Genomic DNA, 115,343 nt, shown 5'->3' on the forward strand with positions numbered 1-115,343 from the left:
CTAATGCTGATACGGTCACTTACCTGACTGCTGGCATGCTCAATCTGACATTCGTGAATGGCTTGAATTGCCTGCTGAGCCTTGTTTTTAGCATCGGCAATGTTGTGGTTTGGCAAAATAGCGACAAACTCCTCGCCACCATATCGAGCAAATAAACAGGCTTCTCCAGAGAGCGTTTGGTGCAAGCTACTAGCGACTTTCTGTAAGGCTTCATCACCCTTTAAATGCCCATAGGTGTCGTTAAATTGTTTGAAATAATCCACATCAATCAACAAGATGGATAGCACTTGAGCGTGTGTTAGTGTTTCTCTTAATCTCTGATCAAAGGCTCTTCGGTTTGCTACAGAAGTCAGACTATCAGTGAGTGACAGGCTTTCTAGACGTTGAGTTTGTATATTAATGGTATTGGAAAAGTCCTCAAAGGCAAGGAAAAGCTCATCAATTTCATCCACACTTTTTTGTTGCTTGGTGTGATTTGTGCTCATACCACTGAGCTTTTCGGTCAGGCGCTTGAGTCGGTGAATAACCCATTGATAGTGAAGTAAAATAATGCCTATCATGACCACAAAAATCATAAAAGCCCCAACCAACCAACTTTTTTGCATGGATAAGTCATCGGCCAACTCTGTCACTTCAGCTTTTAGATTAGCAGTCTCATTAAAGGCAATCTGCTCATTTACATTGCTGTAATCGTCGATCAGATTACGGATGAAATGCTCTCGACCACGACTACGACCACTGACTCTAAGGTAGTCGGTTCTAAGACGAATGAGTCCTTGATCGGACAACAGATCTTGCTGTAATTGCGTATTAATTGTATTTAAATTGGAGAAATAAATAGGGTGCTTTTGTGCATAGGCTTGCATGCTGTCTAATAATAATTGGATATCTTGCTCTAAGTTCAATAACTGCGTAAGTTGATTCGAATTGGCTGACTGATAGGCCTTAGCTATGATAGTGCTGAAGTTTAATTGCCAGAGTAACATGCTGTTTTTTAGATTGTCGTTTCCAAGGAAGAGTTGCGCGGAGGATGCTTGCAATTGATTTATGTGCTCTAAGCGTTCTTGAATTTGTTCAGCTAAATTGAGCTTTTGATCGATTAACAGTGTCAGCTGGGCTACTTCATCTTTGAGGCTTTTTAATTTGAGAACTTCAGTCGACCCCTTATCGACTTGATTAACTAAATTGGCTGTTTCCTTAATTTTATTTTGAACTTCTTGATCGGCAATCCGACGTGAAGCCGGGTTACTGGCTTGAGTAAATTGTTCAATGGCGAGAAACAGTTCAGTTGATAGAATGGCTCTTTCACTGGCCTCTGCCATAGAGGGTAAAGCTTGTTCTGTGAGTTCGTGAAGTATTTGCTGGGTACTATCGAGTTTGGTTTGTAAGGCATACCCCACTGCTATAAACAACAAAATAACCACCAAAATGAGCAAGCCGAATTGCTTTCTCAAGGTTAATTTTTGCTGCCAATTCACTTCACACTCCTCAGCTGAAATTAGGGTAAATCTTGCAAGCGACCATCTACTTTTGGTGCAATGATTTTTTCTTTTTCTATGTGTTCAAGAATCACATCGGCCAATATTAAACTGGCAGGCTTTTTATAGTCCAGAAGCCTATTTGTTCGGAACATGTTAAAACCGTCTCCGCCTTCAAGAAGATAGTCTAAAGTGGCCACTTTGTATGTTAGGGTTGGATCAATAGGTCGACCATTGAAACGGGTTGTGATCAGTCTTTGTCCTGCTGGTCTGCTGCTACGATAATGGATTTCCAGTCCTGACACTTGTAGGAATTGTCCGCTAACATTTTCCAGTCCTGTTAAACCATGTTCAATTGCGTCTAATATCTGTTGCCCTGTGGCTTCCACTAATACCGGTCTATTTCGATAAGGCATCATGTTGCGAATGTCTTTTATGCTGAGTTGACTCCCTGCAGGATAGACTACATTCCCCCGAAATGTGCCGCTGTTAATCAAACTAATATCGGCTTCGGTATATTGCTTTAAAACATCGGCAACATAATTGGTAAAGCCGTTTTCTGCTGTTCGGACCTTTTGTCTGGTCAAATCAATAGGGTTTTTGGTGATGCCAACCTTACGTGATAAAAAGGCATTCAGGCGATCATCGTATTCTTGTTCTTGTCGAAACACTTTGGGGTCTGGTGGTAACTGTGTCAAATCCACCGAGGTTGCAGTAACTTGGATCTTATTGTCTGCTGGCTGGTCGCCCAGCTTAAGGTCTAATACTAAGGCCTGATTTTTTTGTTGAATGATAAAGTTGCGCGGGTGTTTTTTATCCTCATAGTGAGGAGATAAATGAAAGTTTTGGTCTTTAAGCAAGCCTATATCAATGACACCTTCTTGCAAGAGTTGATTGATTAGAGGCTTGTAGGTGGAGTAATGCAGCACGATGAGATCAGCATTTTGTTTTCTGAGTAAGCTGGCTTGGTTACGAATGGCATTTTCCACCTTTTGAATCTTTATTCGATCGGTTGGATACTTTTTAGCAACACTGGGGTCAAGTATGGACATAAATCCTAGTGTTACCGCACCTTGAGATAGAATAACAGAAGGTTGAGTACCTTCTAGATAAGGCTCTTGAGTAAGCGGATCATAAAGGTTGCTAGACACAATAGGAAAGGCCGCTTCATAAGAGCGTATTGTCAATTCGTCTTCTTGATAGCTGAATTCACGCTTTGATACGCCCATTGCGCTTGGGCTGAGACTGTTTAGTAAATCTATTATATGAGAGCCTTTATCCATTGATGAAAGCAAACTTGGCCCCAAACTTTCACCACCAAAAATGAAGGCAACTTGGGTTTTCTGCTGTCTTTGTTGATCAATCAGATAGGCAAGTTGAGCATAGCTGCCACTTTCTTCGTCATTAATGATTGGCATCTCAGCATCAAACACTATGGTGAATGTTGAGTTTGCCCAAGTGATTTGGCTGAACAAGCAACATAATAGAAGGCAGAGGCGTTTTTTAGAAGTGATGTAAGTCAGCGCTATATTCCTCTTTAACATTTTGTTTGTTGCTTAAGCAATGCATGGTCTAAGATAAGTCGAGGAAAGTACGAACAAGCTCACTGGCATCAACCTTTGAATAATTCCCTCTTATTCGTAACTTTCTTATGTATGTTCTATGCTTTTCACTTCATTTATAACACACAAAAGATGTTTATGTTTAATTGGTTTAGTGTCTCCATGACGAAGAAAGTAGGTGGTCTTGCCTTCATTCTCTTGTCCTTCCTGTTTGTAGTTATTTTATATTCTGCTATTCAATCTCAACGTATTTATTGGAATATGAAAGAAGTGGCTGAGATTGATATTCCGTTATTAGAGGTCATAGCAGACATAGAGATGTTGCAGCTCAAGCAAGATTTATTGGTAGAATCTTTGCGTTTACAACAGCGTCAGGCGACCGCACCTGTTATTAGATTCAGTCGTGCCAGTATCACTGATATAGAGGCAAGTTTTCTCCGTTTTAGTCAAGGTTTAACAGAGCAGTTAGAAAAAGCAGAAAAAATCCTGTTAAACGCATTAGCGCTGGGCAATATTCGTCTACACATAGAGCAACATCAAACACTAATGGAGCAGATTCGTAAGCTTCATAAACATCGTTTGGCCTATGAATACGCCATCATGCCAGTCTTTCAACAATCCAGTATAGAGTTAGCTGCGTGGCGGGATATTGAAGATCAAGACAATCAGTTAGAGGCTGAAACAGATAGATTATTGATAATGATAGACAAGCTGGTGATGAGTGTTAGCAATAAGGTCGAGGAACAAGAACAGCATTTTGTGGTAGTGAACGCCATATTAGGTATGTCAGCTTTTGCTATAGGTTTGTATTTAACACTTTATATTATTGTGTCTTTTCGTCGTCGAGTTTGGTCATTACGTGGCAAGATTCAGCACCTTCATCGCGCCATTTCGATTGATCCTGAACAAGGCGCACAAAGGCAATATGGCAAAGACGAATTGGATGAGCTGGAAAAAGATCTGCAAACACTCATGGGACGTTTGTCTTCTGAATTAGACAGCCGTCAACAGGTGGAAAGTCGCTTAATTGAATTGGCTACCCGAGACAAGTTAACAGGCGCATTTAATCTACATAAGTGGGATGAGCAAATTCAGCAAGTGTTTGCTTTAGCAGAACAAGGTTATCAGTTTGCCATGTTATTAATCGATGTGGATCATTTTAAAAAAATCAATGACACCTATGGGCACGATATAGGGGATCAAGTGCTCAAAAAGCTGGTGGCAGCATTAAACTCTAAATTGCACTCACCCCGTGATAGTGTGTTTCGTCTTGGTGGCGAAGAGTTTGTTGTATTAATGAGGCAAGCAGATCTGACATCCGCTGCGAAAAAAGCTGAAGAATTGCGACAATATATAGCGCAGCTTAAAGTGGAGAATTTGCCCAAGATTACCATCAGTTTGGGGGTGACAGCGATTCAAGCAGGGGATGACAGCAAAAGCATTGTCAAAAGAGCGGATCGTTTGTTGTATGAAGCCAAAGGGGCAGGGCGCAATCAAGTCATGACAGGCTAAGGAAGCGTTCACTAGGGTCTGAAAAACACTAACTTATCGCTCCCTATGCTTTGTTTGGTCGGTTTTTATTGAGGTTCTAGATAGCCTATCAGAAAGTCGTCAAACGGCATTTCTTCTATTGCTTCAAGACGTTGTTGCTCTGCAATTGAGGCAGTGGCTTGTTCTGCATACGTCTGTAGCAATTGCCTTGATAGAGGTTGAGCCAGCCATTGTGATTGTTGTTGTTTTGACAGCTTTAACATGGCGGCGTGATAACCATTATGTTGCTGGCATAGCTGTAAGAGTTGCGCGGAAGGTAACTTACTGGCATCTTTCAGTTTTTCTTTCTGTTGCTGTACGGCTTCAAGATAAGCCATATTACCCGTTTGTGACACTAGGAAATGCGCCACTTCTTCCAGCGCTTCCAATACATTATTTGCTTTATCTGCCAACTTGACAGGCCCATGGCCAAAGTCAAAGTCTTTCTGTAAATCTCGGCCGTGAGCGGCAATCTGTTGTTGTAAAGAACGCAGCTTGTTGCATTCTTCTGCATCCAATCGTTCGTCTCCTCGCAACATACAAAACAACAAAAAGACGTCAATAAAATACAAGGTAGAGGCTTGCATACCGATAGGAGAAGATGGATCCAAGTCCATAATGCGTACTTCTATGTATTCGACGCCACGAGATTGCAAGGCGGCACTGGGGTGTTCACCTGATCGAGTGACCCTTTTGGGACGAATGTCACTGTAGTACTCGTTTTCAATTTGCAGCAAATTGGTGTTTAACTGGCGATATTGCCCATTCACTTTTGTGCCTATATCCTGATATTTTTGATAAGGCGTCTGTAGGGCTTTCTTTATGGTGCTGATGTAAGTATCCACTTCGTTGTAGCACACATATAAATCCGCTTGAGCCTTATTTTGATAACCTAAGTCACTCATGCGCAATGACGTTGCTTGAGGGCCATACCAGGTGTGATCCCTCAGTTCTTCTAGACTGCTGGGCTTGCTTGGTAAAAAACTGCTGTCGATGGCGGGTGAAGCGCCAAACAGAAGGGATAAAAGCCAAGAGTTGCGACGGAAATTACGGATTAACGCGAAGTAACTGTCAGATTGAAACTTCTGTTGCTCTGCAGTAGTTAAATTTTCTCGCCCTTTGTAGTTCGCTAAGAATTGCCAGAAGTGATTGTCGAAGGAAAAGTTATAATGCATGCCCGCGATGCATTGCATAATGCGACCATATCGATTGGACAGGCCTTCTCGATACACTCGCTTTAACTTACCTGTGTTGGACTCGCCATAATAGGCGATCGGCACATCCTCGTTGCCCTCTAAGAAACACGGCATGCTGGCGGGCCATAAGACTTCATCCAACTGACCCAGCTCATGATTGACCACATGATGAATGTCTTCCAGTTCTTGGATTACCCCTTCTACACTAGGATGAACTTGCGTAATAAACTCCATTAACGCTTCAGAATAGTCCGTGGTGATGGCGCTATGGGTCAGGGTCGAACCCAGGCTTTTAGGATGAGCTTGATGAGAAATACGGCCATTTGACGCTTGTACTCGCAAGGCTTCTCGTTCGACACCTCGATGAAAGGTGATGGCGTTAGATGAGCCGGATTGCTGACAAAATTCTGCTAATGCGCTTAAAGCCTTGGTTAAGGTGGTCAAGAAGTGTTCCTTCTACAAATAAAGCCAAATGTTGTCGCAGATTGTACTCGGCCTGACTCTGACGCGGCAAGTTATCCATCACAGTGTGCACAAAAGTTGCAGACTTTTATTGTTCACCTACCGCATCGCCATCAGTGAACCTATTGCTGCTTTCAAGCAAGTGATCATTCTTTAAGCAAATGACCATTGGCACAATTTTTTGAAAGGTCGCCTGACATGGCATGGATCAGATTGTCGATGGCACAAATGATCATTTTATGACGAGTTTCTACTGTTGCTGAGCCAATGTGCGGAAAGAGCACAGCATTGTCCAACTGGCACAATGGTGAATCAGCTGGTAAGGGTTCTTGGTGGAAAACATCCAATCCCGCCGCACGAATTTGCTTGTTGTGAAGGGCTTCTATTAGAGCGGCTTCGTCTATGACTCTGCCTCTGGAACCGTTAATAAAGATACTGTCTGGTCTCATTAAAGCAAATTCCCTTGCCCCAATCAGACCTTCTGTTTCGGCGGTTAGCGGCGTCATTACACAGACAAAATCAGACTGAGCCAGTAAGGTATCAATGTCCATATATTGTGCTTTGTAGGCTTGTTCCGCTTGCGGATTACGATGACGATTAGCGTATTGAATCTTCATGTCAAAACCTAGATGCGCGCGCTTGGCTAAAGCTTGGCCGATCCGTCCCATGCCAATAATACCAAGGGTTTTGCCGTTGACATCTGTGCCATATAGCTCAGGGCCTATGGTGTGTTTCCAACGGCCTTCCTTTACCATGTTAGACAGCTCAAGGGTGCGTCGAGCAGTACACATAAGCAAAGCAAACAGGGTGTCGGCAGTGGTTTCATTGAGCACGCCAGGGGTGTGCATTACTGGGATATTTCGGCGTGCGAGATAATCTAGGTCATACTGATCTGTACCAACGGAAATAGTCGAAGCGACTTTAAGATTGATAGCTTGTGCAAGGTGTTCTGTTGTCAACTTTATACCAGAGCCGCCAATGATTCCTTCAGCTTGTCTTAGCGCAGTTAAAAACTCGACCTCATTATCAGGGTGAAAACCATCAAATTCGGCCAGATCAAAGTGAGTTGCCAGTCGCTGTCGTTGGTCATCTGGAAGGGGTTTGTAGAGCAATACTTTAGGCTTCATAGCAATCCACTTTTTCTAATCTGTTTAGTTGATTTCTGGTCGGTAAACCTTCACTGTCCCCACGCACCTGAACGGTTAAAGAGCCGAGCAAATTACCACGACGGGCTGCTTGAGTCATATCAAGGCCATCCAATAATGCAGAAATGACACCCACAGCAAAACTGTCACCGGCTCCAACGGTATCAACGACTTTATTCACTGGGAAACCTGCCACAGTGCCTGATTCGCCAGAACCTGTTTTAAAGTATGCGCCTTTGCTGCCCAGTTTTACCACCACTGCTTGACTGCCACTTTGTAAGTAGAAGTCAGCAATGGCTTCCGGCTGATCACTGCCGGTAAGGATTTTACCTTCTTCAATGCCGGGTAAAACTATGTCACTAGCAAAAGCAAAGTCATTGATTTCTCTAATCATGGTAGCTTGGTCAGGCCATAGGGCTGGGCGCAAATTGGTGTCAAAAGAGACTCGGCAAGCTTGTTCTTTAGCCAGTTTTAATGCCTGCTTAGCGGCATTTCGAAGACTTTCGGAAACCGCAACTGACACACCCGTAAGGTGAAGGTGAGGTTGTTGCTGAAAGAGACGGCCATCAATGTCGTCGGCGTTTAGAGTTGAAGCGGCTGAGTTACCACGGTAATACTCTACCTTAGGGTCACTGCCATCAGTGACGTTGGATTTCAGCATGAAGCCCGTGGCATTGGTTGTGCTTTCTAATATCTGATTGGTCTGAATGTTTTCCTTTAGCACCGATTGTTTTATGAAGTCACCGAAGCTGTCTTTGCCCACTTTGGTGATGTAGGTGGAATCAAAGCCCAGTCTTGCCATACCAATTGCCACATTGACTTCTGCTCCTGCAAGGGATCGTGAAAACGACATTACTTGGGATAAATCCCCCGGCGTATCTGCCACAAACATGGTCATGGCTTCACCTATGGTGACAAAGTTAGGGATGGAATGGGACATAAGAGCAATCTCCTTTTTATTGTTAGACGAGTAGGAGGCTTGGCACAAAAATGATGCCAATCAACACAAATAAAATAACTAGGATATAAGGTAAAACGGCGTTGAAGGAACGGTCGACTGGCAACTCTCCAATGTTGCTGGATATGAGCAAACATAGACCATAAGGTGGAGTTACCAAGCCGATGGAAAGAGTGATGATTATTACAATGCCAAGTTGTATTGGATCCACTCCCAAGGACAAAGCGACTGGATACACTACTGGTACAAAGAGCACCATGGCAGGAATTGCATCCATAAAAGTGCCGATGAACAAAAAGAATAGCACTATGATAAAGAGGAATAGGTATTCACTCCCACCCAGTTGACCAAAGAAATCCGTAGCAAGGGCATTAATGCGATAAAAACCAAGAAATTCACCCAGCGCGGACGCCGCTGCCAGAGCGAATAAAGACAAACAGCTGAGCTTTAAGGTCTCACTGAAAATACCGAATAAGTCTGTTAGTTTGATGGATTTATAATAAAAAACACTCACTAAAAAAGCGTAAATTGCTGAAAATGCCGCTGCTTCTGTTGGCGTAAAAACACCAAATACAATGCCTCCGATAATTATCAATGGGGTGATCATCGCGGGGATGGCATCTTTGCTCAGCTTGATAAACTCGGACTTAGAAATTTTAGGCATGGCGGGCAGATTGTCGCGAATGGCAATGCGGCTGATCACAAACATCATTCCTAAACCGATTAATACACCGGGGATCATGCCGCCAATGAAGAGTTGTCCTACTGAAGTATTGGTTAAGCCACCGTAAATCACCATGGTGATACTTGGCGGTATAATGCCACCAATGGTGGAAGACGCTGCGGTGACGCCAACCGACATTTCTCGACTGTAGCCTTTATTGATCATATTAGGGATTAAAATTTTACCGACCCCTGCAGTATCTGCCGTTGATGAGCCACTCACCCCTGCAAATAACATGGATACCAGAACATTGGCATGCCCCAAACCACCGGGTTTTCGGCCAACAAGAGCAATGGAGAAATTGATTAGGCGGTGAGAAATTTGCCCACTGTTCATGATATTGGCGGTAAGAACAAACAATGGCACCGCCAGCAAGACATAAGAATTAAGTCCATAAAACATTTTCATTGGAATCATGGTAGTTGGCGCGCTCGTCATGGTTACAATCCCCACTAAAGCGGTAATACCAATGGAAAAAGCGATTGGAATACCGATAAAGATGAGGGCAATGAAAAGCAAGGTTATTATTGCGAGTTCCATGATTTCCCCTTAAAGAAAGGCTGAAGCTCCTCAAGAATTTGCTGTATGAGATATACACCTGAGCTGATGAAGGTGATTGGCATGATTAACCAAACATAACCTTGTTTAAACTCGGGGATACTAATCCACCGTGAATTCCAGAAAACTTGAGTGATTTCAATACTATAAATGGCACAGAAGACACAAAAAGTTAGCATGCAAAGATTTTGGAATAAGCTGAGATAGCAACCTTTAATGCCGGTTAACTTATTTGATATGGCATTAAAGCCAAAATGTTGCTTCTCTTTCACCATGACCGAAGCGCCGAGAAACATAGCCCATATAAAGGCGTTGACAGCAATTTCTTCTGTCCAAAGAACGGAGATACCTAGATAGCGAGTACTTACTTGAACCAAGGTTGCAAGCAGGAATATAACAAGACAAAGAACCCCTAGGGATATTTGTAGGTGGGCCATAATACGAGTAAGAGTATTCATAACAGTTACCTAGAAGTCACTCAGTCACTCTGACCAGTTTGCTGGCCAGAGTGAGGGGGTATTTATTTTGCTGCACGAATAGTGGCAACAATATCGGTCATATTATGTTCTTTAGCCCATTCATTCTGAATGGTAACCGCTTTTTCTATGAAAGGTGTGCGATTCAAACTATTGACCACAGCACCATCATTAATGGCTTGCTGTTTATAGTTCGATTCTTCATTATAAAGCGCTTGTCTTTCAGCTTGCGTTGCTGCTTTTACCGCCTTTTCGAACTCAACACGCTGCTCATCCGTAAAGTTTTCCCAAACTGAATTTCTTACTAATAGTAAACGCGTTGTGTAGTCATGACCGGTTTCTGAAATGAACTTACCATTATCGGTTTTATGATGTTCCATAGGGATAAAATAAGGGTAAGCATTTTCGGCAGCATCAACTACATTACTAGATAATGCTTGATATAACTCAGCCCAAGCAACGGATGTTGGCACTGCGCCAATGTCTTGCCAATACTGCGAGACTACTCCTGATGTTTGGGTGCGGATTTTCAAGCCCTCGAGATCGGCAAACGAATTGACGGCTTGCTTGCCATACCAATGTCTTACCCCAGCCGTCCAATAAGCGGCAACACGATATTTTTCACCTGATTTCTGATGGATGATATTAGCCATCTTAGTACCAACTTCTCCGTCAACTACCTTTTCCCAGTGCTGATAGTTATCGAATAGGTATAAGAGAGAGAATAGGTCCACTTCATCAATTCCCGAAGATGTCATGAAGCCAGGTGATACCAACACCATATCAGCACCGCCAAGAACCAATTTTTCAACCAGCTCATTTTCATTAGTGCCTATCGTGCCCGCATGAACCTCGACATCAAAAAGCCCGGATTGGTCGGCAACTTCTTTGAGTTTTAGCATGCCTATTTGATAAGGGTTTGAGATGTTCGTTTGGTTGTGAGCCGCCACGAGTTTAATGACATCGGATTGTGATGAATCATCACTGCAGCCAGCAAGCATCATAGCGGCAGCAGTAGTAAGCAAGGTAATGAACTTTTTCATGTGTTACTCCATTGAGACTTTTTTATGATTATTTGGGGCACTCTCGGTAAATGAATATAAATGGAACCGGTTCCATATGCAATCCTAGTGATGTTGCTTTGCACTTCCAGACGGTTGTTTTAGGTGGATTCTCGAATAATGAGTTCAGCGTTAAGAGTTAAGTATAGTGGTGCTTCTTGATTGCCTTGAATGCGACTTAACAAGCGCTCGCAGGCGGTTTTGCCTATGATTTTGGAAGGTTGGCGCATAACTGTGATACCGCCTTCAAAAAGTTGCGCCCACTCGGGATCATCAATGCCAATTAAACCAATGTCACGGCGAATTTGTAGATTAAGAGCCTTTAGGGCTTTTGCAGTGCTCATCATGGCCACGCCGTTGGTGGTGAAGATGGCTTTCTTTTGTTGGGGGAATGCTGTCATGAATGTGGTGATGGTTTGTGCGATGGAATCAACACACATTTTATCCGTTTCAAATACTTGATATTGGAGTCTGGTGTTTTGTTTACAGAATTCACTGATGGCGTCCACGCGTGCTTGTCTTGGCTCAACTTCCAATGATTCTGTAATCACCAACAGAGCATCATAAGATTCCCTGACGAGATGCTGGCAAGCCTGAGTAACGGCTTGGTGATTATCTAATCCCACGGAATCATAACCAAGAGAAGTATTGATTCTGTCTACCAGTACCAAAGGACAACTTAGCTTCTGAAAATGGCTGACTTGTTTCGGTGTCATGCCTGCTGTGTTCACAATTAGGCCATCGACACGATGCGCCTCTAGTAAAGTTAAATATTGTGTCTGTAGGTCCTGTTGATTATTCGTATTACACACCATCAACATATAACCCTGTTGACGACAGACATCTTCAATGCCCTGTAACACATCAATGGAATAGGGGTTAGTTACATCTGCTAATAACAGACCAATCAGTTTGGATTGTCCTGCTTTTAGCATCCGTGCAGAGTGATTGGGGCGGTAGTCCAACAGCTTGATAGCAGAGGCGATTTTATCAATCATTTGCTCAGATAATTTATTCTGTTCGCCATTTAAATATCGCGACACACTGGTTTTGCCAACATTCGCCTGTTTGGCTACATCTGAGATGGTGGCGAAGCCTTTTTTCTTTTGCAAAATGGTTCTCGATCACTGTGAATGAGGGTATTTACTCTAATGTATGCTGGGTGTTTTAGGCAATTTTTCTATGCGGATGGTATGAGAGGGTAAATTGAAAAGAGGCATAAAAATGCCCTGAACAATGACCTGTTCAGGGCATTTGCTGGTTTAGCCTTATTGTTAAGGAAGGTACGAACAAGTCCACTGACTACGGCAACCTGCTCCTGCGTTGCTCTAACCCCCTACATCCATGTAGGTCTCCTTCGGGTCTTTCAGAGAAACGCCCTCTCTGTGTTAAGAGTGATTGAAAGGTATTAACATTCCTGCTCACTCTTGCCTTGATAGGCCATTTCTCTGATAAGACTGATGTCCAGAAGACTTATTCGCATCTTCCTTAAGCGCTTAATGCCTCTTTTGGCTTGGCAGATTTACGATCAAGCAGAGCATCAACGATTTCTTTTGAGCGAACCGCTAATACTGAAAGTAGTGTGTCACTCAAACCATGAGAAGATTCACAACAACCTTGTAAGAAGACATTGACATGGCATTGCTTGGTCATAGGAATTCGATAGCTGCGCTCAACAGGTGACACTGCCATAAAAGGCTGTATCTTACTCAGCATTTGGTTAAAACCATCATAGCGATAACCCGTGGCGAGAATCACGGCGTCATAATCTTGCCAGTTTTGTTGATTATTGATTCGATCATTTAAGCGAATGGACACCTTATTGTCTTTATTGACAGTTTCTTGAATATCGTGACAACGTAAGTATTTATGCTGTCCTTTCCCAGTGACTCTTTGTAAGTAGAGTCTTTCATAAATGGCGTGCAACTCTTCTGTGTCGACCACCGAATAATTGGTGCCACTGAAATGATTGAGAATGGATTGTCGTTCAGACTCTTTGCAAGAATAAATGTGATCAGTGAACTCAGGGTTAAAGATTTCGTTAACAAAGTGGCTGTCGTCAGCAGGGTGTAAGGCAAAGCGACGATTAATCATATGAACTTCACCTTGTTCAAATTGATTACACAGATCAACAAAAATTTCTGCGGCACTTTGTCCTGCCCCAACCACGGCTAACTTGGCGTCACTGGGCAGGGTACGGAGGTGAGTGTCACGCCACATTTTATAACCTGAAGAATGCAATACATTGGCATGTTCAAGGCCCTTAAACTGTTCTGGAAGTTTTGCTGCGCCTCCCATCCCAAGAATAAGGTTTTTTGCTACTCTGACGGTTTTTTCACCGTATTGATTGGTCGCCGTCACTCTCACTTTGGCGACCTCTCCATTGTCATCTTCTATGGGCTGAATATCGATGACTTTTTGTTCGTAATGCACAAGGTCACTAAAGTGTTGCGCCACCCAAGTAAGATAGTCATTAAACTCTAAGCGAGAAGGGTGTTGGCTGCCTAGATTGATAAAAGCATTGAGTCTGTTATGAGCATGTAGATAATTTACAAAGGTGTAAGGGCTCATTGGGTTACGTAGCGTCACCAAATCTTTGAGACATGAGATTTGCATACGCGTGCCATCCAATAGCATGCCGCCATGCCATTCAAAATGGGGTTTTTGTTCTAAGAAACAATAACTCAACTGACTTTTCTGAGCTTGTTCCTCAAGTGCGATGGCGATAGACAGGTTAGCAGGTCCTAGACCAATACCAAGCACGTCATATTCCTTAATTTCGTTTGTCATATTCACCTCATGTTCGTATTTACGTTGGCTCGCTATAAAATGGACTGTTTGCTTAATGAGGTTGAGAACCAGTTTGCTAAGATGAGCAGATGGATCTCCTCCCAATACACCTAAAAACAATCCGTGAAGAAAGTGTCTCTCAACTGGTACATTAAGGCTGAACGCTTATGGGGAAAGTCGAACTCTTTTAGTTTGGCAAACCCGTATTTTTGTAAATAAGCGATCATCTTATGGTTATCCGCTCTTGGCTCGCTGACGATCTTTGCTGTCCTTGGATCATTTAAGTAAAGGTAATGGCACACGGAAGGTAACCAAGCTGCCACCTTGTGTGCGCCACGATGTTTTTCTTCGCCGACTAGCATGTGAATGCCACGATCATAGTCGCCAACCGGATAATAAGGCGCGATGCGATCTTCTTTGGCCCAATAGGCTTCTATGTAGGCAAATGGCTCATCGTCTAAACAGACAATCAATAATTGATTTTTCGGATTGGCCGTCTGTTCCAGCAGATACGCTTTATGTTCTGCTAAACTGCCTTTTTGGTCCCAAAAGGCCGCCACACGCTCGCTGTTTTGCCATTGGTTAAACAAGGCTAAATGGGATTCGACATCCAAACCTAACAAGCGAAGGGTTTGTTTTAGTTCAGGAATATAGCGACGGTATAGTTCACCTTGTTGCGCTGCTGGGCGCATGGGGTGATATCCCGCCTGAGTTAATATCTGTTTGTGGGGGAAAGTGGGTCTTGGTTGTAGTAACCAAGGCTCTGAGCATTGCATAACCGCCTCACGCCATAGTATGGCTTGCCCAGATTCAAGGTGATGAATGAGAGACTGAACGCCAACAAGGGATTCCTCTGTGACTTGAATAGAGCGAAGCTCAGGACAAGTTTCAAATAACAGTGCGAATCCTTGCAGCTGCTCATCCTTGGCAAGCGAACAAACCTCTAACACAGCTTGACCTTGCCCTTCTGGTCGCACACTAAGGCGACCAGAAGACAGGCTCACTTCCTGTCTGCCTGAGGTAATAGACACACACGGCTCGATGGGCCGTGTGTGTCTCAGCCTTTGCTGCTTACCAGTCATAGCTCACGCTCGCAATGATGTTGCGGCTGTCGCCGTAATAGCAAGAATTAGTATCATCAGTGCTGCTAACGGTAAATGAATTACAAGTTGCAATATATTCTTTGTCAAACAGGTTTTTCACCACTACTTGGAATTTATAGTCATTCCATTGGTAATTCGCCATGGCATCAAATAAGGTGTAAGAGGGAACCTTGATGGTTTCTTTATTATCTCCATAAGAATCACCTATGTAGCGGACGCCAGCACCGACTTTTAGGCCATCTAAAATGCCGTCCATAAAGCGGTAGTTGCCCCATACAGACGCCAGTTGGTCAGCAATTTGTTGTGGGGTTTTACCTACTTTCGAGCTATCATCATCTTCTGTGACTTCAGAATCGACAAAACTCAATGTACCCACCAGAGTAAAGGCTTGGTTAAGGTTGGCCACAGCTTCAAACTCGATGCCGCGGTTACGTACTTCGCCTATTTGCTGAAAGCTTGACGTGCCACTGGTACCACTGGTGAGATTTTCCTTGGTGACCTGGTAAGCAGCGACACCAAATTGACCGTCAAAGTTTTGTGGTTTGAATTTTACTCCAACTTCGTAACTGTCGGCCCGTTCTGGATCGGCCGGATCATTGTTTTCATAGAATGAATTGATCGGCGTGAAGGACTGGGCAAAATTAGCATAGGTCACAACCCCATTACCTAGATCGTAGGAAGCGCCCACACTGGAGGTCCAAGCGTCAATGTCCACATCCGCTTTTGTTTCCGTATCAATATTATGGGTTTTATTGCTGACATCGTCATAACGTAAGCCAGCTAACAAGGTCAGTTGCTCTGTTAATTCGGCTTTATCCTGAACATAAAAACCCAACTGACGATTTTTGGTTTTGGTGGTTTCCAAGTCGTCGTCTGTTAATAATGCGAAGGTGCTGGAGTTGAGTAAAAAGAGGTTATTGCTGTAGGTAGGGTTATAAATATTGAAAGGAAGGTTAGCAGTGCCAGTTCCACCCGCCGCTACGAGAGGGTCTCTTGCATAGTCTTTGTTTTTGATGTTCAAGCTTTGGTAATCAATACCAGTCAATAAGGTGTGTTGTATTGACCCTGTAGTAAAGTCGAAAATGAAGCGGTTATCTATGTTAAAGGAATCTGAATCACCATCTGCTGTAGAAGCGGCCCTTACGATAGTGTCTCTGTCTGAATCTAGGCCGAAATCACTGGCATAGCCAACGAAATACATCTGGCGTAAATTGATGTCCATGTGACTAAAGCGCGCTGACTGTTGGAATTTCATATCTTCATTGAAAATGTGTTCCAACTCATAGCCTACCGAGGTTTGTTCCCGTTGGAAGGTTTCCCAGTCAGGGTTACCCAGTGCCGTATCGTAATCGATAGTACCATTTGTATTAGATGTTAAGGTTCCCTCTGTAGGTAAAAATTGAACATAAGGATCGGAATCGTCTTTCTGATAGCTGGCTAAAATGGTTAAGTTAGTCTTGTCGCTGATTTGCCAAGCCAAGGAAGGTGCCAATAAGGTACGTTCAGCTTCCACGCCATCCACCTTAGTGCCGTTCTCACGGGTGAGGGCCACCATGCGGAACGCCATCTTATCGTTGAGCACCTTGTTTACGTCTAGGTTGATTTCTTTGCGGTCGTAGGAGCCAACGGAACCCGTCACAGAGCCAAAGTCTTCATCCAATTGGGCTCGTTTACTGATCACATTGATAACACCACCAGGTGGTGTTTGGCCGTTTAGGGTTGACGCAGGGCCACGTAAAATCTCGATGCGTTCTAGCATGAAGGGATCGATTTGCCAGCTATAGAAGCCAGACGAATAAAGGCGTGTGCCATCTTGATACAAGCCATTATTGGCTTGGGCAAAGCCACGCACCACAAACCAATCTTGTTTATTGTCTTCACCGTAGAAATTGGTTTGGATGCTGGGAGTATATTGCAAGGCATCAGAAATACTGATGGGCGCGCGATCGTCCATTTGTTCTTGGGTTACCACGGAGACGGCGCGGGGGATTTTAACGATTTCTTCATCCGATTTGGTTGCGGTTTGCGCCACATCACTGACATAGGAAAAGTTATTTGCAGTGGAGCTTTGTTCTTCGGTATCACCTTCAACCACAATGGTGCCAATGTCTTCAGCATAGCCCACCATGCTAAAGAGTGAAAGCGTTACTGCTAGTGAAACAGGGGTTAAGCGGAACAATGAATTCATTTACAACATCCTTAAGTTATTTTTGATTATGAGAATCATTAGCATTAATCGCCGGTATTTTAATCATAATAACTGTAAAAATAAAAGCCATTTTGATAATCATTATCATTTATTTGTTTTATGTCTCTCATGTTATTTATCTTTTCTTATGATGACGTTTTTACTAGGGTGTTAGCACAGAGTAAGTTGCTTAAATCTGTAATGACTTTGGCGTGCTGAACAATGCCTAAATGGTCCGTTTCATAGTTTTGGCTGGTGACTAAGGTATTAATCTTGCTCAGCTCCGTCATCAACCAGTTTGCTCTGTCCTTGGGTTGACCAGCCCAAAAAGAATGTAAATGAGATTGTATTTTGGGTAATTGATAGCCTGCGCAAAGGGCGCGCATATGTTGTTCAACTGCCCAGCTATAAAGCAATTGTCGAGCGTTATCCGCATCCGGTTTGGCAAAGTGGTTAGCTTTCAACCAAGTATCAAAAAAGTCCGGCCATTGCTGAGGCGAACGCTGGTCAAAGCCAATTAAACAAGACTCAGCCTGTTGCTGTGATAATGTGCCGAGCAATAATTCCAGATGCATGATGAGCTTTTGCTTAGCCTGATCAGATTGCCATTGGTCTTCGGCAATTTCAGTACCGGGTACATAACAATCCAACAGGCCGATAAACTCAATTTCCTCTCCTGCCTGTTCCAGTCGCGCGGCAATTTCCTGACATAATGCGCCTCCCAGAGACCAGCCGACAAGAGTATAAGGGCCTGTTGGCTGTATTGTTTTGATGCTGGCTAAATACACGTCTGCCATGTGAGAAAAGGAGGTATCAAATTGATTGGTATAGACGAAACTTTGTGACTGTATACCATAAACGGCACGTTGACCTTCTAATGCCGAAGCTAGTTTCTGATAGCCCACTACGCGCCCCGTTACCGGGTGAAGACAGAAAATCGGCCGCTGATGGCTGTTGTTGAGTTTTTCAATTAAATTGCCATCGCCTTTGATAGTCTTGCGGGACAAGCTGTTGCCTTCTTCTAGGCTTAAGTGTTGACTGAGCTGATCTCGCCATTGCTCAGCAAAGTCTTTAACCTGGCTTTCAGTGAAGTGCGAGGTGGCAAATTCCCAGCTGGCGGTTAACCTTCCAGAGACCACTTGAGCGTTAATCACTAAGGGGGTCAACATGGTATTGAGTTCACTTTGAGCAGGTCCGCCACTGTCAATAGGTTGGCACCAATGGGCAAAATCTTGATCGGCATATTGCCCCAAATAGTTAAAGGTCAAGAGGGCGTTCACGTTAGGCGGATTCGGTGCTAAATACCTGACCCCAAAACTGATGCCACCATCTTCTCGTAGACGTTTCAATTCTTCTTCTATGCTTGAGGCATCTTGCCCCGCTTGAATCATGACAGGGTATAAGCTGGTCATCCAACCCACCAGTCGACTTAAATCCAGATCACCAAATACCGATTCTTCTCGGCCATGGCCTTCTAAATACAAAGTGAGTCCTTGCTCATTTGAGCACAGAGAGGAGACGGGTAACGCGGCCAACAAGCTGCTGGTAATGTCACGACGAGAAGTCAGTAAAGCCGCAGTTTGCTGCTCATTCAAATGCATGCTGACGCTTTTTTTGTCTCGATAAAGGGCAGGTTGAACCTCTGGATGAAGGTGATGAGACGCTTCTATCAGGCTTTGCCAGTGGGCTTGTTTTTGTTGGCAATAGTTAGACGTCCGCCATTCATTTAGCTGTTCGATGGCCATGTCCAAGCTGGCATAATTGGGTGGCAGCGATAGGGGTTGCCCTGAGGTGGCTTGTTGGTATGTCGTCCACAGGTCGTCCAATAACACTCGCCAGGCAACACCGTCTACCGCCAAATGATGAATGACCAATATAAGTCGTTGTGTTTGGTCTGGCATGGCCACTAAACCAGCTTGCAGTAATCTGCCTTGTCGTATGTCCAAACTGGTTTGTAGGCGCAGCGCAAACTCATCGAATTCGACTTCATCTTGTACTTGAGTTTGCCACAGTAGATGGTTGGGTGTGTCCTGATAGCTTTGTTGCCAATGACCTGTATGATCTGAAAATGCCAATCTTAGGCTGGGGTGATGTTCGACGAGGGCATTCAGCGCCGCTGCTAAGGCGTGGTAATCCATGGTTTGCTTTAGGGCCACACAAAGATGCTGATTCCAGTGGTTTGGTTCGGCAAAATCTTGCGCCATAAAGTGTGCTTGAATAGGCATTAGATCAAAGGGGGCTTGTGGTAAAGGTCTTTCTTTTGCCGCTTGAACCCGTTTTAAATCATGGGCAAGATCCCTCAGTATGGGTTTATTAAAAATGGTTTTGGGGGTGATGCTAAAACCGGTTAATTTGAGTTTACTGACCAATTGTAGGCAAAGAATAGAGTCGCCACCTAGGGCAAAAAAGTGATCGTGACGACCCACTTTTTCGCTACCTAAAAGGGCTTGCCAAATTTCAGCAAGCAGGGTTTCTTGTGGGGTATTGGGCGCTTCATAAGTGTGTGTGGATATCACTGGCGCAGGCGCAGGCAGGGCTTTTCGGTCAATCTTACCTGCCGGTGTAAGGGGCAGTTGTGACAAGGTGATTAATTGCGTCGGTACCATGTATTCTGGTACTTGCTCTGCCAGTTGTGCCAGTATGGATGAATGCTCAAACGTAAGCCTTTGCTGACTATGTAGATAGCCGATTAATTGGTCTTGTTTGCCTTGCTGATACACACAGACCAAGCAGGTTTCTGCGCCAGACACCTGTTGTAGACGGTTCTCTATCTCACCCAGCTCAATTCTAAAACCACGAATTTTTACTTGTTGGTCAATGCGCCCTAAGTATTCCATGATGCCATTGTCATTCCAGCGCACTAGGTCACCCGTGCGATACATGCGCTCACCATTTTGTTGAAAAGGGTCGGGTAGAAAACGTTCGCTGGTTTGTTGCGCTTGGTATAAGTAGCCGCGTGCCAGTCCAGCCTCATCGCCAATATAGAGTTCACCTTGTGCGCCAACTGGGACAGGATTTAATTCGTCATCTAATACATACAAACGACGCGAACCCACCGCTTCACCAATAGGTGCATAGGCGCTGTGCAAAGAGGTCTCTGGATAAGCGCGCCAGATGAGAGGCGTGACCACAGTTTCTGTGGGACCATAACCATTGATGATTCTGGGAGGCTTGACCACACTTTGCAGTCGGTCAAAGGTTTCCTTGGTAAAGGCTTCACCACCCAATGTCCAAGAACGCACATTGAGCTTTGTTTGGGTCGCCTCGATCCAATCTAATAACGGCGCTACATAACTGGGCGGAAAGCAAGCAATGGTGACCTTTTCTTGTTCAAGAAGGCGACAGGTTTTTTCCGCACTCCATAGGGCTTGATCACGAATAATCAGTTTGGTGCCAAACGCCAGAGGCACGGTCCAGCGTTCCACCGCACCGTCAAAACTGATGGAAGCAAAGTGCAGTTCCACATCCTCACAGGTCATGCCATATTGCTTACCTATGGTTTGTACGTGCATGCTCAAACCATCATGGGGAATGGCTACCCCTTTGGGCTTGCCGGTCGATCCTGAAGTATAAATGATGTAGGCCAACTGCTTGGGTAACAGGATGAGGTTGGGGGCGGTGATTTCATATTGGCCGAGATTCAATTCTTCAAATGCCATTCCATGAATCGAGTCTTTGGGTAATGAAGACTGAATCTCTTGCCAGCGTGAGGCAATATTATGATGGAACAGCAGTCGTTTGGTGCGTGAATCTTCGAGCATATAAGCAAGGCGCTCGGTAGGGTAATCTGGATCCAGTGGTAGGAATGCCCCGCCAGCTTTCATGATGGCCAGCATGGCGATGATCATTTCACAGCGGCGTTCAAATAACACGCCAATAGGCTCGTCTCTTTTAATACCCAGTGAGCGAAGGTGATGAGCCAACTGATTGGCTGTTGCTTCTAATTCAGCAAAGGAATATTGCTGTTGGCCTTGCTTGATGGCAATGGCGTCAGGACGTTGCTGAACTTGTTCGCTAATGAGTTGGGTAATGGGCGAAAATTGCCATTGGCCTTGTGGTTGCGAAAGACGCTGTAAACGCTGACGATCTGACGCATTAATAAGTTGAATGTTGGCCAGTGGTTGATTGAGCTGGTCTGCTAAGCTGTCAGTCATGCCTTTTAGTAACTCGAACAGCTGAGTCATTTGTGTGGCGAGAATGCGATCTTTTGCATAGGTTAAGACCACTCGGCTGGTGTCCGCCTGTTCGCGAATGTCTAATGCGACATCAAATAAAGCAAATTGCCCTGCTTGCGCAATGGCCTCAATAGTGACGTCTTGAGTCAATTTGACTTGCGGCTGAGCCATCATCTGATGATTAAATAAAACTTGGAAAAAAGGCGTCTCTCCAGCCACATTTTGTTCTAACAGTTCCGCTACCAGTTGATCAAAAGGTAACAGCTGGTGATCCTGAGCCTGTAATACTTTTTGATGGGCGTTTTGCACCGTTTCCAGTAGGGTGTGATGACTACTAATGGTCTGTTTAATAACCAAGGTATTGACAAAAAAACCAATTAAGTCCGTTACCTCTGCTCTTTGGCGATTGGCTAATGGCATGCCAATAGAGATGTCTTCTCGCTTAGCGCCTTTGGCTAAGGCGCTTTGCCAAAGTCCCAGCCATAAAGTGGAAGTGGTCACCGAGAGCTGACGAGCCAGTTGTTTGATTTGCCTATGTTGCTGAGGATCAAGTTGCCATTCTAAGCTGTCCGCCAAGCGGCGTTGGTTCAGGGCCACCTCTTGATGCCATTGAAAGAGTTTTTCGGGTTGATAAGTGCCAATTTCATGGCGCCAAAAGTCTAGGTGTTGCTGACCCTTACCAGCGTCTAATAAGGCGGTCTGCCAGATGGCATAATCCGCATATTGAATGTCTGGTGGTGACAGGGGGTGGCCTTGATAAGCATGGATCAGCTCCTTAAGGAAAATATCAATAGACCAACCGTCACAAATAATATGATGCAGGACAATTTGTAATACATGGCGTTTTTCTTTGATGTTTAGACTCAAGGCCCGAATGGGTAAACCGCGATACAGATCAAAGGCTTGATTCAAAAAATCAGCACAAGCTTGTTGTATGGTCTGTGCATCCTCTTGTTGTAAATAACGCTGCTCTATTTGCCAAGCGGGAGAAGCTTCAACGAATTGGAAGTGGTCTCCTGCCTCATCTTGAATAAAGCGGGTGCGTAAGGTGTGATGTTTTTCCATCACCTGACGTAAGGCTTGTTCAAGTCGTTCAATGTCAAGAGGCCCTATCACTTCAAAGCAACCGCCCATATGATAAGCGCTGTTTTCTGTGTCGAGTTGATAAATGTCCCACAGGCGTTTTTGTGCCGGTGATAAAGGTATGAGCTTAGGGTGATCACCTGCCACTATGGGCAGTTTTTCAAAGTTCAATCCCTTGCTATCCAGTAAGCGGATAAATTTCGTGCGTTCTTCACGCCCCAGTTGTAAAAAACGTTTTGCTAAAGCGATTTTGTCATTATTTACTGTCATAGCATGTCCAAGTCGTCCATTAATGCCGCCATGGCATCTAGCTCGTCTTGCTCCGATTCATTTTGACTGTGGTAGTGAGGTTGCAGACTGTCGGTTAAGGCCTGTAACGTAGTCGCGGCAAAGAAGTCTTTAAGGGATAAGGTCAAGCCCAACTCTTTTTGACTCAGGGCAACCACTTTAGTCGCCAATAGTGAGTGTCCGCCAAGGGCGAAGAAATTATCATCCAGCCCCACCTGATCGACCCCAAGAATGGTTTGCCAGGTTTTGGCAAACCATTGTTCGAGCTCCGATTCCGGGGCCCGGTACTGCACTTGATTCCATTCTGGTGAGGGCAAGGCTTTGCGATCACGTTTGCCGCTGGGTGATAACGGCATGCTGGTCAAAGGAATAAACAGAGCCGGTACCATGTATTCCGGTAAATGGTCTGTTAAATGACGTTTGATTTCGGCTTCGTTCACCGCTTTTCCATGTTGGCAGACCAGATACGCGACCAGTTGGGTACTGGTGTTCTTTTGCGTGCCTATCTGGTAGTCATAGGCAATGACCGCTGACTCCTCAACTTCCTCATGTTGATTTAATACGGCTTCTATTTCTTCTAACTCAATGCGCAGACCGCGAATTTTGACTTGATGATCCAGTCTGTCTAAATACTCAAGACGACCATCGGCCATGCGCAATACCTTATCGCCAGTGCGATACATGCGTGAGCCAGCCGCCCCCCATGGGTTAGGAACAAAACGTTCTGCGGTGAGGTCTGCCCGAGACAAGTACTCTCGAGCCAAACCATCACCAGCCAAATACAATTCACCGGGCACACCGATAGGCACTGGATTCCAGTTTTCGTCTAGCACATGTAATTGGGTGTTGCTGATAGGGAAGCCAATCGGGGTTCGTCGGCCCGTAGGCAACTGACATTGCCAGTAACTGACATCGATGGCCGCTTCAGTGGGGCCATATAAATTGTGCAGTTCACAATCTGACATCTGAGTCAGTACTTTGTCGACCAACTCCACTGGTAAGGCTTCACCACTGCAAATGATGCGTTGTAAACTGGTGCAGCTGGCCATGTCGGTTTCACTGGCAAAGGCATGCAACATAGAAGGAACAAAGTGAATCGTGGTGACCTTGTGCTGCACTATGGTACGGTGCAAGAGTTCGGGTTGCCTGTGGTGATCCGGTGCGGCAATGGCCAAGCGGGCACCAAACATCAGAGGCCAGAAAAATTCCCAAACAGACACGTCAAAACTAAAGGGTGTTTTCTGTAGTACACAATCTTCAGCGTCTAACTGATACTCATGTTGCATCCAGTGGAGACGATTCTGTAATGCCGCTTGCGTGTTGACTACGCCTTTTGGCAACCCAGTGGAACCTGAGGTAAAGATGACATACAGGGCTTGATCCGCTTGCCAATTTACCTCTGGTGGCGTCAGACTTTCTTGCGCCGTGTCCAGTGTGTCCAAGGTCACATATTGGCAGTGTGCAGAAGTTGGCCACAGGGTTAGCGTGGCTTGGTCTGTTAATAATAATGAGACTTCTGCGGCGTCAAGAATATAGTTGAGGCGCTCTTTCGGGAAACTTGGGTCCAGTGGCACGTAAGCGCCACCGGCACGAGTGATGGCGTGTAAGCCGATAACCAAGTCAAAGCTGCGAGGTAAACCAAGCCCCACGCGGCTTTCTTCTTTGACGCCTTGTTTGCGCAGCCAATTTGCCAGCTGGGTGACTTTACGGTCAAACTCTCTATAAGTCATGGTGTCTTCACCCATGGCAAGGGCGATGGCGTCTGGTGTCTGCTGCGCTTGCTGCATAATGCTCACAGGTGCAGGCAGTAAGCTTCGCCAATCTTTTTGGGTAGCGTTATAAGCATCGATATGGTGACGGTGCGATGAACTGACCAGAGAGAGATCGGCCACACAAGCCTGTTGATCGGTCGTTACCTGTTCGAGTAAGAGCAACCAGTGTTCGAGTAGGGATTTGGCAAAGTCTTCATCAAATACTGGAGCCGCATAGTTAACAAAACCGAGCCATTTGCTCTTAGCACTCTTGCCATCTTGCTCCGCTCCTAACGCCAACTCTTGGATGTCCATACTCAGCTCAAGCTGTGCTCCCACCACACCGGGGTCAAATAATTGAATGTCTAACTCTGTTATTTGTTGCAATGGATTGAGATCCATTTGCTGGAAGTTAAAACTGGTTTGGTAAAGTGGGTGTTGTTGTAAATTACCGGTAATACCTAGGCGTTCCACCAGGGTTTCAAAAGGCACCTCTTGGCGGCTTAGGGCCTGTTGAACAAAATCACTGACCTGATTAATTAAGTCGCTAAAGCGGCTGGTGGCCTGAATATGAATAGGTATGGTTAGACTGTTAATAAAGCAGCCTTGCATGGCCTGAGTTTGTGCTTGTTGACGTCCTGCCACTGGCACGCCAACACGGATATCTTGTTGGCCAGAGTATTTATGCATTAACAGCTGCCACAGTGTCAGCATAATGTTGAACACAGTGGTGTGGTGTGCTTGGGCAAGCTGCTTGATATTGTCTATCTGTTGTTGACTTAGCTCAAAATGATAACGCTTGCCAGTGATAGGGTGAGCATCTCTGGGCACTTCACTGTGCAGAATTAAAGGTTCTACCTCATGCTGTAATGCCGCTAGCCACCATTGTAAGTCTTGCTGGGCTTGCGCACTCTGTAACCAGTTTTGTTGCCAAGCGGCATAGTCCACATAATCCACACTGGGCGCTGTGTTGGTGTCGATTAACTGACCCTCAGACAAGGCTTGGTAACATTCGAACCACTCTTTTAATACTTTCTGTATGGACACGCCATCGCTAATGATGTGATGAAGAATGATAATGAGATGGTGCTCATTGGCCTGTTGGCAAATAAGGTGAACACGCAATAAGGGGGCACTGGCAAAATCAAAGGGTTCTGCAATCCATTGCATGATCTGATCTGTGCTAACAGCGTCCTGATGATATGAGATAGGCAGTTCCGCTTGTGGCTGAATGCTTTGCATCAGTTCACCTTCTACTTGGGCAAAGGTGGTACGGAAAATCTCGTGTTTATTGAGCAAGTGATGCAGTGCTTGTTGCAGTCTTTCTTTATCTAATTGGCCTGTTAGTTTGATGCCAAGTGGCATGTGATAAGCGGCGCTTTCAGGCATCAGCTGTTGCACAAACCAAAGGCGTTTTTGCGCTGCGCTGACAGCTAGGTAAGGCAAACGCGTTATGGGTTGGATGGTTAGGTCTTGGCTGCTCATCTGACAAAGCTTGGCCATTTCGGACAATACAGGTGCGTCGAAGACACTTTGCAAGGCCAGTTGAATGCGATGTTTGTGTTGTAAGCGACCCACTAATTGTGTGGCCAATAGGGATTGTCCGCCGAGGGCAAAGAAGTCGTCAAAACGGCTGACCTGTTCGAGTTTGAGCAGTGCTTGCCATTCTGTTGCCAGTAATCTTTCCAATTCACCTTGTGGAGCAACATACTCATCACTTGATCTGCTTAGCTCAGGCAAAGGCAGACGTTTTTTGTCCACTTTACTGGCAGGTGTAAGCGGCAATGCGTCCATCACAATCAACTGCGAAGGCAGCATATAGTCAGGCAAGCTGAGCTTCATTTGTTGCAGAATGGCTTGACTATCCAGGTCAGTATGTTGGCTCTCCAGATAGCCTATTAAGACTTTACCGCTTGGCCCATCTAGGGCTATGACGGCGCTTTGTCGGCAGCCACTGAGTTGTTGCAGACGGGCTTCAATTTCGCCTAACTCAATACGGAAACCGCGTATTTTTACCTGATCATCAGCACGCCCCAAATATTCCATCACACCATCTTCTCGCCAGCGAACCAAATCACCGGTGCGATACAAGCGTTCGCCTTGTTGACTAAAGGGGTTAGGTAAGAAGCGTTCTGCGGTCAAATCGGGACGAGCGAGATAGCCTCGTGCTAAACCGGCTTCATCGCCTATGTAGAGCTCCCCACTGACCCCACTGGGTACGGGCTGCAATGCTTTGTCGAGAACAAACAAATCACGAGCACCCACCGCGGTTCCTATCGGTGCATAAGCACTATCAAGCTGTGTGTCTGGATAGGCTTGCCAGATCAAAGGGGTGACGACGGTTTCGGTGGGGCCATAGCCATTGATAATGCGCTGTGGTTTGAGGGTTTGCTGTAAAGCAAAATAGGTATCCCGAGTAAAGGCTTCGCCTCCTAAAGTCCAAGAACGTACTTTGAGATTAGCAGCTAGCTCACTAGACTGTATCCACTCTAATAGCGGGCCAACATAGCTTGGCGGGAAACAAGCAATGGTGATCTCTTCTCTGGCGAGTACCGCGCAGGTTTCCTCGGCACTCCACAAGCTTTGATCACGAATCACCAAGCTGGAACCAAAAGCAAGGGGGGTAGCCCAGCGCTCTATGGCACCATCAAAACTGATGGAGGCAAAATGCAGCTCTTTGTCATCCAATTGCATGCCATAGCGTTGACCTATGGTCTGTACATGCATGCTTAAACCCAGTTGCGACACACAAACGCCCTTAGGTTGTCCTGTGGAACCCGAAGTGTAGATAACGTAAGCGAGTTGGTCGGCAAGTAGCTGAGGCGGTGTCGTTAGGGATAACGACAAGTCGAAGGCATCAAACACCATAGACTTAATGCTGGGGGCGATGTGTTGGGCAAGCGACTGAGATGCTGAGTCGGTGATTAACATGACCGCCTGACTGTCCGACAGCATATAGCTTAAGCGTTCTTGAGGATAGGCTGGATCCAGAGGAAGAAAGGCCGCCCCCGCCTTTAAAATACCTATCATACTGACCAGCATGTCGTTGCCGCGTTGGCACAACACGCCAACGATATTTTCTCTTTGAATACCTTGCTGTATTAGGCTGGCGGCGATGGCATCGGTTTGTTGGTCGAGTTCAGCATAGCTCAAGCTTATCGCCGTTTGGCCTTGATTCACCAAGACATTGGACTTTAACGCGAGGTGTTGAGGGTGTTGCACGGCTTGCTGTTTGAGCAATTCGGTAAAGGGTGCGTAGTGCCAAGGTTCACAGGCTTTAGTGTGAGCTTTGAGGGCGGCGTCTTGGCCTTTATCCAATACCGGGATCTTGCCCAATGGCGCAGTTAAATACCTCACCAATTGTTCAAGAAAATGCTGTGTTGTGAGCTGTAAAGCATGAATTTGCTCGGCATGAAAACACGCCGTATCGTAAGCAAAAATCACGCTTAACCCATCATCAGGTAAGACGGCCAGTGTCAGAGGGTAATGGGTGAATTCATAGCTGTCTGGCTCGCCGATGCGAATATCCCCTTGATTTAGCTGGGCTTTATCGAGGGGATAATTTTCAAATACCATCAGGGTATCGAACAGTTTGCCAGCGTCCAGTGGTGAGCAGTTTGCTACATCGGAAAGCGCGCTGTAGCTAAATTCTCGTTGCTGACTGGCTTGGTCTTGTAAGTTTTTCAACCAATCTTGTGTGTTGCTTTGCCAATCAATCCTGCTGGTAATGGGCAAGGTATTGATAAAGAGCCCCACCATGTTGTCACTGTTGGCAAAAGACGAGGGGCGACCGGTAACCGTATTGCCAAAGATAGGATTGTCTTGACCTGTATAGCGTTGCAGGGTCAGTAACCAAGCCCCTTGAATTAAAGTGTTTAGGGTCAGTCCAGATTGCTTGAGTGTATGCTGCCATTGCTCACGAGTGGCAGTGTCAATCTGCAAAATATCCCTTACGTGTCCCTGTTGGGGTTGAGCTTGACCATAAAGGTCAGCTAACAAGGTCGGCGCTTCAGTCTGGCGCAAATAGTCTTGCCAATAATCCTGTGACGCGCTGCTTGATTGTTGATTAAGCCAAGTGAGGTAATCGGCAAAATCTTCTTGCACTGGGGGCAGGGAGTGACCTTGATAAAGATTAATCAGCTCGGCAAATAGCACGCCGGTGCTCCAACCGTCCATTAATAGATGATGAATGGTAAAGATGCAGTGTAAAACGGGCTCTGATGTCTGTACCAAGTCGACTCGCCACAAGGGTTGAGGCACATGGTTAAGTGCTTGTGTCAGATTAAAACCTTGTGCAATCAGATTTTGTTGAAGGCTGTTAAGGCTAACCTCATCTTGATCGCGGACATCATGGTAAGCACTGCTTACAGGCAGATTTGGCCACACCAAAAAATGGGCTTGTCCCTCAATTTGACTAATGGTTGAGCGCAACATACTGTGGCGTGCCATGAGTTGCTGCCAGCAGCTTAATAATTTGTCGGCGTTAGCACCCTCTATAGGTAAGGTGATTTGATTGACATAAGTGTGTTGATTATTCGCCAATTGAGTGTGGAAATAGAGCCCTTGTTGTAAGGCAGATAAGGGCAGTATCTTGTCCACGAGTTGGGTATTCTGCCTTGATAATAGGTTATGACTTACCTGTGTGAGATTAGGCTGAGTCAATGACGTAAGTTTGGCGTCCTGTGTGGTGAGAATAGGCGACTGATGCTGGCAATATTGTGTGATGGTATCAGCGGCACTCGCCAATTGTTGAATGAGTTGTTCGACTTGCTGGGCATCAAATAACGCCTCATCTGTCTCAAGATCAAACAGGATACCTTGCTTGGTTTCAGAAAGGTTCAATGTGATGGCGGCATCTGCCGTTACGTCTTGGGCGCGCCATAAACCAAATTCGTTGATTTTTATGTCTGCAATCTGGTGCTGTGCGGCACTACCAAGGTAGTTAAATAAGACATCGATACTGGGGGCATAGGACCAGGCCTCTTGTAGAATGCCTGCCGAATAACCTATCCCGCCAAATGGCACTTGGCAAGCAATGTCTTTGATGAAGGCAAGGGTGTCGCCTAAGGTCTCTTGAAGCTCGATCGTTTGTGGATATAAGGCCGTATGCCAGTTCACACTGCGCGACAAATCTAACTGGAAAGGCTCGGCAAAACGGCCGTGGCTTTCTTTATGCAATGTCAGACGCGTCAGAGAGGTTAAGGAGGCAATCCCCTGGACAACAAGACTCATTAAGCTGGTTTCTTTGTCCATTCTGGCAAAGCCTTGGGTGCTGGAAAATAGGGCATCCGCTTGATGTTTTGGCAGTAGCCATTGGTGAGTTTGCGCTGTGCTGCGCTTAGCTGGGAAATGCGCAGCGCCTTGTTGAGCTTGCCAGTATTGGATTTCCTGCTGGGTTAATTGATAGCTTTTCAGTGCTTGATACCAGTCTTCTTGATGGTGTGTTTTTGCTGCTAAAGCAGGACGATTTTTATCAAGCACACCTTGATAAAGCTGGATAAGATCTTCCAAAAGAACAGGCCAAGAGAGTGCATCAATGACCAAATGGTGTACCGCTAACAGTACCTCACCCTCTTGGAGGTTGACGCCTAATGACAACAGACACCCTGTCTCAGGCTGTAGCGCTGAGTGTACTTTGTGGTCATCTATCTGTTGCGCATAGGTTTGTAACGTAAATTTTCCATCCTCAAGGTAGCGCGCGGTGGCTTGGTTGCTCCCTTGAGGAAGAGTAAAGGCCAACCTTAACGCATCGTGATGTTGTAACACCTGTGATAAAGCCAGTTGCAGGGCATTGATATCAATAGGCGCAGGCAGCACAAAGCGAGCAAATTGGTTGCAAAGGGACAAAGCATACTGCGCCACAAAACGAGACTGCATGGGCAATAAGGAGACTTCGCCTGTCAGCAAGCCTTGTTGTGCGGGTTGAGTTTGGTTGTCGATCACACACTCAGCCATGTCAGACAAGACAGGATGTTCAAATACCTGTTTGGGGGTGAGCATGAGGTGTTGTTGGCGTAATTTACCGACCAATTGCAGGGCACTGATAGAGTCGCCACCAAGGGCAAAGAAGTGACTATCTGCTCCTATGCTTGGCACATTTAACAGGCTTTGCCACAAACTGGCCAATAAGTGTTGTCTTGGTGTACTAAGACGGCAAAGTGATTGGGCTTGTTGAAGTGCTTGCCATTGCGGTGCGGGTAGGTTCTTGCGATCAATCTTACCGGCTGGCGTAATGGGTAATTGTGCTTCAATCACTATGTGAGAAGGCACCATATAATCTGGAAGTTGTTGGCTTAGTGCGGCCAACCAGTTTTGTGCATCTTGTTGACTGGCTTGACTTTGCACATAAGCAACGAGCTTTTTACCACTTGGCGAATCCTGTGTGATTACGGCACAGAGTTTAGCATTCGTCAGCGCCTGCAGGCGTGATTCAATTTCCCCTAGCTCAATACGAAATCCGCGAATTTTGACCTGCTGATCGACACGACCAAAGTACTCAATAATACCTTGTTCATTGAGTCGGACAAGATCGCCCGTTCGATACATTCGTTCCCCGTTGGCGGAAAAAGGATCCGCTAAAAAACGTTCAGCAGAAAGTCCGGCTTGATTCAAATAACCACGGGCAAGGCCGACTTCCAGACCTATGTAAAGCTCACCTATGGTGCCTGCAGGAAGAGGCTGCAGCTGATTATCCAAAATATAAAGCTGGCGTGCGCCAACGGGCGAGCCAATTGGAGCATAAGCGCTGGTTAGAGCATCCTCGGCGTAGGCACGCCATATAAGTGGCGTGACAACGGTTTCGGTTGGCCCATAGCCATTAATGATTCTGGGAGGCTTAATGACCTGTTGAATACGCTCAAAGGTCTCGCGGGTAAAGGCTTCACCACCCAGAGTCAGTGAACGTAGGTCCGGTAATGACGTGTTGCTGTCGGCTATCCAATCCAATAAAGGGCCGATGTAACTGGGTGGAAAGCAGGCGATAGTAACCTTCTCTTGAAGCAATATTTGCGTGGTTTGCTCAGCTGTCCACAGTGCTTGATCGCGGATAATCAGTCGTGCGCCAAATGCCAACGGAACTGTCCAGCGTTCTATGGCACCGTCAAAACTGATCGATGCAAAATGCAGTTCTGTGTCTGCAGGTGTCATATCATAGTCTTTGCCTATGGTTTGCACGTGCATACTCAAGCCTTGATGGTTGATGGCAACGCCTTTTGGCGTTCCAGTAGAGCCTGAAGTATAGATAACATAGGCGAGGTGCAGTGGGTGTGGTTTGATATTGGGAGCAGAAATAGGCTGATGCTTTAAAGACAAGGATTCAATTGCGATAACCGGCTTATTCGTTAATTGTTTGCCTTGTTCAATGAGTGTGTTTTGCGTGAGCAAGAGAAGAGCATCACTGTCATTTAACATAAAGTTCAGGCGTTGCTCAGGATAATCCGGATCGAGAGGTAAAAAGGCCCCTCCAGCTTTCAATACGGCAATCATGGTGACGAATAGCTGGATGCCACGTTCCATCATGATGCCAACAATACCATCGGCTTGAACGCCTGATGCCACTAAATAGTGAGCAAGTTGGTTACTTTGCTTCTCTAATTCACCATAAGAAAGGGTCTGAGAACCATGTTGTAGGGCGATTTGCTTGCTATGATCTTTCGCCTGTCGGCTCAGCAGATCGGTAAAAACGACTGGGTTCCAGTCTGGCGCTAAAGGAGACAAGGGCTTTAGCAGAGCTTGCTCCTTTTCCCCTAATAGATTCACTTGCGCTTTTTTCTGTTCTGGTGCTTGGCACAGTTGCAGCAGAATATGTTGGTAAGAATCGATAAGGCGAAGAATAAAATCTTCTGGGTATTTTTCTGCAGCATAAACAAAACGCACGGTCAGTTGTGTATGACTGATCGCATCTAATACCAATTCAAACGGCGTCTCTACGACCGGAAATTCTTCAAATGTTAACTGATAATTAGCAACCTTGACGGTGAGTCCATCCCCATGGGTGCGGTAATTAAACGCATAGTTGGGCAGTGATTGTTGCGTGCACAGCTGCTCAGCAGAAAAGCCCTCAAACGAAATCGATTTTGCTAGTTTTTCTCGCACAGCTTGAATGATGTCGTTAAAAGTATCAGTCGTCTTGATGGATAACCCCAGTACGGCATTGCCGACATAAAAGCCGACATTGCGACGATTGTTACTGTTTCTGTTAAGGGTTGGCACAATGATGGCTGGATGTGGGTGATTCGCATACAGAGACAAGGTTAATAACAATGCGCTGGATAAAAGTTCAAATTTTGTCACGCCAAGTGTTTTAGCGGCATTGTCGACCATCTGGGTTTGCGAGGGACTAAGGGTGTTTTCAATATGTCCTGCTTGATAGCTGGCATCTGTTATGGTGGATTGGGGCTTGAGCTGCAATGGTTCATCCGAGAGTAGTTCAAGGCTTTGCCATTTTTGTTGTGCGTCATCCAATTCTTCAGGAGACTTAGAGCGTCTAGCATGGGAGAAGAAATCTTCTCCAGTTTTGGTCTTTGCGCTAACGCCTTTTAGGTAAGATAAAATCGATTTGCAGCAAAGCGACAGGCTCCAAGCATCGCCAATTAAATGATGCAAGGCTAACAATACGGCATAGCTTTGATCACTGATTTGATAAATGCCTAAACGCAATAGTCGACTATTGGTCAATTGATAGGGTGAATAGGCTTTTTGGCGAGCGTCCTGTTTTAGCCAGTCGTAAGGATTTTGGTGATGTCGAAGGTCATGAACTTCAATGTCTAGGTCAGGGCTATTATACTTTTGTAAAGGTGTGCCCGTGCTGTCGTCGATCGTGATGGTAAAGGCTGGGTGATCGGCCACCATGTATAACAAAGCTTGCTGCAAGCGATCAGGGGATAGGCGAGGATCGTCAAACCACAGTAGGCCACCTATGTTATAGGCAAGGCTGTTGGGTTTTAATTGATGGAACATCCATAAGCGTTGCTGAGAAGCGGATAAAGGGCAAACTTGGTCAGAGACGTCAGCGTTGCAGAGATCTTCAATTGACATGGCTTCCTACCTAATTTTTTGAAAAATAACAGCAAGTGATTTTTGTTGAAAAGTTGATTATCAATCTGTTGTTGCTAGAGCATCCCGCAAACTTTTGGGGCGCATGTCAGTCCAAACAGTATTAATGTGGGCTAAACAGGTTTCTTTATTGCCCACTATGCCGACTTCGCTCCAACCTGTGGGGACAGGGTGGTAAGTGGGCCAAATGCTGTATTGTTCTTGACCATTAATGACCACGGTGAATTCGGTGTTGGGGTTATCAATACTCATAAAATAAGCCTCTCGTTGAATTTGTGTTTTCCGTTATAAGAGAACCTGTGATGGTTTTCGTTGCGTCGAGTTTGCTTGGTTCGCGATGCTAATTTCACAGAGCTGACCTAGGTCCATTTTGAATATCTTGTCAGCCGCAGCGAAATATTTGTCATCATGGGTAATGGCAATCACAGTCACACCGCGAGCTTTAAGTAACGGCAGTAAGTCTTCATAAAAAGTGCGTCTGAAGGTTGGGTCTTGATCTGCCGCCCATTCATCCAGCAGTAGGCAGCCTCGTTTTTCAGATACCGCCATCAGCAGGGCGAGTCGTTTACGCTGCCCTTGGGAGTAGCGAGTGTCAGAAAGGTAGCCATCTTGATGCGAGACTTTATGCGTCATTTCTAATAAAGACATCCACTCATCAATCTTAGCGTTATCGATATTGTTACCATCGCCATCGGTTATTTGATGAAACAAATAGAAGTCACTGAATACGGCGGAAAACTGTCGTCTATAGTCTTGCCACTTGTCGAGCGCTATGGCTTTTTCATTGAGGAAAAATTGACCTGAGTGTGGACGGTATAAACCGGTTAATAAATTGGCAAAAGTGGATTTGCCACTGCCATTACCGCCAATGATGAAGAGGATTTCACCCTTGTTTACTGAGAAATCAATAGGGCCAACTTGAAACGGTTGGTCATCCCCATCCGCTGGATATTCATACACAACCTGTTGCAAACGTAGCTGTGAAAATGTGCTGGTCTCTGTTGGTTGATCGTCGAGGGAATCATTTGCACTGAGAGACAAGTTCTCTAACTTTTGCATGGATATATTGGCGGTGACTAAGGTTGGAATGGAGCCGACCGCTGACATGAGAGGCGTTCGCATGAATAATATAATCAAGGCAAAAGAAGAGGCCACATCAAATGTTGCCCAATTCAGTCCTAGGGCGAGATAGTAATTCAGACCAATTAGCGCCAACACAATGACGTTTGCAATGTTGGCGGCAAAGCCATTGAGAACATCTGCACGCGTGACTTGGTTACGATAGGTTTGAGCGTTTTCTTTAAATTCGTCGTTAAAGTAACGTTTAGCGCGACCTGGATTAAGTGACAGTTCTTTGCGACCTTCAATAAAGGACTGATAATCTTGATAAAGCTTGTCATCGAACTCACGCACCTGAGTGATGTGGTAGGCGATCTTATTGACCAAGCCAAAACCCAATATGCCAGTGAAGGCCAATAGTGAGATGCTGACGGCAAAGAGTGCAGGCGACAGAAACGCCAAATACCCTAACGCCAGAAAGCAAAGCACAATGCCATAAATGAGCTCTGGTAAGTGGACAAAGGCGAAAGTGACATTACGAATGTCTGTGCTCAATGAAGCCAGTAAGCGGGCGCTACCAATGCGTTCAATTTGTTCTATGTCGGTATTGATGAGTTGCTTAATAAGTTGGCAACGTTTGTTAAAAACAAATTGATGACCAAGCTTGTGAAGGGCCATTTGTGCCACTGTGGCGGTCACTAATAACACAGCAAGCAATAGAAAAAATTGCCACAAGATATCCAAGGTTAATTGCGCTTGGCTAAGCAACTTATATTGAATAAAAGCGATGACACCCACCGTAAGAAGTGCGCTAACCATGCTCAAAAAGATGACGGCGAGTAAAGATTTGCTTTGGTTTGCTGAAAGTTGAAGCAGTAGTTTCATAGTGAGTCCATTAATAACTGTGTTTAAAAGCCTTAATTATTCCCTAGGCAGCACGTTCAAAAGCCTTTACTGAGGTGGCATTTTATATAATAAGATCATTAATGCAAATGATTTTCATTTGATTTTTTAAATTTTCTCGATTGCGTGTCTGCAAACCTTATTTCTCAAGAGTAAGTGCTTTTATCCATTGGTGTTTTTGCTTTTCTTTCCTTGCTTAACAAGATTGCCTAGTTATTAAAAAGATTGTCTAGCCATTAAAAAAATCGTATCTAACACCAGAATTTGATGATTACTACTTCGTCTATTATTTGTCTATAGTGGGGTTTTATAAGCACAGTAGCAGACAATAAAATAGGTAATTTTGCATGGCGTATAACAATAGTATTGGGATTGGTACTCAAGCGGTATGGGGTGGTGAAGAGACTGAGCATCCCTATCGTGCCACCCAGACGCCCATAGTAGCCAGTGCCGCGTATGGCTATCAAGATATTGATCATTGGTATGAGGTGGCGCTAGGAAAAGCCCCCGGTTTTATTTATAGCAGGATGAGTAATCCCACCGTTGAAACCTTGGAAGCAAAAATATGTGCTTTGGAGAAGGCCGAGTCAGCGGTGGCTTTTAGTACTGGCATGGCTGCGATCAGTAGTGCGCTTTACACCTTCTTAAAAAATGGCAGTCGAGTAGTGTCTACCAAAGACAGTTATGGTGGTACCAATAAAGTATTTGAAGAGTTTCTGCCGCGTATGGGAGTGGATGTGGTGTTGTGCGAAACTCATAGTCATGAGCAAATTGAAGCAGAAATTGCCAAAGGGTGTGATCTTCTTTATCTGGAAACGCCGACCAATCCGACTTTAAAAATAATAGACATCAAGCGCTTGGTTAATGCGGCGAAAAAAGTGGGCGCTATTGTGATGGCAGACAATACTTTTGCTACGCCATTAAATCAAAATCCTTTGGCTTTGGGAGTGGACATTGTTATTCACAGCGCCACCAAATTCTTGAGTGGTCATGCCGATGCGATGGGTGGTTTGGTTTGCGGTGCCGAAAGCCTGATGGAAAAAGTTCGGCATTATCGAGAAATAAACGGAGCTGCATTGGATCCTTTTTCAGCCTATCTCATTATCCGTGGTATCAAAACCTTGGCATTGCGTGTTAGGCAGCAGCAGCAAAGCGCACAGGCCATTGCAGAATATCTTCAGACCGAGCCTTTGGTAGAAAAGGTCAATTACCCAGGTTTGGTGACGCACAAAAATCATCATATTGCCATTGAGCAGATGCGCGGTTTTGGTGCTATTGTTAGTTTTGTCCTTACTGGTGGTATGGACATGGTAACGCGCTTATTGCCGCAATTGCACCACGCCCATTGTGCTGGAAATTTGGGGGCAGTTGAGACCATTTACGGTCCAGCAAGAACCACCAGTCATGTTGAAAACACCTTAGCAGAACGTCAAGCCTTGGGCATTTCGGAGGGCTTGGTGCGCATTTCCGTTGGTATTGAAGATACAGAGGATTTAATTTTCGATTTAAAACAAGCCTTTGAGAAGGTTAGGAATACTTCTTGCAGGTAAGTTTTGAAGAAGCACACGGCTTGAGTCACATGCATTGGTCTAAAAAGTGATATTTCATAAGGACTGTTGAAGTGAATTTGAGTATGATGTGCGGCTGGTTACAACACTAAGATAATAATGACTTATAAATTGGGGACATTAGATAATGAAAAAAATACTGATTGCCTTCGCGGCCTTAGTAAGCGCAACTGTTGCTTCTGCTTCAGACAACAGCCTTTGGGAAAAATCTACCTTGAACGAAATTCTAACTCGTGGCGAGATGCAAGTATGTCTTGAAGCGGGTTACATGCCATTCGATATGCGCGATAAAAAAGGCAACATCGTCGGTTTTGATGTGGACATCGCCAAATCTATGGCAAAAGCCATGGGTGTAAAAGTGGATCTACGTAACACGGCTTGGGACGGTATCATTCCAGCGTTGTTAACGGCTAAATGTGACATCATCATCTCTGGTATGACCATTACCGCGGAACGTAACTTGAAAGTTAATTTCACTGACCCCTACATAGTTGTTGGCCAAAGTATTTTGCTAAGCAAAAAACTGGAAGGCAAAGTAAAGTCTTACCGTGACTTAAACAAAAAGCGATACACTATCGCGACTAAGTTAGGTACCACTGCGGATTACGCAACTAAGCGTTACCTAAGCAAAGCTAAGGTAAACCTTTTTGAAACGGAATCTGAAGGGGCGTTAGAAGTGGTCAATGGTAATGCAGATGCCTTCATATATGACTTGCCATTCAACGCTATCTACGGTGCGCAAAACAGCGACAAATTGGTTCACCTAGATACACCATTTACTTATGAGCCTCTAGGTATGGCGATTCGTAAAGGCGATCCAGACTTCATGAATTTCATCAATAACTACCTTGCACAAATCAAAGGCGATGGTACTTACGATAGAATTTACAACAAATGGTTCGCAAGTGATGCATGGATGAAGAACATCCAGTAAAATCCGTTTTGATTATGAAAAGTGGCGCTGTCAGCGCCACTTTTTGTATGCGAACGGCTAGCCCTTGGTCTGGCTAGTTTCCTAGTAGGATCGGATGCCTATTCGTAACTAAAGTTATTAACACGACGGGGAATCTCTCATCGATGGAAAAACAATCACACCTGCTTTTATGGAAAGGCGTTTTTGTACTGATCCTATTTGCTTTGGGTTTCGGTATTTACGTCTCTAGTAAAAGTATTGACTACACGTGGCGTTGGGAACGCATTCCCCAGTACATTGTGAGTACTGAGCCAACCGAAATTCGAGCTCCTTTTGATGGTACTGCTTATGTAGACGATGCAACCAACACCATTACTATTGAGTCCGATATTGGACTTGATCCTTTGGTTATCAAAAAGTTTGACGAAGCCCTTATTTACGACGGTGATCTGGTATTTGAAGGGGATCCGGTTGCGCAGCGAACCGGTTGGACAATAGGCCCTATTACGTGGGGGTTATGGATTACCCTGAAATTGTCCGTGGTATCTTTGATTTTTGCTGTCATCATAGGTTTGTTTACCGGCTTAGCGCGTATTTCCCATAATCCAGCTTTGCGCTACCTTGCCATTACTTATGTCGAGTTGGTTCGAGGTACGCCGTTACTTGTACAGATTTTCATTTTCTATTTCTTTATTGGAACCGTGTTAAGTCTGGATCGATTTACCGCTGGCGTGGCGGCATTATCTGTCTTTACGGGGGCTTATATTGCAGAGATCGTACGTTCAGGTATCCAGTCAATTCATCCCGGACAAATGGAAGCTGCACGTAGCTTGGGAATGAATTATGTCCAAGCCATGATTGAGGTCATTTTGCCGCAGGCGTTTAAGCGCACCTTGCCGCCAATGGCAGGTCAATTTATTAATTTGATCAAAGATTCTTCTTTGGTATCTGTTATCTCCATTACAGATTTAACCAAAGCCGGTCGTGAAGTGGTCAGTTCCACCTTTGCGCCATTTGAAGTTTGGTTTACCGTTGCGTTACTCTATTTGGTGCTTACTGGTACGTTATCTTGGGCCATTCAATATTTAGAGAAGAGGTTGTCAGCCAGTGACTAAGCAAGTTGATGAGCGCATTATTTGCGCTAAAAAGGTTGAAAAAGTGTATCCCAATGGCTGTCATGCTTTGAAAGAAGTGTCATTGGATATAAAACGTGGTGAAGTGGTTGTCATCATTGGGCCAAGTGGTTCAGGCAAATCGACTTTTTTACGCACCTTAAACCAGTTAGAGACCATCTCCGAAGGGACCATTCTCATTGATGATGTGAGCTTGACGGATAAGAAAACCAACATCAATAAGGTGCGTGAAGAAGTCGGCATGGTGTTTCAGTCTTTCAACTTGTTTCCGCACAAAACCGCCCTTGGTAACGTCATGTTGTCGCCTATGAAGGTGTTGAAAAAGAGCAAGCAAGCAGCGGAACAAGAAGGTCGTGAATTGCTAACACGTGTTGGTTTGGCTGAGCGCATGAATAATTATCCTTCACATCTGTCAGGTGGTCAGCAACAACGTGTTGCCATTGCTCGTGCTTTGGCTATGATGCCGAAAATTATGTTGTTTGATGAGCCAACCAGTGCTCTGGATCCGGAAATGGTTGGGGAAGTCTTGGATGTTATGAAGAGCCTAGCCAGTGACGGCATGACCATGGTGGTGGTGACTCACGAAATGGGCTTTGCTCGTGAAGTGGCTGATCGTGTTGTCTTTATGGAAGATGGGGAACTGGTATTCGAAGAGTCGCCAGAGCGCTTTTTCGAATCAGATAATCCGCGTCTACAGCGTTTCTTGGGTCAGGTACTATAAGTACTTGCATGCTATTGACTGCTGTAAAAAGCCGCTTTGTGTTCCGAGGCGGCTTATTAGGCATTGAATATGAATCAAAAGTCTCTCCCTCCCTTAAATTGGCTGCATACCTTTGAAGCCTCTGCACGCCATCTAAACTTCACTCATGCCGCAGCGGAATTGTGCTTGACCCAAGGCGCAGTGAGTCAGCAAATACGCTCACTTGAAAGTCATCTCGGGGTAATGCTGTTTCAACGTCTGGCACGTGGCTTAAGCCTTACAAAAGAAGGATTAGCCTATTATCCTGTCGTACAAGATGCCATCGGTCGCCTGTCTTCAGGTACCAGTGAAATATTTTCTTCCAGCCAACAGACTAGAGTAAAGATACGTGGCAGCTTGGCTTTTTTTAACCTTTGGTTAGCGCCTAAGCTGGGTGACTTTAAAGCCTTGCATCCAAATATTGATATTCGTTACGCCAGTCATATCTGGTTAGCGGAGTGGGACGCAGAGCAAGACATGGAAATTCGCTGGGGTCATGGTAACTGGCAAGGTTTGCAGTCACAGCGTTTGACATGGGATAGCTTGATACCTGTTTGCTCACCCACCTTGCTACAACACAGTCCTTTAGGATCCACTGAAGACTTGGTTCACCATACCCTATTGCATGTTCTTGGTTATGAAGAGGGGTGGGGCTATTGGCTGAATAGTATGGGTGAGAAAAAAGTTGATTTCTCCAAAGGAATGCAATTCGATACTTTGGTCTCCACATTGCGTATGGCGGAGCTGGGACAAGGTGTTGCCTTGGCAAGATCGTCCATGGCTGAAGGCTTAATTGCCGAAGGACGATTGGTGGCCCCCTTTGCCACAAAGGTTGAAGCCAGTGAATCTTTTTACTTAGTCAAGGAATCCAGTGCACCTTTGCATGCTGCAGCACAAGCATTCTTTGATTGGCTTTTAGAGCAGGCTCACCATAGCAAGCCTGCTCAATAAGAATGGAAATTACACTTAAGGGTTAAAAAAACAACCAACTGAAGAGTTCGATAACGCCAGCGATCAGGCCTAAAATCATCAAGAGCAGCAAGGTGTTTAGGGTGTATTTTAAACACTTGTAAGCCTTACGATTGGTTTTCTTCAATGCCTTACTGCGCTGCAATACAGGCGCCACAGTTTTAAACACCTTGTTTGCCAGTCCGCTTTTATCCTCGGCGGTATTGGGTACCAAAGAGGCTTTCATTAATAACTTGTAGCAGAAGTTAATCAGTTTACCGAATAGGTTTACAGGGCGATCAAAGTCACACATTAAAATCAAACGGCTTTCTTCTGTGTTGTTTTTGACAAAATGTAAGTAGGTTTCATCAAACAATAAATCTTTACCATCCTGCCAAGCGTATTCTTGCCCATCCACATTGATAAAGCAGTCCTTTGAGTTCGGTGTTTGTAATCCTAAATGGTAGCGAAGGGAACAGGCCACAGGATCCAAGTGGCGAGTGAGCTCGGAATTGGCTGGCATGTAAGCAAACATGGCGCCGTTGATGTTTTTCACTCGACTGAGAATGGCCGTAGTTTTCGGGCACATGGTTTGTGCTGAAGTGTGGGTGTAGCCATACCACTTAAGGTAAAACTTACGCCAGCCGTATTTGTGGAAAGTACGGAAACCCACATCATAGTATGCGTCTGAACCCGCTTGATTAATGTCTTCCAAATCCCCCTGCTGTTGCAAAGCGAGGGCTTCGTCTCGAATGACTTGCCAATTAGCACGTAGCTCATCCAGTTCTTTGAACGATTGTGTATCGATAATGGGCTTTTTTACCTTGCTGTGCGAAAACAGATATAAGAGACAATTCAATGGCGCAAAAATTGGCCATCCTTTACGAAAATATTCGCTCCAACAGCGGTAGCGAATATTGCCACGATAGGCATAGATGTAATAGATGGAAGATAGGCTGAAAACCACGGTGAGCAATAAAATAACGGCAAGCTGCATTTCTTTATCCTTAAGATTCAATGGATTGCCGTTATTATTTGTTAGCTTTGGGGAAAGTTGGACAAGGCAGACGGCAGAAACCGTCTTTGCCTATTGGCGAGAACTGCTGGCCTTGTCTGTGTTGTCCTTGCTTGTCGGCGAGGACTGTTTGCTCCTCGCTTAATGCTAAGAAAAGAGCCAAGCTAATCGATTTTTCATTTATTGATCAGTCTGTTACATCGCTTTAATGCAGCGTTTTTATTTGGTGGATACATGAATAGCCGCATGGCTTGAGCTAAGGCTAAACCTAAGCCTAAGCCTAAGCTAAACTTAAGCAGCATGACTTGAGCTAAGCCTAAACCTAAGCCGCATGGCTTTCATCAAAGTTGTCCTCGTCAAATGGATCGCTAACGCCTTCTTCCTGATAGACTTGTTCTTCATCGGGTTCTATCACCAAGTCTTCTAAGTCCGTGCTTGGGGTTTTAGGGGTTTTATTGAGTGCCAACTCGGTTTGTGGACTCGGCGTGCTCTTCTTTTTGCTGGTCGATTTCTTTTTCGGCCCCAGTGCATCAATGACACTGTTTTTGTGTTCCGCTAGGTACATGGCCAATGCTTCTTTTAGCGCATCGTCTGTAATGAGTTGGCTAGCGCTGAGCAGCTGCGTGAGAGCCTCAGCAGTATCCAGAAGCTTATCATGAGCATCGGCTTCAGCTTTTGAAGTAAAAGTCATTTTTTCGATTCCATGGCGTTCTACGACGTATTTAATAATGACGGACATAAGTCACCTCACAAAAATTATACTGTACAAATATACAGTATAATTTTTCTTCTTGTCTACACTTTATTGTTGTCCTAATAAATGATTGTTAAAGTATCGACTTCTAGAAAAAAGTGACTCTTTATGCCTTTCGATTTTACTCAATTGGATCTATCCATTATTACGGATCATGTAGAGCTGGTGCTTACTTTGGCCCTAATCTTATTGGTCTATATTATTCGTCGTTACACCAAGCGCGCCATTCGACTTAACCAACACATTGATCATGATAAAAAGCGTCAAAGAATCAATGCGGCAGACAATTCTTTTAATTTTTTATTTGTCGTCGGCTTGATCCTTATTTGGTCGTCTGAGTTACAAAATATCGCCATTTCCATTGCCGCTTTTATGGTGGCGTTGGTCATCGCCACAAAAGAATTTATTGCTTGTATCGTGGGGGCTTTTTATCGTGCTAGTACGCGACCTTATCAGGTAGGAGATTGGATCAAGGTGGCGAATTTTGAAGGCGAAGTGACAGACAGTGATTGGTTGTCCACTACCTTGTTTGAAGTAGACCTCAAAGGTGGAAGTTATGCTTATACAGGTAGAACCACTGTGGTACCGAACAGCGTATTGTTGCTTCATACGGTGCAAAATCTTAACTATATGCGCCGTTACGTTACCCATACTTTTTCCATTTCAAGACAGTCTGATGACGTGAACCTGTTCGATATCAAAGAACAAATCATTGGCAAGATACGTGAGTACAGTGAGCACTTTCATGAAGTGGCCATTCGTTATAACAGCCTGATCGAAAAACGCCTGGATATTAATATTTCAGGGCCAGAACCTCGCGTTCGTATTACCACCACACCAGAAGGTTTTAATATCTTTACGGTTTCTTTGTTTTGTCCAACCGATGAAGCGGTGGAAATAGAACAAAAAGTAACAGAAGACTTTATGCGTTTTTGGTTTGATAAACGCCAAGCAGGTTTAACACAACAGGCGAATTAGGAAGCATTATGGGATTGAACAGAAAATCTTTATATCTAGCGCTTCTTGCATTTCTGAGCCTCACTTTGAGTGGTTGCAATCGTTTTCGTATCAGTGAAACGAAAGTCAATGAAGACCTCGCCAAGCAAATAGACAGTGCGCAAGATACGCGTTTTGAACTGGCGGCAGAAGGGCAAGTGGTTGCACTAACGCTTGCTATTAAACAAGCAGACGTTGACTTTCTTGAGCGTGATGGTGGTGTGATTGCAATCGCCTTAAGGTGTGATTTAACGGGTGAGGTTTCCGCTTTTGGACAGAACTTCTCGTTAACAACGGAGGTGAACCCTGATTTTGAGGCGGGTATTCGTATTCAAGATAAAGATCTTTTTTTAGTGGCGCCACGACTCACGCAAGTCGCCATCAAAGGCTCCAGTTTTGATGAAAAAATCCTCCGCTCTACCTTAGGTTCTCTACAAGACAGAGTAGAGCAGGTGTTGCGTCAATATTTTGATCAGCATCCTATTTATAGCCTAAACCATTCTGTCTTTGAGAAGTTGGCCGCCTCTTTGGTATCGGACATTGAAATAAAAGACGATGCCCTTGAATTATCACTGTTTTAGTGGAATCAAGCCCTTATAATGGCGCCCTACATTTGTAGTAACACATTTTGTAGTAACACATTGAAATGAGGACAACCCATGTCGATTGCAGACAATCAAGTGGTGCAATTTCACTACACCCTACGCAGTGGTGACGAACTGATCGAAACGTCCGCTGGTAATGACCCAGTGGCTTACCTTCATGGTCATGGCAACATCATTCCGGGTTTGGAAAAAGCCATGGCTGGAAAAGCCGCGGGTGAAGAATTCGAAGTAACCGTGACACCGGAAGAGGGTTATGGTCAACGCAAAGAAAACCATACCCAACAAATGCCTATTAAACACCTACGAGGCGCCAAGCGTTGGCAGCCGGGTATGGTAGCCACAGTGCAAACAGAACAAGGTCTGCGTCAAGTGACCATAGTCAAAGCAGGCTTAAAACACGCTACGGTGGACATCAACCACCCACTTGCTGGTAAAGACTTAACCTTCAGTGTCCAAGTGATTGATGTACGTGACGCAACGAAAGAGGAAATTGCTCACGGTCATGCCCATGGTGTGGGCGGACATCACCACTGATCTTAGTGTTAACAGCAAATCTTACTTTTCTTCTCAGCCTCTGCGTCAGCAGGGGCTTTTTTATGCCCTAGGTTAATGACCTTAATCAAAACTCGCAGCATCATTGTTAAATTTTAATAATAATCGTTATCAATTGCTTGACAGAAGAATACTCACCGAACATTATTGATAATAGTTATCATTTAAATTTCGGAGGGTAGGACGATGAGTCGTTACTTGGTGCCATTTTCTGTTCTTGAGCAAACCATTCAGGCAGGTCAGTGCGCCGACTCGCCGGAGATTTTGTATCACTATCTTAATTTGACCGAAGAATACGCAGAGCGTTTGAGCATTACCGATGCCACGCAATTGCACCAAAGGGTGTTTAATGTCCTATTGGATACCGTGTGTGATACCAGTATCGCACCACAATGGCGACAAACCTGTTTGGATAAAGTGTATTTACCCCTGTCACACCTGAAGCGCCTGATCGTGACCTATCAGGACGCAAGAAATTATTTCAAGATGGAACATAACCTTAGGGTATTGAGCCATTACTTCATCTCTTCTTTTGAGTCGTAAACAGAGGAACCTAATCGCGAATGAAAACACGCATTGAAAAAGACAGTATGGGTGAACTGGAAGTCCCTGAAAATGCCCTTTATGGTGCTCAAACCCAACGCGCCATTAATAATTTTCCGATCAGTGATGAAAGCCTGCCAGAGGCCTTTATTCGTTCCCTGATCTTGATCAAAGCGGCGGCCGCACAGGCTAATGAAGCGCTGCAATGCATTACACCAAAGCAAGCACAAGCGATTCAAAATGCTTGTAATGAGTTGTTGGATACAGACGATCTAATGCAGCATTTCCCGGTGGACGTATATCAAACTGGCTCTGGCACCAGTTCCAATATGAATGCCAACGAAGTCATTGCCACCTTAGCCAGTCAATACAATGGCGAGACCATCAACCCTAATGACCATGTGAATTTTGGTCAAAGCAGTAATGACGTGATTCCCAGTGCCATTCATGTGAGCGCCACGTTGGAATTGGCTGGTCACTTATTACCTGCTTTGCAACATTTGCAAAATACCATTATTGAAAAAGGCAAAAGCCTTGCAGGTTATACCAAAACAGGCCGTACCCATTTGATGGATGCCATGCCAGTGCGTTTGGATCAGACGTTTAACGCTTGGGCGGCACAGCTACAAGATAACATTGATAATCTTAATCATATCAAGACTAAAACCAGTCAATTGGCACAAGGTGGCACAGCGGTAGGAACTGGCATTAATGCTCACCCTGAGTTCGCCGAGAGGTTTGCCAACGCCCTGTCTAAGTTGACCAAAGAAACCTTCTCTCCAGGTCAGGACTTCTTTGCTTTGATTGGCTCTCAAGACACGGCAGTGGCCTTGTCTGGTCAACTAAAAGCGGTGGCGGTGACTTATATGAAGATCGCCAACGATTTGCGTTGGATGAATTCAGGTCCCTTAGCGGGGTTGGGGGAAATCACTTTAGAGGCCTTGCAACCGGGCTCGTCCATCATGCCGGGTAAAGTCAACCCTGTGATTCCCGAAGCCGCGGCTATGGTCGCAGCGCAAGTAATAGGTAATGATGCGGCCATCACCATAGGTGGGCAGTCGGGCAATTTTGAGTTGAACGTGATGTTGCCAATGATTGCCAAAAATCTCTTAAACAGCATTAAGTTGTTGGCCAACAGTGGACAATTATTGGCGGACAATGCCATTGCGACGCTGACGGTTAATGAAGAAAAATTGAATCAAGCCCTGCATCGCAATCCAATATTAGTCACCGCCTTGAACCCCATTATTGGTTACGCAAAAGCGGCTGAGATTGCGAAAAAAGCCTATCGAGAAGGGCGACCTGTGATCGATGTGGCGGATGAAGATACGGATCTAACGCGAGAAGAGTTAACCACCTTGTTGGATCCTGCCAAATTGACCCACGGCGGTCTGTAAGTTTATCAATAGGCTCGATAGGTTATCCCTTGCCTATCCATTCACTCGCTATTGATGAAATCAAGCCAGCACATTTTGCTGGCTTTTTCTTTTGTGTTTGAGTTGCTGTTATGACAGAGTTTTGCTCATAAATACGCTATAAGGGTCGGGTTGATAATCGGCAAACGGGCCACATTCAGCAAAGCCATGTTTTTTGTACAAGGCTCTTGCTGGGGCGAAAAAGTCTTGTGTTCCCGTTTCTAAACTGATTTTAGTCAGACCTTGCTGCTTGGCGTCGCCTAAAATGTATTGTAGCAAGGTGGAAGCGACACCTTTATTTCGAGCGGCATTGGTAGTGCGCATGGATTTGATCTCGCCTTCCTCGCTATTGTGTGTTTTTAGAGCACCGCAGCCGAGTAGCTGGTCATTTTGCCAAACTGTCCAAAGGCGAATGTCAGCTTGCTTTAATGCAGATAAATCCAGCGCGTGAACGCTTTTTGCTGGAGAAGCATCATACATGTCGTCCAAATGTTCTTGTAATAACCTCTTGATTTCCGCTCCGTTTAAATCGTCTAATCGAATGTCCATATTAAAGCCCTTAATAAAAAATAAAACTTTGGGTAAAAGGTATGGGTAACAAAGCAAATTTTGTACCTTTCCATCCTTTTGGTAAAGACGCAATGACCTTGATAAAGAAGAAATAACGGAAAAGGGGACAATGCTTGTGTTGGTTGAACTACGGCTGGTGACGATGGAAGACGCTGATCTGTTATTGGAATGGCGCAATGACGCCGTCACTCGAAAAGCCTCCTTGTCGTCTGAGAAAGTCACCCAAGAAGGTCATCTCGCTTGGTTACAGGCATCATTAGGCAACAAGGATCGTCGTTTGTGGATGGCGCAAGTGGCAGGCAAGAGGATTGGCAGTGGCCGAGCAGATCGTCAACAGGAAGGCTGGCTGTTGTCTTGGACGATCGCGCCTGATATGCGAGGAAAAGGATTGGCGTATCCAATGCTGCAGGCCATGCTAACTGGCTTAACAGGCCCTTTCTTTGCGCAGATCAAAAATGACAATCTAGCGTCTATTAAGGTGGCCCAGAAGGCGGGCTTTGTCTGCCAAGAGACAAAAGAGGGCGTCTTGTATTTTGCCCGTGGAGCGAGCTGATTTACTCGTCGAATCGAATGCGTACTTTGGGCTCATCGGTTTTGTTTGATTCAGGTAAGCGTAATGGGTCGACCAACTTTTCCAAACCGTTGATTTTGATTTCCAAACAAAGCTGCAACCAAGTTCCCAGATTACCATTTGGCCAGCCTTCATGGGCAAACCATAATAAATAGGCTTCGGGTAGATCGATCAAGATACGTCCCTGATATTTACCAAATGGCATGGTTTGGCGTGCGACCTGAATTAAATCTTCTTGAGCAAACATGATTATGTCCTAATGGAGAGAGGGCTATTTAACCACAGTCACGATAGCGATGAAATGGGGCATTATCTTGAAAGCAGGCGATTAAATAATCGCAAATAGCACTGAGTTTAGGAGAAGGGTGTTGTGCTTTTGGGTACACCAGCCAGACCCCACTGTAAGGATATTGATATTGTGGCAAGAGGGACACCAAACGGCCAGCGGCTATTTCGTCCTTGACATAATAATCTGGCAATTGCGCAATGCCTAAGCCTTTTTTCACGGCATCTAATAGGGCCGGGCCAGAATTACTGCGCCACTGGTTGCTGACACGTACTTCCTTGCGATGACCTTCTTGTTGAAATAGCCAATGACTTTTTGATCCTAATAAACATTTGTGTTTGTTCAGTTCCGCCAAAGTATGTGGCACGCCAAATTGATCTACGTATTCTCTGGAGGCGCATAGAAACTCCTCACGGTCACACAAGCGTCGCGACAGTAAACTGGAATCCTTCATAGCGCCCATACGAATGGCCAAATCGTAATCTTCTTCCACTAAATCCACCGCCCTGTTGGTGAGGTGCAAGTCCAGCTCGATTTTGGGGTTTTGCTTGAGAAAGTCGTTCATTAAAGGAGCAATGTAACGTTCGCCAAAGGTGGTGGCACAAGTCATTTTAAAGCTGCCGATGGGGGCTTGATTTAATGAGGATACCACTTCTTCTGCGCTGCTCAGGGCGGCAGGCAAATTACGACAATGTTGGTAATAGAGTTCTCCTGCTTCGCTCAAATTGATGCGTCGTGTGGTGCGATGCAAAAGCGTGCTGCCTAAGGTGTTTTCAAGTTGCGCCACCAAACGACTGATGTGTGAGGCGGACACATTGAGTTGGCTGGCGGCGGCGGAAAAACTGCCTTGTCGAACCACTTCCACAAAGGCTTCCATGGCTTCCCAATTCTTCATAATGCTTACCTTAATGGATCGGAATAAAGTGTTATATTATAACTATATTGGGATTTTTTCTAATTATTGTTGCTATATGACAATAATAAATTGCCAATGTGAGCATTATCCTTTTCATGAATTGCCACTACACTGCTGTTACTTGATGAATAAATTGTCCTATTCAAACCAATTTTGGAGTACGCAATGAAATGTAAAGCTGCTGTAGCATGGGGCCCAGGTCAACCGCTCAAAATAGAAGAAGTGGATGTACAAGATCCGCAAGCAGGTGAAGTATTGGTGCGCATGGTGGCAACCGGTGTGTGTCACACGGATGCATTCACCTTATCCGGTGAAGACCCAGAAGGTATTTTTCCGGCTATCTTAGGCCACGAAGGGGCGGGTGTGGTAGAAGCCGTAGGTGAGGGCGTGACCAGCCTCAAACCAGGCGACCACGTGATTCCTTTGTACACAGCCGAATGTGGCGAATGTAAATTCTGTACCTCAGGTAAAACCAACTTGTGTCAGGCGGTTCGTGAAACCCAAGGTAAAGGTTTAATGCCGGATGGTACCAGCCGTTTCAGCATTAATGGCGAACCCATTTATCACTACATGGGAACATCCACCTTCTCTGAATACAGTGTGGTACCAGAAATCTCATTAGCAAAAATTCATGTGGATGCACCGCTGGAAAAAGTCTGTTTGCTAGGTTGTGGTATCACCACGGGCATTGGCGCTGTTTTGAATACCGCCAAGGTTGAACAAGGTGCCACAGTAGCAGTGTTTGGTTTGGGCGGCATTGGTTTGTCCGTTATTCAAGGGGCTCGTATGGCGGGCGCATCGAAAATCATTGCCATTGACATTAATGAGTCTAAGTTTGAAATGGCACAACAATTTGGCGCGACCGACTGCATTAACCCGAAAAACTTTGAAGCGCCGATTCAGCAAGTGATCGTCGACATGACAGACGGTGGCGTAGATTATTCGTTTGAATGCATAGGTAACGTACAAGTCATGCGTCAGGCCCTTGAGTGTTGTCATAAAGGCTGGGGAGAATCCATCATCATAGGTGTGGCTGGTGCAGGTCAAGAAATCTCGACCCGTCCATTCCAACTGGTAACCGGACGCGTGTGGAAAGGCTCCGCCTTTGGTGGTGTCAAAGGCCGCAGCCAATTACCCGGTTACGTGGAAGACTACATGAATGGCAAAATTGAAATCGATCCCTTTGTGACTCACACCATGCCGCTTGAGCAAATCAATGAGGCGTTTCATTTGATGCACGAAGGTAAGAGTATTCGTACCGTTATTCTGTTTGACCAATGAGTATGGACGGATACCTTATTGCCATAATACATGCCGCCTAACTTGGGTGGTGTGTGTTCTCAGGAGAAAAACATGGAACTTATATCCAGCACCAAAAGCTTCGGCGGTTGGTTAAAGCGTTACCAGCATGAAAGTTTGTCCGTAAAAGGCGATATGACCTTTGCGATTTATCTGCCACCTCAAGCAGAAACTCAGCCTGTTCCAGTCTTGTATTGGTTATCGGGGTTAACCTGTAACGACGAAAACTTCACGCAAAAAGCCGGCGCATTTCGTAAAGCGGCGGAATTGGGTTTGGCCATTGTTTGCCCAGACACCAGCCCGCGTGGTACGGATTACCCAGGTGAACATGATAGCTATGATTTTGGCTCAGCCGCAGGCTTTTATCTTAATGCAAGCGTTGCGCCGTATGCTCATACTTATCATATGTATGACTATGTGGTGCAAGAACTGCCACATGTGATTGAAGCGAATTTTCCTGTCACTAATGAACGCTCCATTTCTGGTCATTCCATGGGGGGACATGGTGCTTTAATTTGTGCCTTAAAGAACCCCGGACATTATCAGTCAGTGTCTGCGTTTGCCCCTATTGCTAACCCAACGGATTGTCCTTGGGGTGAAAAGGCCTTTACTGGCTATTTGGGAGAAGATAAGAGCACTTGGCAAGAATGGGACGCCAGTTTATTGATCGCCAATGCCAAAGAGCGCTTGCCTTTGTTGGTGGATCAAGGGGAAGCGGATAACTTCCTTGAAGAACAGCTCAAGCCAGAAGCCTTGGAAGCGGCTTGTGAAGCGGTGGGACATCCACTGACACTGCGTCGTCAGCCGGGTTATGATCACAGCTATTATTTTATCGCCAGCTTTATCGACGAGCATTTAGAACATCATGCTAAAGCATTAGGGCTTTAGACTGAGTTTGATTAAGCGGAACCAAGCGAGCTGCGGCTCGCTTTTTTGTTTCTTCATTGGTGATGCTTGCCCCTACCCTAGATCTTTTTTTTCTTCTTTGGAAAGCTGAATACAATAAAAACTGTATTTCCTTGCTGCTTATTTTAATTGGCTAGTTGCAAGGGTAAAAAATTGTTTTATGCGTTTTTATGGTCTACTTTTTTTCTGGCAATGTCTGTGAACAGATGAGGACAGAAGCGAGATTTTTTGTTCTCTACTCACACATTGCTTTGCCATCATAAGAATAGGGATAGTTTCATGATGTGCTTTGTCAGGCGCTTTTCATCCTATCTTTATTCGAATATCACATTATTAAAGTAAGGATGAAAGGATGACTTTACGACACTCAAAGAGACGCTTTAATACCCTCATAGCACTGACTATTTTTCTTATTACAACCTCGCTTTACGCCAAAAATATAGATTTAAGTGGCCAAATCGCCATTGACGGTGTATCAGGGGCGGCAGAGATTTATGACAAAGTCGGTATTCTTGGTGAGCAGGTGATCTTCAAAAAAGAAGGGGTGTGGCAACTGGGGCCAAAACTGCCTGTACAAGGGAGCAGTCGTCCAAATCGACATGTCAGTGTGAGTAAAAGATTTATCGCTGTTGGTTCGTATTCAGAAAACAAAGTATGGGTATTTAAGCGATCAGACGATGATTGGTTGTTAATGACAACATTAACTGTACCGTCAGGCTATTTGCCAGGCAATTATGGTGGCAGTGTTTATATTGATGATCATCTTCTTGCGGTAGCAGACACCTCAGGTCAACAGGTGTTTCTTTATAAACGAAGTTATGACCATTGGGAGTATGAAAGGCAACTGGATGCGTCGGATTTGCCGCGGGGCTTCTACCAATCTTTTGGTGTGACCATGAAAAAGGTTAAGAATGAGCTTTATATCAGTGATTCTAGTGCGGATAGATTGTTCATTTATAAGAACATAAAAGATCAATGGAAACGTACGCAAGTCATTGAAGCGCCTATCGAATTGCCGAATGTGGATAATCAAAAATTTTCTTATGCTTTTGATGTGGATCGACATACCTTGGCGGTCAGCGCTTATGTGTATGGTCAAGGTTATATACAGATGTATACGCGTAAGCATTCCAACCAGCCTTGGGTGATTGGGCAGAGGATTCTGCAAACCGATATTGATGACCAAAGTGGTTATTTTGGCCATGATGTTGAATTGGATGGTTCCGTACTGTTGGTGGGCGATGACTACTTGAAAAAAATCTATCGGTTTGATGAACAAGAAGATCAGTGGCAACTTACTGAAACGCTTTTAGGGGATCAATCTAATACTCATTTTGGTTACTCGTTTGGTTATGATAACGGCACCTTACTGGTGGGGGCAAAACAGTCATTTCTGTATACTCGCCCTTTTGAAACGGTAACCTTGTTCGGTCGTGTATTAACGGATAATCAAGTACCGGTAAAAAATGCTCAAGTTCAAGGCTATTTAAATCATGCCTTAACCGATCAAAATGGCGACTACGAGTTGACCGTACAACGTGGTTGGTCGGGCGGTTTGCAAGCCACGCCGACTATTACTATGGAACAAGAGGTGGCTTCTCAAATAGCAATTCTGGACAGAGTGACTCGTGACACGCAGCTCAATGATCTTGTGTTTACCTCTCCTTACCTGATTCAGCAATTTATTGGTTTATTGGGAGCTTGTATTGACCCAAATATGACTTTTGATGGGTTTCCAGATGACGCTGTGGAATTGGAAGGAAGAGCGGTAGTGAGTTTGACGATACTTTATGGATGGAGTGGCACGTTAACACCAGTTTCAGACTTGTGTACTTTCAGCCCAACTTCTATTGCGGTTGATTTTATAGATGCTGACAGTTTTTTTATGTTTAACACAGAGTGAAAAATAACACGCTTATTGCCATCTTTTCTGATGCTTACAGTAAAGCATTAGGGCTTTATGCAGGGTTCGATACATCTGAGCAAAGCGAGCTGAGGCTCGCTTTTTCTTATTTTATTGCTTCTTACTTTCCTTAAGTCGGTTTATAGGATGGTTAAGGTAACGGCGTTTTATGGATTGTGTGATATTTCCCGAATAGCTTGTTTAACATCATCAACATGGGTCAGGTTGATGATGTGGCCGGCCCCTGCGAGCCACTTAACTTGCACTTTACTGTTTTTAAACAAGGAGGTGGCCAGGGAAGCATTATTCGGTCGGACAAGTTCATCGTCGGTTCCTTGTATCACTTGAATTGGCTGGGTAATGGCGGAGAATTTTTCTCTCGCGTTTGCAAGCCCCGGTGACAAAGCAAGTACTTCGTCGTTTGAGTGTTTCCATATATCGGGAATGATCGCCTCTGGAACCCAGTCAAGGACGTGGTTATACCATCGAGCGGCGGCTAATTTGGCGTCAAGGTCGCCAGCTAGGATGACGACGCCTTTTATGTATTGGGGGTAATCTGCGGCGAGTAGCGGCACCAAAGATCCTCCTAATGAGTGCCCGACAAGTGTGTATTTTTGTCTGTCATTACTTTCCCAAATGGATTTCAGCATAGGGCCTAACAGTTGTGATTGGGTCTCTAACGATAAGGGAAAAGCGTCGCCGGGGTAAGAGGATTCCCCCCAGCCTGGACGATCTAAAGAAATGAGACGAAACTCTTGTTCAAATGGTTGTTCGAGGTAGTATTTCGAAAAGCTAGACCAACTGCCCGGTGTACCGTGCACAAATACGACGGTTTGCCTTGGGCGGATGCTGAGATCATTCGTTTTATAATGAAGCTTGTACTGACCAAGATGATGATTGACCTCGATATACGCATCTTTGGTAAGCCCTGACGTATTTAATACTAGCTTTGTTGTTGTTTGATTCTTACGGATATCTTCTGGGGTAGTGCATGCTGCTAAAGCGAGGGAGCAGAGAGTAACAAGGGGAACCCTGCTGAATAATGGTTTCATACGTGCTCCGTTTTAGATCAAACATTCTTGGGTATGGATGTTGGACTGCAGAGGGACTCGAAGGTTCCGTTTGTCATTGTTCCTCGTTATATTAAATCAGAGTTTAATCTATACGATGGGGTTCTCAGAAAAGAGCCTTTCACTATGAATGCTTTATAGGTAGATCAAGCCATCATAGGCTTCACACCAAGTGCAAAGTCTATGATGGCTTGTTGTATTAAGAGAAACGGAACTGAGAGATTTTGGTGTTCAACTCGTCTGCCATCTTGGCGATGGTATCGCTGTTGTCAGTGACTTGCTGAGCATCGCTTAAGACTTTCTCAGAAACGTGTTTTATTTCCATTAGGTTATGGTTGATGTCTTCAGCCACGCTACCTTGTTGTTCAGCAGCGGAGGCAATATGCTGACTGCGATTAGAGACATCATCAATTTGCGTCTGCATATCGCCTAACTTGGCAACGGCATATTGTACTTGTTTGGCACCTTTTTCCGCATCCTGTGTGCTGCTGGCCATCGACTCAGAAGCGGCTGTGGATTGCTGTTGTAGTTTTTCGATAATACTGCGAATTTCGACGGTGGATTCTTGGGTGCGATTCGCCAAGGATCTTACTTCGTCAGCGACCACAGCAAACCCTCGTCCTAATTCACCTGCTCGTGCGGCTTCAATGGCGGCGTTAAGAGCAAGCAGGTTGGTTTGTTCTGAAATGTCACCAATGACACCCAATACAGAATCTATGTCTTTGGTTTGATTTAGCAGTTCTAAGATGACGTGATTGGCGTTTTCAATCTGTCCCGTTAAATGTTGGATATCTGCATTTGTGGTATCCAGTTCTTGACTGCTCTGACGGGTAACTTGTTGAACCGTCTGAGTCGCATTAGCGGTATCCAAGGCATTTTGAGCGACGTCTTTAATGGAGTAGGACATCTCATTCATCGCGGTCGCCAAAGAATCCACTTTTTCAAACTGATTGTTCATTCCTTGTTGGGTGTTTTGTGAGCGCGTACGCATGTTTTCACATACTTCTTTTAGGGCCAAAATAGAGTGTGCGAATTGCGCTAGGGTGGTGTTTAGAGAATGGGATACCGTATTGGATGCTGTGGTCAGTAAGCCAATTTCATCATTACGTTGCATGTTGAGTGACTGCGTCATGTCGCCATTAGCAATGCTTTGCAAATGTTGGGTAACCTTACTTAAAGGACGAGTAATATTGCGCACAATACTGATACAAAGAGCCAATACTAAACCGACAAGAATCACTTGAATAATAATCGACCTTTGTAGGCTTGACCAAAATCGATTGGCTACTTCTTCATACAGAACGCCACTGCCAATAATCCAACCCCATTGATCAACCCCTTTGACAAAGGAAATCTTTTCCAATGGTGGGGCTGAATTAGGTGGCTGAAAGTAATAGCTAACAAAACCTTCACCGGCTTTTTTGACTGTAGACACCATCTTTTGCCAATGATAAGCGCCGGTAATATCTTGGCTATTGAACATGTTTTTACCATCCAGCTCAGGTTTAATAGGATGCATTAAGATGTTGGCATCCATATCATTTACCCAAAAATAGCCGTTGCCTTCATAACGTAAACTGGCTAATGCTTTTAACGCTTCTTGCTGCGCCGCAGCTTCACCAATGACGGGAACTTGCTGAGTGTAAAAAGTGACTAATGAATGCGCGTTTTCAACTTGAGATTTCACCATCTCCTTACGTCCATTCAGTAAGTCTTGATAAAGCTGTTTATAGGCCAAACCTTCAAAAATAATCAGAACGAATAGCATGGAAGCTATAATGATCCATAATTTATGGCCAATTTTTATTGAACTAAGAAACATTGATACCTTCCTGTTATTTCAATTACTTGCATTTAAGCCAGACAAGGTGCGAATAAGTCTTCTGAAAGACCGTAAGGGTGTGGTCTAAGCCCTCTTTATTCTTTGTTAAGCTTCTTGCCAATATGTTCAATATTGGACGGCGAAACTTGCCTCGAATAAAAGAGAGTTATTCACACGCCGTAGTCAGTGGACTTGTTCGTGCCTTCCTTAGGCTGATGTCGATGATAAGTGGCGGACATTATCAACTTACATCATGAATTTTACTTTTCATGCATGTTTATATTTATATTTAGACTAGGTTTATTATCGTTTATATTTATGATTATTTTATTAAATAATAATACAGATCAACGATTTGCATTCTCAATGAAAACCGCGAATATTTCAATGGTTTAGATATATTAACTAGAAGGGGGCGAGTAGAACCATTGATTATGGCTCTGTTACTGCACTGTTGGGCGACATCCGCATAGGTCTTCTTCAGGCCTTGTAGAGAAACCATCTGTCTGTATTTATTAAGAGTGATTGTTATTACTATTCCATCTCACTCTTGCCTTGATAGAGGGCATCTATGATAGGACTGAAGTTCAGAAGACTTATTCTCACCATCCCTAGTAAAAAATATATATAGGCTAATTATTATAATAGGACGAAAACAGAGGGTTATTATTTGAATTCGAATACTTCAATGGAAAGCACTTTGTTATATTTGTTCTTTCGCTGAAATAATTGGATAGAAATATCCATTTCCATTCTAGTTTTATACCACATGAATCTCGTAAAGCAAATGTCATTACCAGTGAATAGGGGCTTTGAGAATAGCGGTTGTTTTCGTTTATTAAATGGCGTTGCTTTGTTTTTAGTGAGGTAAACAATCACTGGCAATGTTTCTTGGGTTGACCCCTGATTCATCATCAGGGCAATGCAAGGATACTCTTTAGGCTTCAAAGCTCATTGTTACTTAAGGAAGGTACGAACAAGTCCACTGACTTCAGCGTGTGGATAACTCTCTTTTATTCGAGGCAAGTTTCGCCGTCCAATATAAGCATATTGGCAAGAAGCTTAACAAAGAATAAAGAGAGCTTAGACCACGCCCTTCGGGTCTTTCAGAGAAACGGCCTCTCTGTGTTAAGAGTGATTGAAAGGTATTAACATTCCTGCTCACCCTTGCCTTGATAGGCCATTTCTCTGATAAGACTGATGTCCAGAAGACTTATTCGCACCTTCCTTTAGGGAAGTTTACCTCTCTCAAGGGCAAAATAGTTTTTGCTAAATCTCGATCAACTCGCATAATAGTCCCTCGGAAGGGGCCCACCAAGGTAACTTTGTTTAAGAGCTTTGTTTAAGAGCTTTGTTTATCAGCGAAGAGGTGGGAGTCCATATCATTTCTATTATAAGGGTTAATGCTATGCAATATTCTGTGCTGATAACGGGTTGTTCCAGTGGTATTGGATTGGAAGCCGCACGCCTATTGCAGCAGCGAAACTTTCTGGTGGTGGCCAGTTGTCGTCAGCAAAAAGATGTTGATGCTTTAAAAGCACAAGGCATTAAGCATGTGGTGCAGCTCGATTTAGCGGATCCAAATTCCATTGAGAAAGGTCTTGCCGCCACCTTGGAGATCACAGGTGGATACTTGTTTGCCTTGTTTAATAATGGTGCTTATGGACAACCTGGTGCAGTAGAAGATTTGCCTGTGGCGGCATTGCGAGAGCAATTTGAAGCCAATGTATTTGGTACTCACGATTTAACCACGCGAGTGATCCAGTTGATGCTGTCGCAAGGATATGGTCGCATCGTGCAAAATAGCTCAGTGTTGGGTTTGGTTGCCGCGCCATTTCGAGGCGCTTATAACGCCAGCAAATTTGCTTTGGAAGGGCTGACGGATACCCTGCGAATGGAGTTATATGACACGCCATTGAAAGTCAGTTTGATTGAGCCTGGTCCCATCGAGAGTCGTTTTCGTGCCAATGCTCTGCAAGCGTTAAAAGACAATATTGATATCACGGCTAGCCGCCATCAACAAGGTTATCAAGAAGCCATTGCTCGTTTGAGCAAAGAAGGAGCGACATCGTCACACACTCTGCCAGCCAGTGCGGTGGTGAAGAAATTGCTTCATGCCTTAGAATCGCCGCGTCCTAAAGCTCGCTATTATGTGACTACACCCACCTATGCCGCAGCACTGATGAAACGGCTTTTACCAACCTATTTATTGGACTGGGTGATGCGTCGCCAAGGAAGTTAATCTGACGTTGAGTCGTCTTCAGGTATGAGTGTCCCCAACCATTCGTCCATGGCGTTTAAATAGTCGTTTCTGGCACTTTCATGAGACAGATACAGATCATGAAAGCCTTTATCAATCACCGCTTCCGTTAGATTGGCAAAGCTTCTCTGGGCAGCTTGCTTCATGCTGTTTACGTCCAGCACACCATCACCTTGCTGGGTTTCAATAACACTGGCTTTGCCAATGGTGCTGATTTTGGAACGGCACAATAGGGTGGGTATGCGGATACTTTGTTGTGCCAAATTACGCTGTGCCAGAATGATTTCTTTGAGCCAATGGAAGGACAGATCAAAGCCTTCGGCGGGTTTCCAGTCGAGTCGATAGTCCCACTCTCCACCAAAACGACAGTGTAAGGTTTTGGCGTAAATGGAGATCTTCTTGGCGCGTATAAAAGAAAAGGGCAATGCTGATACCAAGATGCGAATTGGCCAACTGATGCGGTTTAGCACTGCCGGAGAAAAGGGCAAGGCTAAAAATGGACTGTTGAGCATCAAGCCGATTACCTCGGGAAACGGCATTTGATAATGACTTTCCCGCTCAGGTAAAGCATAAGGCTGCGCCAGATAAGTGGAGACAACGAGACCGCCAGTAGAATGGGCCAATATCACTACTTGCTCAACACCATCTTGCTTCATGGTGGCCAGAGCAATGTCCAAATCTTGGCTGTACTGGTCTACCGAATCGCACCAGTTGGGCGGAGTTGATGGGCGGATTGAGCGACCATAACCCTGTAAGTCCACCGCGTAAAAACGGTAACCTTGTTCAACAAAGTGTTGTGCCAAACCGGCCTGAAAAAAATAGTCCGTATAGCCATGTACATACAAGATTGCTTTACTGGCCTGTTGATTTCCCAAATGGTGAATCAGCGTGGTGTGAACCTGTGTCTTTGGGCCAGGGAAAGCGAAAGTTCGGAAATAGAAATCCGCGCCCAATTGGTCTTCACCTTGATTCAGTAAACGCCAGGCTTGTCCTATTGGTACGCTCATGATGGGTATGTCCTTTTTGCAGTAAGTGTTTTTCGATAAGTTTTTGTCGGCACTATTTTTTTAAATCAGTTCTTTTTTAAAAATCAGTTCTATTTAAAAAATCAGTTGAACAGGTTTTTGCCTAACTGATCAATGGTCAATTTGGCTTTACGAATGGTGATTTCAATGCATTCATCGCGGTTTGCCATGAGGTCTGAACGGATGAAATTGTGCACTTTTTGTTCTTCTCCTTCGCCTAAGGTAATGGTGGCTGCCACGCGATACTGGCCGCCGTCTTTCATTGGCGCTGGAATAATTTGGTAACCATTGTATTCAATGGCTTCTTCGACTTTCTCTGCCCCTGTTGTAGCGCCGGAAAATAGCCCTTTCAGACCAGATAAAATACCCATTTGTTGTTACTCCTATATAATGATGGGCTTATTCTTCGGGGATTTTGTGCAATAGTCAAATTAGGTCGATGAGTTATACTAGGAGGATACTGAATAAAGGGGAATCATTTGTCACAAACTCAGCAAAATAACCCATTGCATGGCGTTACGTTAGAAAAAATGGTGACACAACTGCAAGCGCATTATGGTTGGCAGGAATTGTCTTGGCTCATCAATATTAACTGCTTTAAAACAGATCCATCGGTGAAATCCAGTCTCAAGTTTCTGCGTCGTACGCCTTGGGCACGGAAAAAGGTCGAAGCCCTGTATTTAGAGACCTTCCTTAGTTGAGCTCATCAACCAAGTCATTATGGTGCACCAGATTGCGACCTTTGTGTTTGGCTGAATAGAGGTTTTTGTCAGCCGCCCTAAGAAATTTTCTAAAGGAATGACCTTGTTGAAGCTTGGCAATGCCAATACTGACGGTAATATTGATTTGATGATGGCTGGCGCGGAACACAGACGCTTCCACACGCTGGCGAATGTTTTCAGCAAAATCATAGGCTTGCGAAGAGGTGGTATCCTTTAAAATGATTAAAAATTCTTCCCCCCCAAAGCGATAAACATGATCTTTCCCCGCATAAAATTGCAACAGTTCCGCCAACTCGATCAGAACTTGGTCGCCCACTTCGTGGCCGTATTTATCGTTAATCGTTTTAAAGAAATCAATATCGACAATTAATAAACGCGTGGCCCATTTTAGATCGTTATACAGGTTTTTGGTTTCACGATTAAAATTCTCAAAAAACAGTTTTAAGGCGTGACGGTTTTTGGCCCCTGTTAATGGGTCTTCAAAGGCCATGGTTTTGAGCTTCTGGTGCTGTTTGCTTTGTTGTATTTCGTAGAGATAACAGACGCCGTAGACCATATAGTAAGCTAATACATAATTGAGGATGGCGCGGTATGGAATATAGCTGTCGCTGTCGGAGCGGAAATAAATAATAAAAATGGCAGGAAAAGAAGCCAATATGGTGTAACAAAGTCCTGCTTTGGCACCGCCTAGTAAGCAGAAAACCGCGGGCAGTAATATCAACCAGTATGCAGCCCCTGCCCGTAAATCCGCATAAGCAAAGGCAAACAATGCAGTGACGCAAAGGCTGATGATGAACAAATGACGATGCCAAGCTTGGGTTCGTTGACCTTTTGCAACCCAATAAAAGTAGAAATTAAGGAGGCTCAAACCTAGCTGAATTAAGCCTAATTTTTGCTGATCGAGCATAAAAGTATTCAGCAAGCAGAAAAACAAAACAATAATGCCTGTGCTTAAGCTCAGCCATTTATGCAGCGTATTTCGTGTCTCTTGAAATAGTGATTCGACAGCATAACTCATTTATCTACTTCTCTAAGAAAAATAAGGCATCATTTTTGGGGCCCATATTCTCTCTCAAATGAATAGATGAGTTTGACTTATTTCAGTAATAATTTGTTACCGATGGCGATGAAGTCACTGGCTGCTTGAATAAGAGATTGTGCGGTTAAGGCTTCCACACCAAATACTTCCACCTTGGTGTGATGTTTATTTATCAAGGTTTTGGCCAGTAAATCAAAATCCCCATCGCCGGATGCCAGTACTAAGATATCCGCATCGCGACCGTATTCTAAGGCATCAATGGTAATGCCCACATCCCAATCGCCTTTGGCGGAGCCATCGGCACGTTGAATAAAAGGCTTTAATTTCACCTCAAAACCTATGGCGCGTAATATGTTTTGGAATTGACGTTGCTTTTCATCCCCCCGATCCGTGGCATAAGCAATGGCTTTTACCAGCTGTCGCTGGTCCGTTACCTGTCGCCAAAAGGCGTTATAGTCAAATGATCGCGAAAACGCCTGTCGTGTGGTGTAATAAATGTTCTGCACGTCCACCAAAATGGTCACACTTGGTTGATTAGAAAGTTGAGATGGTGCCATTGCAGAGACCTTTTGCTGACTTTTCCAGAGGGTTCATTATGGTTAATTTTGGTGCTGGCTAATGGCCATATTTGTCGATTCTGCTACGCCTTTTTCCCCCGTCAATAAAACCCATTCTTTTAAACTGATGGGGTCTGCTGGTTGCAGTGTGACGGCTAGGCTTTGATCTTGTTCGATAAGCTGATACAGGCCTTGTGCCATTTGCCGAGCGGTGCGGCTATTGGCTGGCGCTAACCCCCATTGAGCAATGTGATTTTGCAGACTCAACAAGGCCAAGTCTGGTGTTTGCCAGGCTTGCAGTAGGTGTTGATATAAGCCAGCATTGTCAAAGCTGAGCTGTGCCTCCTCAAGCTTGAGTTTATCACCGTAAATAATCAGTACGGCTTCGGGTTGGCCAAGGGCGATGGAGGCCAGCAAATCGGTACGGACTTCGGTTAAATTAAGTGGGCTTTGATCAACTAAGCTGTCACTGGTGAGGTTCCATTTACCCAAATCCTTAATGTCCAAATGCAGTTGTGATGTGACCTCATCCCCATCGACTTGAGAGCGAAAATGCCCTTTGCCCAATAATGTCTGCAAACCGGCATGGCGCAATAGACTGGCACTGCTGGCGGCCAGCTGGTTCACTGGCGTTTCTTTGATCCAGAAATTCACGTCCAAATTGGGCTTCTTGAATAAATATGAATTGAACGAAATACGCGCCAAATAAAACCAAGGAGCGGAAGCCGGGCCAATACGAACCTCTTCTAATGAAGGCGTTAAAGTAAAGGGGTCCAGATGCAGACGCTCATAGTGAATCAAGTGCGTTAACCCTGCGTTACGAATCCGCTGCTGAATTTTTTCTTCTGCGTAGTTACTGCCAAATTTTTGCACCAAATAAAGAACAAAAATAGCGATACAAGCAAGGACAATGAAGAAGGCAACGCCTTTGGCTAATTTGGTGGTGACTGAATAATTCAAACTAACATTCCATGACAGTAGGTAATAAAAAAACAGGAGTAATAGTAACCCAGAGAAAATATCATATTCTCAATAATCTATGTCAGTTTATCGCTTGTGTTATTATTCACAAGGGCAATGCAACCTAAGGAGCCTCTCATCACAAATCTCATTCCATCCCGTCAAGACTTATGGTTTCTCCCGCTTGGTGGTACTGGCGAAATCGGCATGAACTTAAATCTATATGGTCATGATGGGCAGTGGCTGATGGTGGACTGTGGTGTGTCTTTTAACGAACCTCTGACCCCCAAAGAGGTTCGAACCTCAGAAATAGTAAGTGCCGATCCAAAATTTATCAGTGATCAAAAAGAGCGTTTGGTGGGCATAGTCATCACCCATGCACATGAAGACCACGTAGGAGCTTTACCTTATTTGTGGCGACGCTTTAAGTGTCCTGTTTATACCACTAAGTTCACCGCCGAAGTGTTGCGCCGTAAATTGGCGCAAGTGGGCTTGCTTGAGGAAGTGCCCATCATTGAAGTGGCGGATCAGCAGTCGCAAACAATCGGTGTGTTTACCGTCTCTTGGCTGAGTCTGACCCATTCTACGCCAGAAGCCTTTGCGCTAATCATAGAGACTCAAGCGGGTCGCGTGTTTCATACTGGTGATTGGAAAATCGATCTGTCACCCGTGTTAGGTGAAGGCTTTGATGCGCAGCGTTTTCGTGCCTTGGCGAAGCAAGATATTCTCGCCATGGTGTGTGATTCCACCAATGCGTTACAGAAAGGCCATTCTGTCTCTGAGGAAGCCTGTTATCAAGCCTTACTGGAGACCATAAAAACCGAGAGAAATCGTGTTGTAGTGGGGTGTTTTAGCAGTAACTTGGCGCGTTTGGTGTCCCTTGGCAAGGTAGCAAGAGAGACGGGGCGCTATTTGGCCTTGTTGGGGCGTTCCATGATCAACATGGTGAACATTGCCAAAGCGACAGGCTATTGGCCCGATGATTTACCCTTAATTGATGCGGCTCATGTGGGGTATTTACCGCGCGAAGAAGTGTTGGCGGTGGCCACCGGGAGTCAAGGTGAGCCGCGAGCGACCCTGAATCGCTTGGCGGCCAATAATTGCTTTGATTTGACCCTAGAAGCCGATGATCTGGTGCTGTTTTCTGCCATGATGATTCCGGGTAACGAAAATGACATCCTGCGCTTAGTGAGTCAATTTAAGGGGCAGAACATTCGTACTCTGCAACAACAAGACACCGACCTGCCAATTCATGTCAGTGGCCACCCCTATCGCGATGAGTTGCAACAACTTTATTCTTGGGTACAGCCGCAAGTGGCCATTCCAGTGCATGGTGAAGCTGCCCATTTAGCGGCCAATGCCGATGTGGCAAAAGCAAGCCACGTGCCCCATCAGTTAGTCGGCTTGAACGGTGACTTGTATCAGTTGGCGCCCCGTATCACATTGGATCGCAAGGTGGTGAGCACAGGGCGTATTGCTTTGTTGCGCTGAGCGCCTTTTTTCAAGTGTTAGGCGTTGGACTCTATCCGTGGTGCGTATAAGGTTTTGGCTTGTTGACCGGGAATTTCTTTGGCGAGTTTGGGTACCAGATAACCGGGCAATTCGGCGGCCACCTTGCCCATCAAGACCTGTGCTTCTTCAATGCTAATGTCAAAGTGTGCTGCCCCTTCAACGGCATCCAGTGTGAACAGGTAATAGGGTAGAATTCCAGCGGCAAACAAGGCTTCGCTCAAGTTCACCTGATCTTCCACTTGATCATTAATGCCTTTGAGTAACACCCCTTGATTGAGCAAAGTCACGCCAGCCTGTTTGAGCTTATTACTGGCTTGTGTAATTGCCTGATCTACTTCATTCGCGTGATTAATATGCCAAACCATGACAATGTCCAAACGGCTGCTTTTGATCCAAGTCAGTAATTCCTCATTGATGCGTTCTGGAATCACTACGGGTAAGCGAGTGTGAATGCGCAAGCGTTTGATTTGCTGCAAGTTTTCAAGCTGTCGCACCTTATCCGCCAAGAGACTGTCTTTCATCATCAAAGGGTCGCCGCCGCTTAAAATGACTTCGTTTATTTCTGGGTGATCTTGTAAGTAAGCAAACACGCTTTGCCATTCAGCTTGTGCTAACTGATTGTCGCCATAGGGAAAATGGCGTCTAAAACAGTAGCGACAATTGACCGCACACACGCCTGTGGTAATCACCAAAAGACGGCGTTTGTACTTATGAACGAGGGCTTTTTGCGGAGTGTGCTCGGCCTCGGCCAGTGGGTCTGTGGAGTAGCCTGCCACTTTCTGCATTTCTCGTGCGCTGGGCAAAATTTGTTGCAGCAGAGGATCGTTTGGATTGCCGTATTCCATACGTGCTACATAAGGTCGCGGTGCCAATAAACGAAAGCTATTATGGGCTTCGATACCTTGTGGTATCAGTTCTTGTGATAAGCCTAAATGATCAACCAGCTCAGGTAATGAGCTAATGGCTTGTTTGAGATGCTCGGTCCAGCTTAGGTGGCGTTCAGTTTGAATTGGTATCACGTCAAATATCTGCAAAATTGAGTTTATTTAGGTTATGATTGCGCCAAGGTTTTGGCCACTTGGCCGATTGGCTCACAAAGATCTCTGCAAACGCCATTTTATCATCATAGGCTTAAAAACGTTTGCAGAGATCTTAGGCTGACATGATACGCCAGTCAGAGCTTTTTCTCTAAACATATACGGTGAGGATGTATGGCAAATATTTCTACCAGTGACATGCGTGGTGGCACAAAAGTAATGGTCGATGGCGATCCATGTGCGGTATTGGACAATGAACATGTAAAACCCGGTAAAGGTCAGGCCTTTAACCGTTTGAAATTACGTAACCTAAAAACAGGCCGTGTTTGGGAACGTACCTTTAAGTCAGGCGACACACTGGAAGCGGCTGATGTTATGGATACTGACATGGAATACTTGTACACAGACGGTGAGTTCTGGCACTTCATGGCGGTTGATGGTTCATTTGAGCAACACGCAGCAGACGAAAATGCCATTGCTGATACGAAGCATTGGTTGAAGGAACAAGAGAAATACGTTGTGACCTTGTACAACGGTGCACCATTAGCGGTTACGCCACCTAACTTCATTGAGTTGGAAGTGGTAGAAACGGATCCGGGTGTAAAAGGTGACACAGCCAACGGTGGTTCTAAGCCTGCTTTCTTGACCACAGGCGCTATGGTACGTGTGCCTTTGTTCATAAACATTGGTGAAGTCTTGCGTGTGGATACCCGTACGGGCGAATACGTTTCACGTGCGACTGGCAAATAAGTTCGCAGAGTGAATTTGGAAAAGGGAAGCCTCGGCTTCCCTTTTTTATTGCCAATAAGCTTTTTATTGCTAAGAAGCTTTTTATTGCAAGAGCATTTATAGCGCCACAATCAATTTACCTTGGTTTTTGCCTTCAAACAGTAAGTTGATTCCGCTAATGGCACTTTCTAAACCTTTCAAGGTATGAGCACGGTATTTTAATTCTCCATTTGCCAACATGGCTCCCAAGGCTGTTCCGTATTCTGGAATACGGTGAAAATGATCTGGCATGGTGAAGCCTTGGATGCAGAGACGGCGTTTGATAATACCCACCCAGCTGGGGCCTGGTGCTGGTTCTTTGCTTTGGTAATCGGCAATCAAACCGCATACAGCAATGCGGCCATGTGGATTCATACGTTCAAAGATTGGCCCTTGCGCTGTGCCACCGGTATTTTCAAAAAACAGATCAATGCCCTCTGGTGTGGCATTGTGTAATTGCTCGACAAAATCTGCATCCTTGTAATTGATCGCATGATGGAAGCCCAGTTCGCTGGTCAACCATTGACATTTTTCATCTGAACCGGCCACACCAATCACCTTCAGACCTTTATTCTTGGCCATTTGTCCCACTAGAGAACCAACAGAGCCTGCTGCCGCGGTGACAATCAGAGTTTGACCTGCTTCAGGTTTCAACACTTCAAATACACCATGATAAGCCGTAATGCCGGGAAGGGCGATGACAGATAAAATGGCTTCTGCTGGGAGTTCTTTAGGGATGTGATTAAGATTGTCGCCATTGCTGAGAGCGTATTCCGTTAAGCCCATGAGTCCCATCACACGGCTACCTATGGGGAATTTATCGTTTTCAGAAGCAACCACTTCACCTATACCGCTAGCGCGCATGGTATCGCCTAACTTCACTGGAGGAATATAGCTGTTTTCATCGGCACTCATCCAACCACGCATGGCAGGATCAAGGGATAGATGCGTTAATTTCACAAGAACCTCACCTACAGCGGGTTTTGGTATGTCTTCAGTAACCAGTTCAAACTGATCTGCGTTGATTTCAAGCTCAGGACGTTTAACGAGCTTAATAGCACGGTAAGACATAAAAAATTCTCCTTTTCAAATGTGCTGACAAGTGTAGTCGAAATAGACTGACTTAATGGTCAATTTCTATGGAGTGATTGTGGACATCCAATTTAGAGGTGCATCATCTTGATAATCCATTGCTCAAATTCTCTTACTGAAGTTAAGTGAGCGACTCTTTGGGGGATGAGTAAATAGTAATCCTGCCCGGGAATTTGCACAGAGTAATTTTTTTCCCCACTCTGTAACCAACCCTTTTCAAGGGAGTGCTTGGCAGTAATTCTACCCAGCAGAGCAATGCCTTGACCTGATAATGCAGCCTGAACAGTGAAGCTTTCATCATTGAAATATTGGATTTTCATGTTTAAGTGTTTTTTAAGTAGCTGCTCTTCTATGTTCAAGGGGGCTAAGTTAGGGTTTTTCCATTGAGTCGCAAAAAGCTGTATTGGTTGCTTATCGCGATTTAATGCTTGCCAGTAACCCGGTGTGGCGTAAAGAGAAAAGTATTCTGTAAACAAGGTTTTTTTAATGAGTCTGCTTTTCTCAGTATTTTTTGACCCGTCACCGTAGCGGATAACCAAATCGATTCGTCTGTCGTTTTCTATGTCTACCATTTCATCTTCACCCCGTATCTGAATATTGATATCAGGATACAATGCCTGAAATTTACCCAAGTTTGGGACGAGCCATTTACTTGCAAATGAGTTTGTCGTACTGATGGTTAAATCATTGGGGGCTTTTTGTAGGTAGTTAATTTTTGCCAGTAATCCTTGTAAAGATTGATGAGCCGCTTCCGCCAATATTTTGCCTTCTGGTGTGAGGATGACCTTTCTGGTTTGTCGCTCGAAGAGTCTTATATTCAATTTTTCTTCCAGACCACGAATTTGATGGGAAATGGCCGTTGCTGTGACATGGAGTTCAATGGCTGCATCTTTGAAACTGCCAAGTCGAGCAGAGGCCTCAAATGCTCGAATTGCGTTGAGAGAGGGTAATTTCTGAAACATGCAGCACTTCCTTATAGATGAAATTATCTTATTTATGAGCAAAGAATAAACCTTTGTCAAAAAGCCATTTTAAATGAAGACTTTGCTCTGTAAATGGCAAGATAGCAGAGGATATTATGAATAAAATATTGCATATAGATTCAAGTGTTCGTTTAAGCGAGAGTGAGACCGCCTCTCATGCTTCAATATCTAAATCACTGGGTCAGTACTTGTTAACATTATGGATGAAAAAAAATAATTCAACGCAAGTGGTTTATCGGGATTTAGCAAGCAACTCACCTGAGTTTATATCGATTGATTGGTTAGCGGCTGCGTTCACCGAAGAAAGGGAACGCTCTGAGTATCAGAACAAGGTCTTAGAACAATCGGATTTGTACTACAAAGAAGTGGCACAAGCCGATCTAATACTAATAACGGCACCTATGTATAACTATGGTATGCCAGCCGTCCTAAAGGCATGGTTTGATCAGGTTATGAGGATTAATCATACATTTACCTTCGATCTTAAGAGAGGTGATTTTCCGATTGAGCCGATATTATCAGGCAAAGTATTGGTATTACTAACTTCAGCGGGTGAGTTTGGCTTTCAAGTGGGTGGGGTTAGGGAAGAAATGAATCATCTAGGCCCGCATGTAAAACAACTTGGACGTTATTTAGGGGCGGAATCCTTTTATGAGATTGGTTCTGAGTTTCAGGAATTCAAAGATGCTAGACACAAAGAATCCCTTGCAGAAGCAAGGCATCAAATAGAGAGCTTAGTGACGGAATTATTAGGCTAATGACATTCGACCTCTCTGCCGAGAGGTCGAACTTTTCTAGCTACTTTTCTAGCTAAGATGAAAAGCTATTTATTGCTTATTACTTTATCTAATGACAAAGCGCCAGCGCCACTGAAAGCCAAAGACAAACAAGCCACCAGAAGGGTTAGGGCATATTCATAACCATTGTTTGACATGAAAAGACCATGGCTGAAGTGCACTGAGAAGATGGCGATCAGCATGGTGAAGGCGAGGGCGATGCCAGCAGGGCGAACCAACAAACCAATGACTAAGGCCAGACCACCAAAGAATTCTGCGCTACCCGCTAGTAGTGCCATCAGGTAACCAGGCTCAAGACCAATGGAAGCCATCCACTGACCTGTCCCTTCTAAACCATAACCACCGAATGCGCCAAATAACTTTTGCGCGCCGTGGGCCATCATAATCAAACCCACAGGGATACGAAGAATAGTGCTCGCCCAGCCAGATGACGTACGAGTGATGTTTTGAATAAATGCTTGCATACTTTATACCTTGATATTGGTTAGGAACAATGGCGATACCATATAGGGTTTGAAAGCAAATAGATAACGAAGTATTTTGATTAATAAGTTCAAAAAAGTTGAACAATGTTCAGAACTTATAATCCATTCTGCGTTTTTATCACGTTATTTATTCACACTGGATTGGATCAATTCACATAAGGTTAATAGCTGCTGGTGGGTGTTGTGTTGCTCTGCTTTGGGTTCAAGGGGCCAGCCACAATTGATGCGAAAACAATCCCTATAGAAATCATGGGTACTGAAACAAGCGCCACTGCGGATGTCTATTTTAAGCTGCTGGGCATCGGCTTCTAATTGCACTGTATTGAGTCCCGGAATCTGAATCCATAATACCATTCCGCCTTGTGGCGTACTGATCTTGGCATTCTCTGGTAGGCTTTTGCTTAATACTTGTTGATATTGGTGAATCTGCTGCGCCATTTGATAACGAACTTTGTGAACATGGCTGCGGTATTCGCCGGTGTTAATGAATTCTGCCATACAAGATTGTACTAAGCCGTTTACGCCAAAACTGGTGAGCGTGTGCTTGCGCATGTAATCGGAAAAATAACGTCCCGGATGACACCAGCCTAACCTCATGCCTTCCGCCAAAATTTTTGAAAAGGATCCACACCAAATCACATAGCCTTGTTGATCCCAATATTTGGCGGGCAAGGGGACGTCTTTTTGATGGCTTAATTCAAAATACACATCGTCCTCTATCATAGGAGTTTGATATCTTGCGGCCAGTTCTGCTAAGGCTTGTTTTTGCTGGTTTGAAAAACTGATGCCATTGGGATTGATGTTATTGGTACTAAACAATGAGGCTTTGACTTTGCCTTGTTTGAGTAACCCTTCAAACTGTGGCAAATCTATTCCATCTTGCCCAATAGGCACTTCAATGACCTGTCTTGATAAGGTGGTGAGCAAATCCAATAAGCCGCTAAAACAGGGTGAGCCAATAGCGATAGTATCGCCTTCACGGGTCAGTGTTTCGATGGCTTTTTTGACGCTGTCGATACAGCCATTGGTGATCACCAGTTCTTGGCTCGAAAAGGCCAAACCGTAGCGGCGTAAATGGTCTGTCAGGGCGCTTCGTAAGATCATGTCTCCTTGAATATCCGGGTATTGAAAGAGCGGTTGGCTGGCACGATGGGCAACGCGCTTGATACTGCGTTGTAAAGCTGTAGAGGGCAATAATTGGGGGGCAATCATGGACGTCCCCAGCGGACTGAAAAATGCAGAATAAGGGTTGTAGCCTCGGCTGGGTGCGTATTTTTTAGGATCTCTTTGCTCCATGAGTAGCTGAGTCAGAACAGGAAAAGCCGTGTCCTTGATGCGGCTGGAAACAAAATAGCCAGCTTGTGGGCGCGCATAAATCCAGCCAGTTTGTTGAAGGTATTGATAAGCACGAGTCGCGGTGGTCATGCTGACTTGATGCTGTTTGGTCACTTTTCTAAGGGCTGGCAAACGTGCACCCGCCGGCAGTTTCTGGTGATTAATCTGCTCAATAAAATGCTCTGCCAAGCGTTGAAATTTAGACATAAGGCCAACTCTATCTCAAAAAGTGAAACTTGATGGTTAACGATAGCAAAATTGTACTCTTATTTTTATCAAAAATTGAATCTGCTCTGTTTTGTTTTTTGTTGTCATACTCCTTGCGTCATGTGTCGCCTTATAGGGATTAAGGAAGAAGAAAATGAAACAGAGAGATGTTGGTTTGTTGTTTGCCTTGATGGCCTTATGGGGCTTGAATTTCAGTGTTATTAAGTTGGGGGTGAATAATATTGACCCGCTTATGCTAACCGCATTGCGTTTTACCTTTGCGGTATTTCCCTTAGTGTTTTTTATTAAGCGCCCTAATGTGCAATGGCGTTATCTAGTGGCATACGGTCTGTCATTTGGTGTTGGCGTTTGGGGGCTAACCACCTTGTCAATTCGCTTAGGCCTATCCGCGGGCATGGCATCCTTGTTACTGGACATGAGTGTCGTTAGCAGTTTGTTGGTAGGGTATTTTGTGTTGAAAGAAAAGCTGACCTTCAATAAGTTATTGGGGGCGGGGCTGGCCTTGATGGGGCTATTCATCATAATGCAGGCGGATGGCGGTGCTATTAGCATGGCTGGTCTGGTGTTGGTTTTACTGGCTTCGGTGTGTTGGAGCATCAATGGCGTTATTGTGAAATGGGCCAATACGCGAGAAATTTTTGCCTTCAATATATGGGGTATGTTGTTTGCTCCTTTACCTTTGGTGTGTTTGTCGATTCTTATCAATGGCTCACAGGTAGTATTTGAACTGTTAGCAGAGTTCGATCGCTCGACCTTATTTTCAGTCTTGTTTCAGGCTTACCCCACAACATTATTTGGGTATTGGCTCTGGAATAAGATGATAGTCAAATACGGTATTTCCAGTGTTGCCCCTATGACTTTGTTGGTGCCAGTGTTTGGCATATTAGGTGGGTATTGGTTCTACCAAGAGGTCATTTCCCTCAGCCAGATAGTGGCGGGTGTCATGATTTTAGGAGGATTATTTATCAGTCAAATGCCAAGTTATCTTCTTAAAAGCAGGTTAAGAAAAGTAGTTTTTTATGTACAAAGCCGGATTAACGGCTTGAGATGATGTTTTTTGAAAACACAATGTGTTGGATGTGATCGATTTTGTTATCTTTCCAACAAATTATTACAGATCAGCTGATGAAATTACTTATGCTCAATCGCTAGTATCTAGACTTCCGCAAGGTTTTTTTTGTTATGGAAGTGTAGGGCATTTTATATGAGCATCAAAGCGCTTTTTGGAAGTACTGATTTGTATAAACAGTTTGTAGAACTCGCACCTGTTTTGTTTTTTGCTGTTGATAGGAATTTAAAGTGTACTTATATCAATAATAGATTTGCCACAATACATGGTGTTTCCCAAGAAGAGGCCGTTGGCTTACATTTAGCTGAATTGATTGGCGAAACCTCCTTCAAGGCAAACCTAAATTTTTATAAAAAGGCCTTGTCTGGAAAGACAGTAAAATATAAGGGTTTAACAAGAAAAAGTGACGGTAAACAATATTATTACAGCGCCACCTATGAGCCCTTTATCCTTGACGGTGAATTAGTAGGTTTTACCGGAACGGTACAGGATAGAAGTTCAGAATACAGACTGGCTGAATTATCCGATACGGATTCACTGACGGGCTTAAGAAACAGACGAAAATTTGATAGAGATTTAAGAGCAACCTTGAGGAAAAAGGGACAGAGTGCCTTAGTGATGATGGATTTGGATCATTTTAAAGCCATTAATGACAACTTTGGCCACGACGTTGGAGACGAGGTATTGGTCAAGGTGAGCCGTTTTTACAAAAAATACATGCGCCATAAAGATGTGGTATATCGCATTGGTGGTGAAGAGTTCGCTATTATCTTACATAACAATGACATAGAGGATAATGAGCTGGCAGAATATTGTAATCAGCTGTGTCGTCGGCTGGCGAACACTTCTATCTTGCAAGACCATCCCATTACCTTAAGCATTGGGGCGACCAAGGTATTGGCTGAGGATAATGCCAGTTCACTAATGAGGCGAGCAGATAAGGCGATGTATCAAGCGAAATACAGTGGCCGTAATCAGGTCAGTATTATTTAAAAATTACATTATTCAGGGCAAAAGGAAGTGGTTATGCAGGAGATTCATTACGGTTTGATTTTACTCGCTGCCTTTGTGGCAACGGCAAGTCCTGGGCCGGCTACCTTAGCCATTGCCGGTACGGCTATGAGTTCAGGACGACCTCATGGCATAGCAACCGCGTTTGGCGTGCTGACAGGGTCTTTTCTTTGGTCATTTTCTGGTGCCTTTGGCATGGCTGCTGTGATGTACGCCAATGCATGGTTATTTGAAATCTTGCGTTATTTTGGCGCCGCTTACTTACTCTTTTTGGCTTTTAAATCCTTCAAGTCGGTGGTGTGGCCTAAGCCAATCAGGTTAGAGCAGACGGCTTCAAACTCTTTGCGAAGCGATTATTTACGCGGCTTGGCAATACATTTAACTAACCCTAAGGTTATTTTGTTTTTTGGTGCCTTGTACTCCATGGGGGTGCCAAGCGGCGTGGAGGTCCAGGGGTTGCTGACGATTATTTTTCTGATTGGTTTGCAAAGTATGTGTCTGTTTCTAGGCTACGCTCTGTTGTTTTCCCATGAAACCTTTCGACGCCTCTATTTTCGAATGAGTCGAGTATTTGATAGCCTGTTTACCCTGTTTTTTGGAGTAGCAGGGGTGAAAATGCTACTGAATAAAATCACGCCATAAATTGACTAAGGCCAGTGGGATAATTTTGCTATGATGGGCTTTATTTTTTAGGACCTTTTCCTATGTATGATGCCGCATTATGGCAGCCCAGTGCCGAGCTTTCTGTGTTGCGTCAGCGTGCTAAGCTGTTTCGTAAAGTACGTGATTTCTTTGCCGAACGTGATGTGATGGAAGTGGACACTCAGTGTTTGTCTCTGGCGAGTATCTCTGATCCCCACATTGAAGTATTGACCGCTCATACCCGCTCTATGGGGCAGGATTTAACCTATTATTTGCAAACCTCACCTGAGTACGCCATGAAGCGTTTACTGTGCGTTGGCGCTGGCTCGATTTATCAGCTAGGTAAGGTCTTTAGGGCAGAAGAAATGGGGCGTCGTCACAGCATTGAATTCACTATGTTGGAATGGTATCGCATCGGTTTTGATCATTGGCAATTGATGGACGAAATTGAAGCCTTATTGCAAGCATTGATTGCACCAAGTGTGATGTGTGAATCCCTCAGTTACCGTCAAGCTTTCATCGATTTCACGGGGTTGGATCCCTGGCACGCCAGTCTTGAGTCATTGCAAACTTGCGCACATCAAGCAAGCGAATACGGTTTGCAAGAAGAAGACAGAGACACCCTATTGGAGTTGATTTTTGCCAGTGTCATTGAGCCTAATATTGGTCAACAACAGCCTTGCTTTATTCACAGCTATCCAGCTTCTCAAGCGGCGTTGGCAAAGTTGCATCAAGACGCTGAGGGCAATCAGGTGGCAGCTCGATTCGAGCTTTATTGGCAAGGTATGGAACTGGCCAATGGTTATCATGAATTGACCGATGCGCAAGAGCAGGCGGCGCGTTTTGCGCAAGATAAAGCGCAAAGGCATATGTCAGGCTCGAAAGAACGTCAGTTTGATGAGCGTTTGGTGAGTGCATTAGCGCAAGGCATGCCTGATTGTGCTGGCGTGGCGTTAGGTATTGATCGTCTGCTCATGCTAATCTGTGATAAAAAGGACATTGCTGAAGTATTGGCATTTGCTCATGAAAGGGCTTAATTAAGTAAAATGAGGTTTTGGTGAGCAAGTTATCCAATACGTTGAGTGAGGCCGCTGCTTTGTCTGTGGCACCGAGAAAAGTCATCCTGCTGTCTTTGTTGGCGATTCTATTCGTGGTGATTGTCATCCTATGGAAAGGCGGAGAGGCGCTGAAAAATCGGCAAATTGAAGCTTTACAACTGACCTCGGAAGAACAGTTGGCGCAGTTGGCTAATGTAATTGAAAATGCCATTGCCAAATATCAGCACATGCCAACCTTGTTGGCGACCAATGGTCGAGTCAAAAAAGCCCTTAGAGACGGATTTTATAATGATATTTCTCAGCTGAACCTTGAGCTTGAGCAAATCAACCGCATTACCGAAGCTTCCGACAGTTATATTTTAAATAAGGATGGCCTTACCATCGCGGCGTCAAACTATCAAAGTGACGCCAGTTTTGTTGGCAATAACTTCGCCTTCAGACCCTATTTTCAGCAAGCCATACAGGGCAAGCCCGGTCGCTATTATGCCTTGGGAACCATGTCTAACCGTCGTGGTTATTACTTTTCCTATCCTGTGGTCGATGAGAAAGAGATCATAGGGGTTGCTGTGGTGAAAGTAGACATTAGCCAATTTGAAAAACGCTTCGCTAGCCAAAATTATGACTTTATCTTGCTGGATCCAGATGGTGTGGTATTCAGCAGTTCGCGCCCGCGTTGGCTGTATCAAGTATTGCGTGAATTGTCGTACAGCGAAATTCAACGTATTACTGAATCCAAACGCTATAAAGACAGACCCATTGAAAAGCTGCCCATTGTTTATCAAACGCCGTTAAGTACTAGGGCAAGTGTCATTGAGGTATTAGAAACCAACCCGCTAAACGGTGAGTTAGAGCGCCGCTCTTATTTGAATATGAGTCGTCCTATTCAATTATTGGGTTTCACCATTTCTCTTTTGTCGCCTCTGCAAGGGATCAATGAAGAAATTGCTTTGTGGCGAGCCATATTCGCGGCTGGTTTGACCATCACAGGCTTGCTTGCTGGTCTGGCTGTGTTGCGACGTCGAATGCTACTAGAGCGTTATAACGCTAATGAAATGACACGTCATAACCAAGCTTACATTCGAGAAGTGATTCAAAATACGCAAGCGGGTTTGGTCACACTGGATGACAAGCATTGTATCGAGTCATTTAACCCTGCCATTGAAACCTTAGCAGGACAGTCATTGAGTGCCCTCATTGGTCAACCATTAAAGACCTTATTTCATGCTGATGATCAGCAGGCACTAGATAGGGTGTGGCGTGCTGATGACGAATTGGGGATAAAAGTGGTGACCATGGAGGGGCGTTTGCAATGGGATACCATGAGTCAGGTACCCGTTGAAATGACGCTTTGTGAGATGAATTTGCCGAATCGTCGTAGTTATTTGGTGACCTTTCATGACATGACGGAGCGTAAGCGTTACGAACAGGAAGTCATGCAAGCGCAGCTTGAACTGGAAAAACGTGTCCATGAACGTACCTTTGAATTAGAACAGGCCAACCTTTTGCTGCGTCAAGAAATGGCCGGCCATAAAGACACTCAAAGAGAGCTGATTCAAACGGCAAAATTGGCGGTATTAGGGCAATTGAGTGCAGGGTTAAACCATGAATTAAATCAGCCTTTGACGGCCATTCGCGCCTTTGCTGGTAATGGTTTGACATTTCTGGACAGACAACATTATCAACAAGCACATAATAACCTCGAACAAATCCAACAGCTGGGTCAGCACATGAGTGATATTATTGCTCGTTTCAAAGTGTTTGCCCGTAAAGGTGACGTGCAACAAGGCCCTATTGCCATACAAACGGCCATAGTGGGGGCGATAAAAATCATATCGCCGCGCTACAAAGAGGTGGGCATTGAGCTACAAGTACCGGACGATCAAGGTTTTATTGTGCAGGGAGATATGGTGTTTTTAGAGCAGGTGCTGGTCAATTTATTGGCCAACGCGGCAGACGCCATTCAAGAGGCGAAACACACATCCCGTGATCCTCGACCCAAAGTGTGCATAGAGCAAAGTGCCGATGAAAAAGAAGTGACCATACGCGTCCGAGACTCGGGTGACGGCTTGACCGATGAAGCCATTAAACATTTGTTTGAGCCTTTTTTTACCTCCAAATCTTCTGGGGTTGGTTTGGGCTTAGGTTTGTCAATCAGTCAGCGTATTGTTGACCTAATGGGTGGCCAAATAAAGGCCCATAACAGTTCAGAGGCTGGGGCAGAGTTTGTGGTGATATTGCCACGTTTCCCAGCCAAATCCATAAGCGAAAGAGAACAGCATGACGGATAAAAATCAGGTTTTATTAATTGATGATGAGCAGGCTGTTCGTATGGCAATCTCGCAAACACTGACCTTGGAAGAGTTTGCCGTAACGGAATTTAGCTCAGTTCAAGGGGTCACGGCACACTTGTCCATTGATTGGCCTGGCGTGATTGTCAGTGACATTAACCTACCGGGGAAAAGTGGCTTGGCGCTGTTTGAAGAAGTAAAAAAGATTGATGCCGAGATCCCCTTCATTTTGATTACAGGCCACGGTGATATCAGCATGGCGGTGAGTGCCATTCGCGATGGCGCCTATGATTTTATTGAAAAACCTTTTTCCAATGAGGATTTTGTTGAGGTGGTGCGACGCGCCAGTGAAAAACGTCGTTTGACCTTGGAAAACCGTCATTTGCGTCTTGAACTGGCAGCGCAAAATGCACCGGGGCCGCGCATTATAGGGAATACGCCGGGCATTCACCGCTTACGTCAGGCTTTGTTGCATGTGGCCGATACCGGAGCGGATATTTTGATTCAGGGTGAAACTGGCACAGGGAAAGAGCTGGTGGCGCGTTACATACATGAGCACAGTTCCCGTCGTGGGCAGCCTTTTGTCGCCATTAACTGTGGTGCCGTGCCCGATTCCATAATGGAGTCAGAATTGTTTGGGCATGAGAAGGGGGCTTTTACCGATGCCAAAGTACAACGTATTGGCAAGTTAGAGCATGCCAATGGTGGCACACTTTTTTTAGATGAAATCGAAAGCATGCCCATGTCCATGCAAATCCGCTTGCTGCGAGTGCTAGAGGAAAGGCGTTTAGAGCGTTTGGGGTCAAACACAGGCATTGATTTGGATTTGCGCATTTTGGCGGCCACCAAAGTGGACCTGAAGCAATTAAGTGAAGGCGATAGCTTTCGTGAGGACTTGTACTACCGTCTCAATGTTGTGCGAGTGGACATTCCCCCATTGCGGGAACGTAAAGACGACATTTCTTTGCTGTGGCAGCACTTTTGTTTGGTGGCAACTGCCCAATACAAACGTGAATCTGAACCCTTATCGGCGGCACGAATGCACAGTTTGTTAAGCTATGACTGGCCGGGTAATGTGCGTGAACTAAGGAACTTAGCGGAGCGTTATGTTTTGATGGGAGAAGCCGGATCGTTTGAGTTTGATCAAATCATCATCAACGAAAACAATCCAGGAGTCATGACCTTACCAGAGCAAATGGAACGTTTCGAAAAAACCTTGTTAGAGCAGGAGTTGATGCGACAGAAAGGATCGATTAAAGATACCATGGATGCATTGGGGTTACCGCGAAAAACCCTGTACGACAAAATGCGTAAGTACGATCTGGATAAAGATTTGTATAAACAGTAATTGAGCAAAAGTAAAAAAGTAACTAAACAAAAGCCAATAAGGTTGAAATTGCTCTTTGATTGTTTACTTAGACAACAATGTTTTGTAAATTAGCGGGCCTGCCAATTCTCTTCATTACTCAAGCTTCTCATCGCTAAGTTCGATGTCGCTTTGTAATAACGCGCTCAATGGACACGATAACTTGGTCTCTCTTGCTAAAGCTGAATTGTGCTTATTTAGGTAGAAGACGCAGACGCAGTTTGTGGTTCTTCCGGTTTTATCTATCTATTCGCCTTGGGGGCGCAGTGACTCCAATTATTCGACATTTATTACGTTCATTAGGACGTATAGGCTTGGTTTTGGCCTTAACTCTTTCTGCTATTTTGATTTCCATATTTTTAGATATTACCTTTTCTAAGTTATTGGGTTTTACTCTCGATGTTAAGCGCGATGTCATTATGATCCTGATTATTGCCGGCTTAACGACACCGATTTTGTCTTGGTACTTGGTCGGCCTATTCTTGCATGTCGATGTGATGGAACAAAAAATGAGACACCATGCGTCGATAGACAGTCTCACGTCTGTGTATAACCGTGGTTATTTTTATAAAAAAGGTCTGCTTGCTCTGGCGTCTAAAGCCAGTGTGAAAGAAACCGGCTCGTCTGCTTTTTTTGTTCTCGATCTAGATGGTTTCAAGCAAATTAATGATGAGTATGGTCATCTGTGTGGTGACCGAGCGCTGGTGAGCTTTGCACAAGCTTTGCGCAGTATTTTTCATTCGCCAAGTGTGGTCGCGCGTTTGGGGGGAGATGAATTTTCTGTGTTGTTATGCAATGTCACTAAAGAAGAAGTGGCAAGCATTGCACAGGGTATTTTGGAACGAGTGCGTAATATCATTTTAGCAACCGAGCAAGGCGAACTTAATTTTACCGCCAGTATCGGCATAGCTATGTTTCAAGGACAGGGTGAGCAGGTGTTTGAACGGGCGTTCCAGACCGCAGATAAAACCTTGTATGAGGTGAAAAGGGCGGGTCGCGACGGCTATAAAATTCAAGCCGTCTGCCAATGATTAAATTGTTCTAGTGGTGCCAATATAAGTCTTCTGGGTTATCGACGAATATCGCTTGTCTGGTACGCTTATTTAGTATCCAGCTTTTGGTATCCAGCTTTGTACTAAATCTAATTAAATTGTTTTAGTGGTGCCAATATAAGTCTTCTGGGTTATCGACGAATATCGCTTGTCTGGTATGCTTATTTAGTATCCAGCTTTTGGTATCCAGCTTTGTACTAAATCTAATTAAATTGTTCTAGTGGCGCCAATATAAGCTTTCTGGGTTATCGACGAATATCGCTTGTCTGGTACGATCATTCGGTATCCAGCTTTGTACCAAATCTAATAATCTTGCATCGTTTGGTGCTTGCTCTGGTGTGCCTGAAACGTGTGGCCAATTAGAGCCCCAAATGATGCGCTCAGGGGCATGTTGGATTGCCGCTTTGGTCATCGCTGCAAGATCTTCATAGTCTGGCCCACCACTGGCTGAGCTTTCATAACAGGCGGCGATTTTGTAATAGCAATTGCCCTTATCCAAAAGCTTGAGCACCTGTTTGAATTCGGCACTCTTGGTTTTGACTGGGGGCAAAAACTTACCATGATGATCTAAGCTAAAATTGCCTTTGATCTGATTCAATAGGCTAGCGTGCTCTAATATATCTCGCCCATTGAATTGCACAATACAACTCCAGCCAAATGAGGCAATTTTATCATTAACAGACAACAAATCTTTCAGGCGAACGGCGCCTTGCGTTAATTGCATAATACGTGCCCCACGTGCCCCCATTTGATGCCACTTTTCCAATTCAGCTTCGGTCGTATCAGGCGTTACTACGACAATGCCGCGGGCTTTATCCCCCATACTCTGTACCGCATTGAGCAGTACTTGGTTATCTGTCTGATAAGCGTTTGGCTGAGTGATGACCACCTTTTCTACCCCTAACCATGCCATTACCTGTTTGTAATCTTCAAGGTTGGCGGCATCGCTAGGAAGGTTTGGCCCACCGGGCAAGTTAGGGTGCTGAGCATCATAGACGTGTATATGAGTATCAATGCTACCTTGCGGTAGGGCGATTTTAGGGGCGTTTCCATTTAATAGTCTTGGCATAATGATTTCCTATGCTGCTGGACGATACTTGGCCAGTTCCTCTGGACGGATTTCAATTCCCAAGCCGTGGCCTTGTGGTACTGTTAGGCAACCATGATCAAGCTCAAAGGGCTCAGTGATGATGCTTGAGCGGAAAGGATTGTGAGTTTGATCGTATTCAAAACGTGGGGAATCTGGTGTATAGCCATAAGAGGGTGGGTTCGGCGGAATAATGGCATGGAAGTGCAGTGCTGCTGCCAATGCGACACTGGTGCCCCAAACATGAGGCACGCAGCGCACGCCATAAATATCACACAGGGTGAGCACTTTTTTTGCTTCGCTTAAGCCTCCAACACCACAGACATCAGGCTGCAAAATATCGACGGTATGCTGTTTCAAGGCTTCGCTAATACCCCAGCGCGTGTGCCAGGTTTCACCGCCTGCAAGGGGAATAGATTGACTGGTTCTTAACTTGTGATAGCTGCTTAATGCTTCAGGAACAACGGGTTCTTCAAACCAGAGTAGGTGGCAATCACTGACGGCGTTGGCAAGGCGTGCGGCATTGATGTGATCATAGCCATGATTGGCGTCTATCATGAGTTCGATATCGTCCCCCAAACATTGACGTACCGCTTTGATCGAGGCGATGTCCAAATCTATGCCAAAACCAATTTTGATCTTCACGGCCTTGAATCCCGCCTGTTTGTAACCAGAAACTTCCTCCAACAAACTGGCTATACGATCTTGGCCTATTAAGCGAAAGCCGCCAGTGGCGTATACAGGAATTTGTTGGCGAAAAGCACCGCCTAGTAATTGATGGGTGGGGCATTGGTGATACTTGCCCGCTAAATCCCAAAGGGCAATATCAATGCCACTGATGGCATTAATGGTGGCGCCGCGTTGGCCTTGGTCACGAAAGAGATTGTAAAGCTTGAGCCAGATGGGTTCGATATGCAGGGCGTTGTCGCCAATGAGGTGAGGTTTCATGGCCTGAATGAAAGCATCATTGACGATGCGATTACCTAAACATTCTCCCCAGCCGACCAATCCCTGGTCAGTGTGGATTTCCACCAGTAGGTGATCTCTTGAGGTAAACAGCATGGAGGCGGACTCAAATGGCTGCGCTAATGTGTGGCTCAAGTGGTGGGTAAATATCTCTGTAATCTTCATAAAAAATGACCTTGTGTGCCTGTTTATTCTTGTTAGTTGTGGCAAACATAGCACAAGTCATTTTAAAAAATCCACAAATTCATACTATGATTTTGAGCGCTGTATATCGCGCATCAGTTTGCGATAACGTTCACAGCCATTATCTAGATGAACACGCATCGCTTTTTTTGCGGCGTCAGCGTCACGTGCTTCTATGGCATCTAGAATGGCCTTGTGTTCACGATTGAGGGATTTATCAATTTCTGGGTCGCGAGGTAAACCTGCTTCTTCACGCAACCGAGCTCTTGGAATAGTGCGACGGCCAAGCACTTCCAAAAAATCCACAAAGTGTTGGTTGTTGGTGGCTTTGGCAATGGCCAAATGAAACTCGAAATCTTCTTGTTCGGCGCTTTCGCCTTTTTGCACTTTACGCTCATAAGCATCGAAGCAGCGGTAGATTTCTGCTTCTTGTGCTAATGAACAACGTGCCACCGCAAGGGCTACAGCCTCTATTTCTACGGCGGTTCTGAGCTCCAAAGACTCTATAGTGTCGGTCAGGGTTTGCGTGCTGTTGCGCAGTAGTGAACTGAGTTTTTGCGCAGGTTCTGAGACAAACACCCCAGCCCCTTGTTTGGCCTTAACCAGACCTTCTGCTTTCAAGCTGGCGATGGCTTCACGCAGAACGGTTCGGCTGACAGACAACTCGCTCATCAAATTCGGTTCCGTTGGTAATTTATCGCCGGGTTTCATGCCCAGAGTGGTAATGCGCTGACGAATTTTTTCTGCTGTTTGTTGTGGCAAGCTGGCTTTCATGGTTTTGCTTATTGGCATGATCTGTTGGCCTTTCTAAAACAATAAGATGTTGCTTTTTAATCACTTAAACATGTTATCACATAATATGAATAGCGCTTAATCTAGCGGTTAAGTATTAAGTTTAGAATAATTTTAAATAATTCATACTATGATTATTGTCTATTCCTAATATCTTATGCTACAAATAAAAAAGGTTGGATGGCTATCATTAGGCTTTCGCCTTAAAGTGGCTATCCAAGCAAGCAGAAATAATTACAAGAATAACTGGAGACACAACAATGATAATAAACTTTCCTGCAGGAAAAATTGGCAAAGCTTTGGCTCTGATGACGGCGACTTCGGCAATGGTGTTTTCTTCCGTTGCCAATGCGGAATGGAAAGGTTGGAATATCCATAACACAGGTTACCCTGTGACGGATGCTTTAGAGTCTTTTATTGAGGCGGCTGATAAAGCCACTGATGGTCGTGTTAGTGGTCGAGTTTATAATGGCTCGGTGCTTGGTAGTCAATCCGATGCGATTCAAATGCTGCAAGTTGGTGCCATTCAATTTGCTGGTTTTAGCTTAGGACCAATGGGTGACGCGGTTCCTGAAGTAAACGTAGTATCCCTTCCTTTCATTTTCAAAGACCTTAATCACATGCACCGTGTTATGGATGGGCAGGTTGGCGATCAACTCAGTGATGCCATGGCGAAACAAGGCATTATGTCGTTAGCTTGGTACGACGGTGGTGCACGTTCTTTCTATAACACGGCGAAACCGATTCACACCCCCGCGGACGTTAAAGGTGAGAAATTCCGTGTCATGAACAATGAATTGTACGTTGGCATGGTGGAAGCCTTAGGTGGTAATGCTACGCCAATGGCTTATTCTGAAGTCTATCAATCTTTAAAAACGGGCGTGGTAGACGGCGCTGAAAATAACTGGCCATCCTACGATTCGAGTAACCACTATGAAGTGGCGCCTTATTATTCTTTGACGCAACATTTGATTATCCCCGAGTGCGTTTGTGTGAGTGTGAAAGCGTGGAATGAACTGTCAGCAGAAGATCAAGCAGCAGTGAAAAAAGCGGCTCGCGACAGTTCTGCTTTACAACGTAAGTTGTGGGCGCAACGGGATGAAGAAAGCCGTAAGAAGGTGCTGGCGTCTGGTGTTAAGTTTAATGAAATCAAAGATAAAAAAGCTTTCAGTGATGCGATGAAACCTGTCTACGCGAAAGCGGTGAAAGACAATCCATCCTTGAAGCCATTTATCGAGCAAATTCAAAATACTCAATAACAAATAACGGCTCAGGCTAATTTGCTCTGTTGGCAGATTAGCCTTTTGATGACATTGCTAGCAAGAGTGTGATTATGGCTTTCTCTTCTTCTACACAACCCAAGATCAAATCTATTTTGGATGCGATTGCCTATGTGGTGACCGCTTTATCCGGCGTGTTTTTAGTTTTGTTGGTTGCTTCATTCGGCTGGTTGGTATTTGGTCGTTATGTATTGAATGACACCCCAACTTGGGTCGAGCAAATGGCTATGCTGTTGGTCACCAATATTACCTTTTTGGCCGCGGCGGTGGGGATTCACGAACGCACCCATTTAAGTGTCGACATGCTGTCTATGCTGGTGCCCGAACGAGTAGGTCAGGTTTTTAATATCTTGATTGACTTATGTATTGTCGCTTTCGGTTATGCCATGGCCCTATACGGTAAAGAGCTGGTGGACTTTGCTTGGTTTAGAAGCATTCCCTTATTAACTTTCCTAGAATGGAGAGTTCCGGAAGGTCTCCGCTATTTCCCCGTGGTGGCCAGTGGTGTCTTGATGTGTTTGTTTGCAGGTTATCGAGTGGTTTATGGCACATTAAATGTATTTTCAAAACATTCTTTGTCAGCAGATTCTCATTCTTCTGATGTAGCGGGAGACAAATAATATGGGCTTAGGGATTTTACTGGGCTTATTTGCTCTGTTGACCTTTATTGGCGTACCTGTGGCGTTTGCTTTGGGTATGGCCGCAATTTCAGCGTTTTTTTACGAAGGCTTGCCATTGATGATTGGTTTTCAGCGTATTGTCGCAGGAACCTCTACCTTTTCATTGCTGGCCATTCCTTTCTTTATTTTTGCTGGTGAGTTGATGTTGCATGGCGGCATTGCCGCGCGTTTGATTCGCTTAGCCTCTTCGGCGGTGGGTTGGGTACGTGGTGGCTTAGGGCAGGTTAATGTCTTCTCCAGTATGCTGTTTGGTGGTATTTCGGGTTCCGCGGTAGCCGATGTGTCGGCACTGGGTTCTTTGTTGATTCCGGTGATGAAAGAAAAAGGCTATGACGATGCCTATGCGGTCAACGTCACTGTGACCTCGTCTATTGCCGGCATCATGATTCCACCCAGCCACAATATGATCTTATACGTCGTAGCCGCAGGTGGCGGTATGTCTGTTGCCAGTTTGTTTATGGCCGGTATTGTGCCAGGTATTTTAATGTGTGTGTTGTTAGGACTGGTGGCCCGCTGGATGGCGATCCGCAATAACTACCCAACAGAACCCTTTGCGGGTTTGAAAGTAATTTTTGTTGCTTTCTTAGCCTCATTTCCTGGATTGATTACCGCCATTATTGTAGTAGGTGGTGCTTTGTCAGGCGTATTCACCGTGACCGAATCGGGTGCCATTGGCGCGATTTACGCTGTGTTGATTACTGCTCTAGTGTATCGCTCTTTAAGCTTGCGTGACTTCTGGATAGCTGTGATTCGTTCTGTTCGTACCACAGGTCTGGTGATGATCTTAGTAGGTTGTGCGTCCGCTTTTGGTTATATGTTGGCCTTGTATGAAGTGCCGAAAGTATTGGCCACAGGTTTAACGTCGATTTCAGATAATCCGATTATCATCTTTTTGATGATGAACCTGATTTTATTGCTATTGGGCATGATCATGGACATGGCGGCATTGATTCTGATCTGTACACCTATCTTTTTGCCTGTGGCAGTGAGCTTGGGCATGGACCCCATTCAGTTTGGCATTATGTTGATGATGAATTTGGGCTTAGGTTTGTGTACTCCTCCAGTAGGCGGTTGTTTGTTTGTTGGTTGTGCCATTGGTGATGTGCCGATTCAACGCGCCGTGAAAAGCATTTGGCCATTTTATCTGGCGATTTTGGCGGCGTTAATCTTAGTGACATTTGTGCCTGCTATTTCTATGACATTACCAAACTGGATTAGTGGTTAAGGGGAAAGATATGAAACGAGTATTGCTGACAGGCGCAGCCGGTACTTTGGGCAAGGCCATGCGCCGCACCTTAGCGGGCTGGGCGGATGAATTGGTGCTGTCCGACTTAGTACAGATTACCGACCTGAAACCGGGTGAGTCTTTTCAAGCCTGTGATTTGGCGGATTTTGATGGGGTAAAGGCCTTAGTAAAAGGCTGTGATGGCATTATTCATCTGGGCGGGCAATCCATTGAAGGCACCTTTGAAAGCATTCTCAATGGCAATTTGAAAGGCACTTATCATATTTATGAAGCGGCTCGCCAACATCAGGTAACACGTATTTTCTTTGCTAGCTCAAATCATGTGGTGGGCTTTCATTCCCGTGAGACACGTTTGGATGCGGACAGTCCAATGCGACCAGACAGTTTGTATGGCGTGTCAAAAGGCTTTGGCGAGTTGTTAGCACGTTATTACTTTGAAAAATTTGGCATTGAATCGGCTCTGGTACGTATTGGCAGTTGTCTGCCTAAGCCGCTTGACCGTCGTATGTTGTCGACCTGGTTAAGCGAAGAAGACATAGCGGATTTAGTGAAGTGCGTGTTCCGTGTCAATCGCTTAGCTTGCACTGTGGTCTATGGTGCATCAAATAACCCTTGGTCTTGGTGGGATAACCGTAAGTCCAATTTCTTGGGATGGCAGCCGAAAGATTCGTCGGCACAATTTGAGACAGAGGTGTTGGCACAAGATCCGTTACTGGATGGTGATCATCCCGCATTGTTATTTCAAGGAGGTTTTTTTGCCACTGCAGGCCACTTTGAAGACGATGATTAGGGCTAATTTTAGCTAACGAACTTTTTTAATTTTTAACTCCTAACAATGACATTTTTGCTCAGCAATATGGGCAGGGGTTTCGTTTGCCCAAAATTTGGGTATTTGAATAATAAGAGGACTCTTTTATGGCACTTTCAATTGAGCAAATTCGTTTGTCTTTAAGTGACGGTTTACTGTCATTTCCAATCACGGATTTTGATGCGCAAGGGCAGTTTCAGGCGGATACTTACCAACAACGTATTGAATGGTTTATTGAGCAGGGTGTGTCGTCTGTGTTTATTGCCGGTGGTACGGGGGAGTTCTTCTCTCTTGGCTTGGAAGAATACCAAGCGATTTGTCGTGTTGCGGTGGATACCGTGGCAGGTCGAGTGCCCGTTATTGCCAGTGCTGGACGCAGTGTGATTGAGGCAAAAGCCTTTGTGAAAGCAGCGGAAGAAGCGGGCTGTGACGGTATTCTATTAATGCCGCCTTTCTTAACCGAGTGCCCAGAAGACGGTGTGCTAGAGTATGCCACGCAAATCATGCAAAGCAGTGCGATGCAATTTATTTACTATAATCGTGCGAATGGCATTTTGGGGGCAGAAAGCGTACAGCAATTAGCGGCGCAAAACCCTAATTTAATTGCCCTTAAAGACGGTGTCGGCAATGTGGCGGCGTTAAACGATACCATTAAGACAGTTGGCGATCGTTTGGTTTACATTGGTGGCGTTCCAACAGCAGAGATTTTTGCCGAAGCCTACTTAGCCATTGGTGTTAACACCTATTCTTCTGCGGTGTTTAATTTTATGCCAGACATGGCGAATCAATTTTATAAGGCACTGCGAGCGGGTGAAAAAGCCACAGTGAAAGCCATAGTGAAAGACTTTTTTATTCCTTTTTGTCGTTTGCGTGACGAGAAAAAGGGCTATGCAGTCAGCTTGATTAAATCCGGCGCTAAGTTGATTGGTCGTCCAGCGGGAGAGGTGCGTGCACCATTAACCATGCCGACTCAAGAACAAGAAGCACGTTTGCAGGCACTGATCAAGGCCAACCAATAACCACAGTCCTAGATTTTCGGGTCTGGGGTTGTTTAACGATTCAATGTATGGAGAAAACAATGCAAATTACAGGACATATGCTGATCGGACAAAGCTCGGTACAAGGTCATAAAAAAGCCATTCGAGCATTGAACCCAGCAACCAATAAGTATCTGCAGCCGGAATTCTTGGGCGGTGATCAACAGCATGTTGATCAAGCGGTGGCATTGGCTTGGCAAGCATTTGATGATTACCGTGCTATGGCCCACGAGCGTCGAGCGGAGTTTCTGGAGACCATTGCGGATGAAATTCTAGCCCTTGGCGATCAGCTAGTAGAGCGAGCAATGGCGGAAACAGGCTTACCGCAAGCGCGTATTGAAGGTGAGCGTGGTCGAACCATGGGGCAATTACGCCTGTTTGCTTCCGTCGTTCGCATGGGGAAATTTCTCGATGCGCGCATTGATCCTGCCCTGCCTGATAGGGCACCGCTGCCGCGAGCGGATTTGCGTTTGCAAAAAATTCCATTGGGTCCAGTGGCCGTGTTTGGTGCCAGTAACTTCCCATTGGCCTTTTCGGTGGCGGGTGGCGACACCGCTTCAGCATTGGCTGCTGGTTGTCCTGTGGTGGTAAAGGCGCATTCGGCTCATCCGGGCACCTCTGAATTGGTTGGTCGTGCTATTCAGCAAGCGGTGAAAAAATGTCATCTGCCAGAAGGGGTTTTCTCTTTGTTGTTTGGTGCAGGCTCCGATGTGGGGGGCGCTTTGGTGGCCCATCCTGATATTAAAGCGGTGGGCTTTACTGGTTCCCGCGCGGGTGGTGTGGCCTTGATGAATATTGCTGCGAATCGTTCTGAACCCATTCCAGTTTACGCTGAAATGAGCAGCATTAATCCAGTTTTTATGATGCCTAACAAGCTGGCTGAAGCCGCCAAAGCGGTGGCATCTGGCTTTGTTTCTTCCTTGGCGATGGGAGCAGGGCAATTCTGCACCAATCCAGGTTTGGTGGTGATCATGGATGGAGCGGATTGTGAGGACTTCTTGCAACAGGTTGCAGAGGACATTCACGGGCTGGACACACAAACTATGCTCACGCCCGGCATTTATCAAGCCTATTGTGATGGCGTGAACAGCTTAGCCTTGCATGAAGGTGTGACTTTACTAACCCAATCTGCTAGTTCGGATTTACCTAATCAGTGTCAGGCGCATGTCTTTGTTACGCAAGCTAAGACTTTCCTTGCTGACAAGAGCTTAGAAGGTGAAGTCTTTGGTTCGACCTCATTGATCATCAAGTGTCAGAGCCTTGAAGAGTACCGCCAACTGGCCGAGCATTTTGAAGGCCAGCTGACGATTACCATTCAAATGAACGACGCGGATCAGGAGGCGGTGAGAGCGCTTTTGCCTGTGTTTGAGCGTAAAGCTGGACGCTTATTGTGTAATGGTTATCCAACTGGCGTGGAGGTGTGTCAGGCCATGGTACATGGAGGGCCATTCCCTGCAACATCAGACAGTCGTTCTACTTCCGTAGGCAGTGCGGCCATTGAGCGTTTCTTACGTCCTGTGTGTTATCAGGATTTCCCAGCGAGTTTGTTGCCAAGCAGTGTGCAAGACGATAATCCTCTGACAATCCCGCAACTGGTCGACAGCCAACTCAAGTTAGCTTGATATGTTAGTGGCATGTGGATAGGTGTCACATTAGCGAGGCTTTGGCCTCGCTTTTTTTTATCTCTCTCCCCTAAGCCTACTTTAGCCCGTTTTAGGAGGCTTCTAGAGGCTTACTAAAAAATAATTGAAAAGAGCGAATCATTTTTTTGAAAAAGCATTTCAAAAAAATGATTAAAGTCATTGAAAAAATGAAATCCCTCCACTAATATCGAAAATGCAACGTTAATAACAACAAAATAGAGTTGATACAATATGTATGAAAATCGACGGTTAGGCTTGGCCTATATCAGCCCCTACATAATTGGATTGCTGGTTTTTACCGCTTTTCCATTTTTGTCGTCATTGATCATTAGTTTTACCGACTATGATCTGATCAATCCGCCGCAATATATTGGCTTGGACAATTACAGTTATATGCTGGATGACGATACTTTTTATAAGTCGATGGGCGTGACCTTCGCTTATGTTTTCCTGACGATTCCCCTCAAATTGGCCTTCGCTTTGTTTATTGCCTTCGTACTCAACTTTAAGTTACGCGGCATTAAATTTTTCCGTACCGCTTATTACATTCCTTCTATCTTGGGAAGCAGTGTGGCCATTGCGGTATTGTGGCGCGCTATCTTCTCCCTTGACGGTTTGCTCAACAGCTTCTTAGGGGTGTTTGGTGTGGAGCCGATTTCCTGGTTAGGTGAGCCAGTGTTTGCCATGTTCTCAGTCACGCTATTGCGGGTTTGGCAATTTGGTTCTGCTATGGTGATCTTCCTTGCCGCTCTGCAAAGTGTGCCTCAGTCGCAATACGAAGCCGCTATGATTGACGGTGCGTCTAAGTGGCAAATGTTCACTAAAATCACAGTGCCTCTGATTACGCCGGTGATTTTCTTTAACTTCATTATGCAAACCACTCAAGCTTTCCAAGAGTTTACTGCGCCTTATGTCATTACTGGTGGTGGTCCTGCGAAATCGACTTATCTGTTCTCTTTATACATTTATGAAACCGCCTTTAAGTATTTCGACTTAGGTTATGGCAGTGCCTTGGCATGGGTATTGTTTGTGGCGGTGGCCATTTTTACAGGGATTTCCTTTAAGTCTTCTAAATACTGGGTGTTCTATTCTGGTGATAAGGGTGGTAAATAATCATGACAAAATTATTCATAGATAAATCCACCTCAGCCGTGGTCGATAATGATCGTCATTTGCGCGTGCAAATGCGTAAGCAGAGAATCGGTGCCGGTATTCGTTACTTTATTCTTTTGTTCTGTGGTCTGGTGATGCTGTATCCCTTGTTTTGGATGTTTTCAGCGTCATTCAAACCCAACCATGAAATCTTCAGTTCGTTGAGCTTGTGGCCTAAAGAATTCTCTTTGGACGGTTTTATTAATGGTTGGAATACGGGAACGGAATACACCTTCGGGCGTTTCTTTCTGAACACCTTCTATTATGTGGTGCCGAAAGTCATCTTAACGGTGATTTCTTCTGTCATAGTCGCTTACGGTTTTGCCCGCTTTGATATTCCCTTCAAGAAGTTTTGGTTTATTACTTTGATTGCGACCATCTTGTTGCCGACTTCCGTGTTGCTGATTCCGCAATATTTGATGTTCCGTGAAATGGGCATGTTAGACAGCTATATGCCGCTGTATTTACCAATGGCGTTTGCCACGCAAGGCTTCTTTGTTTTTATGCTGATTCAATTCCTGCGCGGTTTGCCAACCGACATGGAAGAGGCAGCTATGATCGACGGTTGTAACTCTTACCAATTGCTGTGGTACATAGTGGTGCCAATGCTAAAACCCGCCATTATTTCTGTGGCCTTATTCCAGTTCATGTGGTCAGTAAACGACTTCTTAGGTCCACTAATTTATATATCAAGTGTTGAAAAATACCCCATCGCACTCGCGTTGAAGTTGTCCATTGATGTCACCGAAGGTACCCAATGGAATGAAATTCTTGCTATGGCATCGATTGCCATCGTTCCGTCAATTGTCGTCTTTCTGATTGCGCAAAACTATTTTGTGGAAGGAATTACGTCCGGTGGTGTTAAAGGTTAGGTAGCTATTATGTCTAAAGTTGTATTAGAAAATTTAACGAAAGTGTACTCGAACGGTTTTAAAGCGGTTCATGGGATAGATTTAGAAATCGAAGACGGTGAGTTCTTAGTGGTGATCGGACCTTCGGGTTGCGCTAAATCCACTACATTACGCATGTTGGCCGGTTTGGAATCCATTTCTGGTGGCACCATCACGATTGGCGATCGTATCGTCAATAATTTACCGCCAAAGGATCGTGGTATTGCCATGGTGTTCCAAAACTACGCCTTGTATCCACACATGAGCGTGCGGGAAAACTTAGGCTTTGGTTTAAAACTGGCCAAGGTTGGCAAGGCAGACATTGAGAAGCAGGTTAACGAAGCCGCCGAATTGTTGGAATTAACGCCTTTATTGGATCGTTTGCCGCGTCAATTGTCTGGTGGTCAGGCACAGCGTGTGGCGGTGGGGCGTGCCATTGTCAAACGTCCTCAGGTTTTCTTGTTCGATGAACCCTTATCGAATCTGGATGCGAAATTACGTGCCTCCATGCGAGTGCGTATTTCTGATCTACACAAAACCTTAAAGCAAACCAATCGCTCAGCGACCAGTGTCTACGTCACCCACGATCAAACGGAAGCCATGACCATGGGTGACCGTATTTGTGTCATGAAAGATGGGCACATCATGCAAGTAGACACGCCAGCCAATCTTTATAAATACCCGCGAAACCTATTTGTTGCAGGCTTCATTGGAGCGCCAGAAATGAACATGGTGGAAGCAGACTTGTCACGCAATGAGCAGGGGGAATATCACCTGTCTTTGGCACAACAAGGGCTGATTTTGTCAGCAGAAAAAGCTCAAAAAGTGGCGGATAAATTCACCTCAGATGTGGTGTTTGGTATTCGTCCAGAGTTTATCAAGTTGGCTGATGATAACTCACCGCAAGGTGCCGTAGTGAAAGGCACAGTGATTCGTATGGAGAACATGGGAGCAGAGTTTTATGTTCATTTCTCTGTCGATGGTGAGAAGAAGGAAATGTGTGCTCGAATTCCTTCTGACATTGTAGAAACACAGTTATGGAATTCAAAAGGTAAAGAGCAGTTGTTCCATTTTGAAATGAACAATGCCCATATCTTTGATAAGCAAACCGAGGAAAATATCTCTCTCTAACGGCTTTTTATGTGCTGCCAGCACTTGTCTCTAGCGGCGCTAAGAAGTTTTAACATTATGTTATAAACGAGGAAAGCAAGCATGAAAATAAAAACAATAGCTATGTTGGTCGGATTAGCAACCGCAGGATCTATGGTCAGTGTCAATGCCAGCGCAGAAGAGTTACGTATGTCTTGGTGGGGCGGGAACTCTCGTCACGCGGCGACCAATGCTGCCGTAGATGAGTTTGAAAAAGTGAATCCGAACATCAGTGTCAAAACAGAATACACAGGTTGGGGTGGTCACCTGGAGCGTTTGACCACGCAAATAGCCGGTAATACTGAACCGGATTTGATGCAAACCAATTGGAACTGGATGCCGATTTTCTCCCCTCGTGGTGATGGTTTTAAAGATTTACGTGACTACAGCGATATTCTGGATCTCAGTCAGTTTGATGAAGCAGCGCTAGCGGCGGGTACCAACAATGGTAAGTTGAATGGCATTCCAAACTCCATGGCTGCACGTATTTTCTATTTCAACAAGGACACATGGGACAGAGCGGGCTTGCCTTACCCAGTGACTTGGGATGATTTCATGAAAGCAGGCCCAGTCTTCAAAGAAAAGCTGGGTGATGAGTACTTCCCATTGGTGTTGGAAGGCCGTGATGTGATTGCCTTGAACCGTTCTTATATGGTGCAGAAATACGGCATCCCAATGATAGATGAAGACAACAAGCGCATTGCTTATTCTGACGAGCAAATGTTGGAATTCTTTAAAATTTACGAAGACATGGTGAACAACCATGTGGCGCCAAGCAGTAAATACATTGCGGGTTTTGGTGCGGCCAACCTTTATGAGCACAAACCTTGGATCAATGGCGAATGGGCTGGTTTGTACATGTGGAACTCGGCGATCAACAAGTATAACGATAACCTAAAACCACCTATGTCATTGGAGTTAGGCTTCTATCCAATGATGAAAGGAGCCAGTGATGCGGGTCTGTTTTATAAGCCAGCGCAAATGTTCTCCATTGGTAAAAACTCAGAAAAACCTGAAGAGGCGGCGAAACTGTTGAACTTCATTCTCAATGAGCCAGCAGGTTACAAAGCCATGGGCTTAGCCCGTGGTGTGCCGTTGAGCTTGGCGGCGCGTCGTGCCTTGATGCTAGACGGTACAATCAAAGAGTCTGATTTGTCTGTGGCGGGTCTTGGGCAAATCAATGACCTTCCTAAGCAACTACAGACATCGGCTTACTTTGAAAATCCGCAATTTGTCAGCTTGTTCCAAGAGTTAATCGAAAAAATGGACCAAGGACAAATTACCGTAGAAGAAGCGGCAGATGACTTCATGACACAAGGTAATCGTATCTTGCGTCGTGCAATGCGCTAGTCAATAGCTTGTGCGATTCGACAGAGTCGCACAGTCATTTAGCAAACAAACAGGGACGTTTGTTTGAGCTTTAAAAAGCACTTTCACTTTATTTTTTATGCCAATGCTGGTTGAGCGGCTGAGAATTGGCTTTATGTTAATATATGAAAAGCTGTTTCATTAAATTTAAAAATATATTTTCTTGTGTTATTCTGAATGGACATGCGAACTGCTTTGCCATTGTTCGGCAGATTTCTGCAGTGAAAAATTGATTAGGTGATTTTATGAAAGAAATGTTTGATCTAAGCAACAAGGTGGCCATAGTTACCGGGTGTAATACGGGTTTAGGACAAGGTATGGCTTTGGCGCTGGCGAAAGCGGGTGCCAATATTGTTGGTGTCAATCGTGAAAATCCATCAGAAACCATTGAACTTATGGCGGCAACAGGTCGCAAGTTTCACAGTGTGATTGCGGATATGAGTAAAGTAGACGCGGTTGATCTGGTTATTAACGAGGCTGTCGCTGCATTTGGCCAAGTGGACATACTAGTAAACAACGCTGGTATCATTCGCCGTAATGATGCCATTGATTTCAGTGAAAAAGACTGGGATGACGTCATGAATGTGAACATTAAGTCGGTGTTCTTTATGTCACAAGGCTTTGCTCGACAAGTGATCAAACAAGGTACGTCAGGTAACATTATTAATATTGCTTCCATGCTGTCTTTCCAAGGGGGGATTCGAGTGCCTTCTTATACAGCATCAAAGAGTGGTGTAATGGGGGTTACCCGTTTGCTGGCCAATGAATGGGCACAGCACGGCATTAATGTGAATGCCATTGCGCCAGGTTATATGGCCACCAACAATACGCAAGCCTTGCGTGCTGACGAAGCGCGTTCGAGTGAGATATTAGGACGGATTCCAGCGGGTCGTTGGGGCTTACCGGAAGACATGGCAGGGCCAGTGGTCTTTTTGGCATCGGATGCTTCACGTTATGTAAATGGCTACACCCTTGCCGTAGATGGTGGTTGGTTGGCTCGTTAAAGCAGTCGATAAAGCAAGGAATTGTACAGAGTCAAAAAAAGAGCCGTACCTTTTCAGGTTACGGCTCTTTTTTGTGGTTAAGAGACTCTAGTCTATAGAAGGTCTCTCATTGTTTCTCAGTCAGTCATTACTGAACTATTTCTGGCCCCATAATGCTGTAAGGCAAGGCGGTCGATAGTGCAGGAATGTAAGTTACCAATACCAAGAACACCATCAATACCAATACGAATGGCATAGCGGCTTTTACCACGCGGGCCAAACTCATGCCGGTGATGCCTGAGGTAACGAATAGGTTCAAACCTATGGGTGGGGTAATCATACCGATTTCCATGTTAACCACCATGATGATACCCAAGTGGATTGGGTCGACACCCAGTTCCATAGCAATAGGGAATACCACGGGGGCAACGATGACCAAAAGACCTGATGGTTCCATGAACTGACCACCGATCAACAATAGAATGTTGACTGCGATCAAGAAGGTAAACCAGTTGAACCCAACGCCCAACATCCACTCAGTAATGGCTTGTGGAATACGCTCTGCTGACAAGGTGTGAGCAAACAACAAGGCATTGGCGATGATGAACATCAACATGACAGTGGTTTTGGTGCCTTCCAACATAACTTTGCGAGACTCTTCGCCAAACAAAGATGGGAAGAAGCCGCGTAACATCAGACTTAGATTACGACCCCAAATGGGTAAACCTGCCGCCAAACAAGCAATAATAGAGGCATCCAACTTAGCAGAGCGTTTGTAAACATAGAAAACGCCCAACAAGACAGACATGATCAACCCCCATAGGGCACGATCACCGCCCGTGATGGTTTCACTGTCCGCAAGAGCGAAAAATGACATGATTTCCCACACCAGGAAGAAGGACACACCATAAACCGTACCATTGAAACCCACACGGGCGTGCGGTGCATCATTGTCGTTGGTCCAAGTTTGGCCTTTCAGTGGGCCCATGTCACGGTACACAAAGAGGGCGATAAATATAGAGTATACTGCTGCCACAACCGCTGCTTCAGTTGGTGTGAACACACCACCATAGATACCCCCCATGATGATTACCACAAGGAACAAGCCCCAACCAGCGTCTTTACCGCCACGAACTAGGTTACCAAATCCTTTCCACTCTTCAGCAGGTAGCTTCTTGATGCGTGCCACGACATAGATGGCCAACATCAACATACCGCCAGCCATCAAGCCTGGGATAACCCCTGCCAAGAACATACGACCTACGGACACGTCAACTGACGCTGCGTATACCACCATAACGATAGAAGGTGGAATCAAGATACCCAAGGTGCCTGCGTTAGCAATGATGCCTGCAGCAAACTCCTTGGAGTAACCCACCTGACGCATACCCGCAATGGCAATGGTACCGATAGCAACCACTGTGGCTGGCGACGAACCAGACAAAGCTGCGAACATCATACAAGCCAATACGGATGCCATGGCCAAACCACCGCGGAAGTGACCCACACTGGCAATGGCGAAGTTAATCAGACGTTTTGCTACACCACCGGTCGACATGTAAGACGAGGCGATGATGAAAAAAGGGATGGCCAGCAAGGTATAGTGCTGACCCGCTCCAAACAAGGAAATGGCCACAGACGATAATGAGTCGTGAGAAAAGAAAGTAATAAATAAAATGGACGATAAGCCCAACGAGATACCCACCGGCAAGCCGATAAACAGCAGGGTCAGTACCAAGGAAAAGAGAATAAGAGATTCCACAATAAAGCTCCCGTGCTAGTCTTTTAGGGCGTTTTGATTTTCTTTGACAAGGTCTTGAGCTTCATGACCGCTGATCAACATGTCGCGTTTGCCACGCGCAATGTTGATGAAGGCTTGCAAAGAACGATAAGACAAAAGCGCCAAACTGATGGGCAGAATCACTAATACAATCCAGCGTTGAACACGTGGGCGTACGCCAAACCATTCTTGAATAAAGGCTGGGTAACGCAATTCTTCAGAGCCAATACCAATGCGGAACATTTTTGACCAGTATTCAATCGCACCACCGCGTACATCGACACCCAGCATGGCCAACCAAGTAGAGTCTAATAGAATCAATCCATACAGCATGGCGGCAGCAGCACCGAATAAAGAAAGGCCTTTGGCAATAGGGCGAGGAACAGCGTTAAGCACAATGTCGACACCTAAGTGAAGACTGGTTTTGATGCCGTAACTCATGCCTAGCAAGATCAGCCAAGAGAAAGCAATGGTGTTGAATTCCAGAGCAGCATCCCAGCCTGTGTTAAAGCCATAGCGAGCAATTACCTGACCGAAAGACACAAGCATGATGGATGAAATAACAATAATGAGCAGGTTTTCTTCTGCTCTTTCCATTACCTTTGGAAAGCGCTTTTCTAAACCCCAAATAATCAGGATAAAGAAGAGTAAATATAAATGTGGCCAATATGCCATGAGGTTCTCCTAGTGCTTGTGGAGCAAAACAATAAACAGCAGCGTGTGGCAAGATTGTGAAACTATAGGGTCATCAGAAGGAGACGGTGGTCACATTAACACCACAAAGAGCTGGCCCCAAAGGGCCAGCTCACTGCAGGGTAAGACTAACTTATGCGCCAGCTGCCGCGTTGATTAGATCTGTACCTATGTAGTTTTCGAACTGCTTCCACACAGGCTTCATTGTTTCAACCCAAACGTCTAGTTGTTCAGGTGTTAGAGTATTGATCTTACCGCCAGCCTTAAGAATGTTAGCACGGTTCGCCGCTTCTTTGGCTTTTACAGAAAGGTTCGCTTCTTGAGTCACGTCATCAGCAATTTGTAGGAATTGCGCGCGATCCTCAGATGATAAGCTGTCTAGGAATTCAGAAGACGTCATGAATAAGTAAGCCAACAATTGGTGGTTGGTTTCTGTAGTACTGTCTTGCACTTCGTAGAATTTTTTCGTGTAGATGTTTGACCAAGTGTTTTCTTGACCATCTACCACACCTGTTTGTAAAGCGCCATATACTTCAGAGAAGGCCATAGCTTGTGGAGAAGCGCCCATTGCTGCAATCATTTGTTTTGCAACATCAGAGGTTTGTACACGGAATTTCAAGCCTTTGGCATCGCTTGGTAGGATAAGCGGTTTGTTGGCAGAGAAGTATTTCATACCAGACATCCAGTAACCTAATCCTACGAAACCTGCGTATTCATCCATTTCCAATAAAAGTTTTTTGCCTTCCGGGGTTTTGGTAAAGCGAATGGCGTGATCCATGTCTTTGAAAATGAAAGGTAGGTCGAATACACCATATTTATCTGTGTAAGAACCGAATTTAGATAGAGAAGGTGCTAGCAACTGAACGTCGCCTAGCAAAAGTGCTTCAAGTTCTTTTGAATCACCAAAAAGCGTTGAGTTAGGGTAAACCTCAACACACAACTTTCCGTCCATCTCTTTATTAACGCGCTCTGCAAAATTATTAGCAGCAACCACTTTAGGGTGCGTTGTACCACCAGTCACGTGACTGAATTTTACTACACGCTCACCAGCATCACAGTTGGCTAAAGCGGTATTTGCAGAAAACGCTAAGGCAAGAGAAGTTAGAGCAAGACTGATTTTTTTCATTTTTATAAGACTCCAAAAAGCTTATTTATTATTGTTGCCTGTTTCTTTGTCACATGGACGAGCAAAACAGGTATTGCTAGGGTCAGTCATTTACATAATTTATGCCAATTCTTTAAAAATTTACTTAAATTATTGATTTTATTGATTTTAAATTTATTCTTTCTGAAGTGTATATGAGAATTAAAGAAGGCTTATGGGGGAGACTTGGCACACTTGTTAAAGCTGTATGGGTGGTTATCCGCCCATTTTTATAAGATTTGCCTCATGCTCTTTCAGCAATAATTTGAGACGCTTGAGTAAGTCTTTTTTTCCTGAAAGGCGTGCTTGTGCTTGTAATACTTGTGTAGGGCGTCCTAACCCTGTGGCAAGAAACGCCTGATGCAGTGATTGATGAGATTGCAAATGACCTTGAATAGCCAGTTGTAAACAGGCTTTGTATAAAGCTGGTCGCAAACTCTCTAAGGGTTTGTGATGGTGAATGAAAAGCCTAATTTCACTCATTTCAGACGAAGTTAATTGCAGTGACATGGGAAGGTGAGTTAAGTCACGATGAGATGCTAAAATACGTAAAATTAACTCACAAGAAATGTCCTGATATTGCAGTAAAAGACTCGGACAAAATTTGTCCAAAAAACGCCTACGCCAACTGGGGCAAACCCTTTTTGCATCATGGCTGACTGCTTTTAGCATCATAATGGAATAACAACCGCTGGCCTGATCTTTGGCGGTACCCAGTCGGACAATTTGATAATCGTTTTTTAGCCAAAAAGACAGTACCTCTGAAGTAACGGCAAAGCTGGTGGCGAGAAAGTCACAGGCTTGTTTCGCCTTTTGCCCTATGTGCTGCAGTAATTGACTGCCGATGCCTTGGTTATGCAGAGAAGGTTGAGTGGCAATGCGGCTGATGCGCCAATACTGAAACTGCCCTGCATCCGCGATGGCTTCATGGGCCAGTAAAGATTGCGGTAGCAAATGTCCCCGTGGGCGTCGGTTCCCTGCCATGATCTGTTGACTCAGTTGCTCATTCAGCTGACCTTCTTCACTGACAATGGCGAGAGCACGCAATTGGTTTGATTCATAAAGACTGTGAAGCTGTAAAGAAGGGTCGTCTAAAACCCAGCGAAGATTATCGGCTGTTGTTTGATAATGGGCCTTGGCCAGTAATTGAAATGCTTGCGCCAATTGATTGGGGGTATTAAGCCAGTCCTTGGCCTGATTGCTTTGATAGTCCAAAGCACTTGATGGTATTTTTTGCTGAGTTATTTCTGGCCAAGACTGACTGAAAAAGAAGCTGTCGCTCACCCAAGCTTCGAGTGGGTCATTTTTCCCCCATCGTATTGGTTCCTCTAGTTCAAGTTGCATGACCTGAGCTTGAGCAGCGTGTTGTTGCTGTAAATAACGATAAAAACGTAACCCAAAACCTCTTCCAGCCCCTTCATAACCATAGTCTGTGGTGCTAAATAAAGTGGTTTTAGCGCGTTTGCTTAACTCGATGAGCTGCGGCACTGGCAGCATGGCCGCTTCGTCTACTACCAGTAGATCCCAGTCTGATGCATCTGCCAAGAAAGCATCGGGAGCATAAAAAGGCAGCTCAATTTCCTTGCCATTTTGTTGGCAGCGAGTAAGAAATTGCTTTCTTAGGGTGCCGATGGCATCTTGATTAACCGCCACTAAGGCCACTTTGCCATGACTTCGGCATAAGATGGCTAAACTGTCACCCAGTAAAGTGGATTTGCCACGACCACGAGGGGCGCATAACACATAATGCTTTGCTGTGCCTTGTAGTAAGGTTCGTTGAGCTGTGTGCTGGGCTGGCGTTAACGAAATGTGTTCTGGTAGGGCATCAAGGGCAGGAAGTGGTGACAAATTTGATGTGAAAAGGGCTTGGGCATTTTCTAATCGAGAGAGTAGATAATCCTTAAAATAGCTCTGTACCTGCTGTGGCTCATAGGGCCAAGGCAAATAACGCCCCAAATCTTTATCCACATGGCTTTGCCAATCGTCTTTTGGTAAGGCTAGGGCAAACAAACCTCCGCCCCGAACGGTACCCGCTAATATTGCCAAGGCACTGGCTGAAACCCCTTGTGTGAGATCAAGTAAGACCGCTTGATGAGTTCGACCAAGCTGCTGACGAACCTGTTTGAACGAACAGGTCTCAAAGTCATCTTGATTGAGGGTTTGATAAAGGCTAGGGTCTTGACTGCAAATAAGAGGACGGCTCAAGTGTTGAGTGACGTGCATAAATTGCGACAATATCTCATGAGTGTTACCTCTAATAAGTAGGCAATGGCGATGATTGTCGAGGTGCGTCATACAGGTCTCCTTGTTGCCACATTATGATACTGTGACAACAGGAGAGAACCAAGACCAGTTTACTTGATGGTAAAAATAGACAGATCTTTCTGTAGTTCGTTGGCTAGGTCAGAAATTGACCGACTGTGCTTTTGAGATTCTTCTGCCTTAGACTGAGTATGTTGCGCTGCATTTTCCAGTTCTTCGGCGTTGCGACGAATTTGCGTTGACGCCACACTCTGTTCTTCCGTCGCTGTGGCGACGTTGGTGATGCCCATTTCCACTTCTTGAATGGATTCAAGGATATCATCCAATAGTCGATCCGCTGTTTGCGTCTGTTCTATGCTGTTTTGTACCTGCTCTGAGCCTTGTTCCATGTCTTGTACGGCTGAATGACTGTTGCTTTGCAGTTTATCCACCACATTGCGAATCTCTTCGGTTGAATTTTGGGTACGCTGTGCCAGTACACGTACCTCATCGGCAACCACAGCAAAGCCACGACCTTGCTCTCCAGCACGAGCTGCTTCGATGGCCGCGTTCAACGCCAAGAGGTTAGTTTGTTCTGCGATGTTGTTGATGACAGTGACGACCTCACCAATGTCTTTCGAGCTGTTCTCAACCTGCTTGATGGTGTCAGATGCTTGTGAGAACGCGGATGACAACATGCCCACCGTTTCTTCTACCTGTTTCATTGCATGGTGACCTTGTGTGGCCAAGTGAGAGACTTTAGCCGATTGCTCGGAGACCTGATTTGAGCTTTGCGCTACTTCCTCAATCGATGTCGAAACCTGAGTAATGGCAGAACTGACTTGAGCGGTTGCTTGTTGGCTTGAGTCGGCACTTTGCACCAGTTCTTTATTCGCTGAGGATATGCCTGCTGTAGAAGACAATAGATTTTCACTAGAGGTTTGAATCTTGCTGACCAAGTTAATAAGATTGTCACGCATTTTAACCGCATCGCCTTGCAACAAATCAATTTCATTATGACTCTGTTTGTCTACCTTTTTGTGAAAACGGAAAGCAAGATTTCCCTTGCCCAATTCAGACATGGCTGTCGACATTTCTTTTAGTGGAGCCAATGCTTTACGGATAAAGAGTATTAAAATAAAGGTTAAGCTGATGGCGCATACTAGGGCGATAATAGCGACAATGAAGAGTACCTGATTTACCTCTTCCGTATATTCATCGTCATAGGATTTTAAGCTCACTACCCAACCCCATTTAGAGGCTTTTTGGAACACTATTTTAGAAGGGCGAGCTGTGTCGTCTTTGTCTGTGACTTTTACTGCGTAGCGAATGGTACCCTTGTCATACTGGAAAAGCTTTTTAAAGGTATCCGTTAATTCACTGCTCAGTTGATAAAGGTTCTTGCCTTCAGCAGTAGGATGAATGATCAACAAGCCTTCTTTTGCTTTGCTGGCGTCAGTGACATAGATATAGCCTGATTTACCAAAGACCGTTTTGTTCAAAGAGTCGCGCAATGGTTTGATGATGGCTTCAAGAGGAAATAATTGTTCAATGAACACACCTTTTTGGCCTTGCATCGGCTGGTACGAAGCAAAGTACTCTTTGCCATCGATGACCCTTCTGCCGACGAAGTCATTATTGCTCAGTAATGCTTTACTGACGTTGGAATTGGTTTGGATGTCTATGGGGAGATTGGGATCAGAGCTGGCACCGCGATAGAGCTTACCTTGTTTGGAAAGCAGAATGCTGATGTCTGTGTTCATTGCATTAGCAAGGTCTTTTATCACTTGGCTACTGCCGTTAATGGATTTTCCATTTAACTTTAGGCTTGGTAAAGATATTCCTTTTACTTGTGAGTTGCTATTGGCATTCACCCTCATGCCTTGCAAGCTCATATTAATAATCTTGTTGTTGAAGCCTGAAATGTGGACAAAGGAATCGTAAAGGCCATTGATGCGATTTACCACCAGCTCCACTTCCTTCTCTTGGTGTTTTGTCACTATCTTATTGATTTCGCTATTGAAGAGTTGTCCTATGACTAACACCAGAATAATAAAACTAATTAATACTGCCAGTAGTGTGCCTGCCCCTAATTGTTTTGGCAGCGAAATTCTTTTAAAAGTTGAGATCATACAGCTTATCCCCATGGTTTGATATTGATGCTTTCGCCAAATAGTAGTGAATGCAAATTGTGAGAGAGTATTACAAAAAACCACTTACATTTCATGAATTAAAATCATTCTTAAAAAACTAAATCATTGTTCTGCAAGAAGATATTAATAATAATGAATATCATTAATATTTTTTGGCGAAGCTAATAATTAAGTGATTTTTCAGTAAATATTTCTTGTTAATATTGCACTGAGTAAGGTGATGAGTGAGTGTCTTGAAGCAAGGTTGAAGTAATGGCGATAATAAAAAAGAGAACAAACTTTGCTTGTTCTCTTTTTGGAGTTTGCACATCAACTTTTATGAGTATGCTGTGACTTGCTCTTGAAGCACAAGCACATCAAATGACAAATAAATCCATAAAACGATTCACCGCGGTATTTTCGAGTGCTTGTTGATCTTTGCACAGTGAAAAAATCTGCTGACAACGAGAACTTGGGAAGCGTGTTGCCAAGTTGTTTTGGAATTTTTGCTCCAACAAGGGAATGCCTTCTGCACGGCGGCGGCGATGACCAATAGGGTATTCCACCACTACTTCATCTGTACTTGAACCATCTTTAAAAAAGACCTGAATGGCGTTAGCGATAGAGCGCTTGTCGGCTTCTAAATATTCGGCACTAAAGCGAGTATCTTCGATAATCTCCATCTTGTCTCTTAGCTCATCAATGATTGGGTTAGCTTGGTGGAATTCGTCTTCATAGTGTTCTGCGATCAATTCGCCAAAGGCTAAAGGGACGGCGGCCATGTATTGCAAGCAGTGGTCGCGATCCGCAGCGTTGGCCAAAGGTCCAACCTTGGAAATAATACGAATGGCCGATTCATGGGTGCGAATGACGATTTTCTCTATATCGGCGAGCTTGTCTTTTACTTGCGGATGCAAGGTCACCGCGGCTTCGGCGGCGGTTTGAGCGTGAAATTCTGCGGGGAATGAAATCTTAAACAGAATGTTTTCCATCACATAGGCGTCATAGCCTTGTGGGAAGGAGAATTGTCTCTGCTCGATCGGTTTGATGGCTTGGTCTTTATTGGTTTTGCTGAAAGACACGTCATAAAACCCCCACTGTGGTGCGGTCAATACCCCCGGAATGCCCATTTCGCCTCGCATCGACATATCCGCTAAACGCACAGCACGCGAGGTGGCGTCACCTGCCGCCCAAGATTTGCGCGAGCCAGCATTCGGTGCATGGCGATAAGTGCGCAGGGCTGAGCCATCGACCCAAGCTTGAGAAATGGCAGCCATGATGTGTTCACGATCCCCGCCCATCATTTTGGTCACCACGGCACTGGATGCCACACGTACTAACAATACATGACACAGGCCCACTCGGTTAAAGGAGTTTTCCAGTGCCAGTACGCCCTGAATTTCGTGAGCCATTACCATGGCTTCGAGCACTTGACGCATGGTCAGAGGGGCTTCTCCCTGCGCGACTTTTTGTTGGGAGATAAAGTCGGCAACCGCTAATATTCCCCCTAGATTGTCCGAAGGGTGCCCCCATTCTGCTGCTAACCAAGTATCGTTATAGTCTAGCCAGCGAATAATGCAGCCAATGTCCCACGCCGCCTTCACAGGATCCAGTTGCAAAGAGGTGCCGGGAACCCGAGCACCATTTGGCACTACCGTTCCTTGAACAATGGGGCCGAGATGCTTGGTACACTCAGGAAAACGTAAGGCGAGTAAGCCACAGCCCAGGGTGTCCATTAGGCAGTTGCGCGCCGTATCCAGCGCTTCTTCGCTGGTGACTTGGTAATTCAATACATAATCCGCAATATCTTGGATAACTTGATCGTAATCGGGTCGGTTATTGACATCTACATTGGCACTCATAGGGTATCCTTATTGTTAAAATGAATTCTTTATTGACGATCTTCTAGCTCGATCCAGTCGGCATGATCTGGCCCTATGTAATCGGCACTAGGACGAATAATGCGGTTATTGGCCCTTTGCTCCATGACATGAGCAGCCCAGCCGGTGACACGGGAACAAACAAAAATCGGCGTGAACAGCTTGGTGGGGATTTGCATAAAGCGATACGCACTGGCGTGGAAGAAATCCGCATTGCAAAAGAGTTTTTTCTCCCGCCACATCACGGCTTCACAACGTTCAGAGACGGCGTAGAGATGGCTGTCGCCCACTGCCTCACTTAATTGTTTCGACCATTTTTTGATAATGTCATTACGTGGATCGCGCTCGCTATAAATAGCGTGACCAAAGCCCATGATCTTGTCTTTATTGGCCAGCATTTTTAACAAAGCCGCTTCCGCTTCCTCTGGGCTACGCCAGTTTTCAATCATGTCCATCGCCGCTTCATTGGCACCACCATGCAAGGGGCCTCGTAAGCTGCCAATGCCACCGGTAATACAAGAATGCATATCGGACATGGTGGAAGCGCAGACCCGCGCGGTAAAAGTGGAAGCATTGAACTCGTGCTCGGCATACAGAATTAGGGAAGCATTCATGACTTGGGTGTGAAGTGGCTCGGGCGTGTCATCGTGAAGCATGGTTAAGAAATGCCCCGCCAAAGACGGCTCATCTGGGTTATGGGTGTCGATACGCACACCCTGATGGGAAAAACGATACCAGTAGAGCACTATGGCGGGTAGGGTGGCGACCAGTCTGTCCGCCACATCCAATTGTTCTTGTTGATTTTTTTCGGGTTCGATGTTGCCCAAAAAAGAGCAGCCTGTGCGCATCACATCCATGGGGTGAGCGTCTTTGGGGATCAGTTCTAAACAAGCTTTGAGGGCGTCGGGTAACGGACGCAAGCGGGTGAGTTTGGCCTGATAATTTTCCAGTTCATGACGATTGGGTAACTTGCCATAGAGAAGTAAATACGCCACTTCTTCGAAACTGGCTTTGTCGGCCAGTACGTCTATGTCATAGCCTCGGTAAGTGAGCCCCGCGGCAGCTTTGCCGACGGTACAGAGTGCTGTTTCGCCTGCGCTTTGACCGCGTAAACCTGCGCCTGAAAGTACTTTTGCCATTGCCTATCTCCTTTTTTATTGTCACCACGCAGCACTTTAGAAATGCTCTGGAGTTAATTGAGAATCGTGTCTAGCGTTTTGTTGTATCGAAAAGTTATCTGTTTTTTATAAAATAGTTACTTGGTTGTTTTTTATTAAATAGTTACTTGGTTATTTTTCCGTAAACAGTTGATCCAGCTTATCTTCGTAAGCGTGATAATTTAAAAATTCATAAAGCTCGCTACGAGTTTGCATCTGCTCAACCACCTCTCGCTGGTGGCCATCTTGTAATAGATGTTGATAGACATTCAGCGCCGCTTTGTTCATGGCGCGAAAGGCACTCAAGGGATACAGCACCATGTCGACCCCAACACTGGCTAACTCTTCCTTGGAGAAGAGGGGGGTGGCACCAAATTCAGTGATATTGGCCAACACAGGTACCTTTACCGCACTAACAAAGGCTTGATATTGCTCCAGCGTCAGCATGGCTTCTGGGAAAATCATGTCAGCACCGGCTTCAACACAAGCAATGGCGCGTTCAATAGCGGATTCCATCCCTTCTACCGCCAAAGCATCAGTACGTGCCATGATGACGAATTGTTCGTCTTGCCTGGCGTCGACACAGGCTTTGATGCGATCGACCATTTCACTTTGACTGACAATGGCCTTATTCGGGCGGTGTCCACAACGCTTTTGTTGTACCTGATCTTCAATGTGCACGGCAGCCGCGCCGGCTTTTTCCATTTGTTGTATGGTGCGTGCAATGTTAAAAGCGCCGCCAAAGCCCGTGTCTATGTCCACCAGAAGTGGCAAATCGCATGCAGAGGTGATGCGTTTTACGTCTGTTAATACATCGTGTAAATCCGTCATGCCAAGGTCTGGTAGGCCATATGACGCATTGGCGACACCGCCACCGGAAAGGTAAATTGCTTGATGGCCAGTTTGTTGAGCCATCATGGCGCAGTAGGCATTAACTGTGCCTACGACTTGCAATGGGGCGTGATCGGCAACGGCTTGTCTGAATTTGGCTCCGGCTGAGAGTCGACTCATGGTGTCTTCCTTTTTATTGTTTACTTGGGCTGGCATGGGCTGATTGCTCCATGGCTTGTTGTAATAAACGGCAAGCTCGGCTGATGTGGCGACGCATTAAGAGTTCCGCCAAATCACCTTCTTGATTGGCAATCGCATCAAGAATGGCTTTGTGTTCACGCAATGCTTGGCGAGGATCATTACGTTGATCGGCTGTGTGGCGACGATACATACGAATCACAGCATACAGTTCGTGACTCAATAAGCGGATGAGTTTTTGGTTGCCACTGGCCTGAATAATGCGCAAATGAAAATCTTCGTTACCACCTTGTTGTGCATAATGCTCATCTTGATTGGCGTCTAAAAATGCCTGATGTTTATCGAGTAACTGATATAAGCTGGCGACTTCGGCTTCGTCCATGCGGCTGGCGGCCAATCTTGCTGCCATGCCTTCCAATGCTTCGCGCATGGTAAAAGTGTCTAGCATGTCGGCCAAATTCAATTCAATGACGCGAGCACCAACGTTAGCGGTACGAGTGACCAGCCCTAATCCTTCCAGTTTAACAATGGCTTCTCGAAGAGGGCCTCGGGAAATCCCATATTGCTTGGCAAGTTCCGGTTCAGAGATTTTACTGCCTTGTGGAATGTCACCAGTCACAATGGCATTGATCAGCTGTTGGGCAATGTCTTCTGACAGTGTGGCGGATTTTATCGGGATGATCTGGCTCATAATATTGGATTAATTGTTGACAATGTTAAGTGTTATAGACCTTAAAATGGCATTTATCAAGTTAAATTGTCGACAATTTTGGTTTTTCTTCTTGTTAATCATATTGTGCAAAGTCTGTCATAGTGGCTTCACAGCTCCGCTTTACTGTGTTTTTATGATGACGTTACTTTTATGACGCTACTTTTATGACGTTACTTTTATAACGTTACTTTTATAAAAAGAACCCTTTAATTGTCGACAAGCTTGCCAGCTAAGCAGAACAGGAGAAGCCAGATGAAAAAAATGAAAAATGAGGTGGCACTGAGTAAAAAAGCGATTCAAGTTGGCGAAAAATACGCTCTGCAGCGAGGTTATGCAGGTTTTTCTGCCACCATGTCTGCTAATGAAAAAGTCGAAGCCATTTATCGCTTGTTGGTGTTGGATAAACTCATTGTTGCCTTGCCGGCCGATAAAGAAGACTTACCCAATATGAAGCACAAATTGGCGTTGTGGATTCAAAAGCATCTGCCCAAAGACGACCCACTTTTAAAATAAGCTTTTGTGCTTTGCCCTGTACTTCTCTTTATTTAAGTTATGATATAACATTTCTTTTTCTGTGGGAGAAATTCAAAGGGGAGTTCATCCATGCCAGTGAGTGCGCCATTAAAGCAAGTCGAGTTATCCGCTGCCAACCATCTTGTTGCTTATCCGCTCAAAGAAGGGGGTGAAGAACAAGGAGAAGACTCGGTTTCGCTTTATTCTGAAGCGGTTTCGTTAAGCGTAGCGAAAGCTAGGCACAGAGAGATTTTAGGGGACATTTATCAGCCACAGATAGGCATGGCGATTTGGCAAAGACCCTTAGGTGACGCCTTTGACTATGCGCAAAGCATGATCACCGCAGCACCTCATTTCAGTTTTAAAGGACAGCAAACTCCACAGCTGGCCGCCAAATTGCTCGAGAAATTACTGCCACAAGCCAGAGGTAAGTCGGCTTTCATAGAAGATGTGACCTTATTGATGGAGATGTTTGCCTGTTTGTTTGATTTAGAAGACGTAGGTCTGCGTTTGGATGTGTTATCAAAAGCCATGTGTCCGCGTTTTCATGTGGATAAAATCCCCTGCCGTTTGATTACCACCTACGCAGGCGCTGGCAGTGAATGGTTGCATGAAGCCCATGTACAGCGCACGCGATTAGGGCGAGGTGGTGACGCCAAAGATCACAACTCTGGTTTGTTGCATCAAGGTCGTATTAACTGCCTAAAGGTAGGCGACGTCGCCTTGATGAAAGGTGATGATTGGCCTGCATCACAAGGGCGTGGCATGGTGCACAGATCGCCTGCTGCGAGCAGCGAGCAGTCGCGTCTGTTCCTCAGTTTGGACATGGTGTGATGCTACCAGTCAATCTCTTGATGATTCCAATCCCTATAAGACGCTTGATTGTCCATGGGGATTTGCTTCATTAAATCCAGCAACTGTTGGGCCACAAAGTGGGGGGTGAAAAGCTTGCCTTCGGGGACGGAGCGCTGGAAAGGTTGCGACAAAGGCGTGTCTGTGGTGCCAGGATGAAAGGCAATTAATTTGACGTTTTTTGCTCGTCTGGCGTATTCAATGGCGGAGGTTTGAATCAACATGTTAAGGGCAGCTTTGGAGGCGCGATAGCTGTACCAGCCGCCCATTTTGTTGTCAGAAATACTGCCTACTCGGGCACTAAAAATAGCCACTTGCGTTGCACTTGTGCCTTTCAGTACAGGCAAAAGGTATTTCAACCACAGCATAGGCGTGATGCTATTGGCTTGAAAGCTCGCTGCCAATTGGGCTGCATTAACGCTTTCTATTTTTCTCTCTGGCTGCATATTGTCGTTGTGCAGTAAGCCATTGCAAATGAAAACCTTATGAATCATTCCTTGTGATGCCTGTAAGGTCTGGCATAGCTCAGCAATGCTGTCTTGCTGATAGTCACAAGTGACAGAAATCACCTTGTCATTATTTGGCAGCCTAATGTTAGCGCGAGACACGGCAGTGATGGCACTGCAATCAGCGTCTTGCTGCAGCTTTTCTATGATAGCTTGAGCGATCGCACTGCTGGCCCCAATCACTAACGCTTGAAAAGTCGACATACTCGTCAGTCCTATTATTGCAGATCACACTTGTCTTTTTGGCAAGGCTCGCAGCGTGGCTGACCACTAACAAAGGCGGAAATAGGGTGGCGATAACGGGCGAAAAATAAATAGGCTTGGTCGGCAAAAAAGCGCACCACGGGCCACCTTAAAGCTTGCAGCCACCTATGCTTATTGACCAACTTCCAAGCAGTACAGGTCACATCTAGACCTTTGATAATGCGTCCATCCTCCAGTTGGCCATGTAATATTTTATCAGCGGCAACCGGGTCAATGTGGGGAAAGCGCTGTGGGAAATCGTCGGCGTGCAAATCTTCTAAAACGAGTTGATGCTTGGTATCGAATTTGGCCAAACTTTTCATCTCAGCGGCACACAAAGGACATTTGCCATCGTAAAAAATGGTTAGCATGGTTTTTCCCTGTTTATTTAGTAACAATCATTTCGTTGTACGTATTGGACAGGGGAAAGGATCAGTCCTTCAGCTGTTGGAAGGACTGGAAAAATCAATAGCTTGGATAGAAAACCAAAAGGTGTAATACACAAACAATCATGGTCAGTACAAATCTCAGGGTGAGATAAGGAGAAACTTCAGTATCTGCTTCGCGTGCAAATCTGGCTTCGCCCCAAAATGTGCTGATAAAGCCTAAAAAGAGTAGGGCAATGGACAACACTTGAATATCGAGGAGTAATGAAAACCATGCCGCGACAGCCACCACATTGCTGGAAATAAGTAGGTACTTACTGACTAGGCTAGACTCTTTATGAATGAATTGTCCCCATAGGGTCCCAGACAAAAAGCTCAAAATAATCGCGCCATAAGTAATAAAGAGATATAAACCAGAACGATCAAATAGTGTTGTGTCGGTCCAGCTTAGATAGGTGGCAAATACAAATGGAATTAAACCCATTGCACCCAATATCATGGTGTAGGGAGAAGCAGAAGCACGCATTGTTTTACAGCCTTATAAAATAAATGTGCAAATAAAGTGTATTTCTATACCATCGGGGACATAATTGCTAGCTATATGAGACATGCTTTCCTCTTATTTACATTCGCAGCTTCTGCTTTACGTTGCCATTGAGCGAAATACGGTCAAAGAGTACAATGTGCGGCGATTAACTATCTTTCTACATTTGGTGTAGGCCAAATGTCTCCAATTTAACCAATATTGCTTAAGGTGTGTTTAGAAATGCCAGCTAAAACGATGGATGAACTCGTCTCCCTTTGTAAACGTCGTGGATTTATTTTCCAAGGCAGTGAAATCTACGGTGGTATGCAGGGTGCTTACGATTACGGTCCGTTAGGTATTGAATTAAAAAACAACCTAAAAGCGGCTTGGTGGCGATCCATGGTTTACGAACGTGATGACGTAGAAGGCTTGGACGCGGCCATCATTCAAAACAAGCACGTCTACAAATACTCAGGTCATGAAGATACCTTTACCGACCCTATGGTGGATTGTCATGAGTGTAAATCACGTATGCGTGCCGACCACATGAAAGACATCAAAGTCTGTGATAACTGTGGGTCAACTGAGGTGACAGAACCCCGTGATTTCAATTTGATGTTTAAGACCAACGTTGGCCCAATGGTTAATGAAGAGTCTTACACTTACCTGCGTCCTGAAACTGCGCAAGGCATCTTCACCAACTTCAAAAACGTGGTGGATTCCACATCACGCAGTTTGCCATTTGGTATTGCACAAATTGGTAAGTCTTTCCGTAACGAAATCACACCACGCAACTTCATTTTCCGTGTGCGTGAATTTGAACAAATGGAGCTGGAATTCTTCTGTAAGCCAGGGGAAGACGAAAAATGGCACGAATTCTGGGTAGAAACCCGCAAACAATGGTGGTTAGACCAAGGTTTGTCTGAAGACAACATCCAGTTTGAATACGTTACAGGTGATGACCTAGCCCATTACTCCAAAGCCACTGTGGATATCTTGTACAAGTTTCCACACGGATTTGAAGAGTTGGAAGGGGTGGCAAACCGTACCGATTACGATTTGGGCTCACACACCAAAGCGCAAGAGGAATTTGGCTTGTCAGCGAGCGTGAAGAAAAACACCGACTCTACGGCTAAGTTGGCAATTCGTGATCTAGAAGCCAACAAGTGGGAGGTGCCTTTCTGTATCGAGCCTTCTGCTGGTTTGGATCGTGGTTTGTTAGCGGTTATGACCGAAGCCTACACAGAAGAAGCATTGGAAAACGGTTCGACACGTACTGTATTGAAATTCAAACCGCACCTTGCGCCTATTAAAGTAGCGATTTTGCCGTTGAAAAAGAACAAGCCTGAAATCGTTGCCTTAGCGAAAGAGCTGAAAAACAAACTACAGAAATTGGGTCTAGGCCGTATCCTTTACGAAAATACAGGTAACGTAGGTAAAGGCTATCGTCGTCATGATGAAGTGGGCACGCCAATTTGTGTGACGGTGGATTTTGATTCCATCGAACAAGAAGGTGCACCCGTTACAGTGCGTGACCGTGACACCATGGAGCAAGTGGTTGTACCGGCTGCTGATTTACCAGCTTATGTTGTAAATTACTTTATAAATCAGGACTAATTGGCTTTCAATTTAGTCTACTAAACGACACGAAAAAGCCGTTGTGAATGGTTTCACAACGGCTTTTTTTATATATAAGCATTAAAAACTTGCTTTATGAACGCGACGTAAGGCGTTGTGCACTATGAGATTATGAAAGGGCAGAATAGTCTTTAGATAGTATTTGCCCAGCTTGTTATGAGGGTGAACCCAAGTCGCCAAATAAATCCGCCCATCCAACGCCATAATAGACACTCTAAAGTTGAGGTGAGTGTCATTAAAGCCAGCAATCACCTCTTGAGCTGTGTCTAATTCCAACGGGAAGAAACCGACTTTATCAGCACTTTGTGGCCCCTCTTTTAAGAGGCCAAACGGGGCTGTCATCGCATTTCTTATTTTTACCAGCAAACGTGCCCAAGCTGGGAAGTTAGTAATGATCTCTGCCGCCCGACGAGGCGGCAAATCGGACTCAATCGCATAACAATCGATAAAATCCTCTTGTTTTACATAACGTCTAAGCTCGCTATCTATGGGTAAAGAATGTGTTGTGACCTGAGCCATACCCGCTCTCCTAAATGGCCCCCATTTTAGATGAGGTGACAGTGTTAGATTAGATGAAAGTTGCTGCTAATGCCTTTTTCTCGTAAGGGAATCAGAGCTTGATAAGCTGGGCTTTCATACCAAGCTTTTGCACTTTCTTTGTCTGGAAACTCAATAATGGCTTTCATGGGATGTAAGGCGTCACCGTGCAGCACCTCAATAGCACCTTTAGCAATGAAATGCCCATGGTATGGTGCGAAAGTATCTGCCGCTAATGCACTGTATTCACTCAGTTTCTCTTTGTCTAATGGGGTTAAATCAACAACAATGTAACTTGGCATATGGAATCTCCTTAATGTGTTGACACAGCTTAGGGTCGTAAAGGATATTAGACAATAACCATTAAATTAACGTGTTGTTAAATTATATGAACACAGTAAAGCTCGCACCCTTGTTACTGATTTTTGTTGAAGTGGCTAATAAACGCTCCTTCACGGCTGCTGCGAAAAAGCTAGGTATGAGTAAAGCCGCGATTAGTCAACAAATTAAACGCCTAGAGGAAGCGACAGGGCAACAACTTTTGATTCGCAATACCAGAGGCGTTGCGCTTACCGCAGTAGGTGAACATCTCTTGGCTCGCAGTGAGTTGTTGAGTGAACAACTGAGCATGACCTTGACGGAATTAAGCAGCGAGAAAGAGGAGCCCAGTGGACACTTCAAGGTTTCTGTACCACCTTTTTTTGAAAAAGGCATTGTTATTCCTGCGTTAAAACAATTGTGTATTGAATTTCCCAAACTCATCCCAGAAGTGGTGGTGACGGAAAAATGGCAAGATTTAATTGAACACGGCTTGGATGCGGCCATTTTTGGTGGTGACATTAAAGATTGTGATTATCGTGCTTTGTCCATAGGCGAAGTCTCGGAGGTGTTCTGTGCATCGCCGCGTTACTTGAAGCAATATGGTGAAGTCACTTCCCTAGACAACTTATCTGAGCACAAATACATTGCCACGGCTTGGCACCGCGAAAAGTTTCAAATTTTTGCCAATGACTACAGCAATGAACAGCGTATTAGCGTGCCACACAGTGCAAAAGTGAATACTCTTACGACAGCATTAGAAGTGGTATTGAACGACATGGGCGTGGCTTTATTGCCTGAGTTTCTTACCAATACTCATCTGCAAAAAGAAAATCTGATAAGAGTCTTGCCAAACCTTAGAGGTAGGCGATGGCACTTTTATTTCTTGCATCAATACAAGGGCGAAAAGCCTGTTCACCTTACTCGCTTTTACAAACTGTATCGCCATTATTTTAATAAAGGCATTAGGCCATTGGAAACTTCAGGATACGACTAGTGGTGCTTCCAGTTAGTGGTACTTCCAGTTAGTGGTGCTTCCAGTAGTCTTATTGCCAGCATGGCTTTAACGGCTTTAACGCGTCAAAAGGTCACTTAATTGTGTCTGTTTTAATCAATTCCAAAACATGTTTTCTTGTATGGTATGACATCAACTTGTTGATATATGTCATGAAACTGTCTTTTCGATCTGTTGAAATGACGTTATATTCTGTTATTAGGAAAAAGGAATAATGAAGGAGACTCAGATGAAGTTAGTGAAAAGTGCCTTTTTATTGTCGCTATTAATGGCTTTGACGGCCTGTGTATCTAAGATAGCTGTGCCCCCAGATATGCCAAAAGCCAGTTTTACTGTAACAGTCAACGGCTTTATGGAAGACAGCAGTCTTATGAACAATGAATACGTTCGTATCGATATGAGCAATGCGGACAAAACTTGGGAGGGCTATCATATCGTCAAGCCTGATCAGACTCGCTACGAGCTTGATATTCCCGCTGATCAAGCCTTAACCATGGTAGTAAATTTGATGCAAGGAGGCGGTAAAATTGAGCTTTTCGGAGGCGGCGGCAGCTTTTCAGCATCATGTGGCTTGATCATGCCGATACAGGTTTCACCCGGTGGTAAAGTGGATTTTGTCTTTAATCTTGAACATGAAAGCAATCCAGATAAGATTGCTGGTGCAGTCATCATCAGTGGTTGCGATGCCAAGTTGACCATTGACGATAACACGCCTCAAACATTGGTTGGGGAAGCGTCCTTCACACAACACACACCTTAAGTATGACACTAAAAAAACAGGCCCAGATTGGCCTGTTTTTTTGTGCGTTAGAAAAAGCCATAGAAGATCAAATGAGGGAGCCAGCGGTTTGACTCACATAGAAAAAATGACCACTAAGCATGTAGGTCGAGTCATTGACCTCAAGGTGCTACCAGAACAACAAAGGTTTGTGGGCAAAATGACGGATATCCTGTCTTTGGCCAATGCGCAAGTGCGTCCCTACATCATTTGTGATCAAGACGAGATTGTTGGCTTTTTCTTATTAGATACTGTGTTTAGTCAAACCCATGACTTTGCCGGTACTCATGACCTTGGTTTGAGAAAGTTCTTCATTGACCAAGCTTATCAAGGTAAAGGCTTTGCCAGTCAGGCTTTACAAGGCTTAGACGACTATCTTGTGACTGAATACAGCAGATATAAACGTCTCTTATTGACGGTGAACTGCCTCAATACAGCCGCCAAAGTATGCTATGAAAAAGCGGGTTTCAAAGACTCGCAAACTCTGTATGAAGGCGGTCCTTCAGGCCCTCAACACATCATGATCAAATCCCTTTGAGTAGCAGAGTCTTTCCTGTCTCACTAATTACACCAATTCACCGCGCGCTGGGTAATCTTTGCTGATGGCAAAATCAATGGCCCCTAAGACTTCTTTAAAGTTAGGAC

General features: G+C 45.0%; 95 protein-coding genes (2 of these 95 only partly in view). 44 read left to right on the forward strand and 51 right to left on the reverse strand.

All coding sequences use genetic code 11. The annotated features are described in order from the left end of the window. Both ABXS85_RS14590 and ABXS85_RS14595 read right to left on the reverse strand, forming a co-directional pair. Nucleotides 1-1,478, reverse strand: partial view of a GGDEF domain-containing protein gene (locus ABXS85_RS14590; RefSeq protein WP_353667253.1) — the 5' portion only. Its footprint begins 139 nt before the window's first position; the window shows 1,478 of its 1,617 coding nt (coding positions 1-1,478); the start codon lies at nucleotides 1,476-1,478; its stop codon lies off the left edge, out of view. A gap of 20 nt (nucleotides 1,479-1,498) precedes the next feature. Next, a complete protein-coding gene (locus ABXS85_RS14595) occupies nucleotides 1,499-2,896 on the reverse strand; it encodes a 5'-nucleotidase C-terminal domain-containing protein (RefSeq protein ID WP_353667254.1) in 1,398 nt (465 codons plus the stop codon). Nucleotides 2,897-3,202: 306 nt separating this feature from the next. Between ABXS85_RS14595 and ABXS85_RS14600 the strand changes: the two genes are divergently transcribed. Beyond that, a complete protein-coding gene (locus ABXS85_RS14600; RefSeq protein WP_353667255.1) occupies nucleotides 3,203-4,552 on the forward strand; it encodes a GGDEF domain-containing protein in 1,350 nt (449 codons plus the stop codon). A 65-nt stretch (nucleotides 4,553-4,617) separates the two neighbouring features. Here ABXS85_RS14600 and gshA read toward each other — a convergent pair whose 3' ends face one another. From gshA to ABXS85_RS14670, 14 genes are all read right to left on the reverse strand, one after another. Further along, a complete protein-coding gene (gene gshA, locus ABXS85_RS14605) occupies nucleotides 4,618-6,210 on the reverse strand; it encodes a glutamate--cysteine ligase (protein WP_353667256.1) in 1,593 nt (530 codons plus the stop codon). Between the two features lie 164 nt (nucleotides 6,211-6,374). Beyond that, a complete protein-coding gene (locus ABXS85_RS14610) occupies nucleotides 6,375-7,355 on the reverse strand; it encodes a D-glycerate dehydrogenase (RefSeq protein WP_353667257.1) in 981 nt (326 codons plus the stop codon). Next, on the reverse strand, nucleotides 7,345-8,313 hold the full coding sequence (locus ABXS85_RS14615) for a sugar kinase (RefSeq protein ID WP_353667258.1): 969 nt from the start codon (nucleotides 8,311-8,313) through the stop codon (nucleotides 7,345-7,347). The genes ABXS85_RS14610 and ABXS85_RS14615 overlap by 11 nt, the downstream gene beginning before the upstream one ends. Before the next feature lie 22 nt (nucleotides 8,314-8,335). Next, on the reverse strand, nucleotides 8,336-9,595 hold the full coding sequence (locus ABXS85_RS14620; protein ID WP_353667259.1) for a TRAP transporter large permease: 1,260 nt from the start codon (nucleotides 9,593-9,595) through the stop codon (nucleotides 8,336-8,338). Beyond that, a complete protein-coding gene (locus ABXS85_RS14625) occupies nucleotides 9,580-10,071 on the reverse strand; it encodes a TRAP transporter small permease (protein WP_353667260.1) in 492 nt (163 codons plus the stop codon). The genes ABXS85_RS14620 and ABXS85_RS14625 overlap by 16 nt, the downstream gene beginning before the upstream one ends. A 62-nt stretch (nucleotides 10,072-10,133) precedes the next feature. Beyond that, the gene (locus ABXS85_RS14630) at nucleotides 10,134-11,132 is read right to left on the reverse strand and encodes a TRAP transporter substrate-binding protein (RefSeq protein ID WP_353667261.1); all 999 of its coding nucleotides are present in this window, start codon (nucleotides 11,130-11,132) and stop codon (nucleotides 10,134-10,136) included. Between the two features lie 119 nt (nucleotides 11,133-11,251). Then, nucleotides 11,252-12,262, reverse strand: coding sequence for a LacI family DNA-binding transcriptional regulator (locus ABXS85_RS14635; protein WP_353667262.1), 1,011 nt, complete (start codon nucleotides 12,260-12,262; stop codon nucleotides 11,252-11,254). Nucleotides 12,263-12,638: 376 nt separating this feature from the next. Next, a complete protein-coding gene (locus ABXS85_RS14640; RefSeq protein WP_353667263.1) occupies nucleotides 12,639-13,940 on the reverse strand; it encodes a SidA/IucD/PvdA family monooxygenase in 1,302 nt (433 codons plus the stop codon). A 110-nt stretch (nucleotides 13,941-14,050) separates the two neighbouring features. Then, nucleotides 14,051-14,971: a GNAT family N-acetyltransferase gene (locus ABXS85_RS14645; protein ID WP_353667264.1), complete on the reverse strand. Its 921-nt coding sequence runs from the start codon at nucleotides 14,969-14,971 to the stop codon at nucleotides 14,051-14,053. Between the two features lie 40 nt (nucleotides 14,972-15,011). After that, nucleotides 15,012-17,231, reverse strand: coding sequence for a TonB-dependent siderophore receptor (locus ABXS85_RS14650; RefSeq protein WP_353667265.1), 2,220 nt, complete (start codon nucleotides 17,229-17,231; stop codon nucleotides 15,012-15,014). A gap of 146 nt (nucleotides 17,232-17,377) precedes the next feature. Next, entirely contained in the window at nucleotides 17,378-22,759 is a 5,382-nt protein-coding gene (locus ABXS85_RS14655) for an amino acid adenylation domain-containing protein (RefSeq protein ID WP_353667266.1), read from the reverse strand. Continuing rightward, entirely contained in the window at nucleotides 22,756-33,564 is a 10,809-nt protein-coding gene (locus tag ABXS85_RS14660; RefSeq protein WP_353667267.1) for an amino acid adenylation domain-containing protein, read from the reverse strand. The genes ABXS85_RS14655 and ABXS85_RS14660 overlap by 4 nt, the downstream gene beginning before the upstream one ends. A gap of 60 nt (nucleotides 33,565-33,624) precedes the next feature. Then, the gene (locus ABXS85_RS14665; RefSeq protein ID WP_353667268.1) at nucleotides 33,625-33,834 is read right to left on the reverse strand and encodes an MbtH family NRPS accessory protein; all 210 of its coding nucleotides are present in this window, start codon (nucleotides 33,832-33,834) and stop codon (nucleotides 33,625-33,627) included. A 33-nt stretch (nucleotides 33,835-33,867) separates the two neighbouring features. After that, complete coding sequence (locus tag ABXS85_RS14670) at nucleotides 33,868-35,526, reverse strand: multidrug ABC transporter permease/ATP-binding protein (protein WP_353667269.1); 1,659 nt, start codon at nucleotides 35,524-35,526, stop codon at nucleotides 33,868-33,870. A gap of 365 nt (nucleotides 35,527-35,891) precedes the next feature. On the opposite strand from ABXS85_RS14670, the gene ABXS85_RS14675 reads away from it, so the two are divergent. From ABXS85_RS14675 to ABXS85_RS14695, 5 genes are all read left to right on the forward strand, one after another. Further along, on the forward strand, nucleotides 35,892-37,094 hold the full coding sequence (locus ABXS85_RS14675; protein WP_353667270.1) for a cystathionine gamma-synthase family protein: 1,203 nt from the start codon (nucleotides 35,892-35,894) through the stop codon (nucleotides 37,092-37,094). 145 nt (nucleotides 37,095-37,239) lie between these two features. After that, the gene (locus tag ABXS85_RS14680) at nucleotides 37,240-38,046 is read left to right on the forward strand and encodes a transporter substrate-binding domain-containing protein (RefSeq protein ID WP_353667271.1); all 807 of its coding nucleotides are present in this window, start codon (nucleotides 37,240-37,242) and stop codon (nucleotides 38,044-38,046) included. A 143-nt stretch (nucleotides 38,047-38,189) separates the two neighbouring features. Beyond that, complete coding sequence (locus tag ABXS85_RS14685; RefSeq protein WP_353667272.1) at nucleotides 38,190-39,140, forward strand: amino acid ABC transporter permease; 951 nt, start codon at nucleotides 38,190-38,192, stop codon at nucleotides 39,138-39,140. A gap of 19 nt (nucleotides 39,141-39,159) precedes the next feature. Then, nucleotides 39,160-39,879 (forward strand): amino acid ABC transporter ATP-binding protein, encoded by a 720-nt coding sequence (locus ABXS85_RS14690; protein WP_353669782.1) that lies wholly within the window; start codon nucleotides 39,160-39,162, stop codon nucleotides 39,877-39,879. 69 nt (nucleotides 39,880-39,948) lie between these two features. After that, nucleotides 39,949-40,848 (forward strand): LysR substrate-binding domain-containing protein, encoded by a 900-nt coding sequence (locus ABXS85_RS14695; RefSeq protein ID WP_353667273.1) that lies wholly within the window; start codon nucleotides 39,949-39,951, stop codon nucleotides 40,846-40,848. Nucleotides 40,849-40,870: 22 nt separating this feature from the next. Here ABXS85_RS14695 and ABXS85_RS14700 read toward each other — a convergent pair whose 3' ends face one another. Beyond that, nucleotides 40,871-41,842, reverse strand: coding sequence for an aspartyl/asparaginyl beta-hydroxylase domain-containing protein (locus ABXS85_RS14700; RefSeq protein ID WP_353667274.1), 972 nt, complete (start codon nucleotides 41,840-41,842; stop codon nucleotides 40,871-40,873). Nucleotides 41,843-42,182: 340 nt separating this feature from the next. Further along, nucleotides 42,183-42,599, reverse strand: coding sequence for a YebG family protein (locus ABXS85_RS14705; RefSeq protein ID WP_353667275.1), 417 nt, complete (start codon nucleotides 42,597-42,599; stop codon nucleotides 42,183-42,185). Between the two features lie 123 nt (nucleotides 42,600-42,722). Between ABXS85_RS14705 and ABXS85_RS14710 the strand changes: the two genes are divergently transcribed. The 5 genes from ABXS85_RS14710 to ABXS85_RS14730 all read left to right on the forward strand — a co-directional run bounded on the left by ABXS85_RS14710 (nucleotide 42,723) and on the right by ABXS85_RS14730 (nucleotide 46,707). Next, a complete protein-coding gene (locus ABXS85_RS14710) occupies nucleotides 42,723-43,592 on the forward strand; it encodes a mechanosensitive ion channel domain-containing protein (RefSeq protein ID WP_353667276.1) in 870 nt (289 codons plus the stop codon). An 8-nt stretch (nucleotides 43,593-43,600) separates the two neighbouring features. Beyond that, nucleotides 43,601-44,191, forward strand: coding sequence for a DUF1439 domain-containing protein (locus ABXS85_RS14715; RefSeq protein WP_353667277.1), 591 nt, complete (start codon nucleotides 43,601-43,603; stop codon nucleotides 44,189-44,191). Between the two features lie 78 nt (nucleotides 44,192-44,269). Then, complete coding sequence (locus ABXS85_RS14720) at nucleotides 44,270-44,749, forward strand: peptidylprolyl isomerase (protein WP_353667278.1); 480 nt, start codon at nucleotides 44,270-44,272, stop codon at nucleotides 44,747-44,749. Between the two features lie 204 nt (nucleotides 44,750-44,953). Then, the gene (locus ABXS85_RS14725) at nucleotides 44,954-45,310 is read left to right on the forward strand and encodes a hypothetical protein (protein ID WP_353667279.1); all 357 of its coding nucleotides are present in this window, start codon (nucleotides 44,954-44,956) and stop codon (nucleotides 45,308-45,310) included. Between the two features lie 20 nt (nucleotides 45,311-45,330). After that, entirely contained in the window at nucleotides 45,331-46,707 is a 1,377-nt protein-coding gene (locus tag ABXS85_RS14730) for a class II fumarate hydratase (protein WP_353667280.1), read from the forward strand. A gap of 108 nt (nucleotides 46,708-46,815) precedes the next feature. On the opposite strand, the gene ABXS85_RS14735 is transcribed toward ABXS85_RS14730, so the two are convergent. Next, nucleotides 46,816-47,274, reverse strand: coding sequence for a GNAT family N-acetyltransferase (locus ABXS85_RS14735; RefSeq protein ID WP_353667281.1), 459 nt, complete (start codon nucleotides 47,272-47,274; stop codon nucleotides 46,816-46,818). Nucleotides 47,275-47,404: 130 nt separating this feature from the next. Here ABXS85_RS14735 and ABXS85_RS14740 point away from each other — a divergent pair, with 130 nt between their 5' ends. After that, nucleotides 47,405-47,848 (forward strand): GNAT family N-acetyltransferase, encoded by a 444-nt coding sequence (locus ABXS85_RS14740; RefSeq protein ID WP_353667282.1) that lies wholly within the window; start codon nucleotides 47,405-47,407, stop codon nucleotides 47,846-47,848. 1 nt (nucleotide 47,849) lies between these two features. On the opposite strand, the gene ABXS85_RS14745 is transcribed toward ABXS85_RS14740, so the two are convergent. After that, nucleotides 47,850-48,113 (reverse strand): DUF3820 family protein, encoded by a 264-nt coding sequence (locus ABXS85_RS14745; RefSeq protein ID WP_353667283.1) that lies wholly within the window; start codon nucleotides 48,111-48,113, stop codon nucleotides 47,850-47,852. Nucleotides 48,114-48,141: 28 nt separating this feature from the next. Further along, nucleotides 48,142-49,047 (reverse strand): LysR family transcriptional regulator, encoded by a 906-nt coding sequence (locus ABXS85_RS14750; protein ID WP_353667284.1) that lies wholly within the window; start codon nucleotides 49,045-49,047, stop codon nucleotides 48,142-48,144. A gap of 186 nt (nucleotides 49,048-49,233) precedes the next feature. On the opposite strand from ABXS85_RS14750, the gene ABXS85_RS14755 reads away from it, so the two are divergent. The 3 genes from ABXS85_RS14755 to ABXS85_RS14765 all read left to right on the forward strand — a co-directional run bounded on the left by ABXS85_RS14755 (nucleotide 49,234) and on the right by ABXS85_RS14765 (nucleotide 53,176). After that, nucleotides 49,234-50,349, forward strand: a complete 1,116-nt coding sequence (locus ABXS85_RS14755; protein ID WP_353667285.1) for an S-(hydroxymethyl)glutathione dehydrogenase/class III alcohol dehydrogenase — start codon at nucleotides 49,234-49,236, stop codon at nucleotides 50,347-50,349. 72 nt (nucleotides 50,350-50,421) lie between these two features. Further along, the gene (gene fghA / locus ABXS85_RS14760) at nucleotides 50,422-51,255 is read left to right on the forward strand and encodes an S-formylglutathione hydrolase (RefSeq protein ID WP_353667286.1); all 834 of its coding nucleotides are present in this window, start codon (nucleotides 50,422-50,424) and stop codon (nucleotides 51,253-51,255) included. 370 nt (nucleotides 51,256-51,625) lie between these two features. Next, nucleotides 51,626-53,176 carry a hypothetical protein gene (locus ABXS85_RS14765; protein ID WP_353667287.1) on the forward strand — a complete coding sequence of 517 codons (1,551 nt, stop codon included), beginning with the start codon at nucleotides 51,626-51,628 and terminating at the stop codon, nucleotides 53,174-53,176. 167 nt (nucleotides 53,177-53,343) lie between these two features. Here the strand turns inward: ABXS85_RS14765 and ABXS85_RS14770 are convergent, their stop codons facing one another. Together ABXS85_RS14770 and ABXS85_RS14775 are read right to left on the reverse strand one after the other, a co-directional pair. Further along, nucleotides 53,344-54,228, reverse strand: a complete 885-nt coding sequence (locus ABXS85_RS14770) for an alpha/beta hydrolase (protein ID WP_353667288.1) — start codon at nucleotides 54,226-54,228, stop codon at nucleotides 53,344-53,346. A gap of 217 nt (nucleotides 54,229-54,445) precedes the next feature. After that, nucleotides 54,446-56,068 (reverse strand): methyl-accepting chemotaxis protein, encoded by a 1,623-nt coding sequence (locus tag ABXS85_RS14775; RefSeq protein WP_353667289.1) that lies wholly within the window; start codon nucleotides 56,066-56,068, stop codon nucleotides 54,446-54,448. Between the two features lie 1,408 nt (nucleotides 56,069-57,476). Here ABXS85_RS14775 and ABXS85_RS14780 point away from each other — a divergent pair. Then, nucleotides 57,477-58,310, forward strand: coding sequence for an SDR family oxidoreductase (locus ABXS85_RS14780; protein ID WP_353667290.1), 834 nt, complete (start codon nucleotides 57,477-57,479; stop codon nucleotides 58,308-58,310). On the opposite strand, the gene ABXS85_RS14785 is transcribed toward ABXS85_RS14780, so the two are convergent. Then, the gene (locus tag ABXS85_RS14785; protein WP_353667291.1) at nucleotides 58,307-59,335 is read right to left on the reverse strand and encodes an alpha/beta hydrolase; all 1,029 of its coding nucleotides are present in this window, start codon (nucleotides 59,333-59,335) and stop codon (nucleotides 58,307-58,309) included. The genes ABXS85_RS14780 and ABXS85_RS14785 overlap by 4 nt on opposite strands. Before the next feature lie 101 nt (nucleotides 59,336-59,436). Then, nucleotides 59,437-59,724 carry an HlyU family transcriptional regulator gene (locus ABXS85_RS14790; RefSeq protein WP_353667292.1) on the reverse strand — a complete coding sequence of 96 codons (288 nt, stop codon included), beginning with the start codon at nucleotides 59,722-59,724 and terminating at the stop codon, nucleotides 59,437-59,439. Between the two features lie 108 nt (nucleotides 59,725-59,832). On the opposite strand from ABXS85_RS14790, the gene ABXS85_RS14795 reads away from it, so the two are divergent. After that, nucleotides 59,833-60,054, forward strand: coding sequence for a VF530 family protein (locus ABXS85_RS14795; protein ID WP_353667293.1), 222 nt, complete (start codon nucleotides 59,833-59,835; stop codon nucleotides 60,052-60,054). Here ABXS85_RS14795 and ABXS85_RS14800 read toward each other — a convergent pair. From ABXS85_RS14800 to ABXS85_RS14810, 3 genes are all read right to left on the reverse strand, one after another. Then, nucleotides 60,047-61,093, reverse strand: coding sequence for a GGDEF domain-containing protein (locus ABXS85_RS14800; protein WP_353667294.1), 1,047 nt, complete (start codon nucleotides 61,091-61,093; stop codon nucleotides 60,047-60,049). The two genes, ABXS85_RS14795 and ABXS85_RS14800, sit on opposite strands and share 8 nt — an antisense overlap. Before the next feature lie 77 nt (nucleotides 61,094-61,170). After that, entirely contained in the window at nucleotides 61,171-61,671 is a 501-nt protein-coding gene (locus ABXS85_RS14805) for an NYN domain-containing protein (RefSeq protein ID WP_353667295.1), read from the reverse strand. 42 nt (nucleotides 61,672-61,713) lie between these two features. Continuing rightward, nucleotides 61,714-62,631, reverse strand: coding sequence for a hypothetical protein (locus tag ABXS85_RS14810; RefSeq protein WP_353667296.1), 918 nt, complete (start codon nucleotides 62,629-62,631; stop codon nucleotides 61,714-61,716). A 207-nt stretch (nucleotides 62,632-62,838) separates the two neighbouring features. Here ABXS85_RS14810 and ABXS85_RS14815 point away from each other — a divergent pair, with 207 nt between their 5' ends. Continuing rightward, entirely contained in the window at nucleotides 62,839-64,122 is a 1,284-nt protein-coding gene (locus tag ABXS85_RS14815; RefSeq protein WP_353667297.1) for a ribonuclease J, read from the forward strand. Nucleotides 64,123-64,139: 17 nt separating this feature from the next. On the opposite strand, the gene epmB is transcribed toward ABXS85_RS14815, so the two are convergent. Next, nucleotides 64,140-65,162, reverse strand: coding sequence for an EF-P beta-lysylation protein EpmB (gene epmB / locus ABXS85_RS14820; RefSeq protein WP_353667298.1), 1,023 nt, complete (start codon nucleotides 65,160-65,162; stop codon nucleotides 64,140-64,142). A gap of 192 nt (nucleotides 65,163-65,354) precedes the next feature. On the opposite strand from epmB, the gene efp reads away from it, so the two are divergent. Next, nucleotides 65,355-65,930 (forward strand): elongation factor P, encoded by a 576-nt coding sequence (gene efp / locus ABXS85_RS14825; protein ID WP_353667299.1) that lies wholly within the window; start codon nucleotides 65,355-65,357, stop codon nucleotides 65,928-65,930. A 96-nt stretch (nucleotides 65,931-66,026) separates the two neighbouring features. Here efp and ABXS85_RS14830 read toward each other — a convergent pair whose 3' ends face one another. Both ABXS85_RS14830 and ABXS85_RS14835 read right to left on the reverse strand, forming a co-directional pair. After that, nucleotides 66,027-67,019: an NADP-dependent oxidoreductase gene (locus ABXS85_RS14830; RefSeq protein WP_353667300.1), complete on the reverse strand. Its 993-nt coding sequence runs from the start codon at nucleotides 67,017-67,019 to the stop codon at nucleotides 66,027-66,029. A gap of 92 nt (nucleotides 67,020-67,111) precedes the next feature. Further along, on the reverse strand, nucleotides 67,112-68,002 hold the full coding sequence (locus tag ABXS85_RS14835; RefSeq protein ID WP_353667301.1) for a LysR family transcriptional regulator: 891 nt from the start codon (nucleotides 68,000-68,002) through the stop codon (nucleotides 67,112-67,114). A 116-nt stretch (nucleotides 68,003-68,118) separates the two neighbouring features. On the opposite strand from ABXS85_RS14835, the gene ABXS85_RS14840 reads away from it, so the two are divergent. Continuing rightward, the gene (locus ABXS85_RS14840; protein WP_353667302.1) at nucleotides 68,119-68,781 is read left to right on the forward strand and encodes an NAD(P)H-dependent oxidoreductase; all 663 of its coding nucleotides are present in this window, start codon (nucleotides 68,119-68,121) and stop codon (nucleotides 68,779-68,781) included. A gap of 65 nt (nucleotides 68,782-68,846) precedes the next feature. On the opposite strand, the gene ABXS85_RS14845 is transcribed toward ABXS85_RS14840, so the two are convergent. Further along, a complete protein-coding gene (locus tag ABXS85_RS14845) occupies nucleotides 68,847-69,284 on the reverse strand; it encodes a DoxX family protein (RefSeq protein WP_353667303.1) in 438 nt (145 codons plus the stop codon). Between the two features lie 144 nt (nucleotides 69,285-69,428). Next, a complete protein-coding gene (locus ABXS85_RS14850) occupies nucleotides 69,429-70,847 on the reverse strand; it encodes a PLP-dependent aminotransferase family protein (RefSeq protein ID WP_353667304.1) in 1,419 nt (472 codons plus the stop codon). Between the two features lie 154 nt (nucleotides 70,848-71,001). On the opposite strand from ABXS85_RS14850, the gene ABXS85_RS14855 reads away from it, so the two are divergent. The 7 genes from ABXS85_RS14855 to ABXS85_RS14885 all read left to right on the forward strand — a co-directional run bounded on the left by ABXS85_RS14855 (nucleotide 71,002) and on the right by ABXS85_RS14885 (nucleotide 79,333). Beyond that, on the forward strand, nucleotides 71,002-71,919 hold the full coding sequence (locus ABXS85_RS14855) for an EamA family transporter (RefSeq protein WP_353667305.1): 918 nt from the start codon (nucleotides 71,002-71,004) through the stop codon (nucleotides 71,917-71,919). A gap of 153 nt (nucleotides 71,920-72,072) precedes the next feature. Beyond that, the gene (locus tag ABXS85_RS14860; RefSeq protein ID WP_353667306.1) at nucleotides 72,073-72,930 is read left to right on the forward strand and encodes a GGDEF domain-containing protein; all 858 of its coding nucleotides are present in this window, start codon (nucleotides 72,073-72,075) and stop codon (nucleotides 72,928-72,930) included. Nucleotides 72,931-72,963: 33 nt separating this feature from the next. Continuing rightward, nucleotides 72,964-73,590, forward strand: a complete 627-nt coding sequence (locus ABXS85_RS14865) for a LysE family translocator (protein ID WP_353667307.1) — start codon at nucleotides 72,964-72,966, stop codon at nucleotides 73,588-73,590. Between the two features lie 62 nt (nucleotides 73,591-73,652). After that, on the forward strand, nucleotides 73,653-74,627 hold the full coding sequence (gene epmA / locus ABXS85_RS14870) for an EF-P lysine aminoacylase EpmA (RefSeq protein ID WP_353667308.1): 975 nt from the start codon (nucleotides 73,653-73,655) through the stop codon (nucleotides 74,625-74,627). A 20-nt stretch (nucleotides 74,628-74,647) separates the two neighbouring features. Then, nucleotides 74,648-76,936 carry an ATP-binding protein gene (locus ABXS85_RS14875; protein ID WP_353667309.1) on the forward strand — a complete coding sequence of 763 codons (2,289 nt, stop codon included), beginning with the start codon at nucleotides 74,648-74,650 and terminating at the stop codon, nucleotides 76,934-76,936. After that, nucleotides 76,926-78,284, forward strand: coding sequence for a sigma-54 dependent transcriptional regulator (locus tag ABXS85_RS14880; RefSeq protein ID WP_353667310.1), 1,359 nt, complete (start codon nucleotides 76,926-76,928; stop codon nucleotides 78,282-78,284). Before ABXS85_RS14875 ends, ABXS85_RS14880 begins: the two co-directional genes overlap by 11 nt. 284 nt (nucleotides 78,285-78,568) lie before the next feature. Beyond that, nucleotides 78,569-79,333: a GGDEF domain-containing protein gene (locus ABXS85_RS14885; RefSeq protein ID WP_353667311.1), complete on the forward strand. Its 765-nt coding sequence runs from the start codon at nucleotides 78,569-78,571 to the stop codon at nucleotides 79,331-79,333. 238 nt (nucleotides 79,334-79,571) lie between these two features. Here ABXS85_RS14885 and ABXS85_RS14890 read toward each other — a convergent pair whose 3' ends face one another. The 3 genes from ABXS85_RS14890 to ABXS85_RS14900 form a co-directional block, all read right to left on the reverse strand. Continuing rightward, nucleotides 79,572-80,423, reverse strand: a complete 852-nt coding sequence (locus ABXS85_RS14890; protein ID WP_353667312.1) for an amidohydrolase family protein — start codon at nucleotides 80,421-80,423, stop codon at nucleotides 79,572-79,574. A 9-nt stretch (nucleotides 80,424-80,432) separates the two neighbouring features. Further along, entirely contained in the window at nucleotides 80,433-81,572 is a 1,140-nt protein-coding gene (locus ABXS85_RS14895) for a mandelate racemase/muconate lactonizing enzyme family protein (RefSeq protein ID WP_353667313.1), read from the reverse strand. An 84-nt stretch (nucleotides 81,573-81,656) separates the two neighbouring features. After that, nucleotides 81,657-82,382 (reverse strand): FadR/GntR family transcriptional regulator, encoded by a 726-nt coding sequence (locus ABXS85_RS14900; protein WP_353667314.1) that lies wholly within the window; start codon nucleotides 82,380-82,382, stop codon nucleotides 81,657-81,659. A 260-nt stretch (nucleotides 82,383-82,642) separates the two neighbouring features. Between ABXS85_RS14900 and ABXS85_RS14905 the strand changes: the two genes are divergently transcribed. The 11 genes from ABXS85_RS14905 to kduD all read left to right on the forward strand — a co-directional run bounded on the left by ABXS85_RS14905 (nucleotide 82,643) and on the right by kduD (nucleotide 94,639). After that, nucleotides 82,643-83,641 carry a TRAP transporter substrate-binding protein gene (locus ABXS85_RS14905; RefSeq protein ID WP_353667315.1) on the forward strand — a complete coding sequence of 333 codons (999 nt, stop codon included), beginning with the start codon at nucleotides 82,643-82,645 and terminating at the stop codon, nucleotides 83,639-83,641. Nucleotides 83,642-83,715: 74 nt separating this feature from the next. After that, on the forward strand, nucleotides 83,716-84,282 hold the full coding sequence (locus ABXS85_RS14910; RefSeq protein ID WP_353667316.1) for a TRAP transporter small permease: 567 nt from the start codon (nucleotides 83,716-83,718) through the stop codon (nucleotides 84,280-84,282). Between the two features lies 1 nt (nucleotide 84,283). Then, nucleotides 84,284-85,567, forward strand: a complete 1,284-nt coding sequence (locus tag ABXS85_RS14915; protein ID WP_353667317.1) for a TRAP transporter large permease — start codon at nucleotides 84,284-84,286, stop codon at nucleotides 85,565-85,567. A 10-nt stretch (nucleotides 85,568-85,577) separates the two neighbouring features. Further along, nucleotides 85,578-86,378, forward strand: coding sequence for an NAD(P)-dependent oxidoreductase (locus ABXS85_RS14920; RefSeq protein WP_353667318.1), 801 nt, complete (start codon nucleotides 85,578-85,580; stop codon nucleotides 86,376-86,378). Between the two features lie 125 nt (nucleotides 86,379-86,503). Further along, the gene (locus ABXS85_RS14925) at nucleotides 86,504-87,415 is read left to right on the forward strand and encodes a 5-dehydro-4-deoxyglucarate dehydratase (protein ID WP_353667319.1); all 912 of its coding nucleotides are present in this window, start codon (nucleotides 86,504-86,506) and stop codon (nucleotides 87,413-87,415) included. 59 nt (nucleotides 87,416-87,474) lie between these two features. After that, the gene (locus ABXS85_RS14930; protein WP_353667320.1) at nucleotides 87,475-89,055 is read left to right on the forward strand and encodes an aldehyde dehydrogenase (NADP(+)); all 1,581 of its coding nucleotides are present in this window, start codon (nucleotides 87,475-87,477) and stop codon (nucleotides 89,053-89,055) included. Nucleotides 89,056-89,307: 252 nt separating this feature from the next. Continuing rightward, entirely contained in the window at nucleotides 89,308-90,189 is an 882-nt protein-coding gene (locus tag ABXS85_RS14935) for a sugar ABC transporter permease (protein WP_353667321.1), read from the forward strand. A 2-nt stretch (nucleotides 90,190-90,191) separates the two neighbouring features. Next, nucleotides 90,192-91,100 carry a carbohydrate ABC transporter permease gene (locus tag ABXS85_RS14940; protein ID WP_353667322.1) on the forward strand — a complete coding sequence of 303 codons (909 nt, stop codon included), beginning with the start codon at nucleotides 90,192-90,194 and terminating at the stop codon, nucleotides 91,098-91,100. A gap of 9 nt (nucleotides 91,101-91,109) precedes the next feature. Further along, a complete protein-coding gene (ugpC, locus tag ABXS85_RS14945; RefSeq protein WP_353667323.1) occupies nucleotides 91,110-92,249 on the forward strand; it encodes a sn-glycerol-3-phosphate ABC transporter ATP-binding protein UgpC in 1,140 nt (379 codons plus the stop codon). 81 nt (nucleotides 92,250-92,330) lie between these two features. Continuing rightward, nucleotides 92,331-93,617 carry an ABC transporter substrate-binding protein gene (locus ABXS85_RS14950; protein WP_353667324.1) on the forward strand — a complete coding sequence of 429 codons (1,287 nt, stop codon included), beginning with the start codon at nucleotides 92,331-92,333 and terminating at the stop codon, nucleotides 93,615-93,617. Between the two features lie 263 nt (nucleotides 93,618-93,880). After that, nucleotides 93,881-94,639, forward strand: coding sequence for a 2-dehydro-3-deoxy-D-gluconate 5-dehydrogenase KduD (kduD, locus tag ABXS85_RS14955; protein WP_353667325.1), 759 nt, complete (start codon nucleotides 93,881-93,883; stop codon nucleotides 94,637-94,639). Between the two features lie 127 nt (nucleotides 94,640-94,766). Here kduD and ABXS85_RS14960 read toward each other — a convergent pair whose 3' ends face one another. From ABXS85_RS14960 to ABXS85_RS15000, 9 genes are all read right to left on the reverse strand, one after another. Further along, nucleotides 94,767-96,380 carry a TRAP transporter large permease gene (locus tag ABXS85_RS14960; protein ID WP_353667326.1) on the reverse strand — a complete coding sequence of 538 codons (1,614 nt, stop codon included), beginning with the start codon at nucleotides 96,378-96,380 and terminating at the stop codon, nucleotides 94,767-94,769. A 15-nt stretch (nucleotides 96,381-96,395) separates the two neighbouring features. Beyond that, the gene (locus ABXS85_RS14965) at nucleotides 96,396-97,073 is read right to left on the reverse strand and encodes a TRAP transporter small permease (protein WP_353667327.1); all 678 of its coding nucleotides are present in this window, start codon (nucleotides 97,071-97,073) and stop codon (nucleotides 96,396-96,398) included. A gap of 151 nt (nucleotides 97,074-97,224) precedes the next feature. Next, nucleotides 97,225-98,217 carry a TRAP transporter substrate-binding protein gene (locus tag ABXS85_RS14970; RefSeq protein ID WP_353667328.1) on the reverse strand — a complete coding sequence of 331 codons (993 nt, stop codon included), beginning with the start codon at nucleotides 98,215-98,217 and terminating at the stop codon, nucleotides 97,225-97,227. A gap of 234 nt (nucleotides 98,218-98,451) precedes the next feature. After that, the gene (locus tag ABXS85_RS14975; RefSeq protein ID WP_353667329.1) at nucleotides 98,452-100,530 is read right to left on the reverse strand and encodes a GNAT family N-acetyltransferase; all 2,079 of its coding nucleotides are present in this window, start codon (nucleotides 100,528-100,530) and stop codon (nucleotides 98,452-98,454) included. 59 nt (nucleotides 100,531-100,589) lie between these two features. Next, nucleotides 100,590-102,608, reverse strand: a complete 2,019-nt coding sequence (locus ABXS85_RS14980; protein ID WP_353667330.1) for a methyl-accepting chemotaxis protein — start codon at nucleotides 102,606-102,608, stop codon at nucleotides 100,590-100,592. 377 nt (nucleotides 102,609-102,985) lie between these two features. After that, on the reverse strand, nucleotides 102,986-104,470 hold the full coding sequence (prpD, locus tag ABXS85_RS14985; protein ID WP_353667331.1) for a 2-methylcitrate dehydratase: 1,485 nt from the start codon (nucleotides 104,468-104,470) through the stop codon (nucleotides 102,986-102,988). Between the two features lie 29 nt (nucleotides 104,471-104,499). Then, entirely contained in the window at nucleotides 104,500-105,627 is a 1,128-nt protein-coding gene (gene prpC, locus ABXS85_RS14990; protein ID WP_353667332.1) for a 2-methylcitrate synthase, read from the reverse strand. 150 nt (nucleotides 105,628-105,777) lie between these two features. Further along, entirely contained in the window at nucleotides 105,778-106,656 is an 879-nt protein-coding gene (gene prpB / locus ABXS85_RS14995) for a methylisocitrate lyase (protein ID WP_353667333.1), read from the reverse strand. Between the two features lie 13 nt (nucleotides 106,657-106,669). Then, a complete protein-coding gene (locus tag ABXS85_RS15000) occupies nucleotides 106,670-107,365 on the reverse strand; it encodes a GntR family transcriptional regulator (protein WP_353667334.1) in 696 nt (231 codons plus the stop codon). 273 nt (nucleotides 107,366-107,638) lie between these two features. Between ABXS85_RS15000 and ABXS85_RS15005 the strand changes: the two genes are divergently transcribed. Beyond that, nucleotides 107,639-107,899: a DUF5062 family protein gene (locus ABXS85_RS15005; protein WP_353667335.1), complete on the forward strand. Its 261-nt coding sequence runs from the start codon at nucleotides 107,639-107,641 to the stop codon at nucleotides 107,897-107,899. Between the two features lie 90 nt (nucleotides 107,900-107,989). Beyond that, nucleotides 107,990-108,733, forward strand: a complete 744-nt coding sequence (locus ABXS85_RS15010; protein WP_353667336.1) for a DUF1826 domain-containing protein — start codon at nucleotides 107,990-107,992, stop codon at nucleotides 108,731-108,733. Nucleotides 108,734-108,735: 2 nt separating this feature from the next. On the opposite strand, the gene ABXS85_RS15015 is transcribed toward ABXS85_RS15010, so the two are convergent. From ABXS85_RS15015 to ABXS85_RS15025, 3 genes are all read right to left on the reverse strand, one after another. Then, entirely contained in the window at nucleotides 108,736-109,461 is a 726-nt protein-coding gene (locus tag ABXS85_RS15015) for an SDR family NAD(P)-dependent oxidoreductase (RefSeq protein ID WP_353667337.1), read from the reverse strand. A 14-nt stretch (nucleotides 109,462-109,475) separates the two neighbouring features. Then, on the reverse strand, nucleotides 109,476-109,871 hold the full coding sequence (locus ABXS85_RS15020) for a DUF393 domain-containing protein (RefSeq protein ID WP_353667338.1): 396 nt from the start codon (nucleotides 109,869-109,871) through the stop codon (nucleotides 109,476-109,478). A gap of 94 nt (nucleotides 109,872-109,965) precedes the next feature. Further along, nucleotides 109,966-110,412 (reverse strand): DUF3429 domain-containing protein, encoded by a 447-nt coding sequence (locus ABXS85_RS15025; protein ID WP_353667339.1) that lies wholly within the window; start codon nucleotides 110,410-110,412, stop codon nucleotides 109,966-109,968. Nucleotides 110,413-110,652: 240 nt separating this feature from the next. Between ABXS85_RS15025 and ABXS85_RS15030 the strand changes: the two genes are divergently transcribed. Further along, nucleotides 110,653-112,029 carry a glycine--tRNA ligase gene (locus ABXS85_RS15030; protein ID WP_353667340.1) on the forward strand — a complete coding sequence of 459 codons (1,377 nt, stop codon included), beginning with the start codon at nucleotides 110,653-110,655 and terminating at the stop codon, nucleotides 112,027-112,029. An 81-nt stretch (nucleotides 112,030-112,110) separates the two neighbouring features. Here ABXS85_RS15030 and ABXS85_RS15035 read toward each other — a convergent pair whose 3' ends face one another. After that, nucleotides 112,111-112,569 carry a DUF2867 domain-containing protein gene (locus ABXS85_RS15035; protein WP_353667341.1) on the reverse strand — a complete coding sequence of 153 codons (459 nt, stop codon included), beginning with the start codon at nucleotides 112,567-112,569 and terminating at the stop codon, nucleotides 112,111-112,113. A 44-nt stretch (nucleotides 112,570-112,613) separates the two neighbouring features. Next, on the reverse strand, nucleotides 112,614-112,889 hold the full coding sequence (locus ABXS85_RS15040) for a DUF1330 domain-containing protein (RefSeq protein WP_353667342.1): 276 nt from the start codon (nucleotides 112,887-112,889) through the stop codon (nucleotides 112,614-112,616). Nucleotides 112,890-112,975: 86 nt separating this feature from the next. Here ABXS85_RS15040 and ABXS85_RS15045 point away from each other — a divergent pair, with 86 nt between their 5' ends. The 3 genes from ABXS85_RS15045 to ABXS85_RS15055 all read left to right on the forward strand — a co-directional run bounded on the left by ABXS85_RS15045 (nucleotide 112,976) and on the right by ABXS85_RS15055 (nucleotide 115,236). Continuing rightward, nucleotides 112,976-113,902 (forward strand): LysR family transcriptional regulator, encoded by a 927-nt coding sequence (locus tag ABXS85_RS15045; RefSeq protein WP_353667343.1) that lies wholly within the window; start codon nucleotides 112,976-112,978, stop codon nucleotides 113,900-113,902. Nucleotides 113,903-114,149: 247 nt separating this feature from the next. Further along, on the forward strand, nucleotides 114,150-114,680 hold the full coding sequence (locus ABXS85_RS15050) for a hypothetical protein (protein WP_353667344.1): 531 nt from the start codon (nucleotides 114,150-114,152) through the stop codon (nucleotides 114,678-114,680). An 88-nt stretch (nucleotides 114,681-114,768) separates the two neighbouring features. Further along, nucleotides 114,769-115,236: a GNAT family N-acetyltransferase gene (locus ABXS85_RS15055; RefSeq protein WP_353667345.1), complete on the forward strand. Its 468-nt coding sequence runs from the start codon at nucleotides 114,769-114,771 to the stop codon at nucleotides 115,234-115,236. Nucleotides 115,237-115,263: 27 nt separating this feature from the next. Here the strand turns inward: ABXS85_RS15055 and ABXS85_RS15060 are convergent, their stop codons facing one another. Then, nucleotides 115,264-115,343, reverse strand: partial view of a peroxiredoxin-like family protein gene (locus ABXS85_RS15060; protein WP_353667346.1) — the final stretch only. It continues 457 nt past the right edge of the window; the window shows 80 of its 537 coding nt (coding positions 458-537); its start codon lies beyond the right edge, outside the window — the gene reads right to left on this strand; its stop codon occupies nucleotides 115,264-115,266.

The organism is Marinomonas sp. THO17 (genome assembly GCF_040436405.1).
Lineage (GTDB): Bacteria > Pseudomonadota > Gammaproteobacteria > Pseudomonadales > Marinomonadaceae > Marinomonas.

Coding starts and splice junctions, on each gene's coding strand:
- ABXS85_RS14595 (WP_353667254.1), bottom strand. CDS start 2,896: ATGCCAATCATTAATGACGAAGAAAGTGGCAGCTATGCTCAACTTGCC.
- ABXS85_RS14600 (WP_353667255.1), top strand. CDS start 3,203: ATGACGAAGAAAGTAGGTGGTCTTGCCTTCATTCTCTTGTCCTTCCTG.
- ABXS85_RS14610 (WP_353667257.1), bottom strand. CDS start 7,355: ATGAAGCCTAAAGTATTGCTCTACAAACCCCTTCCAGATGACCAACGA.
- ABXS85_RS14615 (WP_353667258.1), bottom strand. CDS start 8,313: ATGTCCCATTCCATCCCTAACTTTGTCACCATAGGTGAAGCCATGACC.
- ABXS85_RS14620 (WP_353667259.1), bottom strand. CDS start 9,595: ATGGAACTCGCAATAATAACCTTGCTTTTCATTGCCCTCATCTTTATC.
- ABXS85_RS14625 (WP_353667260.1), bottom strand. CDS start 10,071: ATGAATACTCTTACTCGTATTATGGCCCACCTACAAATATCCCTAGGG.
- ABXS85_RS14630 (WP_353667261.1), bottom strand. CDS start 11,132: ATGAAAAAGTTCATTACCTTGCTTACTACTGCTGCCGCTATGATGCTT.
- ABXS85_RS14640 (WP_353667263.1), bottom strand. CDS start 13,940: ATGACAAACGAAATTAAGGAATATGACGTGCTTGGTATTGGTCTAGGA.
- ABXS85_RS14650 (WP_353667265.1), bottom strand. CDS start 17,231: ATGAATTCATTGTTCCGCTTAACCCCTGTTTCACTAGCAGTAACGCTT.
- ABXS85_RS14655 (WP_353667266.1), bottom strand. CDS start 22,759: ATGACAGTAAATAATGACAAAATCGCTTTAGCAAAACGTTTTTTACAA.
- ABXS85_RS14660 (WP_353667267.1), bottom strand. CDS start 33,564: ATGTCAATTGAAGATCTCTGCAACGCTGACGTCTCTGACCAAGTTTGC.
- ABXS85_RS14665 (WP_353667268.1), bottom strand. CDS start 33,834: ATGAGTATTGATAACCCCAACACCGAATTCACCGTGGTCATTAATGGT.
- ABXS85_RS14670 (WP_353667269.1), bottom strand. CDS start 35,526: ATGAAACTACTGCTTCAACTTTCAGCAAACCAAAGCAAATCTTTACTC.
- ABXS85_RS14675 (WP_353667270.1), top strand. CDS start 35,892: ATGGCGTATAACAATAGTATTGGGATTGGTACTCAAGCGGTATGGGGT.
- ABXS85_RS14680 (WP_353667271.1), top strand. CDS start 37,240: ATGAAAAAAATACTGATTGCCTTCGCGGCCTTAGTAAGCGCAACTGTT.
- ABXS85_RS14685 (WP_353667272.1), top strand. CDS start 38,190: ATGGAAAAACAATCACACCTGCTTTTATGGAAAGGCGTTTTTGTACTG.
- ABXS85_RS14695 (WP_353667273.1), top strand. CDS start 39,949: ATGAATCAAAAGTCTCTCCCTCCCTTAAATTGGCTGCATACCTTTGAA.
- ABXS85_RS14700 (WP_353667274.1), bottom strand. CDS start 41,842: ATGCAGCTTGCCGTTATTTTATTGCTCACCGTGGTTTTCAGCCTATCT.
- ABXS85_RS14705 (WP_353667275.1), bottom strand. CDS start 42,599: ATGTCCGTCATTATTAAATACGTCGTAGAACGCCATGGAATCGAAAAA.
- ABXS85_RS14710 (WP_353667276.1), top strand. CDS start 42,723: ATGCCTTTCGATTTTACTCAATTGGATCTATCCATTATTACGGATCAT.
- ABXS85_RS14715 (WP_353667277.1), top strand. CDS start 43,601: ATGGGATTGAACAGAAAATCTTTATATCTAGCGCTTCTTGCATTTCTG.
- ABXS85_RS14720 (WP_353667278.1), top strand. CDS start 44,270: ATGTCGATTGCAGACAATCAAGTGGTGCAATTTCACTACACCCTACGC.
- ABXS85_RS14725 (WP_353667279.1), top strand. CDS start 44,954: ATGAGTCGTTACTTGGTGCCATTTTCTGTTCTTGAGCAAACCATTCAG.
- ABXS85_RS14730 (WP_353667280.1), top strand. CDS start 45,331: ATGAAAACACGCATTGAAAAAGACAGTATGGGTGAACTGGAAGTCCCT.
- ABXS85_RS14735 (WP_353667281.1), bottom strand. CDS start 47,274: ATGGACATTCGATTAGACGATTTAAACGGAGCGGAAATCAAGAGGTTA.
- ABXS85_RS14740 (WP_353667282.1), top strand. CDS start 47,405: ATGCTTGTGTTGGTTGAACTACGGCTGGTGACGATGGAAGACGCTGAT.
- ABXS85_RS14745 (WP_353667283.1), bottom strand. CDS start 48,113: ATGTTTGCTCAAGAAGATTTAATTCAGGTCGCACGCCAAACCATGCCA.
- ABXS85_RS14750 (WP_353667284.1), bottom strand. CDS start 49,047: ATGAAGAATTGGGAAGCCATGGAAGCCTTTGTGGAAGTGGTTCGACAA.
- ABXS85_RS14755 (WP_353667285.1), top strand. CDS start 49,234: ATGAAATGTAAAGCTGCTGTAGCATGGGGCCCAGGTCAACCGCTCAAA.
- fghA (WP_353667286.1), top strand. CDS start 50,422: ATGGAACTTATATCCAGCACCAAAAGCTTCGGCGGTTGGTTAAAGCGT.
- ABXS85_RS14765 (WP_353667287.1), top strand. CDS start 51,626: ATGACTTTACGACACTCAAAGAGACGCTTTAATACCCTCATAGCACTG.
- ABXS85_RS14770 (WP_353667288.1), bottom strand. CDS start 54,228: ATGAAACCATTATTCAGCAGGGTTCCCCTTGTTACTCTCTGCTCCCTC.
- ABXS85_RS14775 (WP_353667289.1), bottom strand. CDS start 56,068: ATGTTTCTTAGTTCAATAAAAATTGGCCATAAATTATGGATCATTATA.
- ABXS85_RS14780 (WP_353667290.1), top strand. CDS start 57,477: ATGCAATATTCTGTGCTGATAACGGGTTGTTCCAGTGGTATTGGATTG.
- ABXS85_RS14785 (WP_353667291.1), bottom strand. CDS start 59,335: ATGAGCGTACCAATAGGACAAGCCTGGCGTTTACTGAATCAAGGTGAA.
- ABXS85_RS14790 (WP_353667292.1), bottom strand. CDS start 59,724: ATGGGTATTTTATCTGGTCTGAAAGGGCTATTTTCCGGCGCTACAACA.
- ABXS85_RS14800 (WP_353667294.1), bottom strand. CDS start 61,093: ATGAGTTATGCTGTCGAATCACTATTTCAAGAGACACGAAATACGCTG.
- ABXS85_RS14805 (WP_353667295.1), bottom strand. CDS start 61,671: ATGGCACCATCTCAACTTTCTAATCAACCAAGTGTGACCATTTTGGTG.
- ABXS85_RS14815 (WP_353667297.1), top strand. CDS start 62,839: ATGAACTTAAATCTATATGGTCATGATGGGCAGTGGCTGATGGTGGAC.
- efp (WP_353667299.1), top strand. CDS start 65,355: ATGGCAAATATTTCTACCAGTGACATGCGTGGTGGCACAAAAGTAATG.
- ABXS85_RS14830 (WP_353667300.1), bottom strand. CDS start 67,019: ATGTCTTACCGTGCTATTAAGCTCGTTAAACGTCCTGAGCTTGAAATC.
- ABXS85_RS14835 (WP_353667301.1), bottom strand. CDS start 68,002: ATGTTTCAGAAATTACCCTCTCTCAACGCAATTCGAGCATTTGAGGCC.
- ABXS85_RS14840 (WP_353667302.1), top strand. CDS start 68,119: ATGAATAAAATATTGCATATAGATTCAAGTGTTCGTTTAAGCGAGAGT.
- ABXS85_RS14845 (WP_353667303.1), bottom strand. CDS start 69,284: ATGCAAGCATTTATTCAAAACATCACTCGTACGTCATCTGGCTGGGCG.
- ABXS85_RS14850 (WP_353667304.1), bottom strand. CDS start 70,847: ATGTCTAAATTTCAACGCTTGGCAGAGCATTTTATTGAGCAGATTAAT.
- ABXS85_RS14855 (WP_353667305.1), top strand. CDS start 71,002: ATGAAACAGAGAGATGTTGGTTTGTTGTTTGCCTTGATGGCCTTATGG.
- ABXS85_RS14860 (WP_353667306.1), top strand. CDS start 72,073: ATGAGCATCAAAGCGCTTTTTGGAAGTACTGATTTGTATAAACAGTTT.
- ABXS85_RS14865 (WP_353667307.1), top strand. CDS start 72,964: ATGCAGGAGATTCATTACGGTTTGATTTTACTCGCTGCCTTTGTGGCA.
- epmA (WP_353667308.1), top strand. CDS start 73,653: ATGTATGATGCCGCATTATGGCAGCCCAGTGCCGAGCTTTCTGTGTTG.
- ABXS85_RS14880 (WP_353667310.1), top strand. CDS start 76,926: ATGACGGATAAAAATCAGGTTTTATTAATTGATGATGAGCAGGCTGTT.
- ABXS85_RS14890 (WP_353667312.1), bottom strand. CDS start 80,423: ATGCCAAGACTATTAAATGGAAACGCCCCTAAAATCGCCCTACCGCAA.
- ABXS85_RS14895 (WP_353667313.1), bottom strand. CDS start 81,572: ATGAAGATTACAGAGATATTTACCCACCACTTGAGCCACACATTAGCG.
- ABXS85_RS14900 (WP_353667314.1), bottom strand. CDS start 82,382: ATGCCAATAAGCAAAACCATGAAAGCCAGCTTGCCACAACAAACAGCA.
- ABXS85_RS14905 (WP_353667315.1), top strand. CDS start 82,643: ATGATAATAAACTTTCCTGCAGGAAAAATTGGCAAAGCTTTGGCTCTG.
- ABXS85_RS14910 (WP_353667316.1), top strand. CDS start 83,716: ATGGCTTTCTCTTCTTCTACACAACCCAAGATCAAATCTATTTTGGAT.
- ABXS85_RS14915 (WP_353667317.1), top strand. CDS start 84,284: ATGGGCTTAGGGATTTTACTGGGCTTATTTGCTCTGTTGACCTTTATT.
- ABXS85_RS14920 (WP_353667318.1), top strand. CDS start 85,578: ATGAAACGAGTATTGCTGACAGGCGCAGCCGGTACTTTGGGCAAGGCC.
- ABXS85_RS14925 (WP_353667319.1), top strand. CDS start 86,504: ATGGCACTTTCAATTGAGCAAATTCGTTTGTCTTTAAGTGACGGTTTA.
- ABXS85_RS14930 (WP_353667320.1), top strand. CDS start 87,475: ATGCAAATTACAGGACATATGCTGATCGGACAAAGCTCGGTACAAGGT.
- ABXS85_RS14935 (WP_353667321.1), top strand. CDS start 89,308: ATGTATGAAAATCGACGGTTAGGCTTGGCCTATATCAGCCCCTACATA.
- ABXS85_RS14940 (WP_353667322.1), top strand. CDS start 90,192: ATGACAAAATTATTCATAGATAAATCCACCTCAGCCGTGGTCGATAAT.
- ugpC (WP_353667323.1), top strand. CDS start 91,110: ATGTCTAAAGTTGTATTAGAAAATTTAACGAAAGTGTACTCGAACGGT.
- ABXS85_RS14950 (WP_353667324.1), top strand. CDS start 92,331: ATGAAAATAAAAACAATAGCTATGTTGGTCGGATTAGCAACCGCAGGA.
- kduD (WP_353667325.1), top strand. CDS start 93,881: ATGAAAGAAATGTTTGATCTAAGCAACAAGGTGGCCATAGTTACCGGG.
- ABXS85_RS14965 (WP_353667327.1), bottom strand. CDS start 97,073: ATGGCATATTGGCCACATTTATATTTACTCTTCTTTATCCTGATTATT.
- ABXS85_RS14970 (WP_353667328.1), bottom strand. CDS start 98,217: ATGAAAAAAATCAGTCTTGCTCTAACTTCTCTTGCCTTAGCGTTTTCT.
- ABXS85_RS14975 (WP_353667329.1), bottom strand. CDS start 100,530: ATGACGCACCTCGACAATCATCGCCATTGCCTACTTATTAGAGGTAAC.
- ABXS85_RS14980 (WP_353667330.1), bottom strand. CDS start 102,608: ATGATCTCAACTTTTAAAAGAATTTCGCTGCCAAAACAATTAGGGGCA.
- prpD (WP_353667331.1), bottom strand. CDS start 104,470: ATGAGTGCCAATGTAGATGTCAATAACCGACCCGATTACGATCAAGTT.
- prpC (WP_353667332.1), bottom strand. CDS start 105,627: ATGGCAAAAGTACTTTCAGGCGCAGGTTTACGCGGTCAAAGCGCAGGC.
- prpB (WP_353667333.1), bottom strand. CDS start 106,656: ATGAGTCGACTCTCAGCCGGAGCCAAATTCAGACAAGCCGTTGCCGAT.
- ABXS85_RS15000 (WP_353667334.1), bottom strand. CDS start 107,365: ATGAGCCAGATCATCCCGATAAAATCCGCCACACTGTCAGAAGACATT.
- ABXS85_RS15005 (WP_353667335.1), top strand. CDS start 107,639: ATGAAAAAAATGAAAAATGAGGTGGCACTGAGTAAAAAAGCGATTCAA.
- ABXS85_RS15010 (WP_353667336.1), top strand. CDS start 107,990: ATGCCAGTGAGTGCGCCATTAAAGCAAGTCGAGTTATCCGCTGCCAAC.
- ABXS85_RS15015 (WP_353667337.1), bottom strand. CDS start 109,461: ATGTCGACTTTTCAAGCGTTAGTGATTGGGGCCAGCAGTGCGATCGCT.
- ABXS85_RS15020 (WP_353667338.1), bottom strand. CDS start 109,871: ATGCTAACCATTTTTTACGATGGCAAATGTCCTTTGTGTGCCGCTGAG.
- ABXS85_RS15025 (WP_353667339.1), bottom strand. CDS start 110,412: ATGCGTGCTTCTGCTTCTCCCTACACCATGATATTGGGTGCAATGGGT.
- ABXS85_RS15030 (WP_353667340.1), top strand. CDS start 110,653: ATGCCAGCTAAAACGATGGATGAACTCGTCTCCCTTTGTAAACGTCGT.
- ABXS85_RS15035 (WP_353667341.1), bottom strand. CDS start 112,569: ATGGCTCAGGTCACAACACATTCTTTACCCATAGATAGCGAGCTTAGA.
- ABXS85_RS15040 (WP_353667342.1), bottom strand. CDS start 112,889: ATGCCAAGTTACATTGTTGTTGATTTAACCCCATTAGACAAAGAGAAA.
- ABXS85_RS15045 (WP_353667343.1), top strand. CDS start 112,976: ATGAACACAGTAAAGCTCGCACCCTTGTTACTGATTTTTGTTGAAGTG.
- ABXS85_RS15050 (WP_353667344.1), top strand. CDS start 114,150: ATGAAGTTAGTGAAAAGTGCCTTTTTATTGTCGCTATTAATGGCTTTG.